The sequence below is a fragment of the Methanosarcina sp. 1.H.T.1A.1 genome (assembly GCF_000979295.1).
Lineage (GTDB): Archaea > Halobacteriota > Methanosarcinia > Methanosarcinales > Methanosarcinaceae > Methanosarcina.
On the sequence record NZ_JJQY01000048.1, the window covers coordinates 1 to 88,733 of the forward strand.

Annotated in this window: 69 protein-coding genes, 1 tRNA gene and 1 pseudogene; 35 read left to right on the forward strand and 36 right to left on the reverse strand. The window is 43.2% G+C overall.

All coding sequences use genetic code 11. The features are described 5' to 3' along the window. Both EO95_RS04765 and EO95_RS04770 read right to left on the reverse strand, forming a co-directional pair. On the reverse strand, positions 1–1,372 hold a 1,372-nt coding region (locus tag EO95_RS04765; protein ID WP_048132642.1), incomplete at its 3' end, for a NosD domain-containing protein. A gap of 624 nt (positions 1,373–1,996) precedes the next feature. Next, a complete protein-coding gene (locus EO95_RS04770) occupies positions 1,997–3,976 on the reverse strand; it encodes a PGF-pre-PGF domain-containing protein (protein WP_048132644.1) in 1,980 nt (659 codons plus the stop codon). A gap of 571 nt (positions 3,977–4,547) precedes the next feature. Between EO95_RS04770 and EO95_RS04775 the strand changes: the two genes are divergently transcribed. The 5 genes from EO95_RS04775 to EO95_RS04795 all read left to right on the forward strand — a co-directional run bounded on the left by EO95_RS04775 (position 4,548) and on the right by EO95_RS04795 (position 8,800). Continuing rightward, on the forward strand, positions 4,548–4,988 hold the full coding sequence (locus tag EO95_RS04775) for a GerW family sporulation protein (RefSeq protein WP_048132646.1): 441 nt from the start codon (positions 4,548–4,550) through the stop codon (positions 4,986–4,988). A gap of 200 nt (positions 4,989–5,188) precedes the next feature. Continuing rightward, the gene (locus EO95_RS04780) at positions 5,189–6,109 is read left to right on the forward strand and encodes a DUF2953 domain-containing protein (RefSeq protein WP_235282865.1); all 921 of its coding nucleotides are present in this window, start codon (positions 5,189–5,191) and stop codon (positions 6,107–6,109) included. Positions 6,110–6,143: 34 nt separating this feature from the next. After that, positions 6,144–7,109, forward strand: a complete 966-nt coding sequence (locus EO95_RS04785) for a beta-ribofuranosylaminobenzene 5'-phosphate synthase (protein WP_048132751.1) — start codon at positions 6,144–6,146, stop codon at positions 7,107–7,109. Continuing rightward, complete coding sequence (locus EO95_RS04790) at positions 7,106–8,116, forward strand: NOP5/NOP56 family protein (protein ID WP_048132649.1); 1,011 nt, start codon at positions 7,106–7,108, stop codon at positions 8,114–8,116. The genes EO95_RS04785 and EO95_RS04790 overlap by 4 nt, the downstream gene beginning before the upstream one ends. Next, on the forward strand, positions 8,117–8,800 hold the full coding sequence (locus EO95_RS04795) for a fibrillarin-like rRNA/tRNA 2'-O-methyltransferase (RefSeq protein ID WP_048132651.1): 684 nt from the start codon (positions 8,117–8,119) through the stop codon (positions 8,798–8,800). Positions 8,801–9,025: 225 nt separating this feature from the next. Here EO95_RS04795 and EO95_RS04800 read toward each other — a convergent pair whose 3' ends face one another. After that, the gene (locus EO95_RS04800; protein ID WP_048132653.1) at positions 9,026–9,541 is read right to left on the reverse strand and encodes a winged helix-turn-helix domain-containing protein; all 516 of its coding nucleotides are present in this window, start codon (positions 9,539–9,541) and stop codon (positions 9,026–9,028) included. 469 nt (positions 9,542–10,010) lie between these two features. On the opposite strand from EO95_RS04800, the gene EO95_RS04805 reads away from it, so the two are divergent. The 5 genes from EO95_RS04805 (at position 10,011) to cobN (ending at position 22,151) form a co-directional block, all read left to right on the forward strand. Further along, positions 10,011–10,700: a DUF2162 domain-containing protein gene (locus EO95_RS04805; RefSeq protein WP_048132655.1), complete on the forward strand. Its 690-nt coding sequence runs from the start codon at positions 10,011–10,013 to the stop codon at positions 10,698–10,700. Further along, positions 10,697–11,326, forward strand: a complete 630-nt coding sequence (locus tag EO95_RS04810; RefSeq protein WP_048132657.1) for a MotA/TolQ/ExbB proton channel family protein — start codon at positions 10,697–10,699, stop codon at positions 11,324–11,326. The genes EO95_RS04805 and EO95_RS04810 overlap by 4 nt, the downstream gene beginning before the upstream one ends. A 25-nt stretch (positions 11,327–11,351) precedes the next feature. Further along, positions 11,352–11,765: a DUF2149 domain-containing protein gene (locus tag EO95_RS04815; protein ID WP_048132658.1), complete on the forward strand. Its 414-nt coding sequence runs from the start codon at positions 11,352–11,354 to the stop codon at positions 11,763–11,765. Between the two features lie 846 nt (positions 11,766–12,611). Next, positions 12,612–16,955, forward strand: coding sequence for a cobaltochelatase subunit CobN (locus tag EO95_RS04825; protein WP_048132753.1), 4,344 nt, complete (start codon positions 12,612–12,614; stop codon positions 16,953–16,955). 642 nt (positions 16,956–17,597) lie between these two features. Then, the gene (cobN, locus tag EO95_RS04830; RefSeq protein WP_048132662.1) at positions 17,598–22,151 is read left to right on the forward strand and encodes a cobaltochelatase subunit CobN; all 4,554 of its coding nucleotides are present in this window, start codon (positions 17,598–17,600) and stop codon (positions 22,149–22,151) included. A gap of 89 nt (positions 22,152–22,240) precedes the next feature. Here the strand turns inward: cobN and tsaA are convergent, their stop codons facing one another. Next, positions 22,241–22,711: a tRNA (N6-threonylcarbamoyladenosine(37)-N6)-methyltransferase TrmO gene (gene tsaA / locus EO95_RS04835; protein ID WP_048132664.1), complete on the reverse strand. Its 471-nt coding sequence runs from the start codon at positions 22,709–22,711 to the stop codon at positions 22,241–22,243. After that, positions 22,704–23,327, reverse strand: coding sequence for an FmdE family protein (locus EO95_RS04840; protein ID WP_327037143.1), 624 nt, complete (start codon positions 23,325–23,327; stop codon positions 22,704–22,706). Before EO95_RS04840 ends, tsaA begins: the two co-directional genes overlap by 8 nt. 1,448 nt (positions 23,328–24,775) lie before the next feature. Here EO95_RS04840 and EO95_RS04850 point away from each other — a divergent pair. Both EO95_RS04850 and EO95_RS04855 read left to right on the forward strand, forming a co-directional pair. Continuing rightward, positions 24,776–25,564 carry a winged helix-turn-helix domain-containing protein gene (locus EO95_RS04850; protein WP_048132667.1) on the forward strand — a complete coding sequence of 263 codons (789 nt, stop codon included), beginning with the start codon at positions 24,776–24,778 and terminating at the stop codon, positions 25,562–25,564. A 103-nt stretch (positions 25,565–25,667) separates the two neighbouring features. Continuing rightward, positions 25,668–26,591 carry a ribose 1,5-bisphosphate isomerase gene (locus EO95_RS04855; protein WP_048132669.1) on the forward strand — a complete coding sequence of 308 codons (924 nt, stop codon included), beginning with the start codon at positions 25,668–25,670 and terminating at the stop codon, positions 26,589–26,591. An 80-nt stretch (positions 26,592–26,671) separates the two neighbouring features. On the opposite strand, the gene EO95_RS04860 is transcribed toward EO95_RS04855, so the two are convergent. The 4 genes from EO95_RS04860 to pyrH form a co-directional block, all read right to left on the reverse strand. Further along, positions 26,672–27,448 (reverse strand): ABC transporter ATP-binding protein, encoded by a 777-nt coding sequence (locus EO95_RS04860; protein WP_342763999.1) that lies wholly within the window; start codon positions 27,446–27,448, stop codon positions 26,672–26,674. Then, the gene (locus tag EO95_RS04865) at positions 27,441–28,556 is read right to left on the reverse strand and encodes an ABC transporter permease (RefSeq protein ID WP_048132757.1); all 1,116 of its coding nucleotides are present in this window, start codon (positions 28,554–28,556) and stop codon (positions 27,441–27,443) included. The genes EO95_RS04860 and EO95_RS04865 overlap by 8 nt, the downstream gene beginning before the upstream one ends. Before the next feature lie 25 nt (positions 28,557–28,581). Further along, positions 28,582–29,784 (reverse strand): hypothetical protein, encoded by a 1,203-nt coding sequence (locus EO95_RS04870; RefSeq protein WP_048132671.1) that lies wholly within the window; start codon positions 29,782–29,784, stop codon positions 28,582–28,584. Positions 29,785–29,954: 170 nt separating this feature from the next. After that, on the reverse strand, positions 29,955–30,656 hold the full coding sequence (gene pyrH, locus EO95_RS04875; protein WP_048132673.1) for a UMP kinase: 702 nt from the start codon (positions 30,654–30,656) through the stop codon (positions 29,955–29,957). Between the two features lie 189 nt (positions 30,657–30,845). On the opposite strand from pyrH, the gene larB reads away from it, so the two are divergent. Further along, positions 30,846–31,667 (forward strand): nickel pincer cofactor biosynthesis protein LarB, encoded by an 822-nt coding sequence (gene larB / locus EO95_RS04880; RefSeq protein ID WP_048132676.1) that lies wholly within the window; start codon positions 30,846–30,848, stop codon positions 31,665–31,667. A 39-nt stretch (positions 31,668–31,706) separates the two neighbouring features. Then, positions 31,707–32,897: a nickel pincer cofactor biosynthesis protein LarC gene (gene larC, locus EO95_RS04885; RefSeq protein ID WP_048132678.1), complete on the forward strand. Its 1,191-nt coding sequence runs from the start codon at positions 31,707–31,709 to the stop codon at positions 32,895–32,897. A gap of 243 nt (positions 32,898–33,140) precedes the next feature. Here the strand turns inward: larC and asd are convergent, their stop codons facing one another. The 6 genes from asd to EO95_RS04915 form a co-directional block, all read right to left on the reverse strand. After that, positions 33,141–34,169: an aspartate-semialdehyde dehydrogenase gene (asd, locus tag EO95_RS04890; RefSeq protein WP_048132680.1), complete on the reverse strand. Its 1,029-nt coding sequence runs from the start codon at positions 34,167–34,169 to the stop codon at positions 33,141–33,143. 90 nt (positions 34,170–34,259) lie between these two features. Further along, the gene (locus tag EO95_RS04895; protein WP_048132683.1) at positions 34,260–34,442 is read right to left on the reverse strand and encodes a 4Fe-4S binding protein; all 183 of its coding nucleotides are present in this window, start codon (positions 34,440–34,442) and stop codon (positions 34,260–34,262) included. Positions 34,443–34,618: 176 nt separating this feature from the next. Further along, positions 34,619–34,963: a hypothetical protein gene (locus EO95_RS04900; protein ID WP_156163976.1), complete on the reverse strand. Its 345-nt coding sequence runs from the start codon at positions 34,961–34,963 to the stop codon at positions 34,619–34,621. Further along, positions 34,957–35,265 carry a hypothetical protein gene (locus EO95_RS04905; protein ID WP_048132686.1) on the reverse strand — a complete coding sequence of 103 codons (309 nt, stop codon included), beginning with the start codon at positions 35,263–35,265 and terminating at the stop codon, positions 34,957–34,959. The genes EO95_RS04900 and EO95_RS04905 overlap by 7 nt, the downstream gene beginning before the upstream one ends. A 213-nt stretch (positions 35,266–35,478) precedes the next feature. After that, complete coding sequence (locus EO95_RS04910) at positions 35,479–36,534, reverse strand: GTP-binding protein (RefSeq protein ID WP_048132687.1); 1,056 nt, start codon at positions 36,532–36,534, stop codon at positions 35,479–35,481. A 1,211-nt stretch (positions 36,535–37,745) separates the two neighbouring features. Further along, positions 37,746–38,249: a hypothetical protein gene (locus tag EO95_RS04915; RefSeq protein WP_235282866.1), complete on the reverse strand. Its 504-nt coding sequence runs from the start codon at positions 38,247–38,249 to the stop codon at positions 37,746–37,748. Between the two features lie 263 nt (positions 38,250–38,512). Here EO95_RS04915 and EO95_RS04920 point away from each other — a divergent pair, with 263 nt between their 5' ends. Beyond that, a complete protein-coding gene (locus EO95_RS04920) occupies positions 38,513–39,508 on the forward strand; it encodes a radical SAM protein (RefSeq protein ID WP_048132689.1) in 996 nt (331 codons plus the stop codon). Positions 39,509–41,051: 1,543 nt separating this feature from the next. Here the strand turns inward: EO95_RS04920 and EO95_RS04925 are convergent. Both EO95_RS04925 and EO95_RS04930 read right to left on the reverse strand, forming a co-directional pair. Beyond that, on the reverse strand, positions 41,052–41,855 hold the full coding sequence (locus EO95_RS04925; RefSeq protein WP_048132691.1) for a 2-amino-3,7-dideoxy-D-threo-hept-6-ulosonate synthase: 804 nt from the start codon (positions 41,853–41,855) through the stop codon (positions 41,052–41,054). Between the two features lie 99 nt (positions 41,856–41,954). Next, entirely contained in the window at positions 41,955–42,470 is a 516-nt protein-coding gene (locus EO95_RS04930; protein WP_048132694.1) for a deoxyuridine 5'-triphosphate nucleotidohydrolase, read from the reverse strand. A 257-nt stretch (positions 42,471–42,727) separates the two neighbouring features. Between EO95_RS04930 and EO95_RS04935 the strand changes: the two genes are divergently transcribed. The 5 genes from EO95_RS04935 to EO95_RS04955 all read left to right on the forward strand — a co-directional run bounded on the left by EO95_RS04935 (position 42,728) and on the right by EO95_RS04955 (position 49,392). After that, positions 42,728–44,821 carry a DUF2341 domain-containing protein gene (locus EO95_RS04935; protein ID WP_048132696.1) on the forward strand — a complete coding sequence of 698 codons (2,094 nt, stop codon included), beginning with the start codon at positions 42,728–42,730 and terminating at the stop codon, positions 44,819–44,821. A 664-nt stretch (positions 44,822–45,485) separates the two neighbouring features. Next, positions 45,486–46,202, forward strand: a complete 717-nt coding sequence (locus EO95_RS04940) for a hypothetical protein (RefSeq protein ID WP_048132763.1) — start codon at positions 45,486–45,488, stop codon at positions 46,200–46,202. A gap of 240 nt (positions 46,203–46,442) precedes the next feature. Then, positions 46,443–47,066 (forward strand): flavodoxin family protein, encoded by a 624-nt coding sequence (locus EO95_RS04945; RefSeq protein ID WP_235282867.1) that lies wholly within the window; start codon positions 46,443–46,445, stop codon positions 47,064–47,066. A 126-nt stretch (positions 47,067–47,192) separates the two neighbouring features. Beyond that, on the forward strand, positions 47,193–47,741 hold the full coding sequence (locus EO95_RS04950; protein ID WP_048132698.1) for a flavodoxin family protein: 549 nt from the start codon (positions 47,193–47,195) through the stop codon (positions 47,739–47,741). A gap of 439 nt (positions 47,742–48,180) precedes the next feature. Next, complete coding sequence (locus EO95_RS04955; protein WP_048132701.1) at positions 48,181–49,392, forward strand: ABC transporter permease; 1,212 nt, start codon at positions 48,181–48,183, stop codon at positions 49,390–49,392. Between the two features lie 22 nt (positions 49,393–49,414). Here the strand turns inward: EO95_RS04955 and EO95_RS04960 are convergent, their stop codons facing one another. Beyond that, entirely contained in the window at positions 49,415–49,864 is a 450-nt protein-coding gene (locus tag EO95_RS04960; RefSeq protein WP_048132704.1) for a hypothetical protein, read from the reverse strand. 218 nt (positions 49,865–50,082) lie between these two features. On the opposite strand from EO95_RS04960, the gene msrB reads away from it, so the two are divergent. From msrB to EO95_RS04975, 3 genes are all read left to right on the forward strand, one after another. Further along, positions 50,083–50,487 carry a peptide-methionine (R)-S-oxide reductase MsrB gene (gene msrB, locus EO95_RS04965; protein WP_048132706.1) on the forward strand — a complete coding sequence of 135 codons (405 nt, stop codon included), beginning with the start codon at positions 50,083–50,085 and terminating at the stop codon, positions 50,485–50,487. 160 nt (positions 50,488–50,647) lie between these two features. Beyond that, positions 50,648–50,815, forward strand: coding sequence for a hypothetical protein (locus EO95_RS04970; protein ID WP_235282868.1), 168 nt, complete (start codon positions 50,648–50,650; stop codon positions 50,813–50,815). A gap of 150 nt (positions 50,816–50,965) precedes the next feature. Beyond that, positions 50,966–51,610 carry an HAD family phosphatase gene (locus EO95_RS04975; protein WP_048132710.1) on the forward strand — a complete coding sequence of 215 codons (645 nt, stop codon included), beginning with the start codon at positions 50,966–50,968 and terminating at the stop codon, positions 51,608–51,610. Between the two features lie 127 nt (positions 51,611–51,737). On the opposite strand, the gene EO95_RS04980 is transcribed toward EO95_RS04975, so the two are convergent. The 4 genes from EO95_RS04980 to EO95_RS04995 all read right to left on the reverse strand — a co-directional run bounded on the left by EO95_RS04980 (position 51,738) and on the right by EO95_RS04995 (position 55,637). Continuing rightward, positions 51,738–52,877 carry a UDP-N-acetylglucosamine--N-acetylmuramyl-(pentapeptide) pyrophosphoryl-undecaprenol N-acetylglucosamine transferase gene (locus EO95_RS04980; RefSeq protein ID WP_048132766.1) on the reverse strand — a complete coding sequence of 380 codons (1,140 nt, stop codon included), beginning with the start codon at positions 52,875–52,877 and terminating at the stop codon, positions 51,738–51,740. A 335-nt stretch (positions 52,878–53,212) separates the two neighbouring features. Next, positions 53,213–54,598 carry a methanol--corrinoid protein co-methyltransferase MtaB gene (gene mtaB / locus EO95_RS04985; RefSeq protein ID WP_048132711.1) on the reverse strand — a complete coding sequence of 462 codons (1,386 nt, stop codon included), beginning with the start codon at positions 54,596–54,598 and terminating at the stop codon, positions 53,213–53,215. Positions 54,599–54,608: 10 nt separating this feature from the next. Beyond that, positions 54,609–55,385 carry a methanol--corrinoid protein MtaC gene (gene mtaC / locus EO95_RS04990; RefSeq protein ID WP_048132713.1) on the reverse strand — a complete coding sequence of 259 codons (777 nt, stop codon included), beginning with the start codon at positions 55,383–55,385 and terminating at the stop codon, positions 54,609–54,611. 21 nt (positions 55,386–55,406) lie between these two features. After that, the gene (locus tag EO95_RS04995; RefSeq protein WP_235282869.1) at positions 55,407–55,637 is read right to left on the reverse strand and encodes a hypothetical protein; all 231 of its coding nucleotides are present in this window, start codon (positions 55,635–55,637) and stop codon (positions 55,407–55,409) included. A gap of 651 nt (positions 55,638–56,288) precedes the next feature. Here EO95_RS04995 and EO95_RS05000 point away from each other — a divergent pair. From EO95_RS05000 to EO95_RS05010, 3 genes are all read left to right on the forward strand, one after another. After that, a complete protein-coding gene (locus EO95_RS05000; RefSeq protein WP_048132717.1) occupies positions 56,289–57,143 on the forward strand; it encodes a winged helix-turn-helix domain-containing protein in 855 nt (284 codons plus the stop codon). Between the two features lie 330 nt (positions 57,144–57,473). Then, positions 57,474–58,265 carry a winged helix-turn-helix domain-containing protein gene (locus tag EO95_RS05005; protein WP_048132719.1) on the forward strand — a complete coding sequence of 264 codons (792 nt, stop codon included), beginning with the start codon at positions 57,474–57,476 and terminating at the stop codon, positions 58,263–58,265. A 71-nt stretch (positions 58,266–58,336) separates the two neighbouring features. Beyond that, entirely contained in the window at positions 58,337–58,813 is a 477-nt protein-coding gene (locus tag EO95_RS05010; RefSeq protein ID WP_048132721.1) for a DNA-deoxyinosine glycosylase, read from the forward strand. Positions 58,814–58,907: 94 nt separating this feature from the next. On the opposite strand, the gene EO95_RS05015 is transcribed toward EO95_RS05010, so the two are convergent. Beyond that, entirely contained in the window at positions 58,908–59,087 is a 180-nt protein-coding gene (locus tag EO95_RS05015) for a 4Fe-4S binding protein (protein WP_048132723.1), read from the reverse strand. Positions 59,088–59,615: 528 nt separating this feature from the next. On the opposite strand from EO95_RS05015, the gene EO95_RS05020 reads away from it, so the two are divergent. Next, on the forward strand, positions 59,616–60,059 hold the full coding sequence (locus tag EO95_RS05020; protein WP_156163977.1) for a hypothetical protein: 444 nt from the start codon (positions 59,616–59,618) through the stop codon (positions 60,057–60,059). 160 nt (positions 60,060–60,219) lie between these two features. Further along, entirely contained in the window at positions 60,220–63,936 is a 3,717-nt protein-coding gene (locus tag EO95_RS16670) for a PGF-pre-PGF domain-containing protein (RefSeq protein ID WP_235282870.1), read from the forward strand. A 153-nt stretch (positions 63,937–64,089) separates the two neighbouring features. Here the strand turns inward: EO95_RS16670 and EO95_RS18170 are convergent, their stop codons facing one another. Genes EO95_RS18170 through EO95_RS17460 form a run of 3 tightly spaced genes read right to left on the reverse strand, consistent with a single transcriptional unit; the run spans position 64,090 to position 66,264 of the window. After that, entirely contained in the window at positions 64,090–64,233 is a 144-nt protein-coding gene (locus EO95_RS18170; RefSeq protein ID WP_235282871.1) for a hypothetical protein, read from the reverse strand. A 32-nt stretch (positions 64,234–64,265) separates the two neighbouring features. Continuing rightward, positions 64,266–66,011, reverse strand: coding sequence for an SWIM zinc finger domain-containing protein (locus tag EO95_RS05030; RefSeq protein ID WP_235282872.1), 1,746 nt, complete (start codon positions 66,009–66,011; stop codon positions 64,266–64,268). A gap of 37 nt (positions 66,012–66,048) precedes the next feature. Further along, positions 66,049–66,264, reverse strand: coding sequence for a hypothetical protein (locus tag EO95_RS17460; RefSeq protein ID WP_156163978.1), 216 nt, complete (start codon positions 66,262–66,264; stop codon positions 66,049–66,051). A 393-nt stretch (positions 66,265–66,657) separates the two neighbouring features. On the opposite strand from EO95_RS17460, the gene EO95_RS05035 reads away from it, so the two are divergent. The 3 genes from EO95_RS05035 (at position 66,658) to EO95_RS05045 (ending at position 71,091) form a co-directional block, all read left to right on the forward strand. Next, positions 66,658–68,655, forward strand: a complete 1,998-nt coding sequence (locus EO95_RS05035; RefSeq protein WP_048132728.1) for a methyl-accepting chemotaxis protein — start codon at positions 66,658–66,660, stop codon at positions 68,653–68,655. 375 nt (positions 68,656–69,030) lie between these two features. Next, a complete protein-coding gene (locus EO95_RS05040) occupies positions 69,031–70,353 on the forward strand; it encodes an NRAMP family divalent metal transporter (RefSeq protein WP_235282873.1) in 1,323 nt (440 codons plus the stop codon). 240 nt (positions 70,354–70,593) lie between these two features. Continuing rightward, positions 70,594–71,091: an inorganic diphosphatase gene (locus EO95_RS05045; protein WP_048132730.1), complete on the forward strand. Its 498-nt coding sequence runs from the start codon at positions 70,594–70,596 to the stop codon at positions 71,089–71,091. 343 nt (positions 71,092–71,434) lie between these two features. Here EO95_RS05045 and EO95_RS05050 read toward each other — a convergent pair whose 3' ends face one another. Together EO95_RS05050 and EO95_RS05055 are read right to left on the reverse strand one after the other, a co-directional pair. Continuing rightward, on the reverse strand, positions 71,435–73,729 hold the full coding sequence (locus EO95_RS05050; RefSeq protein ID WP_235282874.1) for a hypothetical protein: 2,295 nt from the start codon (positions 73,727–73,729) through the stop codon (positions 71,435–71,437). 724 nt (positions 73,730–74,453) lie between these two features. After that, complete coding sequence (locus tag EO95_RS05055) at positions 74,454–74,660, reverse strand: hypothetical protein (protein WP_048132733.1); 207 nt, start codon at positions 74,658–74,660, stop codon at positions 74,454–74,456. Positions 74,661–75,308: 648 nt separating this feature from the next. On the opposite strand from EO95_RS05055, the gene EO95_RS05065 reads away from it, so the two are divergent. Together EO95_RS05065 and EO95_RS18420 are read left to right on the forward strand one after the other, a co-directional pair. Then, complete coding sequence (locus EO95_RS05065) at positions 75,309–75,629, forward strand: hypothetical protein (RefSeq protein WP_048132737.1); 321 nt, start codon at positions 75,309–75,311, stop codon at positions 75,627–75,629. Then, positions 75,626–75,760, forward strand: coding sequence for a hypothetical protein (locus EO95_RS18420; RefSeq protein ID WP_268767889.1), 135 nt, complete (start codon positions 75,626–75,628; stop codon positions 75,758–75,760). Before EO95_RS05065 ends, EO95_RS18420 begins: the two co-directional genes overlap by 4 nt. Before the next feature lie 112 nt (positions 75,761–75,872). Here the strand turns inward: EO95_RS18420 and hcp are convergent, their stop codons facing one another. From hcp to EO95_RS05075, 3 genes and pseudogenes are all read right to left on the reverse strand, one after another. Beyond that, positions 75,873–77,492, reverse strand: coding sequence for a hydroxylamine reductase (gene hcp, locus EO95_RS05070; RefSeq protein ID WP_048132739.1), 1,620 nt, complete (start codon positions 77,490–77,492; stop codon positions 75,873–75,875). Between the two features lie 383 nt (positions 77,493–77,875). Further along, positions 77,876–78,166, reverse strand: a pseudogene (locus EO95_RS16970) (transposase); the annotation flags it as partial. Between the two features lie 337 nt (positions 78,167–78,503). Further along, positions 78,504–79,469: a hypothetical protein gene (locus EO95_RS05075; RefSeq protein WP_156163979.1), complete on the reverse strand. Its 966-nt coding sequence runs from the start codon at positions 79,467–79,469 to the stop codon at positions 78,504–78,506. A gap of 310 nt (positions 79,470–79,779) precedes the next feature. Here EO95_RS05075 and EO95_RS18175 point away from each other — a divergent pair, with 310 nt between their 5' ends. After that, entirely contained in the window at positions 79,780–81,318 is a 1,539-nt protein-coding gene (locus EO95_RS18175; protein WP_052733507.1) for a pentapeptide repeat-containing protein, read from the forward strand. A 276-nt stretch (positions 81,319–81,594) separates the two neighbouring features. On the opposite strand, the gene EO95_RS05085 is transcribed toward EO95_RS18175, so the two are convergent. Both EO95_RS05085 and EO95_RS05090 read right to left on the reverse strand, forming a co-directional pair. Further along, positions 81,595–82,056, reverse strand: coding sequence for a hypothetical protein (locus EO95_RS05085; protein ID WP_048132743.1), 462 nt, complete (start codon positions 82,054–82,056; stop codon positions 81,595–81,597). Between the two features lie 675 nt (positions 82,057–82,731). After that, positions 82,732–82,805 (reverse strand) — tRNA-Val (locus EO95_RS05090). 344 nt (positions 82,806–83,149) lie between these two features. Here EO95_RS05090 and EO95_RS05095 point away from each other — a divergent pair. After that, the gene (locus EO95_RS05095; RefSeq protein ID WP_048132745.1) at positions 83,150–83,914 is read left to right on the forward strand and encodes an A24 family peptidase C-terminal domain-containing protein; all 765 of its coding nucleotides are present in this window, start codon (positions 83,150–83,152) and stop codon (positions 83,912–83,914) included. Between the two features lie 150 nt (positions 83,915–84,064). Here EO95_RS05095 and EO95_RS05100 read toward each other — a convergent pair whose 3' ends face one another. The 3 genes from EO95_RS05100 to mutL all read right to left on the reverse strand — a co-directional run bounded on the left by EO95_RS05100 (position 84,065) and on the right by mutL (position 88,643). Beyond that, entirely contained in the window at positions 84,065–84,652 is a 588-nt protein-coding gene (locus tag EO95_RS05100) for a cobalt-precorrin-7 (C(5))-methyltransferase (RefSeq protein WP_048132747.1), read from the reverse strand. 46 nt (positions 84,653–84,698) lie between these two features. Continuing rightward, the gene (locus EO95_RS05105) at positions 84,699–85,724 is read right to left on the reverse strand and encodes a cobalt-precorrin-5B (C(1))-methyltransferase (protein ID WP_048132749.1); all 1,026 of its coding nucleotides are present in this window, start codon (positions 85,722–85,724) and stop codon (positions 84,699–84,701) included. A gap of 696 nt (positions 85,725–86,420) precedes the next feature. Next, positions 86,421–88,643, reverse strand: coding sequence for a DNA mismatch repair endonuclease MutL (mutL, locus tag EO95_RS05110; protein ID WP_052733508.1), 2,223 nt, complete (start codon positions 88,641–88,643; stop codon positions 86,421–86,423). Positions 88,644–88,733: the final 90 nt, after the last annotated feature.

Here is an 88,733-nt window from a genome sequence, read left to right on the forward strand (position 1 = left end):
CAGTTATTACACCGGTTTTTGAAGTCTGACCGTTTGAATTGCTTACTGTAAGCGTTACCGTGTAAGTTCCTGCTGAGGAGTATGTGTGTACAGGGTTCTTGTCTGCTGAATTAGTTCCGTCTCCGAAATTCCAGCTCCATGCTGTAGGAGTTCCTGTGCTTTTGTCAGTAAATAAGACATTTAGCGGCGCATTCCCTGAAGTAACATCGCTGCTGAAGTCTGCAATAGGGATTACAGGCTCGGGTACAGGCTCAGAGTTTTGAATAACAGTTATTACACCGGTTTTTGAAGTCTGACCGTTTGAATTGCTTACTGTAAGCGTTACCGTGTAAGTTCCTGCTGAGGAGTATGTGTGTACAGGGTTCTGGTCTGCTGAATTAGTTCCGTCTCCGAAATTCCAGTTCCATGCTGTGGGAGTTCCTGTGCTTTTGTCAGTAAATAAGACATTTAGCGGTGCATTCCCAGAGTTAACATTGCTACTGAAGTCTGCAACAGGGGGTACAGGCTCAGGCAAGTTAGAAGCATGTGTAAGAGGCAGGTCATCTGAATATATGCTGCCCGGTATACTGTACGCGGAATCGGAAATTCCATCCCCATCTTTATCCACCGCGGTATCGGAAAAACCCGTTCCATCAGGTTTTCCCCAGTAGTTCCCGCCTATATAAGGTCCATCAATGATATTTTTGCCTGCGGTTTTCGCGGTATTATAAGAGTTTCCAGTCCCGCTTTTAATTGTCATTTTGGTGTTATTGAAGTAGTTGTTATAAATGCGGTTATTGTCGCTCAGGCCGCAAACATACATGCCGTAATCACTGTTCGAAGTAACAGTGTTGCCTGAAAGGGTATTGCCATCAGAGGAACCAACATGGATGCCGCGGATGTCGTTAGACACCGTATTTCCGGAAATGGTATTGCCGCTGGAGCTCCCAAATACAATTCCATACACCCCGTTATTTGTAACTGTATTTCTCGAGATGGTGCATCCTTTAGAACTCTCTAGATAAATCCCACGCCCGTTGCTCATGAGCTTGTTGTTCTCAATTATACAGTTCTTGCATCCTTTAAGATGGATTCCTGAGTAGCTGGACCCGCTAGCTCTAATAGCTTGAATTCCGCTAATTTTTACATTATCTGCCTGTATGGAAATTACATTTACTGTTGAACTTTTAGCTTTAATTATTGTATTATCAGGGTTTCCGGACTCAGACCTGATAGTGAGGCCACCTGTAGATATTTTGATATTTTCAGTATAGGTTCCGGGTTTTATGGTGATTATATCACCTGAACTTGCATTGTTTACGGCAACCTGTATTGAATCGCCTGACTGGACAATTATCTCAGCTGCAGTTCCGATTCCAACACATTGTATCAAAATTAGAAAAGCAATTAGTAAAACGGTTAATTTATTTCGAATTTCGAATTCCTCCGTCCATTCAAGAAAGTTAGGGGGTGAAATATGGATGAAATTCCATCTATCAACAATTAACTTAAATCTCCTTAAAAATTTATCAATGTACAAATTTAACAATAAATATTTTGTAACTGAATTAATTATGTACACACCGGATTCTTTATATTAAACATTTTTATTAAATTGGAAAACGCGTGAAACAATATAAATATACTGATTTGGATTAATACTTTTAAATAGATATAAAAAAGAATGTTTACAGAAGAGCAAAGAATATTCAAATTGTAAGACTATAGTCATTCTATTTTACTCAATTAAGCAGCTTCCTTTACAACCTCAGAAGAGGTCGAAGTCTTGAGAAATCCGAATAAAAGATTTTCGAGATAAAATGCGGATCAGATAAAATGCGGATCAGATAAAATGAGGGTCAGATAAAATGAGGGTCAGATAAAATGAGGATAAAAGATTGGCAGAAACTGAAAATGTAGAAAAACAAGATGAAGGAATGAAAACCTTCATCAATCATTTTTCCGTATCAAAACCTGATACTTAACTTTTGATTTGACTGCCTTTTTTTGTATTCTTTTAGCTTTTTTGCTTCCTTTTATGCAGGAAAATAGCGGACATGCATATTATCCCATATCCTATTTCGAATCCGGGAGCCTTTGCGTCTTCTCCCTGCCCGGAGTTCGGTTCAACTTCTTCCCCTATACTTTTCATATCTTCTTCTGCGGCGCGAGTTTCCTTTTCAGGCTCCGTTTCTGTTGAGTCTTCTTCGGAGAGGCTTTTTGCCTTACCTGTTATTACGAACGAAGAAAATGCCGGAGTTTCGGCTGTGAAGTACAGGAATTTGTTGTCTTCCTTCAACAGACTGACTGGCAGACGTTCCCACTTTTTGTTGTTGTACCTGTTGAGGATGATCGAATCCTTATCGATCTTTTTATCCTGTATCCAGGATTTTTCAACCTTAAAACAGATGACCGGGTTTTCGATGTTGTTTGAGGTTGCAAACCCGCTGTTTCCTACCCAGACATTAAAGGACCTGTAGACCTCGCCGACAGGCAGTTCGGAAACCAGGACAGATTTTCCTTTCAGCTCCTCAACAATCGTTGTGGTTTTTCCAGCTGTCTTTTTTGCATCGAAGCTCACATAAACAACACAGGTTGCATCCTTCGTGAAATCAAATTTTACAGCTTTTCCGTTTGTAATGAATACCTGTGAAAGTTCTTTGGTTTCAACGTTTCTTGCAGGTTCAGGGGAACCTCCGCTGCCGCTGCTACTTCCTCTACTGGAGCTGCTACTCCCGCTGGAACTGTTAATTTCATCGGGGTTGTTATTCCCACTGGAACTGTTAATTTCATCGGGGCTGTTACTCCCACTGGAACTGTTAATTCCCTCAGAGTTGTTACTTCCACTGGAGCCGCTCTTTTCCAGTACAGTTATTGAAGCAGTTTTTGAAACTGTGCCGTTCTGATTGCTTACTGTCAGCTTAGCGGTATAAGTCCCTGCGCTAGTATACTCATAAACAAAGCTTGCTTCTTTTGAGTCCTCGGTTCCGTCATTGTTAACATCCCAGCTCCTCGATGTTGCATTTTGTGACCGGTCAGTAAAGAGGACCGAAAGAGGGGCATTTCCGCTGGTCGTATTTGCCTTGAAATTTGTGGCCGGGAGGACAGGGTCAGGCCCGGTCCCTGGGGTTACCAGGGGAAGGTAGTCAATAACACCATCTGCTATCTGGTATGCTTCTTCAGCTATCCCATCGCCGTTAGTGTCCGGGTGGGTCTGAGAGAAACCATCTCCAGCAGGTGTTGCCCAGTAGTTCCCAGCTATATAAGGACCATCTATGATGTTTTCACCTGTGGTTTTTTTAGTGTTTAATTGGGGGCCACTACTGTCATATAATTCGTCTACCTGCAGGTTCACGTTATTTGAGAAATAGTTGTTGTAAATAGTTGCCTGTTCGTCGATTATGTGGATCCCGATACCACAGTTTTTGAATGTATTCTCTGTGACTACGTGGCCGCCGCCACCCCACGTAAACTCGATACCTGCATCACATTTTTGAAATGTATTTCCTGTAATTTTATTATTCCAGCTGTCATAAGTGTGCACTCCTACCGAGCTCCCTGTAAAGAGGTTATTCATTATCGTCTGATTTCCATACAGGTAGCTGTTACCTATACTTACCCCACAGCCTTCAAATCTGTTATTCCTTATTGTGCACTCTATGCCACCCTGGTCAAAGCCTACTCCCTTCGTGATCGTCAGTCCTTCTATACGTGACTGCCTGTATATATCAAAGCCGCCAACCGAGGGATATCCCGAAGCTCCTTTTATTGTTACAGATGTGTTTACTTTTATTAGTTCATCCGGATAAGTTCCTGGATTTACTATTATAGTGTCTCCGTCAACTGCGTCGTTTAGTGCAGCCTGTATTGTCTCATAGTCTGCGGATCCGTCATCGTCCACATAAATTGTTGCAGCTGATGCGCTTCCTCCTGCAGACAGATAAAGTGCAAGGACTACTACAAATAAAAGGATACCATTTCTTTTTGTTTTCCACACAATAAACCCCTCAAAATATATTTTTGCGTTTCATTTTAATTTATATTACGAATTCTCAATTCTGATTATTGTAATATGCTCCTGTCTGGCGGTGGCGTTGTTTTTATAGTATATAAACAAAGCTTTCCGTCTTACTTTTGATTTTTAATATGTATTAGTTTTACAGAATTAGTACTGTTATATAATATTAACTAATTTTTCTTATATTATATCAATAGTTTTCTCTATTTTTTCTTACTGTCTATGTTTCTTACTAAAAATTCTAATATAATTCCGTAAGTAATCCCTCATTTCGAAAGTCGTCAGGAGATTAAATAGTAATCCGGATATTAACTTGAAATAAGAGGATGAGAATGACATAGACTCTGAGGGGCCATAAAAAAGGAACTGTATTCTCGCTCGAAAAATTGCATTTTGAGCCGCGAATTACGCTTGAAACTGTGAATACAGGATTAACTCAAATATGATGAAGTCAATATTTAATGAAAGTAGGCTGGAAATCTAAAAGAAGATAGACAACATTTATTATCCATCTAAACAAATCATACAATACACACCGGGGGATAAAAATATGGGCGTAGAAGATACCATTAAAGAAATTGCAGGCGAACTTGAAAAAATTGCAACTACTAAAACTGTCGTCGGAGATCCTATTACAGCTGCCGGAAAAACAATCATTCCTGTTTCCAAACTTACCATGGGGTTCGGAGCTGGAGGCGGGGAAGGCAAAAAAGATAACGAATCAGGGTACGGAGGAGGCGGAGGCGCAGGTGCGAAGATCGAGCCTGTTGCTTTTATTATGCTCTCCGAAGATGAGGCAAAAATCTTCCGGATTTCTGAGAAAAACGATGTAGGGTCACTCCTCAGTTCGCTTCAGGAAGTCGTGCCTGAAATTTTGGATAAGTTCAAAGGCATGACCGGCAAACATAAAAAAGAAGAGAGTCCGGAAGTCGGCAAAACGGAAGTTAAAGAGCATATGGAACCCGAAGAGAAAGAGGGCAGTTCCCAGTAAATCCCTCCGGGTTAAACCTTTTTATGGGATTTTCCATGAACCAGAACTAAAGGTCAGGGTATTTAAGATAGTCAGGACTATCTTTTTCCCTCAACTTGTTTAGCATGCTTGTTATCTACCTCTTCCTTCTGATTTTTCTGCTCGTTTTATTCATACTTTTTACAGCGATAGGCCTCACTTTCAAGCTCAAGGTTCTGAGTGTGGAAGAAAAGAAAGAGCTGGGAGGAATATTTACTGTAAAATGGCTGTTTTTTTCCCATACTTTTTCAATCAAAGAGCCTAAGGAAAAAAAATTCCTTCCTGAAGAGCCGGTTGAAGAGGAAATGAAAAAAGGAATTGGAGTGGAAACCGGAACTCCACAGGTTAAAAAAAGGCCTGAACAAGCTGAAAGCAGAAAAGAAGACAATCTAAAAGCAGAACTCAAAATGCAGATGGAAAAAGATAGGGAGCCTGGAGAAAAGAAACCTGAAGAGGAAACAGTAATTATTGAGGGTAAAGAGAAAATTGAAATTAAAGAACAGGCTGAAGGCAAAGAGAAAATTACGGTTGAAGAATGGGCTGAAGGCAAAGAGAAAATTACGGTTGAAGAATGGGCTGAGGGCAAAGAGAAAATTCCGATTAAAGAAAAAACTGAGGGCAAAGAGAAAAGAGGGATATTTGCCCGGATAAGAAGGAAAAAAAGAGCTGGTACGGAAGGTGAGGTAGAGGCAAAGAAAGGAATGACCACCCGGGAAAAACTTCACTGGGGTCTGGAAGCTTACAAAGCCCTTCGAAAACCTCTGTTACGTCTGTTTTCCGATATGTTTAACGCAATAAAAATCAAAAACCTGAAAGCTGACCTTACTTTCGGTCTTTCCGACCCCGCAGATACAGGGATGCTTTGTGGGGTTATACATACTCTTCTTGGAACAGTTTACAGCCGCTGCCGGAGCTGTAGTTTTTCTGTATGTCCTGTGTTTATGGAGTCACTGCTGGATTTTCGGGGGAGTGCGGAGATCCGTATAAAAATATATTCACTGATTTTTCCATTCCTTAAATTTATATTTAACGGGAAAACTTTATCTTTTACTTATTTGATTGTTAAGGAAAAACTTCGGAGTAGTTCGAAGGTTAACTCCTAAGCTTTATGAATAAGCAATGAGGATACAGATGAATATGATTAATGTAATGTCACCATCCAGACTGCATCTTACCCTTATTGATCTCAATGCAGAGATCGGCAGGGTCGATGGGGGGGTAGGAATTACTCTCGAGTCACCAAGCCTGGAAATTTCGGCAGCTGAAGCGGATGTTGTCGAAGTGGTGGGGGATTCTCTTCTCGCAGGCAGGATGTTAAAAGCAGCAAAAGCTGTGCTTCCTGAAGGGAAAGGCATCAGGATTCATATTAATAGGGATCTTTCTGACCATGTAGGGCTTGGCTCCGGAACCCAGGCTGCACTTTCTGCCGCAGCAGCTGTAAATGAAATTTACGGGCTTGGAAAAAGTGTCCGGGAACTCGCAGTTGCTGTCGGTAGAGGCGGGACTTCCGGAATCGGGGTTGCTGCTTTCGAAAGTGGAGGTTTCATCCTGGATGGGGGGCACAAATTCAGGGATAAAGGTGCATTTTCTCCTTCCGCGGCCAGCCGTATGCCTCCAGGGCCCGTGCTTTTCAGGAGGGACTTTCCTGATTGGCATATTGTCCTTGCAATTCCCAATACCAAAGGTGTCCATGACGCAGAAGAAGTCGATATTTTCAAAAAAGTCTGTCCCATCCCTCTTAAGGAAGTCCAGGAACTCTCTCATGTAATTCTCATGCAGATGCTCCCTGCGCTAATCGAAGAAGATCTGGAAAGTTTCGGCAGGGCAGTCAACCATTTCCAGACTGTGGGCTTTAAAAAGCGGGAAGTTGAACTTCAGCCCCGACCTGTACTCGATGCCATGAAATATATGCAGGACAACGGAGCCAGTGGTTCAGGAGTCAGTTCTTTCGGGCCAGTAGTCTACGGGATTGTCGGAAGTCCGGGAGAAGGCAAAAAACTCCAGAAAGAAGTCCAGAGTATGCTGGATGAATCACTTGGTGGAGAAGTACTGCTTACAAAGGCAAAGAATCGGGGCGCGGATATCTTCGGAGGCTCCAATTGAAAATCAACACCTGGTTTGGAGTCCTTGAGATAGGCAGCAAAGGAGAAGTCCTTGCCTCTGACTCTTTTCCAAAAGATATAAGAGAGCTTGCACTCCGTTCCCTCTCTTTGAGGGACAGCAGGCAGAATCTTCCTCCCGAAGGTTTTGACCTGAAAGCTGCAGCTATCGAGTGCAAGTTTGTAGATTCCCTTTCTGAATATTATTCCCTTTTACATGAAGTCACGCTGGAAGCTGCAAAACATCAGGTCTCAGAAGCTCTTACCCCTGACCAGCGCATAGTTCAGGCAGTAGAAGCCCTGGATGACATCAATGAAACCACCAACTCCCTTTCGGAAAGGCTTTTTGAGTGGTACGGGGGCTATTTCCCCGAAAGCGGGCTCAATGGGGAAGCTCTTGCGCTTTTTATTGTAAAATACGGCTCCCGTGAAAATGTTACTCCCGATGATCCTCTTTACTTAAAAGCCAGGGATTCCATGGGTGCAAAACTCGAAGCTGCAGATGAAGTGCTCCTTAAAGGTTTTGCAGAGAACGTATGCAGTCTCTATGAACGGCGGAAGCAGATCGAAGCTTACATCGAGAGCAGTATGGAAATCCTTGCACCCAACCTGACCATAACAGCGGGGCCCATGCTCGGGGCAAGGCTCATAAGCATTGCAGGCAGCCTTGAAAAACTTGCTGCTTTTCCGTCCAGTACTATTCAGGTTATCGGGGCCAGCAAGGCCCTCTTCAAACACCTCCGGGAAAGGGCTCCGTCCCCAAAGCACGGGATAATCTACAGCCATCCCCTTGTCAATACCTCTCCATGGTGGGTGCGGGGAAAAGTCGCAAGAGCTCTTGCAGCAAAACTTTCCCTTGCCGCTCGAATCGACTTTTACTCCGGGAAAATAGATCCTTCTCTGCCAGAGAAACTGGAAGAAAAAATCCAGAAAATACGGGCTTTAAACCCCAGGCCTCCACAAAAAAGGCCGGAAAGTGGGGCAAAACCAAAGAAAAAGAGGAGGAAGTAAATGACTGACGTAAGGAAGCTTTCCGATGGGATTTTTGAGGTTACGAAGGGCAAAAAGCAGCTTGCCACAAAGAACCTGGACCCGGGAAAGACTGTTTACGGAGAAAAGCTAATTCCGGTTGAAGGGGTCGAGTACCGTACCTGGGACCCTCGCCGGAGTAAGCTTGGAGCCATGGTCCTCAAGAAGTTCAATATCCCCCTTAAGGAGGATTCAAAGGTGCTCTACCTGGGGGCAGCTTCAGGTACAACGGTCAGCCACGTCTCTGATATCGTCTCTGAAGGGGCAGTATACGCTGTTGAATTTGCTCCAAGAAGCATGCGCGACTTCATAGGGCTTGCTTCCCGGCGCAAAAACATTTTCCCTCTCCTTGCTGATGCGGGAAAACCGGACAGTTACGCCCATATTGTTGAGCCTGTAGACCTAATCTTTCAGGATGTTGCCCAGCCCAATCAGGCCGAAATCGCTGCAAGAAATGCTGCACGCTTTTTGAATGAAGGCGGGCATCTCCTGCTTTCTATTAAGGCTCGCAGCATCGACACTGCGGCAAACCCGAAGGAAGTCTTCACGGAAGAAGTAAAAAAGCTTGAGCAGGCTTTCGAACCCAGATTCGAAATCCTGATGGCCAGGGATCTTATGCCTTACCATGAAGATCACCTTGGAGTTCTGGCAAAGTTAAAGGAGTGAATCCTGCTCTTCCGGAATGCTGAATTTTTCGGAAATTCGTGAACTGCCCCCAGGCTAAAACCCAGGGGGTTTACGCTTCTTTTTCTAAACCCTCAGCAGGAAACCCGTTAAATCTTTAGATCTAGCGAGTAGTTGGCTTGATCAGGATTCTCTGAATGGTAGTATAAGTTACTTTCACAGAGGCTATTTTCATGGAGATTTTTAATAAAAGCTGCTCTGGCTGCTTCATCTCCTTATATTCACAAGCAGCCTTTTTTTCGTGACCGGAATTAGCTTCTTCCACTCGACGATGGCATCTTCGTAAAACTTATATTCGTCTACAGTTTTATCCGAGAATTTGCCGTCCACCTCATATACATAAAAACCCTCTTCCCCGTCCGTAGAGACAACTTTTATCCTGTCTCCCATTTCCCTTACTTCGACAGCGGCTACGTTTTTCAAAGCTTCAAGCAGACTCGTACCTTCCTCTACCTCAAGCTTCCTGTTTTCTGCAAAGCGGTCCAGGAAAGAATATACATTGTTCAGTTTTATGCTTATCATATGAGTATTCCCGAACTTTTTTCTTTCTATAAGTTCGGCTTTTTCCAGGATTTTTACATGTTTTGCAGCTACGGGCACGGAAATCCCTATTTCCCTAGCAAGGCCGGAGATATGCTTATCCCCTTCACTCAGAAGCTCGAGAATAGAAAGACGGGTGTCGCTTGAGATCGCTTTGAGTAGGTTTTCTCCGCTGCCGTTCATTCCTGAATCCCTCTAATTCTTACTACCATGATGGTCCTGTATTTTACCTCCCTTACTTATAATTATTGCCTCCTCTAAAACAAGTAATGTATATTATCACATCCTTTAATTGCTTTTTTTATCTATTTTTATAACAAATTTACTTTATTTACTGTTCCTTACTTTTTACCATTTAAAAAAACATCTCTGTTAACAGAGTGAATTATTGCATAATTTTTGTTAAATTTTGCTTTTTATTTGTTATTCACTCTGCGCAATCTTATTTTTAATGGATTTTATATTAACTCACTTTCATAGCGATTACTTAACTTTTTTAATTCTTTATCGTCCGCTCTCGCGACGGGGTGCCTGAAATTTAATCTTTAGTTCAAAAAATGTTATCAATCGGCACTTGTTACCCCAAAGGATAACGAACATTACCCAAAAACCAGTTTTTATTTAATTCTACTATAGATGCTCAGAAGGTACTATGGACTCTTCTACGTTGACTGTTATTGGAATTTTAATCGGTATCCTTATCTTCGGGATTAAAACTGGATTAGGTTGTGGATTTTCAAATATCACTACGCGGGAAATTCTTACAATTGCTGGCAGTTACTTTTTTCTTGCCCTTTTATTCGGAAGCGTTGCTGATCACATAAGCCTGGATGCCTTTGAGCGTCTTTCTGCAATGGGTATGGGAGTTCATGTTCTCGTCTCCCTACTCCTTATAGGGGCCGGGATTTACACCCAGAAAAAGTGGAATTCAGGAAAAGATGTTTCCAGACACACTTTCCTGGCTATATCCATGCCCTGTCCGGTCTGCCTGGGAGCTCTTGCGGTATCCTGTATGCTGCTTTCAGAAAGTCTCAACTTTTCCGGGATAAAAATAGGGTTTCTTGTAGGAATTGCTTTTTTTACTGCAGTGGTAGCTTCTTCTTTTCTTTTCAGGTTTGGGAAGACCCGGCTGGGAAAGACTCCCGAAACTATGGGAAGCGCCATGATGCTTCTCGGAATTTATTATCTTTTAGGGGCTCTGCTCATCCCTGCATATATGAAAACAAAACAGATGCAGCTGGCTCCTATGGCTCCGGGAGAATCAGGCATTGTTCCCCTTCTGGCTTTCGGGGTCTTAGTCCTTGCAGGTTTTTTCCTCGGCCATGTGAGGTCTAACCAATGAGCAATATGGATTTGTTATCACAGACGATGTACATATTTTCATCGGCTCTGCTGTATCCGGTAATGATACTTCTGACTATTCTTGTCTTTGTTTCCCTTATCCAATTAGGAGAATTCCTTTCTGAATATTCGAAAAGGAACAGGGACCGGAACACCCTGGAAATTGGTTGCAAAAAAATACGGGACAGTCTTCCTAATTCGGCTTTTTCGGAAGCATCAAGGGCTCTTGAGAGTCTAAAACAAAATTACATGGTCACGTCCTTTGCAAGAGAGGCTGCAAAATACCTCGAAGAGCAGAATTTTCCTGCAATCGAGAAGCTCTCTGAGGAATACGAGATTAAAATGGCAAAACGCCTTGAAAACACGAAGATCAGTTCAACGGTTGCCCCTATGCTCGGACTTATGGGAACGCTTATTCCGCTGGGACCTGCCTTGATAGGGCTTTCACAGGGAGACCTTGAAACCCTGGCACAAAACCTGATGATAGCCTTTGCAACTACCGTTGTAGGGCTCTTTTCTGCCGGAATAGCTTATGTGCTTACCCAGGTAAGGAGGCGCTGGTACTGGGAGGATATGTCGGATATTGATTACATTCTGGACATAATCGAGGAGAAGAGCGGAAATTGATCACTCTCTTAAAAGGAGGAATACTATGCGAAAATCCCGACGGTACAGGCGAACCGGAATTTTAAATGACCCCGATGAGCAAAACCCCATGACCGGGGTTGCCAATCTCTTTGACGTTGCAATGGTCTTTTCAGTTGCGTTACTGGTAGCCCTTGTGATGTCTTACCATCTCCCTGAACTTCTGAGTTCGAACGAGGATATTACAATTGTAAAAAATCCCGGAGCTGAGGATATGAAGATAATTATCAAAGACCAGGGGAAGCCCATAGAAGTCCTGAACATGACTAATAATATCGGTGGGGGTACAGGTGAAGCTCTGGGGACTGCATATAAGCTGGCTGACGGCAGAGTGATTTACGTCCCTGAAGATTCGGAGGGTAATGGTACCTCTGCTTCAACCGATACACCCGCTTCAACCGGTACATCCGCTTCAGATTAATTTTTTTTCCAACGACTTACGTAAGTTTTATTTGTTGTAGCCTGAATCGGTGTAATTTACCTGGGATTCCGTAAAAAGAAGTTTTAAATTCGTATGTGAAACGCGGTGTAAATTAAAATCGCCGTATTTTTTTAGCTGACTCCGAATCCAATTTTTTAAATTCGGCTGAATTGCAAACTTTTGGAATTAATTTATCTGATGAGCCCGGAGGTCTGGTTATTTTTTCTCACAGAGTGCTCCAGGGTTCATGATACATTGTATGGGGATAAATATGCAAGAATATTCTATAATGATATCGATTTCAGTTCTATTGTTTTTGACCTCTTTGTCAACGATTCTGTATTTCTGGAGCCTACCCAGGATTCAGGAAAAAGAAGTTTTAAATTCGTATGTGAAATGCGGCGTAAAATAAAATCGCCGTATTTTTTTCTTTTTACCTGATTCCAAATCCTATTTTTTTAAATTAGGCTTATTCCTGGCTCTTTTTGAATTAAGGTCTGTTTTCCATTCTAAATTAAATAAAAATACTCTCTTCTCCCTATTTTACCCGAATGGCTAACAATCGTGAGCCAAAAACCGTGTTTTATGTATTTTATTCCCTAATGCTCCGAATGTTGAAGGTATTAAACAGAATCGGCTGCCCTGTATTTTTTTGAAAGTTCCAGGGTTGAGTTATACGTCCAAATCGAGAACTTCCGCTCTCAATCTGAAAACTCGATGGCTGTTTCTTTATAAGTTCCGAAAATTAATAAACTTTTAATCAAAAATCGACTAGTGGGCCAGGCATCCTGGTTATTTTTCTGCCGGGGTGCTCCAAGGGTTCATGATACATTGTTTGGGGATAAGATGCGTACGGCACAAAGTAGGTTACTGGTTTTATGTGCAGTGGTCCTTTTACTGCTTGCACAGAATGTATCGGCTGATGATAATCAGGTAAATATTACTTTTATCTGTTATGATGGAAATGCTTTGAATGTAGCAGAGCAGTCCAATCCATACAATGCAAGTATAAATGTAACGTATATTTCGGGGTATTCCGACTTTACTAATACCACTTTTGAAAACCAGGATGTAATATTTACTTATATGCTCTGGTCTCAGTTCAAAGATATCGGGGATGACCTCGAAAGTGCTCATAAAAATGGGACTGCACTCATAGACATTACCTCTATGATGGATCCGACATACATCAACACCTCAAGTTATGATAAGATTCTTGCCGGGACCAAACCATACAATTCTACCGAAGAAAAGTACTTCTACAGCATGGGTCCGAAAGGAGTCCTGCGAGAAAATACCGAAAATTTCCTTATCTATCTCGCAAAAACTTATGGAAACAAACCAGAGCTTACGGATAGCTGGGTTTATCAGGACCCGATCGAATTTCCTGAAGCAGCGCTTTATCACCCTGATGCCCGCTCCTCCTTAAATGAATCCAAACCTGACTGGTTTGAAAACACCACCGATTACCTTGATTGGTACTCGAATGCAACTGGCACAAGTGGGCCACAACATATTTTCGATAAGAGCAAACCCACCATAGGGATCTGGTTCCACGCTTCTGATTATACGGCTGACAACCTTGAAGTCATAGACTACCTTATCCGTGATCTAGAAGGAAAGGGCTGCAACGTAATTGCAGGTTTTGAAACTTTTAATGATATTCATAATTTTTACTTTGATGAAAATGGAGAACCTCTTGTCCAGTGTGTAATTTCTCTCAAGAGTTTCCGGTTGAATTACGAGGATCCTGATGCCGGTGTACAGGAGCTTGAAGACCTTGATGTTCCGGTCTTAAGAGGCATGGTAGTTTCAAATCCTGCCGATTCTACAGACGTAGCTGACGGCAACAGGGGCATTCCCAGCAGTGAGGTTGTGTACAAGACCCTGCTTCCGAGTATTGACGGGATTTTTGAGTACATTGTAATAGGGATTGATAATTACGACTCCGAAACCGGGGAAAGCAGCTACGAACCCCTGCCTGCTCAGGTTGATTGGATGGTCAACAGGTCGATAAACTGGGCGGAACTGAAGTTAAAGGACAACCAGGACAAGAAAGTTGCTGTAATATACTACAACTACCCTTCAGGAAAAGATAACATCGGGGCAAGTTACCTCAATGTTACTCAAAGCATGTTCGACCTTCTCAATGAGATGAATGAAACCGGGTATGAAGTCTCCGGAATTCCGGATAACAGCAGCGAACTCCTGGAAATGATGCAGGCACAGGGCATCAATGCCGGTTCCTGGGCTCCCGGCGTCATGAACGAAATGGTGGAAAACAGGACTGAATGGGGACTGCACCTCATACCCATGGAGACCTACAAAGAGTGGTTTGAGTCGGAAATTCCTGAAGATCTGAGGTCTCAGGTAATACAGGAGTGGGGAGAACCCTGGGCTGAAGACCTTCCTCAGAATAAGACCCTCATGATCTATGAGAACGAGACAGGGCAGTATATTGTAATCCCTTCCGTACGTTTCGGAGATGTCTGGCTCATGCCCCAGCCTGCAAGAGGTTTCCTGCAAAATGACGACACCCTTTATCACAGCAGCCTTGTGCCACCTCCGCACCAGTACATAGCTTTCTACCTCTGGCTGAACCATGAATGGCAGCCTGATGCAATCATTCATATGGGAACTCACGGTACGCATGAATGGCTTCCGGGTGCTACTTACGGTATGAACCGGACTTCCGATTGGGCGCCTTTACTGCTGCAGGACCTTCCAAACATCTATCCTTACATAGTTGCAAATGTGGGAGAAGGGCTGACCGCCGAGTACAGGGGCAATGCCCTGATTATCGACCACCTGACTCCAACCCTTGAACGCAGCGGGCTTTATGGGGAATTGCTTAACCTTTCAATCAGTGTGGAGCAGTATTATGATCCTGGAATTTCTGCACAGACAAGGGCAGGGTACCAGACAGCCATAATCGACCAGATAATCGCACTTAACCTGGACGTTGACCTGGGAATCGAGAATGCGACTGCGCTTCGGGACTATAATGAAGAGGAGTTTACTTCTTTTGTAAAAGATGTCCTGCACGAGTATCTGGAAGATGTGGAGGGAGAAAACATTCCTTACGGGATGCATGTCCTTGGCAGTGTGCCCTCCACAAACCTGACAGACCCTGAAAAAGACGAACTTTCCGGAATGGTAAGGTCCATGCTTGGAGGAGACTTCGAGGACAACGTCACTGCTGCCTTCTATCCGGAATCTGTTTACCCTCTCGGGATTCCATCAAATGATACGAAAGTTAACAGGCTTGTCTGGGAAGTCGTGACCAATAATACGGAGGTTTCAACGGCTCAACTTGACGTTTATGGGTCAACAAACAGTTCTGTTACATTTGATCTTGAACAGGGGCTGGAGTATAGAGATCGGCTTCTTGACAGTGACGTAGAGATTGACAGAATCCTTTCAGCCCTGAACGGAGGCTTTATCCCTCCCGGGCCGGGAACGGATCCTGTTATGAACCCGGATGCAGCACCTACGGGGCGCAACTTCTACGGTATTAACTCAAAACTCTATCCTTCAAAGGCAACCTGGGAGCTCGGAAAATCCCTTGCAATCCAGCTGCTTGAGGACTATCACGATAAGTACGGAGAATATCCGGAAAAGGTTTCATTCTCAAGGTTCGGGGTAGAGTTTATCCGCGACCACGGGACTCTGGAAGCCGAAGTGCTTTACATGCTCGGGGTACAGCCGGTCTGGAACGAGTACGGATATGTAACCGGGGTTGAGGCTATCCCTGAAGAGGAGCTGCTGCCTAACTATGATCCGGCAAAGCCTGGAAGGCCAAGGATTGACGTTGTATATACAACTGCGGGTATGAGGGACGCTTTCCCGGATAAGATCAAAATGGTAGATCGCGCTGTGAAACTTGCAAGTTCACTTCCTGCCGGAAACTATCCAAACTACGTAAACGACAGCGCCCTTGCAATATATGATTCCCTGCTTGCGGCAGGATATGACAATGAAACCGCAACCAAGCTCTCCACAATGCGCTGCTTTGCAGTAATGGACGGGACTTATGAAATAGGGGTCTCAAACGCTATCAGTGCAAGCGGGAGCTGGGACGACGAAGCGACGATTGCAAATGTATACCTGGACAAGATGGGGTATGCTTATGGGGAAGATTTCTGGGGTATCAAATCCAGGGAACTTCTTGAAGGCAACCTGAAAAACGTTGAAGCCTCCGTACATTCTGACTCTTCAAACCTTTACGATACTCTTGACAACGACGACTTCTTCCAGTACTTCGGTGGCCTGAACCTGGCAACAAGGCATGTCAGGGGAGACGGAAGAACTCCCGAGATGTACGTTTCGGATACCAGAGACCCTGAAAGGGCTCAGATGGCAGGAATGGGGGAGTACCTTAGCAAGAACCTGAGGTCCAGGTATTTCAATGAGAAGTGGATTGAAGGGATGCAGGGCGCCGGGTATTCAGGTGGCAGGATGATGTCCGAGTTCGTAAACAACCTTTTCGGCTGGGAGGTCAGCGATCCTGATCTTGTGGATGACAGCGTCTGGGAGCAGACATATGAGACCTATGTTAATGACCCCTCCATGAAAGAATGGTTCAAGCAGAACAATCCAGATGCTTACCAGTCGATAACAGCCAGAATGCTCGAAGCTGTCAGGCACGAATACTGGAAACCTTCGGACGAGGTTATCGAAAGCCTCGCAAAAGAGTATGAAGAATCGGTGGCTGAAAACGGAGCTTCCTGCTGCCACCATACCTGCGGAAACCCCCTGCTTAACGAGTTCGTAAGCGGGATGGTATCTGTCCCTGGCTACTCTGAACAACTGAACGCAGCAACCCAATCCGAAACTCAGGAAGCCGCAGAAGAGACCCAGAGAAGCAGTAGTAGTAGCAGCAAAGGGCATCAGACGAGCGTTGCCGAAAAACTCAACCAGACAACCAGAGCAAACTCCGAATCCGCAGAAAGCAATCAGACTGTTCAGGATTCAGATGCAGGGTATGGTGTTGATTCTCCCGAACCTGTTCCTGATGTCCAAAAGGCCTCTGACTCCGATTATGTTGAAGGCTATGAGATGCAGAAAGATCCGGTCGAAGAATCCGAAAATGGAGGCATGTCCTTCTCGGGATCTGATATTTTCGGGATTCTCTTCGTGATTGTAGCAGTGGGGGGAATTTACCTGGGATTCCGTAAAAAGAATATGTAAAATACGATGGAAGGAGAGCACTTTTCATTCTGTGTTCTTTTCCTTTCCTTTTTAACCCTCTTTTTTATTCTCTTCCTTTTTTATTCTCTTCCTTTTTTATTCTCTTCCTTTTTTCAACTCTTTTTCGGGAAAGGCCGCTCTTCTGCATCGGGCGTTACATGAATAACATGATAAAGCGAATGACGTTGCACTGATTAAAATATTCGGGATCTAATTCTCTTTTAAATAATGTCCAATATGTAACGGTAGACGATCGTTAATTTCTCTATTTTTGTTATCTTTATGGCTAATAACTATTATCCAAAATCGCAGTTTTTTATGTAAGTAAAGTAAACTTGCGTTCAAATAATCTGATATGTTTGTGTTTTGAGGTGAACAGTTGACAATTTATTGAGGCTATAGCTATCTAAAACATCTTTCAATATTCACATTTGAATGGTGTTTTTCTCTAAATTAATTAGTAAAGTTTACTTTTGTTGTTGATTTGCGGTGTACTTTTATTTCTCTGTAGATCTGATTTGCCTTGTCTGCCGGCGGAGATCTAAAGCTGAAATTTAGGAGTTTCCTGCAAGCAGCATACAGAATCAAGATCTTAGTAATTTTTTACACAGTAACATATTTAATTATTCTGGAGTAGGGATTATGAAAGAACAGTTGAATAACAAAAGAAACCCTCTTAATGAAAGAATTAAAGCTTCCGGATTGATAATTTTAATCCTTTTAATGCTGTTTTCTACTTCTCCGGCAGCAGGAAGTGAAGCCATCCAGTATGAACTTGTTGCCAACACTACCAGTGATGCTGAAGGCAACTACCTGCTTTCCGGGATTCCCGACGGAAACTATACGCTTGTTGCTCTTTACAACGAGGACAAATGGCGCCGTGCCGATGAACAAATACAGGTGCAGGGCACGGATCTTTCGGTAAATCTTGATACCTCAAGCAGGGATATCGATGCAAATGAATCCCAGGCTCTTCTTGACCTCCCTGGCAGTGGGGTTGACCTGACGGGGAGTGCTGCAATCAGCGGGCTTACCCGGCAGAAAAAGATGGGTGAAGACCCTGTATCTCTGGGTTTCACAGACGTTCTTTTGTTAAGGGAAGTGGTAAAAGAAACCCCTAATAACTCCGTCACAGGCCAGCATCTGGATATTGCCATCGTGACCGGGTACCGGAGCCATGAGCTTCCACTCAAGAACCTTGCAGAGGAGGTCAACACTAACAGCGGCCTGAACCTTTCCCTTAGTTGTTTTATGGCTGACTACGTGATGGAAAATAACGTTGACCTGAGCGGGATGGACATCATTTACATCAACATGCTCAGCCCCTCAACAGCCCAGAAGCTCACACCCACTGTGGATATGGCGATTGCTAACGGGTGTGTGGTTATTGACGATGACACTCTTCTGAATGAGAGCATCCCGCTTTCTGCAGACCAGATCGAGGGCTACAGGGAAAAGCTGAACAATTACTGGCTTAACGGAGCTTATGACCAGAGTAACCTGAAAAACCTTGTATTCTGTATCTCCAACGACTGCTGCGGCAGGTCTGACCTCCTGTATGAGGACCCTCACACTCTTCCTGAAAGGGCGATCTACCACACTAATATGACCGGTTACTTTACCGATTCTCTGGATACCTACCTTGCCTGGTACTCTAACAGAAGCGACGGGGGGCATGTCTACGATCCGGCAAAGCCCACCGTTGCAATTACCATGTACCAGAGTTATTTCCCCTTCCAGATTGAGCCCATCGATGCTTTGATTTCAGAACTGGAAACCAGGGGTTACAATGTTATTGCCACTTACGGGTCCGATTCCCTTTCCTCTGGAGACTTTTTCAAGCAGGGGGATGATGTCCTTGTGGATGCAATTATTTCGTTTACTTACTTTGGCAACAAGTTTGATGCTGAAGGGCTCGATGCGCCTGTAATCAACGGCATTGTTAACAATTACATGAACAGGACCGAGTATGAAGCCAGCAGCAACCCGCTTCCTGCAGATAAGATGATGAAGCTCGATTTGCAGGAACTCTGGGGGGCTATTGACCCGGTAATAATGGCTTCAACGGAACTGGACGCGGAGACCGAGACCGAAGTGTCAGTTTCCATAGACTATCAGGTGGACTGGCTCGTTGACCGCGTCGAAAGCTGGGTGAATTTAGGGGAAATTCCGGAATCCGATAAAAAAGTTGCTATAATTTATTATAACCACGGAGGGGGAAAGGATAACATAGGGGCTTCCTATCTCGATGTCGTCCCCAGCATATCCAGCCTGCTTGGCGCTATGGCTGCCGACGGATATGACCTGAATGAAAGCCAGGTCCCTAACCAGACCGAACTCCTTGACCTGATGCTTACTCAGGGTATTAACATAGGGACCTGGGCTCCGGGGGAACTTCAGAAGCTGGTTGATACAGGCAAAATAGTTCTCGTCCCGGAAAGCACCTATGAGGGATGGTTCTCTGAGCTCCCTCAAGAGAGGCAGCAGAAGGTCATTGATCAATGGGGCCCGGCACCCGGGAAGATCATGGTCTGGGCAAACGAAAGTGGAAAATATCTCGTAATTCCCAGAATCGAGGTCGGAGATAATGTGCTTCTGGCTCCGCAGCCTTCAAGAGGCTGGCTTGATGACAATAATGCTCTCTATCACGACAAGGACCTGCCTCCTCACCACCAGTACATTGCATTCTACCTCTGGCTTCAGCATTCTGAGGAAGAAGGTGGATTCGGCAGTAATGCCCTGGTTCACTTTGGCAGGCACGGGACTCAGGAATGGCTGCCTGGCAAACAGTTCGGACTTTCGCGGTATGACTGGCCTTCCCTTATGATCGGGGATTTGCCTGTGATTTATCCTTACGTTATGGACGGGCTTGGAGAAGGCAATGAGGCAAAGCGCAGAGGAGGGGCAGTCATCGTCGATCACCTTGTCCCTCCGATTATTTCAGCAGGAAGTTATGGGGCTTACGCAAACCTGAGTACAGCTATCCAGAACTATGAACAGGCAGTGGCAGACGACTCTTTGAAATCAGCCCACAGGTCTGAAGTTTTAAACCTGACCCGATCCCTTCACCTGGATGAAGAATTCAACATGACAGAGGCTGAAAACAACGAGAATTACTTTAATACAACTTTCCTGGAAGGGCTCGAAGCCCTGCTGGATGAGTACAAAAGCCAGTCAATGCCTTACGGGCTGCATATCCTGGGCACAAGCCCTAAAGGAGAGCAGCTTGTGGGTATGGTAAATTCAATGCTCGGTGCCGATTTTACTGATTCTGTTCACGAATTCAATGAAACCGAAGGTGCCCAGCTCTATCTGCTGGACCTGGTCCTGAACCGGGGGGTCAATTCCACGGATGCTCAGATGCAGGTGCTCGGGACAGGCAATGAAACCGTCAATAACTTCCTTGCCAGTGCGGAAGAATATGCTGCAAACCTGGCTCTTGGGGAGGAGGAAATCTCGCAGGTCCTCAATGCTCTGGATGGCAGGTTCATCCCCGGAAACCTGGGAGGTGACCCTGTTAGAAACCCTGAAACTCTGCCTTCGGGAAGAAATTTCTATGCTTTTGACCAGCGGATAGTGCCAACAGAAGCTGCCTGGGCACTTGGGCAGGAGATGGCTGACCAGATGCTTGATGCCTATGTTGCCGAGCACGGGACATACCCGAAAAAGGTAGCTTACATTCTCTGGGCCGGGGAAACCACAAGGCACGAAGGAGTTATGGAGGCAGAGATCCTCTACCTGCTGGGGGTCAAGCCTGTATGGAAAAGTGGCAGGGTAGTTGATGTGGAAGCTATCCCCATGGAGACCCTGGGAAGGCCCAGAGTTGATGTGGTGATTCAGATCTCAGGCCTTTACAGGGACATGTATCCTGACAAGGTGCGCCTGCTGGACAAAGCCGTAAAGCTGGCTTATGCCCAGGAAGATTCTCCCAACTATGTCCGGGAAAATGCTGAAGCTCTGAAAGCCTCTTTGATGAGTGAAGGTTCCCTGAATGAAAGTGATGCCCTGGACCTGGCCCTGTTAAGGATTTTCGGGTCTTCGGACGGAGCCTACGGTACAGGTCTTCCCAATGCGATCGCTGCAAGCGATACCTGGGAGAGCAACGATGTGCTTGCGGACCTTTACATCAGCAAGATGTGCAACGCCTACGGAGAAAACGTCTGGGGTGAAAACCTGAGGGGCCTTTTCGAAAAGAACCTCGCAGGGGTTGAAGCCACAGTGCACAGCCGGAGCACGAACCTCTACGGGACTCTGGACAATGATGATTTCTTCCAGTACATGGGAGGCCTGAATCTCGCAGTCAGCTCCGTTTCGGGAGGAAAGTATCCGGATTCTTTTATCACGAACATGCTGACCGGAGGAGATGAGAAGGTCGAAACTCTGGGACAGTTTCTCGCAAGGGAAACCTATTCCCGTTATTTCAACCCGAAATGGATTGACGGTATGCAGGGGAACGGCTATGCAGGAGCCAGGGAAATGTCAGATTTCATTGAGAACCTCTGGGGCTGGGAAGCCACAAACCCTGATTTGATCAGCGATGAAATGTGGAATCAGGTATATCAGACATATATGGCAGACCAGGAGCTTCGCGAATGGACCCGGCAGAATAATCCCTATGCATACCAGTCCATGACCGCCAGGATGCTGGAGACTGCTCGCAAGGGCAACTGGGATGCTTCGGACGAGGCCCTTGAAAGCCTGGCCGCGGAATATGCAGAGTCCGTGGTCGAAGACGGGGTCACCTGTTGCCACCATACCTGCGGAAATCCCCTCCTCAATGGCTACGTATCGGGCCTGGTTTCTGTGCCCGGTTTCAGTGAAGCAATAGAACAGGCTACACAGGAATCTCTTAAACAGGAAGTGCCTGAAAAACACAGCAGCAGCAAAGGGCATCAGACGAGCGTTGCCGAAAAACTCAACCAGACTGCTAAATCAAACACCGAAGAGCCTGCCAGCAATCCAACTATTGCGGAGAATGATGCCGGTTACGGAGTGGATTCTCCTGAACCTGCACCCGAGGCGAGAGCTTCTTCTGACTCTGATTATGTTGAAGGCTATGAGATGACGAAAGAGTCTGTTGAAAACGAGGAGGAATGGGGAGGCATGTCTTTCTCCGGTGCCGACGTTTTCGGGATCATTTTCGTGCTTGTAGCAGCCGGTGGGATCTACCTGGGGATGCGGAAGAAGAATATGTAAATGAGATCTGAAAAAGGGTAATCCCCTTTTTCTTTTTCAGATAAATTCGAAATTTTTATTCTTTAGTTTGATGATTTTTTATTTCTTGTTTACTGATTAGCTGCGTTGATTTTTTGTTCTTTTTCAGTTGTTGTTTCTTCTTTCTTTTCTTCAATCTCTTTTATGTAGGGCTTAATATCCAGCACAGGTGTCCCGTTGATTGCATCAAGGCCTTTTACATGGAGGATATTACCTTCTACTTTTAAAAGCTCTACAATTGTAAGCCCTATACCGTTAGGGCGATAAGGGCTCCTGCTGGCAAAAACTCCCGAAATTTCCCCGTCATAGCGGCGGCGGTGGATTAGTTTATATCCTTTTGATTTGCTGAAATAAAAGAGGATATACAGTTTTTCAAAGTCTTCTATCCTGTAAAGCCCCTCTACCAGGTCTTTCTTCAGGATGATTTTTGAAACCTGCTGGTAGATCTCTTCATTATACTCCGGCTCAAGGTAGTCATTCTCAACATAGCCTATAGGATTAAACTCGACTTTTTTGGGAATTTTCTCCGTATTTTCATTCATCTTTTGCCTCAAAACAGGAGATGCAGACAATTTCCCCCTTTTTCACCCTTCCCAGGGGTTCCATAAAGCCTTCTCCGCACTTGCTGCATATAAGGGTAGGATAGATTATGGCTTTTTCCGGAGGCTCGATTTCCACTTCACGGACCCATAAAAGTTCTTCTTCTGGCATTTCCAGAACTCTCTGGCTTTTTGCTTCGTGTGAAACCCTAAACTCCTTTGCCTCTTCAGGGCTTGCAATGCCTGCCCTCAGTTTTGCGAACAGCGCAGTGTGCTTTTCGTCCTGGGGGAGTACGTCGGGTTTCAGGGAAATTCTCAGGGCTTTTTTATCCCCTCTCTTGAAAAATGTATATACATGCTTTCCGTGTTCTTTAAAGATGAGATTTCCTTTTCCGCAGGTACAGCCGTTTATTGCCTGAATCGCGTCCACTGCACATGACCGGTTTTCCACAACTGCAACAAGTTCTTCATCTTTGCTCCTGTCCTTGAAACGTTCTGCAGCCAGCATAGCCACTCTGTACCCTATAGAAAGGCCGGGGCAGACATGTCCGTGGAACTTTACAGCAGTATCAAAATTAGCGTCATTGAAATCCAGGTTTTCAGCTCCTACTTTTATTATTTTTCCTGATCTATCAAATTAATTTAATTAACCCGTTTCATATTCTCTGACTACTATTTATAAATTCTGTATTTAATTCTTATTACAAAAAAAGTCTGAAGTATTAATTGCAAATCAATCAATTGCAAATCAATCAATTGCAAATCAATCACTTGAATTGTTTTAAAAACTGTATAATTGTGATGTACCTCTACATCTCTGTAATCTTTTACCCTAATGTTCTGCAGATGTAAGATAAGCCGAGAGTCCGCACGATGTTTTTATTTCTTGTTTAATATAACTATATATTTGCCGTTTTCCGTTCTTGAATTTGTCCGCCTCTATATGGTTGATATTTTTGAATAAAATATAGCCTGAGAGAGTAAAAAGGCCAAAAAGATAAAAGCACAGATAAGAGGCAAAAATTGGGAAGAGGCAAAAATTGGGGAAGACAGAAAAACCAGCAGGAGTGTAAATTATTCCGGAAATTAATTATTTTTAGTCATTTCGTAAAAAAAGTTCAGGCTTTAGATTATTTTATAATTAGGATAATAGGGACCGTAATTTTCCGTCCGAAGGTCCCTACTGATGATCCAACCCCGTTAGACTGAGAGTAAACCCTTTAACCCTCAATCTCTATCATTTTTTATGGTTTCTAATTATATAACATAAACGACATGAAATATTGTTTGCTATTCAAATTGCCCCGACTCTTATTTTTTTTAGCTACCTTCAAAATATTTGTCTCGATCAAATTTTTTATTTCTATCAAAAATTTCAAAATCGTTAAAAACAGTCCCTGATTTTCCTTTTATTTTCCTCCTGAATATTTATTTCAGGATTTGAATCTCTACAATTTGATTTTTTTTTAATCCCGAAAGTTCAAATCTGGTTTTTCGGTTTACAATTTCTCCAATCTGTCCCGTCCCCATTCATAATTTCACCAATTCGGACCCAACTGATTAACTTTATTTGATCAAAATTAAAGAATTCTTAAGAAGTCAAATATCCAGATACTATCTAATAGAAAGTTTTTTTATGGATTAAAACTCTTCCAAAATATTGGCGTTAGAATTGGGAGCCGTTTGCCACCTCTGATCTGGCTCCCAATTGTGTGATTCAACCCCGACGATCAAGAGAAAAACCCCTTAACTCTTAATCGTCAACTTTCTCCTTATGTTATAGATGTATATAACCTAAACGACCTTGAAATTTACTTCCCATTAAATTATTTAACGGCCTCAAAATCAAGTTCTTTTGACTTGAAATTCATTTCTTACATCCTCATTTCTACTGATTTTTCACTCTGTAATATTTATTTGGATTTATACTTTTTTGTTCATACAGTTAATTATAATTTTATTCTACAGATACATCCCTGTCTCCTGCTAATTGATAATGCTTTTTGAATAAAAACGGCTAAAAAATGCGTAAGATATTTAACAAGTATTTGCGTATATATCAAAAACATGAACAGCCAGCTTCTCGAATTAATTTTTCTCTCTGAAAAAAGGAAAGATATTCTTTTATTTTTGCAGGAGGGGCCAAAAACGATCGGAGAAATAAATAAATGTCTGAATGCCAGTGCTGTAGCTGTACTTCCCCAGCTAAAAAAACTAAGGGAAGACTCTCTGGTATTCAAGATAGAAGATGTTTACATCCTGTCTTCTCTTGGCATAGCGGTAGCTGGGAGAATGCAGGCAATGGTGAGTTTATTAAACGTTTTTGGTAATGGCTATGAGTACTGGGCAAACCATGCAATTGAGTGCATACCCCCCTCTTTAAGGAACAGAATTGGAGATCTGGAAAACTGTACATTCTCCGAACCTCCTGACAGGACCCACCTCTTTGAACCTCACAGGGAATTTGTGGAAAACCTTGCAATATCAAGACGGATAAACGGTATTGCCTCCATTTTCCACCCCCTTTACCCTTCTTTTTTTCTTACTTTCGCAAAAAAAGGAGCGGATATCTCTCTTCTTGTAACCCGTCCGGTTTACGAGCGCATAATAGAGGAATATCGAACTGAATTTCGAGAATTTCTGAATTTTGAGAATGCATGTTTCTATGTATGTGACGAAAAAATAGAATTTTCTCATGTTGTTACTGACAGGTTTCTCTCTCTAAGTCTTCCTTTTTCGGGCGGTATTTTTGACCATAAACAGGATGTCATGTGTTTCGATCCCATTGCCCTTCAGTGGGGAGAAGACCTTTTTGCTTACTACAGGGACAGATCAGAAAAAATAACTGAGATCTGAATTTAACTGAGATCTGAATTTAAATGAATCCGGGACTTTATCTCCCGAGGGCGGAAGCAATCGGAAGATAGCTATAAATCGGGCTCTGACTATCCTTTATATTATGGATAAAGTTAAGGAAACCGCAGAAAAGATCCGGACAATGGAAATCCGGGGCGCAGGCAGGATTGCAAAAGCTGCGGCTGAAGCCATCAGGGATTATGCTGCAGGGCTGGAAGCAGCTTCAATGGAGGAGTTTAGTTCCGGTATCCAGGAAGTTTCTAGTTTTCTTATCAGTACCCGCCCCACAGCTGTTTCCCTTCCGAATGCTGTAAAACTTGCTTCGAGATATTCTTCAGGGAGTGTAGAAGAAGCAAGACAGGAAATCATCACAAATGCAAACCTTTTTATTGAAAGAGCAGACCGCGCGCTTGGAAAAATAGGGAAAATCGGGTCAAGAAGAATTCAGGATGGAGATGTTATTATGACCCACTGCAACTCCCATGCTGCTCTTTCCATCATCACTACGGCATTTGAAAACGGAAAGGACATCTCGGTAATCGCTACCGAAAGCCGTCCAAGGCGTCAGGGCTTATTGACAATCCGACACCTTAATGGCTTTGGTATCCCGACAACCCTGATCGTGGACTCTGCCGTACGTTACTATATGAAAGACGTGGACAAAGTTATTGTTGGTGCGGATGCAATTGCAGCCAACGGAGCTCTTGTAAACAAGATCGGGACTTCTCAGCTTGCTCTTGCTGCCCATGAAGCCAGAAAGAGTTTTATGGTAGCTGCCGAGACCTTCAAGTTCAGCCCGAGCACCATTGCAGGAAACCCCATAGAAATCGAAGAAAGGGCTGCAGACGAAGTCGTCGATCCTGCAATTATTGCAGACCTCTCCCACGTACAGGTCAAAAATCCGGCTTTTGACTTTACCCCTGCAGAATACATTGATATGATCGTAACTGATATTGGAATTATCCCGCCTGCGATGGCATATACTGTCATAAAAGAGCACCTGGGCTGGGAACCTGGAGAAATTTGAAGGATTAAATTCTTTTCTTTACTTCTTTTTCCTTTCCTTTTTCTCTCTTCTTTTCTCTTTTTTTCTCTTCCTTATCGCCTTTAATTATCTTTAATCGTCCCGTCCGTGATCCTGAGCACCCTTGAACACTCTTTTGCAACCTCGGGGTCGTGGGTAACCACAAGAATTGTCTGCCCCTTTTTGCTCAACTCCTTGAATGTACGGACAATGGAATCACGGGTTTTACTGTCCACCTCCCCGGTTGGCTCATCTGCAAGAATCAGGGCAGGCCTGTTCGCAAGTGCCCTGGCAATAGAAACCCTCTGCTGCTCACCTCCCGACAGCTCCGAAGGTTTATGATTGAGGCGGTCTCCCAGGCCCAGGTCCTCAAGAAGGGCTTTTGCTCTTTCCTCCCTCTCTTTTTTTGGCACCCTGGAAAAGCGCATGGCAAGTTCCACGTTTTCGAGGGCAGAAAGGGTCGGAATCAGGTTGTAGTGCTGGAAAATAAAACCTATTTTCTCTCTTCTTACGCCGGGAAGCAGTTTTTCCGGAACTGATGTAAGGTCTGTTCCGTCAAGGATGATCTTTCCGTCAGTGGCTTTTTCAAGTGTGCCGATCAGAGCAAGAAGGGTTGATTTTCCTGAGCCCGAGGGTCCCATGATGGCAAGAAGCTCTCCTTTTTGTACGGTTATACAGGCGCAGCGAAGGGCATGGACAGGAATTTTACCCTGGATATAGGTCTTGGAGAGGTTTTCAACCTGCATGATAACTTTCTGTTTGTCGTTACCGGATTTTTCTCTCACAGATTCTTCGTTCCGGACCTCTTTTTTTCCAGATTTTTCTTCCGACATCAGGCTCTCCGTTTTTTCTTCAGGCATGCTTCAAAGCCTCCATAGGACTCATTTTTGAAGCCCTGTAAGCTGGATAAAGCCCGGAAAGAGCGCCAATCAGCAGAGCAAAAATCATGGCAATTATAAGAAGTCTCGGAGTTATCAGGAAAAGGACGATCCTTGTCGTTGCAAGCCAGGCGTTCATGACATAGACAGCCCCAACACCAACCAGGATTCCAAGAATTCCGCCTAAAAAGCCCATGAATGAAGCCTCTCCGAGCGTCAGGAGCAGGATGTCCCGCGTTTCTGCGCCTATGGCTTTCAAAATCCCGAATTCCCGTGTCCTTTCTGCAACGGACATGAGCATCGTATTCATCACGCAAAGCCCGCCTATGATTGCTGCAAGGAGCCCTGAACTGATCGTGATTACGCTGAAAATCATGAAGGACTGCTTTGCCTGCACTTCTAGTTCTCCCGGGGAAAGGGTGCTTGTGCCTTTTACGCTTAATTCGATGCGTTTTGAGAGCATCTCAGCATCCACCCTCTCGTCAGGCACGGCAAAGATATAGGAGACCGAATCGCCCACGTTATACAGGTCCTGGGCAGTCTCAAGGGGAATGATTACGGCATTATCAAAGATCGAGCCGGTATAATCAAGGACTCCGACAACGGTAAAATATTTGTCATGGATTTCAAATTTGCTGCCTGTCTGAAGTCCGTATTCTCTTTTGATGTTGTTTCCGACGACCACACTGTAGGAATCCCCCGGATTAAGAAATCTGCCTGCTTTCAGCTCCACAGGGTAAAGGGCAACGCTGGACTTTTCAGGAGGTACGCCAAGAATTTGTTTTCCTGTCATTCCCATCTTGTCTTCATCAAAGGTGGTCATCAAAAGCCCATAGGCATCTTTTACCCCGGCTACGCGAAGCACATCGCTTACCTTATCGTCCGTGAGCCCTCCGCCAAAGACCCCGCTTTCCGCAAAAACCCGGATCTTGTCGCTGGTTACACTCATGGAACGCTCAAAAGTCTGGTGGAAATTCTCAGACATGGCGCCCATAACTATAACTGCAAAAATCCCGAGGGCTATCCCGCAGATTGTCAGTGCGCTCCGGATTTTCCTGTTAGTTATGTTTCGGATGATCAGGTCAAACATAATGGTCCCGCATATGGATGGATACTTAGCGCCCTTCTTTTTTCCCTTTCCTTTTTCTTCCCTGAAAAACCGCAAAGCACAGGAAAATCCCAAGCGCTGCCTGAAAACCGAATGCCGGAGATTCCTCCGAAGGGTTTATTTCGGCTACGGGCTCAAAAACCCGCAGGACTGTTTCATGGCTGTCCATGATTTCACCTTTCAGGTTTAGCACATAAACCTTCACATTATAGTCCCCTCTGGGAACTCCCTGCCAGATAATTCCTACAGTATCTTCTTTTCCTGCGGTCAGGATATCTGCGGTTTCTTCAAAGACCTGCACATCCCCTTCTTCAGGAGTCAGTACAACCCTGATAATTCCATCAAAGGGCACCTGGGATTTTCCGACGACTGTAACGCTTGCTCCGTATTCATCCACATCGATGTCCGTATCAAGGATTTCTACTTTTTCTTCTGCCCTGAAGTCCGATGTATAGGCTGTAGTAAGGGCAGGGGAATGGGAATGAACCTTCAGGATAGCTGTATAATTTCGGTCTTTTTCGAGAAGGAAAGGCCAATTCATTGCTTTATAGTATGCGTCCGTTACAGGGACGTTTTCCAGGTTTTCGGAGTATATGATGTCCGTGCCGGAAAGGAGTTTAAGGTCCAGGTCTGCAATGCCGGGTTCAGGCACCTGCACGAATCCGAGATTTGCGGAGCTCGTAAGGGTTATCAGAACGGAAGCTTTTTCGGAGTCTGCAGAGAAGTCCACAACTTTCAGGTTTGAGAGATATGGATTTCGGTAAGAAAAAGAAAGCTTCCGGGATTCAAGATTCTGGCTGCCATCCTTTACAAAAAGCTGTGCTGTATAGGAGTCCCTATCTTTTCCAAAGTCCTCTTCAAGCCCCCAGAAAAGGACTTTTGTAACCTCCTGCCCCCTATCTACGGAGCCCAGATGGAAGGTTTCCGATTTCAGAATTTCTTTTCCTGAGCTCAGGGTAAAAACAAGAGAAACGTTCTCAAGGGGTTGTTTAAATCTGACCGTTGCATCGCTCAGGTCATGGTCTGAGAAAAAATCAATAATAAACTCATCATTGATAAGGGTACTTTCTTCTCCGGCAATTGTCCCGTCCATTGCCCCTGAAACAGGACTTGCCTGAACACCGAAGAAAATCAGGAATACAATTAAAGAAAATAAGCGAAAAGTAAACTCTCTCACTTTTAAACAGTTCTTTTTTTCCGACAGACTCAAGCCCGGTTCCTCCTTCTTTCCAAAAGCTGCCGGGAACCAGATTCGGTAACCTATCTGGCTCTCTGCAATATGGATATATGCAGGAACCTCTATGTTTAAGTTTTGATGTTATCCTCTGTTTTTAGTTTGATACACCGGAGAAGGGCTTGAAAGCCCTGGATTCAAGCTTTTTATTTTCTTACTGTAATCCAGGTCCCGCAGGATATAGGAGATTTTTTGGCAGCCTCTCCACCCAGAATTTCTCCAAGCAGGGCAGGGTCCCGGGCATCCATAACAAGGGCATCGAGCTTGCAGCGTTCGATGATCTTTGCGGCTACGGGGTCTACAGGGGATTTGGAGCCAGCCTTCATTTCGATTGCCATAACTATGCTTATGAGTTTTTCAGGTGAGATTGTGTCATATTTGACTGCGCTCGAGTCACAGTTGGGGTCTGAGGAATAAACTCCGTCAATCGAGGTCGCAATTGTCAGCAGGTCTGCCCGCAGATATTCTGCAAGGATTGCAGCCACAGCATCAGTAGTCTGGCCGGGCGTAACCCCTCCCATTACCACGACTTTTCCTGAGTTCATAGCCTTCGAGGCTTCAAGATAGTTTAAAGGAATCTCAGGGTATCCATCGGGTCCGAGAGCTGCAATAAGCAGTCTTGCGTTCAGACGGGTGATCTCAATGCCTATGTAGTCGCAGGTTACTTCATCTGCCCCCATAGCCCGCGCAGCACCTATGTAGTTCCGTGCCGCTTCTCCGCCGCCAGTTATTACAAGCAGCGTGTGCTTTTTTGAGATGTCCCGCAGGACTGTTGCGTATTTTAAAAAACGATCCGAATCAAGGTCTTTTGCGAGAATTGAACCGCCTAATGAGAGTACTATGAGCATGATGATCTCTTCACATTAACAATTCGGATTTTTAAATGTATCGCTGATATTTTCATCGTAGATTACCAAAAACCCCAAATAACGAGAAATCCTAAAGACCTCCCAGACCAATAAACTACTGATAGGGCACTTACCATTAAGATGTTTATTCCTGAATATATAAAATTTCAGGTCTAACTTGGGTGGCGCATGGATCTCACTAATATATTGAAGGCCGTAAAAGAAGGGAAAATGGACCTTGAAACTGCAGAACAGCAGGTCTGCAGTCTGGGTTTTGTTTCCTATTCTAACATTGCAAAACTTGATTCCCACAGGAAAAGCAGGACCGGAGTAATCGAAGCTATTCTTGCCGATTGCAAGGAACCTGAAGATGTTGTGGAAATTGCCAGGATAATGGCAAGAGAAAGTAAAAGGGCTCTGATTACCCGTGTCTCTGCCCCACATCTGGAAGCCTTAATGAGGGCTTTTGGTCCGGAGAAACTCGAATGGAACAGCAGGGCGCGCACGGTGGTTATCCACGATGGCACTCCTGCCCCAAGTACCGGAGGAGTCGTTGGGGTCATATCGGCAGGCACGGCAGATATCCCTGCTGCAGAAGAGGCCAGGGTTATTGCTTCCGAAATGGGCTGTGAAACCGTTGCCGTGTACGATGTTGGGGTTGCCGGCATCCACAGGCTGATCCCGGAACTCCATAAACTCAAACTCAGGAACCCCGGAGCAATCGTTGTTGCAGCCGGAAGAGAGGGAACCCTCCCAACCATAGTCTCAGGGCTTGTCGATGTGCCGGTAATAGGGCTTCCCGTATCCACCGGTTACGGGGCAGGCGGCGGAGGAAAAGCAGCCCTATTGTCAATGCTCCAGTCCTGCTCGACCCTTGCCGTGGTAAATATTGACGCGGGATTTGTTGCAGGGGCTTATGCAGCCAGGATCGCCAATATGATTGCTGCCGCTGCCGGAACACAGGGGGAAACTGAAGAAGCGGAGCAGGATGAAGAACAGGGAGAAAAATAACTGTAGATAAGTTAGAAGTAAAATTCAGGGAGGAACTTTATGAAAACACTGGTCTTTAATCCTTTTTCAGGGGCAGCCGGGGATATGATTCTGGCATGTACTCTCGACCTCGGAGCTGACAGAAAAGCGGTAAAGGAATTGGTTGAAGCTTCGGCGCCCGTATCTATGGATATAAGGGAAGTGATGAAAAAGGGAATTAGAGCCCTGGATGTTCGCATAAACGTGCCTGAAAAAGAGCCTGTCCGGACATACCCGGAAATCGTGGATCTAGTAAAGGCTGCAAAACTTCCTCATAAGGTCGAAGCAAGTGCTCTTAATATCTTTTTGAAAATGGCCGAAGCCGAAGCCGCAGTCCATGGGCAGCCTGACCTTGAAAAACTCCATTTTCATGAGGTGGGGCAGAGCGATGCCCTTGCCGATGTCATAGGCGCTTCTGCAGCCATCCATTCTCTTAACTGCAGCTCTGTTTTCTGCACCCCTATCAACGTGGGCAGCGGAACAATAGAATGTGCCCACGGAACCCTTCCTGTGCCAGCTCCTGCAACCCTTGAGATTCTCAGAAAGGGGAAACTCTATTTCAGAGGGGGAAATGTGAATCGGGAACTGCTGACCCCTACGGGGGCTGCTATTCTCTCACATTTTGCAAAGCCCGTTGAGTCTTTTCCTCAGGGCAGGGCGATTGCCATCGGATATGGGGCAGGAGACGCCGAGCTTCCGGGACCCAATGTGCTCCAGGGGGTGCTTCTTGAACCTGACGCCCACCTGATTCAGGATATAATTGAGGTTCTTGAGACCAATGCCGACGATGTAAGCGGGGAAGTCCTGGGCAACCTTTTTGAGGAACTGCTCTCGATGGGAGCCAGGGATGTTGCGATTATGCCCGCAACCATGAAAAAAGGAAGGCCTGCCCATATTATCAAGGTCATTTCAAAGCCTGAAGACAGCGCAAAACTCGCCCGGAAGATCATTATTGAAACAGGGTCTCTTGGGGTCAGGGTTATGCCTGCAAGGCACAGGCTCATGGCTGCCCGAAACATCGAAAGGATAAAAATAGAGCTCGAAGGGCAGGAGTTTGAAACCGCAGTCAAGATTGCCAGGGACTCGGAAGGTGTCTTGCTCAATATCTCTGCGGAATTTGAAGATTGCAAAAAGATTGCTAAAGCCAGCGGGATTCCTGTTCGAGAGGTCATGCGCAGGGCAGAAGAGGTTGCAAGAATACTCTTTTCCTGAATACTGCTGAATTACGACGAAAGCTTCAGGAAGAGAAGAAAGGTTTGGCAAAAGAAGACAGATAGAATTAAGACCGATTTAGAATAAGAAGTAAAATAAGAAATTTTGAAGAAAAGTAAAAGTCCGGACATTCAGGCATTTTACTTCTCATTCTTTACTATTTTTTACTTTTTTTCACGATTCCAATCGTGTTTTTACGCTTCTAATCCTGCTGTTTATCGTTGCTGAAGTGTTTGTTTTAATTCAGAGTTTGCCTATCGAGTGCAGGAGTTCTGCATTAAGGACACTTGCACCTGCAGCTCCGCGGATTGTATTGTGCCCCATCGCGATATAGCGGATTCCTTCTCTGATTCTGCCCACCGAAACACTCATGCCTTTTCCCATATTGCGGTCAAGGCGCGGCTGAGGTCTGTCGGCTTCGTCCCGAACTATAAGGGCTTTACGCGGCTCTGATGGGAGTTCTCCAAGTTTCGGGTCGAATTTGAGGAAAGCTTCCCTTACTTCTTCAGGGGTGGGTTCATCCCTCATACCTGCCCAGATAGCTTCCGTGTGCCCATCGATTACAGGGACCCTGTGACAGGAAGCACTGACTTTCATATCTGCAGGCACGATTTCGGATCCATTAAATTCCCCGAGGAGCTTTAAGGTTTCAGTCTCCATTTTCGTCTCTTCGCTTCCTATATAGGGGATAACATTGTCATAGATTGCCATGGCTGAAACTCCGGAAAAACCTGCTCCGGAAATCGCCTGCATTGTTGCTACCTGTACGGTTTCTAGCCCGAACTTCATCAGGGGCTTTAAGGTAACTGTCATGACAATTGTGGAGCAGTTAGGGTTTGTAATAATGTATCCGTCCCAGCCCCTTGTGTCCTGCTGGACCTCGATGAGTCCCAGGTGTTCGGGGTTTACTTCCGGAATTACCAGAGGGATATCCTTTTCCATCCTGTAGGATGATGCATTGCTTGCAACTGCAAACCCGGCTTTTGCAAACTCGGGCTCCACTTTAAGGGCGAGGTCTGCAGGAAGAGCCGAAAAGACCACATCCGCATCAACGGCTTTTGGGTCTACAGGAACAACCTCTATGTTTTCGACACTTTCTGGCATGGCTGTATCCAGCCTCCAGCCTGCCGCTTCTCGATACGTTTTGCCAGCGCTTCTTTCGGACGCTGCAAGGGCTGTAATCTCAAACCAGGGATGGTTTGCAAGTGCTTCTACAAATCTCTGCCCGACAGCGCCTGTGGCGCCTAAAATACCCGCTTTAACTGCTACCATTTAAAAAGCTACCTCCGTAGAGATAAAAAATAATCTGATAAAAAGGAAAAAGAAAAATGGAATAAATAATTTATTCCACGCTGTCTGTTTTTACTCTTGTACTTTGATTGCCTGGTTTGGGCATGCTTCTTCACATGCACCGCACTCTACACATTCGTCCTGGTCAACTACTGCAAGTCCCTTTTCTTCATCGAGGGTAATTGCTTCAGAGGGGCATTCATCGACACAGGTTCCGCATCCTGAACATTCATCTGCATTAACTAATGCTGGCATATTTTTTCACACTCCTATTGATTTGCTCGATATGTACCTGGAAATTAGATAGGTACGTTTTTGAAACTTCCATAGAATATCGAAAAATTTGGTCATAACGCCATTACTCAGATAAACATAAAAACTTATCGCTTTTTAGCAAAAAGCAATTTCTAGGAATCGGAATGAGCTAAGGCTCAAGCTCCCAAAATTTCTGTTTTTGAAAGTCCGTAAAAAGAAGACGGAATAAATGAAGACGGAATATACGAAGGCGGAATAAACGAAGAAGGAATAAATGACGGGGGAATAAATAAAGAAAGAATAAACGAAGAAGGAATAAATGAAGGGGGAATAATTAAAGAATGAATAAAAGAAGGCTGAATAACAGAAGACTGAATAAACGAAGAAGGAATAAACGAAGAAGGGATAAATGAAGGAGGAATAACTAAAGAAGGAATAAAAGAAGAAGGAATAAAAGAAGAAGGAATAAAAGAAGAGGGAATAAAAGAAGAAGGAATATAAGAAAATATGCTTTTTAACATACAGAATCATGCATTGCAATTCCTGAATCCGTAAGGCGGTACATCCCTTCTTCAAACTTGAGGAATCCTTCTTTGAGCAGGAAATCCATATGAAACTTAAAGAAGAAATCGTTTAACCCTGATTCTTCCTTCAGCTGGTTTTCAGGTTTCCCAAAGATACCAACTGTTCGGAGAAGTTTCCTTCTTGCAGGGTTTACGGAAACCTTTTCCATCATCATATGTTCCAGCTTGACAGCTTCGCCTTCTGTAGTTTCTCCCTTTGAGGAGAAATAAGCATCGAGTTCGTCAATTTCATCATGCATATTGAAACTCCACTTCTTATCCTTTAATATCTCAGTTTTTCTAATATTTGATTTTTCTTTACTGATTGAAACCGGATTTTTAAAAATATCCGAAATAATAACGAAATAGATTTTTGAGGTTTTTTTCTATTGATAGAGTGTAAATGCAGTTAAACTTTGATCTTTATTGGTATTCACTTTCTTTCACGCTTTTGCCAATATTTGTCCTCATGCTCACGTCTTTTTCCTGATCCCGTTTATGTTCGTAAGCGTACCGCGATGCTGTTCCTTTCTCTCAAAAGAGGTGTTTGACTCCCTCAGCTTCTCTTCAAGTGTGCTCTCTACTATTCCTGTGAGCTTATCCTTCGGGACCTTTGTAATTGCAGAAAGCAGCCTGAGTTCGAGCTTTTCATTTTTGCGGGGTATAAATTCCACCTGCGGAGATTCTTCTGAGGAAGTCACACTGCCCTTGACCATGAAGTCCGGGAGTTTCAGGGAAAGTTTAACATGCCCTACAAAATCAGAGTTAATTTCCTTCACTCTGTCCCTTATGGTTTGAAGGCTCTCTTCGATAAGGAGCTTGCCTTTTTCAGGGTTAAGATTGCAGGACTCAAGGGTATAGAGAACCGAGTGAGCCGAGACTTCCGAAAGTTCAATTGAATTTTTCTTTTCCTGAGAAGGCTTCCCAATCCCGGGGACTGCAAGATGGATGAGCAGGTTTTCAAACTGTTCATCTCCCAATTTTGCCGAAAATTTCAGGATCCTGGCTTCAGGGTTCAGTTCGGTAAGCATCTGTTCTGTTGCCATGACGATTTCTGCAGGCGCTACGTCTACCTTGTTTATCCCGAGGATTTCAGCTTCCTTTACCTGGGTCTCGATGAACCTTGGAATTTCTTTTGCCTCAGTGCCGAAACGCCCGGGGTCTACTATGGTCACAACCGGAGCAAAGGACAGTTCTGAGAGTCCCATCATTTCGATTTCTTCCCTGATCTGTCCGGGAAAAGCAATTCCTGTTGGTTCGATTATCACAATATCGGGCCTGAACTCTTCTTCAAGAGTCTGAAGCGTGTATTGCATACTGATTCTGAGTGTGCAGCAGATGCAGCCGCTTGTCAATTCTTCAGTTATAATTCCTGGGCGGTTGAGTGTCTCTCCGTCAAGCCCTATTTCTCCGATTTCATTTACGATAATCGCAGTCCGTTTCCCGGCATCGCTAAGCTGCCTGCTGATTTTCTGAATTGCGGTTGTTTTCCCGCTTCCGAGAAAACCCCCTATGATCATGATTTTCATGTTTTTCCTGTCCTTATTATCCTGAAAAAAGATTCTGTGTCGGGCTGACAAATATAATATATTTACTCCTATATATAAAATTGGCAAAGCCTTTTATCCGGGATTTGTTTCATGGACCTTTCCTGAATGAATTTTTCCCTCTCAGGAGCGGTGGTTCGATAGGCTTTCGTTTGATAGGTTTACCAGGGTTCGTGTATCATGGAAATATGCCATTTCTTCCAATACCGAAAAGGAAACCCTTAAAAGAGATGTTTTTTGCAGCAGATGAAAACCAGTGAATAATCGGGCACGATATGCAGATTGATAAACTTTCATTTTTTATTTCACTGTACGCAGGCAGGCCCAGGTGTCGCGCAGGGTGTGGAAAGAAATCCCGATAATAATGTTTACCGTAATTTGGTAACAAAATCCCGATAATAATGTTTACCGTAATTTGGTAACAAAATCACGAAAATAATGTTTACCGTAATTTGGTAACAATATAAATAATTACAGAGAGCGCAAAAAACTACTTTCTGTTGTAACATTCTTCTAAAATGAGGTTTGCGTTCCCATCCTAAAACCTGGAAGTTCTGAACGGCTTTAAGAGATGCTTTTATTTTTGTCTGGGAAGAGATATTGAGGTACTGGACTCACGGGTTGGGAGTTTTTTAGTTTAGGTTTCTTTATCCCTTTACTTGTGGAGTAGACCTTGTACTGGTGTGGGTTGTTGAAGGGACGAGAACGCAAATTATACTATGCACTTCATGTATATAACACCTTTGTATCTTTATGTAACACATAATGTTATTTTATCTTTGTATCCTTATTGCTTCATTATATCTTTAACCCACAGGCCTAATATTATAGAACCATTATTATCTCGCTAAAGCCCCTGGATAAATCAGAATCTTACGCTCTCTTTTTCTCATATTTGCATCTGAGTTTATTCCATATTTGTACCTGAGTTTAAGGATGTTCGGACATGAACGCAGTTTTTTTGTCCTGTGAAATAGGCGTTGAAAATGTATTATAAAATTCGGTTTAAAATGCAGATCCTCAGCAGGTAAGGATGCAAATTACCTGTTAAGTGTAAGGAGGTAGAAAATCTTTTATAGATACTCTGAAACCTGGCAGGTACAGATAAGGTACAGAATAAGTTAATAAGGTCCGAAATTTCATGAAAAAAAAGAATATGCTGGAAAATCCAGCAGAATTGACGGTCTCTTATTTTATTGTCCCTGAGAAGATTCTATTACATTGCCTTCTTCATCAACAATTTTCATTTTGCCGTCTTTCATACTCATTTCGGAAACAATTTCTCCTGACTTGTCATAAGCGGTCCAGAAATAGGTTTCTCCGTCTTCGGACCATAAATATTCAATTTTGGAGGAGTCCTCATCTTCAAGGTTTGTTTCAAAAACAGCTTTGCACATCGGGACTCCATCAACGGTCTCGATCCCGGTGATTTTCATTGTAACTTCTTCGCCTGTCTGGGGGTTTGTTGACTTCCAGGAAGAACCTACAGAACACCAGTCGCTGGAATCTCCGGTGGATACCATTTCCACTTCAACTTCCTCTTCTCCTGCATCCTCAGCAGAATTCTCTTCGTTGCTGAGTTCAACCGACTCTTCAGGACCATTCGTGTCCTCTGCGTTGTTTTCACTGCACCCTGAGGACGCAGCAAAAATGGCACATATGAGTATTACAAGTACTGCAAACCACTTCTTCAACAAAACTCCAATTCCTCCTCGATAAATTTCAAATTTTAAATCGCATTTATTTTATTTATATATGCTGATTTCGATTTTCTCTGGAATAAGCGGCTTTTTTTCAATCCCGAATATATAAATTAATGTCCAAAGAAAAGAATCTTCCTTATTTCGAAGCTGGCCCCAGACTGTTTAAATTATATTTTCAGAAGAATTTATATACTATCTGGTAAAGATGAAAAAAGCCGGAACTACACGAAGAAATAGTTATTTTGAGGAACATCCGAATGCAAGGCACACAAATTACGCCGGAAATTAAAGCTTTTCTTATTTCAATAGGTTCCGTTTCTGTGGACCCTTCGCTTATTCCCAGAGCGCGAGGTTCTACTGCAGGTCCAGGGGCAGGCACCAGCTCCGTCTTTTTCAGATCAGGGAAAAAGCGAGTCAGGCTCAGCGTAAATCAGAACTCTCCGCTTTCCATTGAAGCAGCAGGAGATGACGGAACAGTAGCGCTTTTACATGAAGGAAATGAACTTCTCAGGGGAAAACTTGAGCCTGCCCCTGCCCACTGCCCTGAGCAGGCTTTCATTACGCTCTGTGAGATGTGCATCTTTGATTGCAAATACTGTCCTGTGCCCAAACTTCAGGGGCATGTCAAGAGCGAAGAGGAAGTCCTGAGCATAGTGGATGAGGTCATGAGGGCAGGAACCCTTAAAGCCATCTCTCTTACTTCAGGAGTCGAAACCTCAGTCGAAGGGGAAGTTGAGCGGGTGCTCAAACTGCTTCCTGCCCTCAAAAAATACAATGTTCCCATAGGAGTTTCGGTGTATCCGACAGAGGGCTGTTCCCGCAAATTCTATGATGCCGGAGTTGCCGAAGTAAAATACAATGTTGAAACCATGGACAGAGAGATTTTCCAAAAAGTTTGTGGAGATCTTTCCATTGACTACATTCTTGACAGGCTTAAAGAAGCTGTAGAAATTTTCGGAAAAAACAGGGTATTTAGCAACTTTATAATCGGGCTTGGTGAGAGCGATGCTTCTGTCCGGGAAGGAGTCGAGACCCTTGCAAAGATAGGAGTAATTCCCATCCTTCGCCCGGTAAACCCTCATCCCCTCAGGTCCGGAGACTGTTTTACCGAACGTCCGTCTCCTGAGCGCCTTTTAAAGCTTGCTCAAATGGAGGCTGAAGTCCTGAAGATGTATGGGCTTGATCCCGGGCTAGCAACGACAATGTGCCTGAAATGCACAGGTTGTGACCTTGTGCCCTTCGTAGACTTCTGATTCAGGCACAACTTCTGATTCAGGCATAATTTCTGATTCAGGCATAATTTCTGATTCAGGCATAATTTCATAGAAGGCATTTTTGGTCCGGAGCAACAATCCTCTCTGAGGTCCGGACCCGGGTTTTTAATTTTTTGCTGTTTGAGGATTCTTTAACTCCTTATGACTTTCAAATTTTTTAAGAACTTTTCAATCTCTTACTCTTCTCCAAATAGGGATCCCCCAGTTTCCACTGGAACCTTCTGCAGATTAACTTTTTTTACGATTTGTATTTCTTCCGGATCTATTTATTTTTATCGTTTTCGATATATTTTTCAATTATTTTTCGGATTTTGTTTTCAGGGGAGGAAGCTTCTTTTTCCTTTCTATGGGGTTGCTTTGTTTTTGTGCCTTTACCCTGAGCTATTTCCCTGTTTTATGCCATTATTGTTGCCTGATAGGGGTATATGTCTCTCCTTTTTATCGATTTATTTTCTCCGGGCATCCTTCTTTCTATATGAACATCATTATCCTCTGCTTGTTTCTTTAATTCATCCGGATGCTATTCTCTCTAACTCTCTCGAGAGATATCAATCCCATCAATCTCATGTTTTTGTTCTTTCCGGCAGAATTCTGCAAAGCCCCTTATTTCCACTGGAATCTATGGGTGAACAGAATGTTCTTTTCCTGATCTATACAGGAACAGGGCTCTTATCTGACAATCTTTCAATGAATGGAAAGTCCATTTTGAAAAAAAAGTTCCCTTTGTTGGGAGTCTCGCATCTACCGATTTTGATTGAGATTTCTAACAAGGTCAATATGGTCCCGAGTAATCTCCACTATGTTTCTGGACATATCTCTAATGTGGTTCCAGGGAGTCTCTGGCATCCAGGGAGTCTCTGGCATCCAGGGTGTAGTGAAACTGTCAACAATGTCACTTTCTCTTTTTCCTGTAATATAAATAGAAAACAAAGATTATCAAAATAAAGAACATTACAATGAGGAACTCTTTAGGTACTGTTTGAGTAGTCATTGTAGTAACTGGGCTCGAAACACTGGTCACACTATTTTTTAATGTGGGGGAAATATAAATATTTTTGGCTCTTCGTTATTTTGTATGGGTTGAAAATAATGTTTCAGTTGAAAAATGACTCTACCTAGAAGAGAAACATTGATCTTGAATGTGGTTTTTCCACACTTAATGTTTTCAAATAGTATATGTGTTGTACTCACATTTAGGAAGTTATAAATTACCCACCCGAAATAGTGAAGAGCCTTATTTTTCTATAACTTTTGTAATTCCGAATGAGTTTTTCAACTAAGTGGTATCTGTCATTTAAAGCTTAGTTGAAGTCCTTACGTCAGTTCTTCATTTTTGTTTGTTATGTATCTGAAGGATAATTTTTTCCTGAAAAATAGCTCATCCTTAATTTCTACTGGAAGAAATAACGAGAAATTTCCTGAAAGGTAAATTTCCCGCTCCTGTATATAAAATCAATATCTTAATTAAGTTCCTTACTTTGATTATTTATTAATTTACTTACTTCCTTTAAGCGTCTGGGTTTCAGACATTGCTGCCCAGTTTTATCACTTCTTCTGCAGTCATACCTCCATGGACGATTTTTGCAATTCTCCGCACAAGACCTGTGGGGTCTTCTGCCTGGAAGACGTTTCTTCCTATTGCAACACCACGTCCACCTGCTTCAAGGGAACCCTCGATCATTTCCAGCAGTTCCTTTTCTGACCCCATCTTGGGACCGCCTGCAATAATCACAGGTACGGGGCATCCCTCGACAACCTCTTTGAAAGTTTCAGGGCTTCCGGTGTAGTTTGTTTTGACAATGTCTGCCCCGAGCTCAGCCCCGATTCTGGCCGCATGTTTTACTACATCCACGTCGTATTCGGAACGGACCTTTTTCCCGCGAGGATACATCATCGCAAGAAGAGGGATTCCCCATTCATCACATTTTCCTGCAACATAGCCGAGCCCCTGCAGCATTTCATATTCGTCTTCAGCCCCTATGTTAATATGAACAGATACTGAGTCAGCTCCGACTTTTATGGCTTCTTCTACAGTCGTTACAAGAACTTTATGGTTCGGATCAAGAGCAAGGGAGGTTGAGGCTGAGAGGTGGATTATCAAACCCACATCGTGCCCGTATCCTCTGTGCCCGTGTTTGGCAAGTCCCATGTGCCCTAGTACGGCATTAGCTCCACCTTCGGCAACCTTATTTACAGCGTCCTGAAGGTTTGTAAGCCCTGAAATGGGGCCAGCACCAACTCCATGGTCCATGGGAATGATAATGGCATTACCCGTAGTTCGGTTGAAAATACGCTCCATCCTTACGGATTTCCCTATAGTACTCATAGGGTGTGATATACCGATCTAATAATATATACTTTATCTATATATTTTCTACAGGTGCCTCTTTCCTACGTCAAAATACTGTTTCTCTTCTCAGAAAGCTCATTTTGTATTTTCGTTCTGGTAGACTCCGGAATATCCTTCTTCTACTTCGCTGTTAAGGGTATAGAAAAGGAGCTGCATAATCCTGGCGTTTTTCTTAAGCCTGAAGCCCTCTGAGTTATAAACTACAAGCATAGATTCGCTGCGTCCCCTGTAACCCGCATCCCATACCGCGGTTTCAAGGGTTGCTCCGCAGCGAATAAGACTTGACCTTGGCTTTGCAATTGCAGCCAGGTTCATGGGAATATTTACGATCTCGTTAAAGAGTACTTTATATATCCCCTTCGGAAGGTGAATCCACCCATCGCTCCCGAATTCCAGGGGTTTTGCGTCGGGAACTTTCCTTTCTGAGTTGTCAAAGTCGACAGCTCCCGCACCTTCTATTGTTTTTATCTCTTTCAGGGTCAGCTCAAGCCCGTTTGGCTGGATCTGGGTTTCGATATCAATTGCGTTTTCAAGCAAAGGGGGGTTTGCCTGTATAAGTTTTTTCAGTTCATTGCTGGATAGAAGCGTCATTGGAAACTGTAATTGTAAAGATTCTTTATTACCGTTTCGGACTCTCTATCTTCTCTCTCACTATATTTTTATACAAATTCCTATTATTATTTTAACTATTATTATTTTAGTTATTATTCTGTGCAAGTACTTATGAAAAGGTTTATTGTTTTTGGGTTAATAAGTATGTAAAATAAATAATATCTGTTATGGTTAATAATTTCTTGATAGTATTTTTTATCGTGTTTGATTAAAGGGCTTAAAAGAGGCTGCTAAATATGAAAAAGAGACTGATCACGTGTGGGATTATTTCTATTTTTCTCCTGGTTTTGATGACTGGCTTTGCGCTGGCTACAGCGAATGATCTATTGGTTCCATCTGCAATAACTGATACTGAAGCCTATTCTCAGGATATTGTAATTACTGAACATTCCGGAAAAAATCTAACAGGTTATCAGGTTCCTATCAACCTGAATTCTTTTAACTTTAATTTCTCACAGGCAAAAACAGACGGGTCTGACCTTCGTTTCTTTTCCGGAGGACGAACACTCAGTTACTGGATTGAAACCTGGGACCCGGAAGCTGAAAAAGCTCTTATCTGGGTCAAGATCCCCTTCCTACCTGCGAACAGGAGCACCACGCTTCTTCTGAAGTGCGGAAATCCGGTGGCTGAGGCAGTGAGTAACGGAGAAAAAACCTTCGAATTTTTCGACGGCTTTGAGGGGGATAAACTCCAGGGGCTTGAATGGAACACTGAAAGTGCAGGCGGAGGCATGGTTGAAGTCAAAAATGGCATGTGTAATGTGTCAGCTCCCAAGGTTCATGCTTATGATTCCTCTCTGATCTACAGCAAAGACAGTTTTGGAATTAATTCCATGTTCGTGGTCAAAAGAATGAAGGTTACCACAGGAACCGATGAGAGAGGGCCTCTGCTGAGACAGGGTTTCATAGATCAGATCAGTAACAGGAAAAACGAGATCAAGCACGAGACTGAATTTGCCAATGAGAGCCGTGTGCGTTGGGAGACATCTTACAGGAAGGAGAGGTTTAACACTTTTGACCGGACCGATGTCCGTGTTCCTGAAGGAGAATGGTATACGTCGGGAATCGCCTGGTACGAAGAAAATGACAACCGCAAGATAGCCTGGTTTAAGAACGGAGTCCGGGATGCAAGGATGGATTATGCTTCAAATGATTATATTACAAACCTCCCAATGCATGTTTATCTTTATGCAGCTTCTTATTCCGATGCCTCGAAGAATACGGGCTATATGGCTGTAGACTATGCTTTCGTCCGCAAATTTGTAGAATCCGAGCCATCTGTCAAGTTCGCTTCGGATCAGATCGAAACTGAAACCTCCACAGAAAATATTATTTCCGAACCTGATTCTATTTCCGAATCCGAAACCACCCCTGAGACTGAAGCTCCTGTTCCTGAGGTTTCAGTTACTGAAGAAACCTCTGAAACACCAGTACAGATACAGGAAAACCAGAGTGGAAATGAGACCAAAGTCCCGGAAACCCTGTTCCCCAGGTACAGTGTCGATGTTTCAGGAGTTAAGCTCTCTTCTCCATACGAGCTTGATTTCTCTGCACTTACAAAAGATTTTGATTCCTCCCGAATCGATACCATCTTCCTGAGCATGAACGGTGAAGATGTCTGGCAGTATGAGCGTTTTGTAAAAATGGCTCATGAAGAAGGAATGACAGTGTATGCAGTGCTTTTTGAGGAGCTCAACTGCACAGAAGAAGGAGCTATGAACACCTCTCAGTCTTCTTTGAACGCCATCCTTGACTATAATGAAAAGTCGCTCGCACCTTTTGATGGAATCAACATCTACATGAAAACTTCTCAGGATTCCGATTCTGAAGAGGGCTGTATGGACTATATACCCCTTTTTGAGGCTGCCCGGGAAAAAGCCGGAGAAAAAGTGTCCATTTCAGCAAGTCTTCCTCCCGGTTATGCTACATCAAACGTTGAAAAAATTGCTCCTCTTGTAGATTTCTTTATTGTCAGGGCTTATGACCGTGAGAAGAAAGGCCTGATCTCTGAATCGGATATTGAGGATGCGGTTGCACTCGAGATGGGTGAAATAAGAGGTGTGAACTCAAAAGGAATAATCGAAATTTCCGTAGACGAAGGCTTTGAGGATAAGTATTCAATACAGAACCTTTTTGCTACCCTGGTGGAATATTATTCCAATGATTCGGCTTTTATGGGAGTTTCAATTTCCAATTATGAGACCTACAAAGCCCTGCCTGTGAAGGCCGAACCCGAAGAACCGAAGTCAGCATTACCCGGGTTTGAAACGCTCTCTGTTTTGCTTGCAGGGCTTGGAGCATTTGCTTTTCTTAAGGCAAAGAAAAATTGAAACAAAATCAGGAAAATAGCAGGCTAGTAAAGAGAAATGGGCAAAAGGAAGAACAAAAGAAGGACAAATTAAGAACAAACGAAGAACAAATTAAGAACAAACGAAGAACAAATTAAGAACAAACGAAGAAAAAAAATCTTTTTCTTCCCTTCTTTTTTCTTTTTCAGCCATTTTCCCTTTTTTTCGCATAGCCCCTATTTCCTTCATTTACATTGCTGCATGGATTTGCATTGTTTCATCGTTTGACATCTGGAACCTGCGTGCAGGGTGCTAAAACAGTTTTCTAAATGTTCTGAGTCAAGTTTGGTCGATATGACCATGAAGGCGGAGCAGATTATTATTATAAATTAATTATTATTTTTCAAAATACTGCTATATATAATATCTAATTATATTATATTCCAATAACTCTTGTCCTATTACATTTCCGGGCAGGAAATATTTTCAAATAAAATATCTGTGAGTTTTGTTGGTGGGTAAATCCTGCCTGAACAAAAGAGATACAAAAAACCTGTAAACAAAAACCCTTTCTGACTAGAAACCTGCTTTTCTGACGAGGCACCTGCAGATTATGCAGCTGTTTTCTGGATGAAGCAGGGATCAAAATCAGGGTAGTGGGTTCATTAGCTTTACATTAATCTAAATGGAGTTGGGGGAAGTAGTTTTGATTAAGTACCGAAAGTTAGGAGTGCTTATTTTAAGCCTGATGATATTGTCTGTGTTTGCAGTGTTAAGTGTGACTGCCTTATCTGAGGAAAACGATTCGATTGGAGATGTGCCTGACCTGCCGCTCATCCTGCATGGTGGGCTGGATGTTAATGGAGAACCTGTCTCTGAGGGCTCTGAGATTCTGGCATATTATGAAGGAGAGCTAATTGCAAAAAGTACCGTAGGAGAAGAAGGTAAATACAGCCTGAACCTGAATCTCACTCCTGAAAACTATACTAATATTGAGGCTGTAGAGTTCTATGTCAATGGAAATATAACCAGTTTAAATATACCTGTCTCTGAAATTGAAGCGATTACAACCAAAACTCCGGGAACGATAACTGAAGTTGATCTCGAAGGTTCCGTTTCCTCTGCTGACATAAATACGAGTTCAAGCAGTATGGATTCAAGTAGCAGCAGTGATTCAGAAGGCGATGTAAAAATTGTGAATAAAGATTCTGTATCATCTGAGTATTCCACAGAAGCAGGAAATTCTGAAGAAGCCAGTTTTGCAAAGGGAGTGACAGATAGTTCTGTTGACATGCAGGAGCCTGTTACTCAAGCAGGTGATGAGGAAGGCGAAGATGCTGCAAAAGCAGGTTATTCAATATTCTTCACGGGGTTGCTTTTTGTTACAGCGCTTTTCGGTGCGTTCATGGTCATTAAAAGGTAATCAGCAGAACCAGGCTAACCGATCAAACCAGTAAAACTAAATCAGCAGAATTATTCTCTCTTTTTCTTTTTTTATTTTTGTCTCTATTTATTTTTGTCTCTATTTACTTTTGTCTCTATTTACTTTTTCCCGGGTTTTTCTATCCAAACTGAATAATTTTTTTTTGTAAGAGAAACGTTTTTATCCTGACCAGTCGTTTATACTTTTGCGTAAAAATGTTTTATATTCTGTATTTTAAATTTGAACGGGGGTTCTAGCATTAAAGTTCTCGGATTGGTGGGTAGTCCTAAAGTCGATGGTAATACCTCAAGACTTGTTAATGCAGTTCTTGAGGGAGCTGCGGAAAAGGGGGCAGAAACTGTAGTCTATAACCTTGCCTCTCTTGACATCAAAGGCTGCGATGCCTGCTGCAGGTGCCAGGAGCACGGTTGCTGTGTTATAGATGATGATATGCAGAAACTTTATCGAGAAATTCAGGCTGCAGATGTTCTTGTACTCGGTTCTCCTGTATATATGTGGCAGATGACAGCCCAGACAAAACTCCTTATTGACCGCATGACAGCTTTCTTAAGGCCGGATTTTTCGAGCAGGTTTGACAATAAAAAACTAATCCTTGTCTTTACTCAGGGAATTCAGGATAGGGATGCCTTTAAACCGTATTTCGAATACACAGCAGGTCTTCTTTACTATCTGGGTTTTGATGTTCTGGATACAATCGTTGCAGCAGGCACGGATAAGCTTGAAGTTGAATTCAGGCCCAGGTTGCTGGAGAAAGCAAAGGCCCTTGGGAAATTGGTCTCGGTTTCACACATTCCAGGCCCGGAGTACAGAAAGGTCGAATCAAGTTTGACTGAGTCTCTCTGAAATCTTCTATTTTATCTATTTTGTAGAGGAAATCCGTCTTCAGTCAGATTTTTTCGGAAATATTTTATACCTTTGTTGAATCATCTGTCTAATTTTTTTATTCTTTTTTTCGGAGGAGTATTTCAAGTGAAAGTTTTAGGATTAATTGGAAGTCCGAGAGTAGACGGAAACACCACAAAACTTGTAAATGCAATTCTCGAAGGGGCTGCAGAAAACGGCGCTGAGGTAAGAGCCTACAACCTCTCTAAACTGGATATCAACCCCTGCGAAGGTTGTACGAACTGCAGAACCGAAGGTAAATGCGTAATCGATGATGATATGCAGCAGCTTTATGAAGAAGTCCAGGCAGCTGATGCTGTTGTGCTCGGCTCTCCCCTATATATGTGGGAGATTACAGCCCAGACCAAACTTTTCGTAGACAGGCTGGTTGCATTGCTCAATCCTGATCTTTCCTCCCGTCTTAAGGTTCCCAAAAAACTCGTCCTGGCCTATACCCAGGGTGCCCCAGATCCAGATGCCTTTAAACATTATTTTGCCCATTTAGAAGGCCTATTTTCCTTCATGAACTTCGATGTCAAAGGAAGTATAGTTGCAGCAGGAACCTACACTCCTGAAGATATTCTTCAACAGCCTGAAATCCTTGCACAAGCAAAAGAAATCGGCAAAAGCCTGTAAAACACAAAAAGAGATATTCTATAAATTTATTGCTATGGGAATCTATTTCCCATTCTTTTTATAGGAAATTAATTAAAGAAAGTAATCTGATGTGAAAAATAATCTGGCACGGAAAATAATTTGATAGATTAAAGCCATAAAGCATGAATTCATATTCTGATTTCATGCCGCCTGGCTCCGGATTTTTCAATTTCAAATCTTTTAAATGCGTTTTTACACGCTATTGTCCTTACAAGTTATTGAACTCTTCAGGATACTCTGCAACCCCGCCGGTCCCGTCAAGAGCTCTTTTCTTTTACCCCCGATTAACGTTCCTATAATTAGCAGGATTTATATGTTTGATGTATTCTTTTAAATAAAGTTTAAGAAAATCAGTTTTGGTCTTCAATTCTTTAATTTATCTTTCCCCCTAAAAAGCTGCAAAACGGAGCCCCCATTCATGATCCCCTTTTTCAATGCAGGAAAAATAGCGCTTGGAAGCATTAAAAGTGCAAAGATGCGTTCGACCCTTACGGTGCTTGGAATCGTTATCGGAGTTGCGGCTGTGATTGCAAACGTGTCCCTTGGGGCAAGCTTCAACCAGCACTTTACGAATGAAGTAAACAACATCGGCTCAAATTTCATTTATATTCAGGGGATGCAGCCAAAGCTTTTTTACGACAATCAGCTGAAGATAGTTGAAAATACGCCCGGCGTGTCCGGAGTTTCGCCTTTGAAGTCCCAGACTGCTGAAGTTACGTACATGTCCGAGACCAAAAGCATCATGATAAGCGGGGTAGGGGGAGATTATGATGAGGTTGCAAATACCCAGCTTCGGGAAGGCACCTTTATTAATGATAATGATGGGTATGTCGCAATTATCGGGCACGATATTGCAAACGAAAAGTTTGGCCGGAACATCTCGGCCCGAAACTCCATAGATATAACCTTCAGGGTAGGAGAAGACGAGAAAATCACAAAAACCTTCAAGGTTAAAGGAATTATCCAGAACCCGGATAATACCATGGTCCAGGCGTACAACGATAACGAAGCTGTCCTTATCCCTATTGATGTCATGAATGAGATCCTTGGCGAAACGGACTATGGAGGGGTTTTTGCAATGGCTGAAAACCCTGCAACAATTCAGGATACCTCGGATGAAGTTGACAGGCGCCTTGCCCGGAGCTTCGGGATTTCCGAAAGGGACCTTGAGGACAAAGATTCGCGGCCCTACATGATGGTGAACCAGGCTGAGGTTTTAGAGCAGACTGACATGATGGCAGCAGCACTAAGCTCTTTCCTGACAGCGGTTGCCCTGATTTCCCTTCTTGTAGGCTCCATAGGGATCATGAACATCATGCTCGTAAGCGTTACCGAAAGGACAAGGGAGATAGGAGTGCTCAAATCTCTTGGCTTCACAGGCTTTGACATCCTTTTTCTTTTCATGATCGAGTCAATCCTGCTTGGAGTCTTCGGAGGTATTCTCGGAGGCGCTCTTGGAATTGCAGGCGCATACAGCGTGGAAACCCTCCTTAACCTGCCTGTGGTCTTCCCGTTAAGCCTGATTGTTGCCGGGTTTCTCGTTGCTGTCGCTGTCGGGTTCGTCTCAGGCGTCTATCCCGCAAGAAAAGCCGCAAAAATGAAGCCTGTGGACTCGCTCAGATACGAATAAGATTCTCTAAACTAACCTCAAATTATTGAAAAAAGAGCTTGAAAATTATCAGGGTCAGAACAAAAAGCCCAAGCCCCATCCGGATAAGAACCTTCCCCCGCTCAAAAGGCTCTCTTCTGGCTTTCACTGCTCCATAAATCAGCTGGCCCAGGCCCGGTCCTACCGGGAATATAAGAGGCCAGGTGTAAACCCAGCTTTCCCAGTTTCCTGTTACGTACTGGTAAAAGAGTAGCAGGCCAAACATGTTAAGAGTCCAGCTGAAAGAGGCAATCCATTCTCCAATACGACTCTCTGTTTCCAGGGATGTAGCAAAAAGAAACATTCCGGAAACAACAAGATAGAATGGAAAAGTAAATTTTCCCAGGTGGATTTGCATGGAAACTATCAGGCCAAACACCACCGTAAGAAGAAAAAATACAAGGAAAGCTGTTATTATACTGTGGTCTTTTCTTTTCCCCCGGTTTTCCTTCATGGCACCCCAGACTCACGAATTCTTATTCCTGCAATGTAATTCCTGTTGAATCATTATGCACCACTCTTTTTATGCACCATTCTTTATAATTATGTAGCATACAATACTCCAATAGCACACAATGCTCTTTCCTTTGGGATAAGTCAGGATTTCCCCTGACCCGAAGGATAATAATATTTCCGGCATAATTGAGTTATATGCATAAAGGGGGTTTGTGACTGGCACAAGATAAAATCGAGAAACCAGAAGAGGAATGGAAAAAGGTTCTCACTTCTGAACAATATCACGTTTTGAGGCAGAAAGGTACCGAGAGGCCCTTTTCGGGGGATCTTTATTATAACAAAGAAAAAGGGGTCTATACCTGTGCCGCCTGCGGGCAGGAACTCTTTTCTTCCGATACCAAGTTCGAGTCAGGGACCGGTTGGCCCAGTTTTTCTGATGTTATTGCCAGCGACAAAGTAAGGCTTCAGGAAGACACCAGCCATTTCATGCGCAGGGTTGAAGTTGTCTGCTCCCGCTGCGGAGGGCATCTGGGGCATGTCTTCGATGACGGGCCGAAACCTACGGGAAAACGCTTCTGCATAAATGCCGTTTCCCTTGACTTCAAGAAGAAACCCGAATAAGGAAAATCCGAATAAGGAAAATCTGAATAAGGTAAATTTGAATAAGGTAAATTTGAATAAGGAAAATTCAATTGTGAAATAAGGTCCAAAAGGCCCGAAGGATGAAATCAAGGGAGCTTAAAAGGGGGCTTGAAGAAATCTGAAACCTTCTAAAACACAGGTGGAGCTGGTCGGGTTTATCATCTTTCTGTTTCTTTACCTTGCCCTTTTTAATCTGCTGTTTAGCCTGAAAGGGTATGAATCTCCCATCTTTGCTCCGGGAACCCTTCTTTTTTCCTTTCTCGGATACTGGCTGGCCGGGTACCTGTACGACAGGTATCTGAAATGATGGGCAGTCTTTTGGAGGGAGCCGGCGGGAAAGCCGGCGGGTCGAAAGATAGCATGATTTATCTGACCTGGGCGAGCATTTCTATATAGAATCTTTATCTATGGGTACTTTCATAAGCTTTATTATAAATTACACCAATTTTCAGGGCAGATGTTCGAAGCAATTATTTTTGATGTGGACGGCGTCCTTGTGGATTCCATGCGTTTTCATGCTGACGCATGGGTTGAAGCTTTCCGGGAAGCAGGGATTTCCATCAAAAGGGAAGATATCTATGAAATCGAAGGTGGAAATGACCGGGGAATAGTCAGATCCATCTTCGAAAAATCAGGAAAAAACCCCGGGCCTGAGGATTTTGAGTCTATTCCCCGAAGAAAGCGGGAAATTCTTGACCTCAGCCTGATAAAGCCTTTTGAAGGTGTGGTCAGTTGCCTGGACAAGCTGAGGGATAAGTTTCGGCTCGCCCTGGTCTCAGGTTCAAGCCGTCTGGTTGTGGGGACTGTAATTGAAAATTTCTTTTCCGGCATATTCGAGGTCATTGTCACGGGTTCGGACGTTGAGAACGGAAAACCTGCTCCTGAGCCTTACCTGAAAGCAGTTGAAAAACTCTCCCTGCCGGAGGACGAGTGCCTGGTTGTGGAAAACGCCCCTATGGGAATTGAAGCTGCAAAAAACGCAGGGCTTTACTGTGTGGCGGTTTCAAGTACACTCGGGCCCGAAAGGCTGCAGCATGCAGACCTTATCTTTGAAAACCATGTTGAGCTTTTCAGGTATTTCAAAAGCCTGATTCATGATTGACCTGATTCATGATTGACCTGATGCATGATTGGTCTGATGCATGATTGAATTTTATCTCCAGAGCCGGAAAAATTCAATTCAGGCTACATTTAAGGCAAATGTTCGAAAAGGCTGGAAAAGAGGCTTTTCAGGAGGCATCTGGTCCTGCTTCTTTTTCGAGCAGTTCCCTGATGGCTTTTGGCCCGTCCAGCTCGTTTGCAAGCTTGCGGAGCCGCTCGGTCTTATTCCTATACGCCCTGTCTTCCAGGACTTCCCGGATGCATTCCAGAATGACCGCCGGAGGGGTAGAGTAACTTAGTTTTCTTCCGTAGCCCTCTTCTTCGACCACTTCGGCGTTGCTTTCCTGTTCGTTGTGCCCCTCGTCCGGGAAAGAGATGATCGGGATTCCGAAACTTAAAGCTTCCATCATTGTGCTGTGCCCTCCGGGGGCGATCACGGCATCGGAACTCTTGAAGTAGGGGAAGGGGTCTTTTATGAACTGGAGTACCTGCACGTTTTCCGGAAGATCAGTGAATTTTGAAGGGTCAAGGCTAGGGCCGGAAATGAGAGTGTAGTGGATGCCGGAATCGAGCTTTGCGGTTTCGAGCACTTTCCTGAAAATCGGTTCCCTGTACCCGAAACCTCCAATAAGGGAGATGATGTGGGGCTTTTTGAGGGAGATTTCTTCAACTTCGTCGTACTTTTTCTGGACCAGGGGGCCGCTGTAAAAAAGTTTTTCCCGGATTTTGTGGGTAAAACTCAGGTTCTTCCTGCAGACCGTGTAGGGGAGGGGATAGTCAGGGATGATTATCCTGTCCACCATCTCGAAAATCTGGTTGTACACCTTTTTGGTCAGTTCCCCGAGAAGTCTTATGGGTACACCCCTGCTTTTGAAAAACTCTTCCATGTTCGACTGGTTAAGGATTAGGTAAACGGGGAGCTTGAGGGCTTTTGCGGCAAGGATTCCAAGGTAATAACTGTCCGAAACCACGGCATCAGGGCCAATATCTCTGGTTAGCTTCAGGATTTTTGGCCCACCCAGGAGCTGGGCGTTTTTCAAGGTTGCTTCTACCGACCCTGTGAAGTCTAAAGCTCCTGCTTTTCCCACCAGCTTGATTTCCGAGGGAATGTCGTGGGCCTTATAACCTACCTTTTCGATAAGCTCTTTCGAGTATCCATATGCTCCAAAGTGAACCTCATGCCCTGCACTCATCATTTCTTTCCCCAGGGCAAGGCAGCGGCTTGTGTGGCCAAGCCCTTCCCCGCATATAAAAATTATTATTTTCATCAGCACAACTCCTTTTCTTCCGGCTTCAGGACTACTCACTCAAAGGTTTACTGTCTTCCATCTGTCCACTTTCCTGTAGATGTTGTATTAATGGGCAGATAACTATTCTAAATGATCGGATGCCCAATTAAAATGGGCACGGGCTGCCTGAATTAGTTCTACTGTTGACCATTAAAGTCATATGAATGTAGTAAAACTCCGGGCTAAAGGTTTGCGGGCCAAAAAAGTGAAGAGAATCGAAAAGTACTGAAATGTGCAGAAATGTAATGTGAAAAACAAAAATGTGCAGTATAAAGTAAATGAAACTGGAAAACGAAAAAAAGAGAACTGAGGGCTTATAAGCCGTAGTTCTCCGGAAGGAAGACTTTAACTTCACTCTTGTACTTTGTGAGGCAGTCGTCCATGAATTTGTCCATGTCGTCCGTAAGGGAGTCCAGGGATGCCTTTGCGTCTGCGAGTGCTTTGGTTTCGAACCTGGAGAGTGCGAGCTTGCCTGCAGCACCTTCGCTGACGATGTCACAGCATTCGATTGCAGCGTTCTTTGCTCTGAGGTAGATATCGTTTCCGTCCTTAACAATTGCCTGGCCGACCTTGTATGCGTTGTCGTATGCAAGCACGTAGGACTGGGGGTCTCTGTACCTGTCGGAGAGCATGAAAAGGTCCCTGAGAACTTTTTCGTTCTTGGTTTCAAGAGCGGTGTTCATGAGGGCGCAGTCGTATGCGAGGTTCTCGGACCAGCACTGAACTGTGGTACCACCGAATTCACCGTGGTATTCAACGGACTCGTTGGACCAGCAGTCACAGCACTGCATAATGAGGTTACCCATTACGTCGGAGTGAGCGCAGGTGGAAGTCTTACCTTCCTGGGTCATTGGCATACCGGTGATGGCTTTGACAATGATGTTTTCATAGCCGCAGTCCTTTCCGGGGCCAACTGCACCGCATTCGTATGCGACGAGGGATCTGGGGGCGGAAATTGCCCTTGCGATGATTGCGAGGGTGTGGGCAAGGTTCTTGTCGAGCAGTCCGCCGCCGATGAACATTGCGGTGTTTGCCTGGGCGCAGTCGGTGTCACCAGCTGCTACAGTGCCGGTCTTCTTTGCAATTGCTGCAATGTCGGACCAGATCATTTCCATGTCCATGGAGCCGAGGCAGCCGATTGAGTAGAGCATACCGGGGATATCGTTCCTGAGTACGGCGTGGTCGAATACTTCCTTACCACCCATGCTCTCTACGGAAAGCAGGTCTGCACCGGATTTGGCACACTGTTCAAAGGCTTCGAGGAAGACTGAGTACTTGTCGCCTCTGAGCTGGGGGAATTCTCTGTTCTCACGGATGTCACCAATGGTGTGGCGGAGTGCGCACTTTATGCCGTATTCATCGTGGTATTCTTCCATGATGGTTTTCTGGGCGTGTGCAACTTCTGCTCCCCAGGAGGGGTTGTTGGACATCTGCTGAACGTGTTCAGTTTCAAGGATAATTGCTGGGAAACCGACCTGGACCATTCTTGACATAACGTCGGTTGTGATCCTCTCGTATTCCTTTATGAGTTTTTCCTTGGATGCACCTGCTTCAGGTCTAGGAGCGTAGTTAATTTCAGGAATTGTGTAGCCAGCACCGATCTCAAGGCCAAGGCCTGCCTTTACGGGGTGCTTGGATACACCGAAGCTCATTTCGTCTGCACTTGCATATGCCATTGAAGTGTATCTTGTTGCTGCCATCTCATTCACCTCAGTGCTTGTGGAATTTGTCTCTTAATGCTGCGATATTGTTGGTACCTGCAATGATTGCATCAGCAATCTTGGGGGCGTCAGCTGCTTCTTCACCGTACACACCGAGTGCATACTGGGACACGAAGTCCTGGTTAACTGCGCCGCCACCGCATGCGAATGGAACCTTTAGACCCTTTTCAACGAGCTTGTCGTTAACTTCCTTGAATGCATACATGGTGGTGGTCATGAGTGCAGTACCGGTGACCATGAGAGGCTTGTTTGCAATAACTGATGCAACAACTTCGTCAACAGGGACATCCCTTCCGAGGTCAACCACATCGTAGCCGTTTGCCCTGAGGAGAGCGGTAACGATATTCTTTCCGATGTCGTGAACGTCACCTTCTGCAACGTGGCAGACAACAGTTCCCTTTGTTACAGGGGCAGTTTCGGAGTTTTCCTTACAGAATTCGATACCGTTGAGCATGGCGTCAGCAGACATCATGACGTTAGGGAGGAAAATTACTCCATCATCGTAGAGCTTGGTGACAACGCCCATACCGACCATGAGGGCATCGTCTATGAGGGTGATCGGGTTCTGGCCTGCATCCATTGCTGCCTGGAGACCCTCGATTACATCATCTTCTTCTCCTTCGAAGATGGCTTTTGCAATCGGGTAAACAAATTCGTCTTTAGGATAAAGCTCTTCTGCGGCTTCTTCAGGAGTCATCTCCTTCTCCAGAGCCACATTGTATCTGGTTAATATCTTTTTCAGACTTGCCTCTGTAAAGTCCAACATATTTCTAAACCTCCATTTAGATTAAACAAAAAGGTCCTTGACGTTCCGGATCTGCAGTTTTCCGGATTTATAAGGTCTTGGATGTTCCGGTTTTGCCTTTGTAAAGCTTTTTCTTTCTGTGGTAGTACCCTGAGAAATATCTGAAGTTTCTCTATCTTTGAGGGTGTAAATTCCAGATTTCTGAAGTACAATACCGGTGAAAGAATTTCTTTCTCCTGTTCCCGGAACTTTTCCTTTTTTATTGTAGCTCATGTCTGCATGCTGACATGTGTTTACAGCGTAATTAGGGGAAATTATCCCATATACCATAACCGACGGAAATTTTTTCCTGATTTTTACAGGGCAACACGGGGTCTGAAATTTTGAGGACAAGATGCTATTTTCAACCCTCTAATCTTTCCAGTTCTTCTCTCCTGATAAAGGAGCTCTAAATTTTTGGGGCAAATCTGGAATCTCCTCCTCAACATTTTTCAGGGCATTTTTATTTTTAAACAATCTAACTTTTTTTAAACAATGTCGTTATTTAGATAAAGCCTATTAAAAATTTCAATGTTCATATTTACTCTTTCAGTCACACATATACATTTAATATCCATAGTCGGGGTGCTATTATCTTTTTGAACTCTGGCTAATGATGTCGTTTTTCCTTTAACTTCTCCCTCTTTTCCTCACTGGTAAAAATATTTTATCTTGCCCATATTGCGTTTTAAATTATTCATCCAAATTCTTTTATATAAATGGGCATATCGGTTATCCCCAGTATATGGCGTAAACTCTTCCTCTTATTAAGGTCGTACAGAACCCGAACGGAATGTAAATCTTTATTCGTTCCTGTGCGAACATTACGGTGTCACACGATGCAGATATCCTATATTTACAAAAAAAGAGATAGAAGTGGTTTGAATGAAATCTGAGTTAATAGATGTAGTATTTCGTTCCCAGAAAAGAAGAGACCTCCTCTTACTCCTGGGAGAAGAACCCCGAACAATGGAAGAAATTAAAGTCCTTCTCGATGTTTCTCCCACAGCTATCTTACCCCAGATCAAGAGGTTCACGGACAGTAATCTGGTTATTCACAAAAATGGCAGCTATGAATTGACAGATATGGGGGATCAGGTGTTCAAAAAAGTCAGATCCCTTGTTGACGTCCTAACCCTGGTTGAAAAAGACAACTATTGGATTGAACATGACCTGGGTGGAATCCCTCAGTATCTTCTTGGCAGGATAGGGGATCTTAAGGACTGCAAGCTGGTCAAATCCGATCCCAGCCAGATATTCGAACCGAGTACGGAACTTTTGAAGTTCTTTTCATCTTCCTGCTATCTCATGGTTTTTTCATCCTTTTACAGGCCTGAGTTCCTTCCCCTTTATTCAAAGCTCGGAAGGCTTGATTCAGAGGTTTCCCTTATTTTTACGGAATCGGTACTCGAGAAGTTCCTGCACAACTATGAACGGAAAATAAGGAAATTTGCCACTCTGGAGAACACCGAACTTTTCGTCTGTCAGGATGGTGTAAAAATTGCCGAGCTTATTGTCTCTGATCGCGGGATGATGATTTCTCTCTTTGACAGCCAGGGTAGGTTCTATCACGACTATATGTGCTGTTCCGAGCCTCAGGCTATTTCCTGGGCAAGAGAGCTCTTTGATTTCTATAAATCAAGGTCATTAAAGGTTGAGGGTGAGAAGAGCATTGACAGTGTTATATGCACATCCGAAAACGGAGCTTTATCGGAATCTATGTTGTTAAGCCTTCACTGATATCTACTGATGTATTAGCAGATTTAATACAGGTTTGAAGCTTTAATCCAAAATAAATAAGGTGACTGAGATTCTCCAGATTTGCTGGAATTATTCGAGTTACTGAAATTATTCGAGTTGCTGGAAATTATTCGAGTTGCTGGAAATTATTCGAGTTGCTGGAAATTATTCGAGTTGCTGGAAATTATTCGAGTTGCTGGAAATTATTCGAGTTGCTGGAAATTATCCCGGGTAGCTGAAAAATTCCTGTTCAATCCGAAATAACTCCAAATAATCTTAATTAAGACCTTATTTAATCTCAAATTCCTTTCCTGAGGGAGGCTGAATCGAATGAGTATGGAACTGCAGTTAATAGATACTATTTTCTTTTCGGACAAAAGAAAAAATTTGCTTCTATTCCTGAAGAACGGGCCAAAAACGATTGAAGAGATCAAGACTGAGCTTGAAGTCAGTTCTAGCCCTATTATGGCTCAGATCCGTATCCTGATCAAAGACGGGTTGCTGGTGCAGAAAGACGGCAGTTACGAACTCTCTGTAAAAGGGAAGCTTATAGTTCCCAAAATGGAACCCCTCCTCTCCACATTCCGGGTTTTTGATGAAAACCATGATTACTGGGCAAGGCAGAACCTTAGCACTCTTCCTTCTCACCTGCTTGACCGGATCGGGGAGCTTGGCAAGTGTATGGAGCTTGTGCCCGAGAGAACTCATATCTTTGATTACCCTCCTGAAATCATGGACCCCCTTTACAGATCAAAAACGGTCATGGAAGTCTCTTCGTTTTTCCGCCCGGGGTATCCGGGTCTCTATCTGGACCTTGCGAATAAAGGAGTAGAAGTTTCTCTGGTTCTGGAAAAACCCATATACAGGAAACTGGTTTCCGATCACAGACAGGAGGCCGGAGAGTTCCTGAAAATGGAAAATACGCAGATCTTTGTCTGTGACAATAAAATCGAACTTGCTTCCAGCCTTGTTACGGACCGCTTTATCTCGATATCTATGATCTCAAAGGACGGAAGGTACTATAACCATGAAATGGTGAGCTTTGAAAAAAGCGCTCTTGAATGGGGGAAGGAACTTTTCAACTATTACAGGGAAATGTCTGAGCAGATTACACAGGTTTGAACAGATTATACAAATTTACTTTTTTTCGATTCTAAAAATTAAAGTAGCCTCAAAGCCTAACTTTCTTTATCATGATGAAGCGAGGTTTCCCGGCAATCCTTGACGAAAAGACTGAAATCCTTATTCTGGGCTCCCTTCCCGGTGACGAGTCCCTCCGAAAGCAGCAGTACTATGGAAATCCGGGAAATGATTTCTGGAGGCTGGTCGGCCGCGCAATCGGAGAAAACCTTCAGGATATGGATTATAATACGAGGCTTGAGACTCTGAAACGCAACCGAATCGGGCTCTGGGATGTGTTTAAGGCCGGAAGCCGGGACGGAAGCCAGGACTCTAAAATCAAAGACGAAGAGATAAACCAGTTTTCAATATTAAAGGAAATAGCTCCGGAGCTGAAGCTTGTCTGTTTCAACGGCAAAAAATCAGGGGAATATGAACCTTTCCTGAGAAAAATGGGCTATGAGACTAAAGTCCTGCCCTCTTCAAGCGGGATGAACCGAAGATTTTTTAAAATTAGGGAATCTGAGTGGGAAGCTGCTCTTAAGCGCTAAAAGCTGTTCCTGTCAGCCACCTCACTTTTTCCCACGGGTTCGAATACTGTGGTTTTCGTTCGCAGAGCGAACCTTAAAATGTGAATTCCGGGGATTAGTCGGTCTTTATAGCTCCTATGGGGCAGGCTTCTTCACAGGCTCCGCAGTCCACACATTCATCTTCGTCTACAACTGCATAGCCTTCATTTTCGTCAATAATGATTGCTTCTACAGGGCACTCTTCCACACAGGTCCCGCAGCCTGTACATTCCTCTTTGTTGATTTTTGCCGGCATGAATTTTTACTCCTTTGCTTTGTTTAAGGATAAGTTGGTTCTTCTTTTATATTCCTCTTTATTTATATATTTCTGTGCCAGCTTCTCCTTATCATTTTTACCTGGTGATGGAGCTTCCTTGCCTGAGCTGCAAATTTGTCCCTTTTTCGGCAATCCTTTTAGGAAAGTTCTCTCCAGTTTTTTGTCTCATTTTGAGATATTGGGGATAAATTTTTTGTATACATCTAATTGTTTTTTATTTTATCTCTGCACTGTCAAATCTAATTAAACCATACATCTTAAAAATTCTTATAAAAAATTTCCTTTAAATTGTTCTTAAAGATGAAACTATCTTTAACATCAAAGTTAAGCTTTCAAACTGAAAGCTGCCTCAATATGGATATTTTCTTCTTTTGCTCAGTGTCCGTATTCTATCCATTTTACTGAAGTGTATGTATTAAACATATTGTTAAATTTTAATATATCTTTATAAAATAAAAGAGTATATCTTCTACTGAAAAAGTCTTAAACTCTCTCACAAAATTAAATATGACGATCCTGGTGCATTACATGGACATAACCATAAAAGATCAAAGCCGTAGGGGCCTGGCTAGGGGGATAATTCGCCATTCATCGATTTATTTCCTTATTTTTCTGATTATAGTTTTTACTACCTTTGCAATTGGCTGCATTGAAGATGAGCCCTCTCAAAATGTGTCTGATACTCCTCCGGGTGATCAAAACAGTTCCGAACCCAGCATAGATGAAAATATAGAGAAAACACTGGTGGGACACCAGATCGTATACTATGACATAGCCGGTGAGCCCAGGTATTACAACATCTCCAAAAAAGACATCCGTAATATTGAAAAGTCCGAATCAAACGGGGAAGTCATATGGATCGCAACTGTCGGATATGGGATGCAATGGGAGATACACCTGAACAGTACCGGCGAGTCGATCCTTGAAGAAATCCAATTATTCAGGACCTGAAGAAGGTGTTAGTATAAAAACGAGAATATGTATCTTCTTATTATCTATCTTCTTATTATCTATCTTCTTATTACCCACAACCGGAATCGCAGGCTCGGATGAATTCCATTCGGGTAATGTGACCATTTCTAAGGAACAGGTAAACATCGGACAATGTCCTGTGAACAAAGAAACCCTGTTCGCAGCAAAATACGGGCCTGACTGGAACGTTTCGATAGATCAGGACTCAAACCTGCCGAGAAGAATTGTAGGAAGCAGTATAGAACTTACAGGAGTTTCCGAGAAGGCAGAGCCTGAAGTCAGGAAATTCCTTGCTGATAACAGCCAGATCTTCGGCCTGGATTCCGTAGAACTGGAGCTTATAAAAGATGACCATGACTGCTCGCTGGATGGAAACGGCAGTGGTATAAGCAACATTGTCTACCGGCAGTTGTACAGGGGGATCCCTGTATATTCCTCCAGGATTGGGGTCACTGTAAACGACGGAAAGCTCGTAGCCGTGGATTCCAGCTACTTCCCTGATATAAAGGTCCCTACGAAAGCTTCAATAGATGAACTCCAGGCTCTTTCTGCCGCAGGCAGCGACCTTGGTATTGATATTATACTTCCTGCTGCACCATTGAGTTCGGTCTCGCTGGAAGAACTTTCCGGGCCGGAATCCGGAACTGCCTCTGAGAATAAAGCTGCCAAAGCGGAGCAGGTTTCCCTTGTGATCTATCCTGTGGGAAATGAAGGTAGCTATGAATATCATCTTGCCTACAAAATCGAACTGGCTCCTCTCAGGGATCCCCTGAGCGCCTGGGTTTATTTCGTGGATGCAAATGACGGGCAGATCCTGTACAGGTATGACAGGATGATTTCCCTCACTGTTAACGGAAATGTGACCGGTACAGTGTACCCCGAATGCCCTGCTGACACTCCTATTAATGTTCCTTTCCGGAACCAGAGAGTGTTTACGTTCAACGAAGCAAATGAATCAAATAACGCCCTTTATTCTGGTAGATTTAACAATGGCACAGGGTATGCAGTAACTTTCAATCCTATTAACCTGACCGGCGCAGTCAATTCCAGGTTCAATTTCAGCACAAGATACGATATCGAATTAGATTATGATTATGCATATGCGATTATTTCGGAAGACGGGAATTTATTTTATTCCATAGGAAACTTTACCGGAAGCCAGGATTCCTGGGCCGACGAGTCCATAGACATATCAGCCTATGATGGGAAGCAGGTCTGGATAGGTTTTTTTTACGACACTGATGAAGCTGTTCTAGGGGACGGTTTCTACGCAGACAACATTACAATCTCCAGTGAAAGCGGGGTTGCATTTGCAGATGATCTGGAAAAAGGGGGTGAAAACTGGATATTTAATAAATTCGGTCTAATAAATACATCTCTTAATCCGGTAACAACAACTGACGGGAACGGCTCCTATAACATCACAGGTCTGGAAGGGGGTATTAACCTGTATTCAGAGCTCAGTGGGCCCTACGCGAAGGTTATCAATGAGGATGAAACAGATGCCTTTGTGGAATTTAACCTGACCTCGCCCACATACGACTGGAACTGGGCTGATGTGGATACGTCTTATAAAAGGGAGGAGTCCAATGTATTCTACCATGTTAATGTCATCCATGACTTTTTCACAAAGGGAAGCCCCTTTAACATACACTCCATGGACTATCAGGCAATTGCCACCGTAGAGTACGGGTCGGAAAGCGGGAATGCATTTTCGGATGGGACAAACATCTATTTATTTGCAGCAGGAGGCGCGTATGAATCTACAGCTGTCCTCAGTGATGTTGTCTACCACGAGTATATACATAGCGTTGTTGATCACGTCTATACCACATATCTGCCTTATGAGGGTGAATCCGGAGCCCTTGATGAAGGCTGGGCAGACTATTTTGCATGCACGGTAAACAATAATCCCATAGTGGGGGAGGGATTCTATGTTAGCACTGGCAATGGTTTGAGAAACCTAAACAATACCTATCGGTACCCTGACGATATAGTTGGTGAAGTTCATTATGACAGCCAGATTATATCGGGAGCCATGTGGGACCTTCGGGAGATTCTGGGCGCTGAGCTTGCTGACGAGCTGGTCCTCAGGGGCATGAAACTCGAGCCTCAGGACTTTCAGGAATACCTTGAAGATGTACTGATAGTCGATGATGACAACGCAGATCTCAGCGATGGGACTCCTCATATCAATGCTATCTTTAAGGCATTTTATGTAAACCACGGAATAGATTCGGAATACTTTAATCTCGTTGCCCCGGAGGTTTCCGGAGAGTGTCCCTTAAGCGGCTCATTTACCCCCAACAACACAACGACTATAGCTGCCAATATAACAGATTTGATCGATATAGACTCTTCATCCATTTGCATGACGGTTAATGGGGAACCTGCTTCACTAAAAAACACAGAAATAAATAACGGTTATAGGGTCGAACACATCCCTTCAATACCATACGGGGACGGGGCGGTCACGGTTTGTTTAAATGCCCTGGATGCCGCGGAAAACGATATTTCCCACAGCTGGTCATTCTTCGTGGATACAAAATCCCCAATCTCAAATACTCCGGAGGACATGGAATTTTCAGCAAACAGCACCGCGTACTTCACTGGCTGGAGGCTTTTTGACTCGTATCCGGGATACTATTGGGTATTATGTGACGGGGAACAGGTATTACCCCCTGTGCAGTGGGCAAATGGCACGAATCTCTCAGTTCCGGTGAATACCGATCTCGGGACTGGAGATTTTAACTACACCATAATATACAACGATACTGCCGGAAATTATGGCGTGCAGGACACTGTTATCATAACCATCAATTACTTCGCGGCTCCGGCAATCAACATAATCTCCCCGGTAGAAGGATATTCAACGACATCTGATTCAGTAACGGTTTTTGGAACCGTAAACAGCACAGGATCATTATTCTCGGTTACCGTAAACGGGGTTGATGCAGACCTCTCCCTTGAAGGTTTCAATGGCACATTCACAAAAACAGTGCCTCTCTCCCCGGGCATAAACGCAATATATGCAAATGTCACCGATGAACGAGGAGCCACAAACAAAACTTCCATAAACGTCACAAGAACATCACCTTCAACAGGCAGTGGCGGAAGTAGCGGTGAAAGTAGTGGAAATGGTGGAAGTGGCGGTAGCAGTGGAAGTAGCAGTGGAAGTAGCGGCGGTGGCGGTGGCGGTGGATCTCCTGAGCTCCAGAGTAATGTAGAGATCAAAGAACTTGCCCAGCAGTTCGTGACAAATGGAAACCGTATCAGGTTCGAGTTCAGTCGGGAAGTCACTCCTGTAGTTTATGTGGAATTTGATGCCAAAAAAAGTTTCGGAAAAGTCACAACCATTATTGAAGAACTGAAGGGGAGGTCCATCCTGACCCCTGCCGGGCCTGAAGGAGAAGTCTACAAGTACCTGAACATCTGGGTTGGAAACGGGGGTGTATCAACTCTTGAAAATATAGGCACCCCTGTCATCGGGTTTAAGGTGGAGAAATCCTGGTTGGAGGAAAATGATCTTTTAGAATCCTCTATCAAACTTTGGAGGTATAATGGTGGTGTATGGAACTTACTCCTCCCGGAGAAGGTGAACGAAGATGATGAATCTGTTTATTTCGAGGCCGAGACCTCTGGCTTCTCACCTTTTGCCATAACAGGTGTTGCACAGGAAGAGTCCGGGGTACAGAAAAGTACTCTGGAACTGATCCCGAAGGAAAACCTCACCGATGCTTCAGCCGTGACAGGTGGACAGCCTGTATCCGGTGAGGAGAATGCTGCAGGCCTGGATTTTAGATTTGTAGTGATACTGCTTGCCTGTGCATTCCTGGTTGTGAGGAGGAGAAGCTGAGGCTTCCCTTCCTATTATTTATTCCCAAAAAAGTTGTAACTTTAAATGCCGAATACAGAGGCAAGTTTTTGTATGTAATTTCCCTGATGAACCCGACATTCTTTCCTGAATTAGCTTTCCTCTGGCTGAGAAGAGCATCTTTCCATAAGCTGCTCATATGTCTATGACTCTGTCTTTCCCCAGCATATCAAGGATTTCAAGCAGCTTTCTTTTGAGCCTGTTCTTTTCCCGGATCTCGCTGAGATAAGACTCCCAACCGGCTTTTTGTCCTCCGGCTTCCATAGCATTTCTGACCATCCGGAGATAGATGGAGGCAGATTCGTATGCGTCTACTTTTTTCCTGGCAATGAGTTCCTATGCAATCGTTTTCCATATTTCAATCGCAATTTCCGGATATTTCTCCTGTACAGTGCGGGCAATTTTCTCTCTTCGGGTAAAATACCGGTCTTCTCCCTTTTTTCCCTCATTTTTAGCTTTTTGTACCATCTGGCCACTTCATCGGGATTCTCTTCTTCGATGGCGATGTCGATCAAAAGTTCAAAGACAGGTGCATCAATTTTTGAGAAAGAATCCCTGTTCATCAGCCCTGTATTCGGAAGGATCCCGGGCAGGCTTGAGGGTTCTTCGCCGGGGCTGGCCCTGTCTGCGGGAAGGTTTCCGTTTTCCAGGTACTCATGGACAGCTTCCCGGACTTCTTCCCATACCCCGGCTTTTTTTGCTGATTTCCGCAGGTCTGTGTAAAATTGCAGTGAAGGGTACCTGAAAAACTCTTCTGCATGTAAAGCTGCTACAAAGAGCCAGTTCTCTTCTTTTTCCTTGATTTCGAGGAGGATCCGGAAGAGTTCATAGGCAGTCCCCGGGGAAGATTTCCTTATTTCTTTTATTTCCCGGTAGATCAACTCTTCTGCCTTTTCTTTTTTCCCTGCGGCAAGCAGCACTTTGATTAGCCGGACATAGCTCCAATTCTCTCCAGCTTCTGCTTCCTCTTCGCAAAGGGAGATGGCTTCTTCATAATTCCCGGCTTTTTCGAGTGCAAGGACAAGCCGGTTTACAAGCTGTTCCCGGTCCCAGTCGGAATCTGAGGAAGTTTTCCCGCTGTCGCTTGCCTCCAGCCGGTCTTTAAGTACTTCAGAAAAGCGGCTCCACTCCTCTACTGGAAAATCCGAATTCCAGAAAGCTTCTTCGTCAAAAATCCCGTATTCGTCTTTTAATTCAAAGTCCAGAACTCTAAGCATCCTTTCGTGGGCCGGGCTTCCGGACTGCAGGAGAGCTTTGATTACCACTTCCATACATCCGCCAACCTTCATGCCGATTTCTCCCTCTTCATCATAAGGGGCTATTTCTTCATACCCCTTCAGAATTCTCATCCCCAGGTCTGCAACTTCATCTGCATGCCCGGCTTCAAGGAGGCTTTCCAGACGGTTCCTTATCTCCGAAAAATCAGGGAATGGGGAATCGTAATCCATGTAGTCATAGCTTCTGGCTTCTTCCCAGAGCTCTTCCAGTTCGGTGTATATGTCCCCTACCGTCCCCTCCGTATCCCCCGATGCAAGGTTCAGCATGTCCTGCAGGTGCCCGGAAAGCAGGGAATCCCTATCTGATAAATTCATCAGAAGGTCAATAAGTTCCTCTTTTTCCATCTGCTCCAGGTACTCCTTCAGCTCTGTCCGGAAAACCTGATGTGAATCCCGGGTCTCCCCGTCTTTCAGGGCAGGTCCCTGTCTGGCCATAAGAATGAGTGGGTCCCCTTCGGCAGCAACGAGAACTTCTTCTCCCTGCTCTACGAGTTCAAGGTATTCAAGTACAGTAGCAACCCCGTGTTTGCAGTCATGTTCAACCGGACAGGTGCAGGTGGAACTAAGTTCCCCGTTTTCCAGAGAAACCTCTGTGAAATATGTTTTCGTCCCCTGTACCCGGGCTATGAGGCTGTCTTCCGGGGTTCGCTTAATCTCCTTTACCCTTTCTTCGTCCTGGTACTTCATCCCTTTTGCAGTCGCCTTTCCTCCTGCCCAGTCCTGCAGGTCACTCCACCTGAGTTCTTTGAAGGGGTCGGCATCCTTGCTTTCTGATGGCATAAACTACTATTTCGTCAACGTAATATAAAAATGGGAATTACGAGTCGGTTTTATAGAACCGGGTTCTGAAAGGGAGTTTAGAACTAGAGGGGGATTTTTCAAGACAGATGACTTCTGGTAAAGTGATTTCTGGTAAAGTGATTTCTGGTAAGGTGATTTCTGGTAAAGTGATTTCTTGTAAAGTGATTTCTGGTAAGGTGATTTCTGGTAAGGTGATCTCTGAGAAATAGTGGAGCGAGCCTTCAAGGTTCAAACTTATAGCCTCTACTTATGAAGGCGGTTTTCAAATATTGATTATGAGTTTCATAGCTATTTGGAGATAGTAAATACTACTCATAAAATATATGGACTAATCAAGAAAACAAACGGCTCTGTAATAAAAACTGTACCTTAACTGTTAGCCGATAAAATTGGAATCAGTCTGTGGATAATGTACATAATGAGTATAAGTATACAGATTCCTAATACCTGTGTTTCGGTATCAATTTTAAACATACTTAAAATACGGCGTCTTCTTATAAATATTTACGCAGTATGGTTCATATACTGTGGGGTTAAAAGTTTTTATACTTCCCTACACACTTAAATACTTCCTCTATTTATACTTCTAGTTAATATATATATATAATTAGGGGATCGATTGGTTATGGCCTTAATGGACACCGATTTAAATCATATGGGGCACGTAGACTCCACTAAAAATTTTGTTGAGAATTCAGGTCAAGCAGCAAAAGAGATAAGCTGGCTAATAGATGACCTTCCAGTAACTGTTTTCAGAGTCTCTAATGAATCTTCGTGGCCTATACGTTACATAAGTAAAAATGTGGAACAACTCACCGGTTATTCTACAATTGATTTTATTTCTCAAAGATTATCCTGGGCAAATATTATTTTTCCAGAGGATATTCCTGTAATCGATAAGGCTATAGAGAAAGCGATGAGAAACAAAACTCCTTATCAGGTTGAATACAGGATCAAAAAATCCGATGGAGATAAAGTATTCATTCAGGAACAGGCTAACCTGGTGAACGATGAACACGGAAACGTGGTTTATATTGACGGTGTGTTTCTGGACGTAACTCCTCAAATAAAACGGAGGGAAGACTCTCAAAGGGTAATTGTTAGCAGCATTCCCGCACCATCACTTGCATTTTACATCGACACTTCTGGAAAAATAAAGTACATTAATGATTACTTTTTGGAAGTCTGTAAGTTTAGAAATGCGGACGAAGCTGTCGGGAAATCTCCTTACGAATTATTAGATACTAAGTCCAAAAAAACGCTTGCTGAGAAAGTAATGGAAACCGGAGAAGGCGTTTATAATCGAGAAATAACTTTTAAATTTAAGGCTTTAGACAAACCCCTGTTTACAGTGCTCTCAGCTGTGCCGATAAAAGATGAGACTGGTGTTATCGTTGGTAGTCTCACCGTCATAACTGATCTGACCGAGATGAAAGACAGAGAAAAAGAGGTTAAGGATCTTTTAGATTACACCAACATTTGTCTGAAAGATCTTGGGGAGGGTATCAGAGGAGTTAGTGAGGGGGACCTTGATGCTCATCTGGAGAAGCTAAAGGACGACGACTTTGGTGACACCTTTGACGAATTCAATAAGCTTGTCATTAATCTGAAATCTGTTATTGAAACTATATTGAATGACATGCTCACAACCCTGGAAGAAGCCCGGCAGTCCGAAGAAGCTGTTGGCCAGATGAATATGGGTATGCAGCAAATTTCAACGGCCTCCGAACAGATCGCAACTGGTTCAGAGAATCTTTCGAGGCATGCAGGCACAGCAGCTTCGGACATAAAAGCTTCTCAAGAGATTTTCAAAAAGCTCAGCGAATCTTCCACTAAATCTTCCAGCTATGCTTCCCAGGCAGGTAAAACCAGTGACGAAGCTCAGGGTCTCAGTAATATGGCTCTGGAAGAAGTGGAACAGCTTGTTGCAGAAATCTCCAATCTTGGAACCATCGTTCATTCTCTGGATGACGCTGTCAATAATATCGGCGCTGTTACAGGGAAAATCAAATCGATTGCTGACCAGACCAATCTCCTTGCTTTGAATGCAGCTATTGAAGCTGCAAGAGCCGGTGAATACGGCCGGGGATTTGCCGTTGTTGCCGATGAGGTCCGAAAACTTGCTGCCGACTCAAGGAAGAGCACTGATGAGATAAATGGGATTGTTACAAACGTCCAGAAAGAGACCAGGAAAGTGACGGAAGCGATTAACACTGCGGACGGTCAGGCTAAAACAGGAAGCAAGAACATTAAACAGGCTTTGAATAAGAGTCAGGAAATTGCCACTGCAGTTGCCACTATCAACTCTATGCTCATCGAACTGGATAGGCTGTCAGAAGAAGGCCTGGATAAAATTGAAAATATCGAGAAAAGTATCAGTGAGACTGCATCTACTGCTGAAGAGAATGCCGCGAGCAGTGAACAAACCTCTGCTGCAATCGAGGAACAGACAGCTGCCATGCAGCAGGTAAGTGCCTCGGTACAGAACGTTAATAGTCTTGCCCAGAAAACAGTTGATGTTCTCTTGGAAAACTTCAAAGTTTCGGGAGAACCGAAAACCAGTCAGCCCTCTTCTGGAAAACCGCAGAGTTTCAACAGAAAAGGGAATTTTAAGAAACGCTGAATCTTGAGTACCGAAATCCCAGGATATGATATCTTCTCCGTCGTATCCTGTAAATTCTTTTTTGATTCTATCCGGATAATAAATACGAACCCATTGTTACGGACAGTATCTTATGTGCAACTTGAAGTTAGCCCTCAGGCAAGATAATCCCTTAACCGATGACCAATGAATTCCTGTGGGAATTCATAAAAATCGTGGATTGTTTTAAGCTTCTCGTTTGAAGTAACACTTTTATTTTCTTTCTCCGAATGTGCGGAAATTACCTCCAAAATAGATGGCATGAGCCACAGTCAAAAACAGCAATATATTTATATTTTTAAATATGTTGAACAGTAACTTGAAATTGATACATGAAACCTACTCAGAGAAGCAAACATGAACGAAATCACATTTATGAACGAAGCAAAACCGACAACCGAGGCAGCCATGCTGGCTGATGCTGAGTATCCTGGCAGCCGCTCCAATCTGTTCAAGGCAATTGGGCCAGGCATTTTGGTAGCTTGTGCTGCTATTGGAGGGTCGCACCTGGTCTGGTCAACGCAGGCAGGGGCACAATACGGCTGGAGCTTGCTCGGGTTGATTCTGCTAGCTAATTTACTAAAGTTCCCGTTTTTTCTATATGGCCAGCGCTATACAGCCGCCACCGGTGAAAGTCTCCTGGCAGGGTATAAGCGGCAGGGAGTAGCCTATGTCTATATTTTTCTGGCCATTAATATCCTGACCGGAATCATCAATATAGCTGGGGTAGCCATGCTCAGCGGCGCGCTGTTTGCTGGTTACGGGTTTGATGGCAGCAGGATTCCCGCTTTCACGGTTGGCATTCTGGGGATATGTGCTGCGGTTATTCTACTGGGACAGTATAAACTGCTCGATAAACTTTCTAAAGCAGTGGTTGCTCTGCTAAGCCTGAGTACGTTAGTAGCTCTGGGCCTGGCGTTTGCCCACGGTCCGGTTGCGCCCCCGGACTTTGTCGGGCCCAGCGCCTGGACATGGCAGACCTTTCCATTTTTGGTGATGCTGCTTGGCTGGATGCCGATGCCGGTGGATCTTTCGGCCTGGTCAAGTCTGTGGATGTTCAGCCGGGAAGAAGAAACCGGTCACTTCGCTACGACCCGGGAAGCTTCCATTGATTTTTATCTGGGATATATCATGGCTGTGGTTATGGCTGTGGCTTTTGTGGCGCTCGGCAAACTGATTATGTATGGTTCAGGCCAGGAGCTTGTCAGTGGAGGCACCGGCTTCAGCCAGCAGCTGGTCAGTCTCTACTCGGCCAATATCGGTGAATGGTCAAAGCCCCTTATTTTGACCGCTGCCTTTTCCACCATGTTCAGCACCACCCTGACCTGCATCGATGGTTATCCGCGCTCGTTGGCGGCGAGCTGTACGTTGCTCAGCGACAGCTTTTCCAGGCGCTTCAAGCAGATCTTCCAGCTCTGTATTGTGTTGTCGGTGGTTGCAGCCTGTGTAATCGTGCTGTACTTCGTCCAGAACCTGCTGCAACTGTTGAGCTTTGCCGCCATTGTCAGCTTTGTCACCTCGCCGATTCTTGCCTACATCAACTATCGGGTGATAAACGGTAGCAACGTGCCGGCCGAAGAACGTCCGGGGCCGTATCTCAAGTTATTGAGCCTGGCAGGGCTGCTGTTTTTCCTGCTGATGACGGCCGGATTTGTCTACGTGACGTTTATCCGGGGTTGAAGGGTAGGTAGGTGCTTCAAAAAGAGGAGGGTAAATTGTGACTGCGCAAAGGGAGGAATTTACATACTTTCATTTTTGTGTCGATTTGTGAAAATCAAAATAGCTCAAATCAGACCAATGACTTTTGTTTGCAGGCAGTTCTATTTTTTTCCCCTCAATGTTTTATATTAATAACCTGTCAGAACACATTATAGTTGCAATAATTCCAAAACAGTTAGTTAATAATTAGGAAGTGTTGGTATGACTGAACGACAAGTTGAAAGTGTGCTTATCGAGATTCCAAAAGGAAGCCGAAACAAATACGAGTACGATAAAGAAAAGAAAGTGATTAAATACGACAGAATGCTTTTTTCTTCAATGGTATATCCTTCTGATTATGGTTTTTTCCCCGATACTCTAGCTCTTGATGGTGACCCTTTAGATGCCATGGTTTTAACATGGGAACCTACATTTCCAGGCTGTTTAATTGAAGTGCATCTTGTTGCATTATTTGACATGGAAGACGACAAAGGAAGAGATCAAAAAATACTCTGTGTCCCAAAAAATGATCCTTTATGGAATCATATCGAAGCAATTGACCAGGTCCCTCCTCATTTATTAAAGGAAATTACACACTTCTTTGAAACTTATAAGAATTTAGAAGATAAACGAGTAAAGGTTATTGGTTGGAAAGATTTAGAAACCGCAGTCGATATACTCCAGGAAGCTAAATCTCGATATCTTGAGCAAAATAAATAATGTAAGCAGCGATGGGTTGCTGTTCTCCTTAAATTGCAAAATAAGCATTACGAGCCCGTTGAAATTCAGAACCCGGTTTCGCTTCCGAAGCGCGGTTCGAGATATTTCGCGGCGCTCAATTTTGCAAAACGGGGATGGAAATTGTAGTGAGATTTGTAAAACGAAAAGTATGCCCGCTGAGATTCGAATTCAGGACCTCCGCCGTGTGAAGGCTGGAATCTGTGACGTATGCACCGTTATTGACGAACCAAATGTGGTAGACATTTCTTTCTCATTTAATTAGAGATCGAATCACCAGCATACTGGTCCATAAAATGAAAAATCCAGAATAAGGCCCATATGATTAATGCGCCTTACGAGTTTTAGACAATATGAGTCCTGCAAGAATTAAGATTAAAACACAGAAATAACTCATATCAGTAGACCCTACATTCGGTACATTACTGTCTGGAAATGATACATTAACAGTTTTACATACAGCACCATAAGTTTGAGATTGCGCAGTAATTTTCACCGTGTACGTTTTTCCAGAATAGTTAGTGACTATAAAAGAGTCAGTTACCACTCCTATAGGGTTACTTACATTGTCATTAGTACCTGAGATTCCAGAGGGTACAAACGTTTTTCCATCACTCATAGTACCCAGTAAAAAAGTCAGGTTGCTGGACTGTGACGAAGAATCATAATAGCTTGCATTAATATAAGCTGCTGTATTGTTTATCTGTTTATATGTACAATTTGTACTGATCACAGTCTGCATTGCAGGTATTGCAGAGGTGTCACCTGAAGGTGGTATTGTAATAGTATATTGATCCAGATCAGGTATTAATGTGCTGGTGTACTTTTGTCCATCTAAAGTAATTGTTACAATTTTATATGTGACACCTTGAGTCAAATGGAAATTTGCTCTACCGTCATTATTTGTCCAGGCACAAAAATTCGGTTTTTCATTACCTAAGTCATTATTTGGTGCGTAAATCTGAACTTCACATCCGGGGACTTTCTCATTTGAATCAGTACAAACATATAACTTCACATAGTGTGGTTCTAAATAATCAGGTGCTTTAACCATTTTTATATTCATTTCTGTGTTTGTACCTGTCATATTTACTGGTAATTCAGGATTGTTAAGATAGCCTGTTGCTGAAGCAGTTAAACAGTACGTGCCTTTTCCCCTGTTCACAGTGAACTGGTAAAGCCCGTCAACATCAGTAATTTGAGTACAATTCCACGTATTATTTGACAATTTTATTACAGCACTCTGAACAGGTTGGCCTGTAGTTGAATCTGTTAAATATCCATATGCACCGGGATATACTGTAGCTGATTTTTTGCCACTTACTGTGAACAAACTTACAGGACTGTTGTATACCCATGAATTATTAACGTCATCATGTGCACCGATTTTTATAGCAAACGATCCCGTGTAGCTTATTGGTACATTTGCAGATGTTTGTGAAGTGTTAAGACTATATATTAAATGAGATGAATCGAATTGTGATGTACTGTTATATACATTGATAAAATAACTTGTTGCATTCAAATATGTCCAGCTTATACTTACATCTCCGTTGACAGTTGAAATTGTACTGCCTTTAGCTGGAAAAGTAACAGAAGGTACTACAGAACCATTGTAAACAGGTAAATTTCTTGTACCATTGTCTGCAACATACCCATTATCTTTTGTACCCCTGGAGCTTGAATAGGAGCTGGTTACAATATTGCCGGTTGATGCAATATCCATACCACTAATTCCATCATATTCGGGGCTGTTATAATATATATTATTTGAAACAGTACCTCTGCCTGAACAGGCACCATCAGCTGAGTCGTGATATATTGTATTTAATTGAAGTGTTGCAAATGTATTATCATAAATATTAAGGCCTGTTACTTCCCCTCCCATTACTTCTACCCCAGCATTACCAGAACCGGTATCAGTGTAGAAAGTATTCCTGTAAATTTGAACGTTTTTCGTATTATGAATTTTAATGCAAGAATTTATAAAAGTGCCCCAGCAATTATTAAATATTGTAATTCCATCACCGGCAGACCACGCATCAAAACTGTCATGGCCGGGTTTACACACTGTATTATAAACTTGAACATTGCTGGTATTTTTTTTACAGAAAATAAAGTCACCCATACTGTATTGCATTTTTAAGTCGTGAATAACTACATTTGAACAGCCAGACAAATAAACTCCTTTTTCATATTCCCTATACTTGTTGCTTGCCGCATGCATTATGCTTAATGATTCCCAACCACCATCAATTAAGAAATTTGAAATTACAATATCAGAAATACCATTACAGTTAATTATATTTTGAGTTGCAAAATTAGAGCTCGGATTGTCACAATAGATCACAGTTGCACCAATCCCATTTCCATTAAGGGTTACCCCTGATTTCATGATTATGGGTGAACTTATGTGAAACGTGGTCGATGCAAGCTGTACAGTGTCACCTGAATTAGCTGATTGTATGGCAGCGTTAATAACATTCTGGTCGTCTGAGCCTGCAGGGCTAAAGGAAGTTCCTGGGCCTACATTGATAATTGAACCTGAGCAATTTGCTGAAAAAAAGCAGATAAATAAAAGCAAAGCAATAAAAACATTTTTAGTTCCTATACACATCATAAATCTTTCTATAGAATTACTTTCTTATATTTTTTGTTTTCATTGTCATTTTTATCATTAAGCTAAGTTATAGGTTTCAAAATTAGGCACTAAACAACGAGAATTCGTTACTTGATTTGATGTGGCCATATCAACAATCATTTGTTTGTTCTTTCTTACTCTAACTTATTTTAAATGTCGATTGCTGTTAGTAGATAAGTATTTGAGCTCACTACCCTTGCGTAGCTCTAAATCTCTAATTTAAATTTTATGAATATGAGTGAAATATGAACTCTTGAATCCTGTTCAAGGTTATACAACCAGAAGTAAAATCTGACCTCGAAGCAAGAGTTGAAGCATTAGAAAAGGAAGTCTATAAAACCTCTAAATCAGAAAAAGGTTGAAAAATTAAGTGGGCCCGCTGCGATTCGAACTCAGGACCTCCGCCGTATGAAGGCTGGGGCATAAGCGACGCAAGCACCGTGTTTGACGAGCCAAATTCGATAGATCTTTCTCTATCTCAATAAGGAATCAAACCAACAAATGTTAATGAACAAAACGATAATGTTCTTAACAATATCCGGGCTGAACATAAGGACAAATTCAATGAATGGTTGCTCGATAAAAAGCCATAAAAGAATGTTAAGTTGGAGATCAGATAAAAGTGATTTGGAATCGATGAGCTGTGCAATCCAATCTCCAGTGTAGTCTCAAGAGTCATACCTTTTTACTTGGAAACATATATTTACATTATTTTTCCAAAGATCATTGTGGATATTTTTATCAGCACGTAAGCTATTGGCAATGATGCTAGAAACATGTACAGGAAAAATCCAAGCGAGCTCAGACCTCTCATTATCCGAACTTCAATGCTGTTTCCCCCGCGAATTACAGTACCATCATAACATATTGCGCTGTCAAACTGCCTGAAATATGCCTCATTCTGTTTCATACATTTCCCCTACTGTTTTTCCCCACTGTAAAGTTCTTTTTGATTGTACTTTGATCTTAAGTACAAATACTTTCTATAAATAGTTATCTCATTGAACTAATATTAGTTAAACAGTATTTCTGAGATATTGGTGATATCATATTAGTCAGATAAGTATAAAAGCCGGGAAAATAAATGATGAAGGCTCATTTATGTATTATTTTTTGGGCTTCGCTACAACATCTAATGAGTATCTTTTCAAAAATTATTTTTAATGTTTTAATTAATAACTTTGATCAGTTTCTTCATTTATCTTCAGCCTTTACTGAGGCTATTCCTTCAAGTTTAAGAGAAAAGGCAGGCTTGTCTATGTAATTGCCCTTGAAGAAGAGCTTAACTTCGAACTTAAAGTTTCACAACCGGAAGCAAAATCCGACCTCGAAGCAAGAATCGAAGCATTAGAAAAGGAAGTCTATAAAACCTCTAAATCCAAAAAGAAAGAAAAAACAGAGAGTGGGCCCGCTGAGATTCGAACTCAGGACCTCCGCCGTGTGAATGTGTTTTATGATTTCTTATGATTTTGAAAATGAGTTCGTTAACTTATATGTAATTAGTGCCATTTTTTTATGAGCAGTTCTGCTGCTTAAAGCAGGTGGGGGAATTAATAAGATGAATGATAAAAAACCTATTATCAGACTGTATTTTGCCAAAATCAAGGAAGAATATTATAATCTATCTGATGAGGAAAAGCAGGAGTTCATGATTAAGGACCGCAAGCAAATGGACGAGCTCGGGATGAAACTCCTGATGACGATTGACTGCCGCTGGTCCAATGAAGAGTGGGATTTTATCGGGGTCGAGGAATGGCCATGCATAGAAGCTCTTGAGAAGCGTGCCATATTCGAAAAAGAAGAACTGAAAGCATTCAGGTATGCTGAATCGAAGACTTATCTGGGTACTCTTGAAATTGGCGAATATGGTAAAGAATGAAACTTGAGGCAATGGAGATCCGGGCTAGTTCAAGAGCATCTAATATTCCTGAGTCGGACTACATTCCCGGAATTCTGGACGTCCTGTTGATAATTGCAGGTTTAAGCTATCTAACCGGAATTTATAAATAATCATGAAAATCTAGCTAACGCTACTGATATTGTGCATGTATGTCAAAAAAATAATTAAGTTCCAACCCATTTAATTCAATTTTGGTGTCACCTATTTTTGTTACACACTCGTTTATTTTAAAAGTCTCTCCATGTCTTCTTCTATGGAGCTGTTCGCTGTTATATTGAACTTCTCCACCAGTACATTGAGGACATTCGGTGAGACAAAGGCTGGAAGTGTCGGACCAAGGGTAATATCCTGTATTCCAAGCCTCAGGAGGGTAAGCAACACAAGGACTGCCTTTTGTTCGTACCATGCGATATTGTACGAGATCGGTGCTTCGTTAACGTCTATAAATCCAAGCCTGGCCATAAGTCCCTGTGCAATGATGATCAGTGAAAAAGAATCATTACACTGTCCTGCATCCAGTACCCTTGGAATCCCATCAATGTTCCCAAGGTTAAGCTTATTGTAGCGATATTTCGCACATCCGGCGGTAAGTATGACAGTATCTTTGGGCAACGCCTCTGCGAAATCTGTGTAGTATTGCCTGTCCTTGTGGCGTCCGTCACAACCTGCCATGACAATGAACTTCTTTATCTTGCCTGCTTTGATGGCATCAACGATCTTGTCTGCATTAGACAGTACGTAGTTGTAAGCAAAACCGGTCATGACAGTCCCTTCTTCTAATTGTACCGGAGGTTCACAGGTCTTTGCCTGCTCGATGAGGGCCGAGAAGTCTTTCTTACCATCTTCAGCCAAGATGTGTGTGGCACCGTCATAACCTGCGGACCCTGTAGTGTATAACCTGTCAATGTAGGTCTCTTTTGGAGGGATTATACAGTTACTTGTAAGTAATATTGGTCCGTTGAAGCTCTCGAATTCCTGCCTCTGTTGCCACCATGATCCTCCGTAGTTTCCTACCAGATGTTCGTACTTTTTAAATTCAGGATATGCATTTGCAGGCAGCATCTCACCGTGAGTATAGACATCTACACCGGTTTCCTCAGTCTGATCCAATAGTTGTTTCAGGTCCTTTAGATCATGACCGCTTACGAGAATACCGGGATTGCCTCTTGTTCCAATATTGACCTGTGCAGGTTCCGGATTTCCAAATGTAGTGGTATTTGCCGCGTCAAGAGCTGCCATTACATCAAAACCATGTTCCCCACATTTTAGTACCAATGAGATGAGTTTCTCATCGGTCAGGCTGTCATCAGTGGTTGCCAGAAGGCCTTCCTCTATAAACGAATTGACTTTCTTATTGGAATTTCCAAGAATCATAGCATGATGTCCATATGCTGCAATTCCTTTGATGCCATAAATCAACAGTTCTCTCAATGATTGGATATCTTCGTCCTCTGTTGCAAGTACACCGGTGTTCCTGTCCTTGAGGTTTTCCGGGGCCAAAGTTGCGATCTCGGGCAGATCATTCTCATCAAGCAAATTGTTATCTAGAAGTTTCTGCTTGATCTCATTCTGAACCTTGAATCCTCTGTCAATGCGGTCCTGAATTCCGCTCGCTCTGAAATCGGTATTCGTTATGGTTGAGAACAGTGCATCGAGCATAAATTCATCAGTGCTCGTTTCAGAAATTTTTGCCTTTCTTGCTTTCTGGTTGTAGAATGCAATGCTCTTAAGCACATAGATGAGATCGTCCTGAAGGTCTGCGACTTCCCCTTTCTTACCGCACATGCCGTTTTTTGTGCAGCCTTCCCCATTCATTGTTTCTTCACACTGGTAGCAGAACATTTTGTTACCCCTTTATGTAGATATTATGTGCAGGGATATCTATTTACTTTTTATGCCCTCAAATCTTCAATCTCTCATTCACGTGCGAATTGAGGGTAAAAGGCTTATCACTCCTGGTATTCTGCTTTATTTAATGAAGAGTAACTTTGCGGAATTTCATTTCATTCCAATCTTCAACAACCCTAACTTAAATCAGTAAAATAGTTTTACAAAGTATTACTCTCATTTTAGAGCCTATCCGAAAAATCAGAAGAAAAGTGGGCCCGCTGAGATTCAAATTAAGGACCTCCGCCGTGTGAAGGCTTCATTTAATGATTACAACCAGAGAGCTGGCGTGAGCATACTCCGTTGCTTGCAGCGGGGTGCGCCAGCGCAACTTTGATTCCAAATTCGATCTTTAAAGGTGTAATATTTATGCGTTCCCAAATTCCTTCAAGCCGCCAAAGACGGAAATAATGGTAAACAGTTTTCCAATGTGAGAATTCATGTGTTAACATTCGCCATGCACACCCATAACGTAATAAATAGAAGATGGCATTCAATATTTCTCGATAGGAATGAATGCGCTTTTTACCTATATTCGTTCTTAGATTAGGAAAATAAGGTTTAATTAGTTCCCATTCTTTATCAGATAAATCACTAGGATAAGGAAGTTTTCGGGATCGTTTTAACATTAACGAATAGTCAAGGTACAAGGATTATTTAATTTTAGACAGCCTCTAAGTGATTATACCTGATTCTCTCAAAAAGCCTGTGAATTTAAGCAGATTTGTAAAAATGTTAAGATAAAATCAAAACAAAAAGAAAGAACAAAATATGTATCCTCTTCAAAATCAGCGGTAAATTTTCCATATCGTCAAATACTTGAACTTTAAATTTGTGAAGTTTGTAAACTGAATAGGGCTTATGGATTTGATTCCCAAACTTATAAAATTAATTCAATTTCACTCAAATCCGTGGAATTCACGTTGCTACCCCTAAATTTGAAGAGGATACAAAAATATTTTGAATTCATTTTTTTAAGTTTTTCTTGTTGGCTTCCATCATCTCTATTTTATCCCATGGTATCATTGTTATCATAGTCTTTTCACTTAAAGTGATCAGAGGTTTATCTCGAATGTCTGTAAGTTTGCCTTTGGCATCGCCGTTCTCAGTTATTATTTTTACTTCTGGAAAGTCATGCTTGTAAAAATTTGTAATTAATTTCATAATTTCTTCAGAAAACTCTGTAAGTAATTGATACAGTACAAATGTATACAGAAAGTAAAAAACGATTCCCAATAAATATGCAAGTAAGTAATATGTAAAATAAGACGTATTTGTTGCAAGGTATGTATAGGCATCTGCAAATCCAGTCCAATTAAATGAAAAAACGTTTTGCAATATATAACTAACAGTATAATGTATTGTAATATTTATTCCAATTATTATTCCTAAAAAAAACCAAATTGAGAAATAAAATATTTGTGTCGAGACTTTTATCATAGAATATTCTGTAATCTTTGGGATTTCAACCTTCATTGATATAAATAACTGGCACCAACCAATCCAAATTAAACAAATAAGTAGAGACGAGACGATTATTAAATAAGAACTAAGAAATAGAATTACATCTAATCCCACGAGATTAGAAATTACGGTAGAAAATGATTTTTTAATAAATTCGATATCCAAAATATAAAGTAAAATATTCAGAAGCGGTTTCTTTATAATTGACTCAAAAACTATCCCTACAATAGTGCTCCATAAAAAAACTGCAATCCCCAATGCTCGCAAAATCTTGTAAATTTTTATTGAAAAAAAATACTTTTCGATTATAGGAAAATTGGTTCTTAAATATTTAATATATTGATTTTTGTCTCGTATTTTTGAATATTTTGTTATTATTACAGGTACAATACCGGATATCAAAACAAGAATAATAGGGATAAATAGCTGTGATAGAATATTCAATGGTTCTTCAGTGGTTATTTCCAATTTTTATCACGCAGTTGATTAAGGAAGTAGTGTAAATATGCTTTTTGATTTTGTATTTGTTGTCTTCCCTTCCTAACCTACGATAATTACCAAAATTACCACCATGGTTTTTGCTTTCTGTATTCTCCGGAAGCAGTTTAATGTTTCATCTGCTGTTCTCTTGGATCAATGTTTAAATATGGGCCGCTTGTTTGTGCATGTTTTCATTTAGTTTTTCTATCTGTTCATCCTTTGAGTATAAATGATAATGTTTATGTTAGTTTACAGTCGATTAAGGACAATTTAATATTTCAAATAAAGGGCATAGGTTATGGCACTACGGGAAACATATGAAAATGCAAGACAACATAAATTATTGATATGGGTTACTATTGTTTTTGCTGTTTCTTTTGTACTGATTGCCTTATTCCTTAGTTATTTAGTATTCACATATCCTGTTAATCAAGTCTTTCAATATGGAATAACTAATGCAACAGAAAAAGCTAATTTAATTAATCAATATCGTACCACTTCAATTCAATTCATTTCTACATTAGCCCAAATACTAGGTGGCGGTGCAGTTGCAGTTGGAATTTACTTTGCTTGGGGAAATCTAAAAGTTGCTCAAGCAACTTTCGAATCTAACCAGAAAAACGCTGAGAAAAATTTAGAAGTTGCTTTAGTTAATCTAAAATCTGACCAAGAAACTTCTCGGAAGAGTTTAGAAATTGCTCTGGCCACTCTCGAATCTGACATTAAAAATGCTCAGGAGAATTTAATAGTTGCTAAAGAAGGCCAGATTACTGAGCGTTTTACAAGGGCTATTGAGCAATTAGGGGGTGAAAAAATAGAGATTCGGTTAGGTGGTATATATGCGCTTGAAAGAATCTCAAAAGAATCAGAGAAAGATTACTGGCCAATTATGGAAATTCTAACAGCTTATATTCGAAATAACTCATCCATCGAAAGCGAGAATATACAAACTGTATCTTTGGATATTCAAGCAATTCTCACTGTTATTGGAAGACGCAAGTATTTTTTTATTTCTACGGATTCCGATCGTCTTGAGTACAATTGTCTAGATCTTCGAAGAACTAATTTACGAAGAGCTAACATTGAAAAGGCTCACCTAAGAGGAGCTATCTTCATAGAATCTGACCTTAGAGAGACTAACCTTCAGGGAGCTAATCTCGAAAGTGCTAACCTTAGAGAGGCTAACCTTGAAGGAGCTCACCTTAGAAAGGCTTACCTTAAAGGAGCTTACCTTGAAAAGGCTAACTGTGTAAATGCTAGTATTGGGAGAGCTTATCTCGAAAGTGCTAACCTTAGAGAGGCTAACCTTAAAGGAGCTCACCTTAGAAAGGCTTACCTTAAAGGGACTTACCTTGAAAAGACAAATCTTAAAAAAGCTAACCTTGAAGCGACTAATCTTGAAGGAGCTATCCTTAAAGGGGCTGACCTTAGAGAAGCTGACCTTCAGGGAGCTGATCTTAAAGGTGCTATACTTGAAGGATCTGACATTAGAGAGGCTAAACTAGGAGGGGCTATACTTGAAGAAGCTTTCCTTGTAGGGGCTATACTTGAAGGAGCTCACCTTGGGAGGGCTATACTTGAAGGTGTTATTAAATTTGGTGAAGGAGCTAACCTTCTAAATGCTTATCTTAAAGGTGCTAACCTTAAAGGGGTAGACTTTGAAAAGGCTAACCTTGAGGGAGCTGATCTTGAGGGAGCTGATCTTGAAGGGGCTAAGAATTTAACAGTTGACCAGCTTTCTAAAGTGAAAACACTGTATAATGCAAAATTCGACGAAGAGTTCAAAATATCATTACAAGAGAAGTACCCTGCCCTTTTTGAGAAACCTGATGAATGATTACATATTACCAAAGTTTCCATCAACGCTTTATTATTTCCATACTATCCGGAAGTAACTTATGTTTAACCTGCTGTTTTACTAGATCACGTTTGAATATTGACCGTTTGTTTGTGCATATCTCGTTTAGCTACACAATCATACGATATAGGAGACTCTAGCATTAACCTGAACTTGTTTACCCTTTAGGACATATGCATACAAGGAGTATGCAATTAAAGAAATCTATGATGTTTCAATTAATTTCGATGCTTACTAGTAAAATTACGGAAATATTTATTTTAGTTGTTTGTATTTATTCTCAAGATTAGGAATGTCTTCTCTTACTTGTCTCAATAAATCTTTAAGACTTTCATTAGTTTGTGGGCATGTTTCAAAATAACGACGTGCATCGGGTTCTGCAAGATGCCTATAACAACCTATTTCATTATACTTTTCTTTATCGCCTTCGTATACATTTATTGGATTATCATCGTGACAATTGAATAGGTTTTGGAGTGGTCTATAAAAATTAACCAAACTTTGCCCAATATGTTTTATTTCTTCTGCTTTTTGTACTTGTTTAATTACCTTTAATGATAAATGAAGAGAACTGGCACCTAACATTACTGCTAAAGCCGATATACCTAATGTAGCTGGATCTTGTTTTCCATAATAAAATCCCAAAAAAACAAAAATCAAGGCGATTGCTAATATCAGAAGGACAAAATGTTTCTCGGATAAGGATTCATCTGTCATAAAATTCTAATAAACTTTATCTGAGATATAACTATCTTTATTTTTTTTATCTTATTGTTTGGATGAGCTTATATGTTATACCAAAACTGCGTATGGTATGTGTGCACTGCTAAAGTGGAAAACCATTGAAGAGAGTTTCTAGAAAAACCATGCAAAAGATGATGATGAAACAATCTTATTGAACAAAACCACCGTGAAACTATCATCGGTATAAGTTTTTCAGTGAAATCACTTGGATCCCGGTATCCACAAAAAGATTTTGTATGATTTTAAGGGAGGACACATCAAGCATAACCCTTGCTTAATATTCTCCGATATGGCAGAAAATCAAAAGTTACATAAATATTTAGTAACCATTATTTGGTGTTATATAGGTAGAAATATGAAGCTTTTAGGTAAGTCCAAAGTCATGAAACATAGGGTAAAACCAGAAATTACATACCCTTTAGTAAGGCTCACTCAGTCGGAAGTAAGCTTTGCTGGAGAAACTGCTCATATTTTCAAAACAGAGTACAATGGTAAACCTGTTTATGTAATCGCTCTTGAAGAAGAGCTTAACTGTGAATTTAAAGTTACACAACCAGAAGAAAAATCTGACCTAGAAGCAAGAATCGAAGCATTAGAAAAAGAAATCTATAAAACCTCTAAATCCGAAAAGAAAGAAGATAAAAGTAGTGGGCCCGCTGAGATTCGAACTCAGGACCTCCGCCGTGTGAAGGCGACGTCATAACCGGCTAGACCACGAGCCCATGGATTGCATTTGAAAATTAATGAAGGTTAAGCAACCATAAAATAGAACTTCTTATGTATAAGCTTATCGCTTGCGAGCCGATTTTGGGCTTGACCGGACCTGTTATGTAATTACTTTTTATATTTTTGCCTCAGGGGCCTTTATTTTTTGTACTTTTTGAGGGTTTTGAAGGATGAAGACCCACTTGCAGGGGTTTTTCAGTCTATGGGTGGAACTTTTGATGATCTGTTGATGATCTGTTGATGATCTGTTGATGATCTGTCCGGGAATCTTCAGTCAGGCGATAAAGTAATGAAGTAATAATGTAAATAACTATAGAAATAATTTAATTGATTGGTTTGTATGATCGAAATCCTGAAAATCCTCTTCACCATGCCGTTTTTGCTCTACGCATGCTATACAGACTTGAAGGAGCGCAGAGTCTCAAACAGGTTATGGAAGTACATGCTTGCATCGGGTTCGGTATTTGTAATCTATGACGTTTATACTGGAGGGATTCCCTACCTTAAATCTCTAATTTTTTCCGGAGTTATTGTTTTCGTTTCGATTTACATCCTTTTCCAGCTTGGGGCCTTCGGGGGCGGGGATGCAAAGGGGCTGATAGTGCTTTCCATCTTATTTCCGCTCTATCCGGTTTTCCTGTTCTCGGGAGAGCTTTATCCTTTGCTAGGGCTGCCTCCTGTAGGGCTCTTTGCCTTCACGGTGCTGGAAAATGCTCTCCTGGTAACGACACTCGTGCCTCTCGGGATGTTCTGCTACAACGCCCTGCATTTTTCGCCTGATATGCTCAAAAAGCCCTTATACATGTTTATCGGGTACAGGACTGAGGTATCCTCTCTGAAAAGGAAGGAACATCTGGCCTTGCTTGAAAAGTTCGAGCTTGACGAAAACGGGGTCGTCATCAGGAAGTTTGCGCGGACAGGGCTCGATTTTGATGCGAACCTGAAGCCCGAACTTGGGGAATACGTAAAAAAAGGGCTTATTGAAAAGGAAGTCTGGGTTACTCCGGGCCTGCCTTTTATGCTCTCAATTACAGCAGGCTTTATAACCGCAGTCGTTTTCGGGGATTTAATCTTTTACGCTGTCTTTAGTTTTCTCGGGGTCTGAACCTAACATCTACGGAATAAACCTAACCTCTGCGGAATAAACCTAACGTCTACGGAATAAACCAAGCATCTGTGAAAATTTTAGGAACGGCTGAACCGGGATTTCTCCCTGTTCTCCTTCTTTCCTTTTTCCACTCTCTTTCCCCTTTTTTCATCTTTTCTGCACGATAAGCAGCCCGTAGAGAATTGTTTCTGCAATTGGGGGATTATCAGGAGTGCCTTTTGCAATCCTTTCTTCGGGGTAGCCGAGGTTTTCGCAGGTATAAAGTTCAGCGTTAATTCCAAGTTCTTTAAGGATTTCTGCAACTTCGCAGGAGCCGAATGTCTCTTCCGGCAGCAGGAAAATGTTTCTTCCGTTCTTCAATTCCTGGATCAGTTCGGCTTTTGCAGGTTCAAAGTCCCTACCGTGGGCTGTTATTGCACAGAGGTTCGTCAGGTTTACCTTTGTACGGGCACAGGCTGCCTGCATTGAAGAAATTCCGGGAATTACGGTATCATTTTCCCCTGCAAATTTCCCGAGCCCGGAAAACATGGGGTCTCCTGTTGATAGGACAACGGCATCTGCGGGCAGGAGATGGAGCGACTTATAGTCTTTAATCGTTTTTGCTTCGCAGGTAATATGTTCCTGTGCGAGCTCAAGGGCTCTTTTTGCACCGTAAACCACTGATGCCTTTCTTATCGCCCTTATCCCTTCTTCCGTGAGCATGCCGGGTCCGACCCCGACTCCTACCACAATCATAGTTTTTCTTCCCCTTTGTCCGGTTCAAGTTTTTTGAGTTTAATTCTCACTTTTGTTTCTCGCTCTTGCTGTCCATCAGGACAGACCCGTCCCTGTCAATTACAACGATTCTTGCGCCCTTTCCTTTTTCGACTGCCATTTCAAAGGCTTCTTTCAGGCGCTCGTGTTCCGGAGCCTTTTCAAGCATCTCAACAACGGTTGCATATCCGCTGTTCTCAAGCATCTCAGGGTTTCCCCATTTCAGGACAAGACCCGGAAGCCCGCAGATTATGACATCGCCTGAAGCGTTATCAAGCCCTTCCGAAATCCTGCTCCCGACCATAACAACGGTGTATTCAGGGAAGAGCATATGAGAATAACGCATTCCTATTCGGCCCGTAGTCAGAACCACTCTATCCGTGCAGCGGATAAGGTCTCCTTTCATCTCTCCCAGGTGGTCGTTCCAGGGCTCAACAAAACCTGTGCTCCCGAGGACAGAAATCCCGCCTTCGACTCCTATCCTGCTGTTCAGAGTCTCTTTTCCTATCCTTTCCCCTTCAGGGATCGAAATCGTGACCTCAGCTCCCTGTAAACCCAGTTCCTCTACAGCTTCCTGCACTGCAGCCCTGATCTGTTCCATGGGTTTTGGGTTGATGGCCGGGTTGCCCTTCGAGACTTGGAGCCCGTCCCTTTTTACAACTCCTATGCCCTTTCCGCCGAAGATGCTGATCCCATCTGCCTCCCTGGCTTCGCCAACAAATTCAAGCCCCCGGGTAATATCGGATTCGTGGTCGTTAAGGATCTTCTTTACAACTGCACGCCCTGGAGAGGATTCGCTGACTTCAAGGTAGGCTCTCAGTCCTACCGGGGTGGGAACGGATACGCTGTCAACTGTTTTTTTAAGGGAAAGCACAGCGGCTTTTGCAGCGGCACTGGCTGTGGTTCCTGTGGTATATCCTCTCTTGAGTACGGACCCGTCACTCAGGACCACGATCATCCCGGACGCCACGTTTTTTTCAAGCTCTTCCCTGGGCAGCCCGGTACGGGCAATCCATTCTTCAGGGATCTTGAAATTGTTAACAGGATCTATCATGGAAGAATACTCGGAGGTTTTTTATTATAAATGTATTGACCTGAAAACCGGGAACTAACTGGAAGAGAAGAGCCTCAACAAAACACAACTGATTCTTATGAAATACCTCGGGGTTCCTATACAAACCCGAACAAGAAGACTGACTTCTGGGAAAAGGTTGCTGGACTCCGGGAACAGGTTACTGGATTATAGAGAACAGTCACTGGACTATCGAAAAAGGTTACTGGACTCCGGGAAAATGGTTACTGGATTATAGAGTACAGTCAGTGGACTATCGGAAAAGATCAATGGACAGTGCAAAATTCCCCGGACAATATAGAAAAGAGTGGCATCATTCCAGGAGTGGGGATTTTTTCGTTTTTCTGGAAGTTGGGGTTTGTTGGGGTTTGAATGGGGGGTACCATTCTTGTTGGGGTTTGGGGGGTTGGTGTGTGAAAAATAGCCTTGTGGAATGATGCCTATTTGATGTCAGTACTCGCCTGACACCTATCTTACATTTCAGTTATATTATATAAATCTATAGGGATATAAAGGTAAATGTTCAGTGAAAATCCTCTATATCTCTTCATAACCACTCACCAGTATTCTTTCTATGCGCTACGTCGAAAGATTGAGTTTTTTATAGGGGCGTCCACTCTCCTGAACAGCCCCCTTCCCCTGATTTTCTCAACTTTTTCTTTTTTCCGGGAATCCTATTCACTGAGTTCTTGCAAACATGCGGTCCAGTTCGCCTTTTGTAAAGGTTATCACTGTTGGTCTCCCGTGCGGGCAGGAATAAGGGTTTTCGGCTGCTTTGAGCTGTTCTATCAGCTCTTCCATCTGCCTTGAGTTGCAGGCTGCCCCTCCTTTGATTGCTGCCCTGCAGGCAAGGGTCTTGCTCACCTTTTCCGAGACCCCTGTATCTCTTTTGACCTTTCCTTCAGCCAGAAGGTCAGATATCACGTCATGGATTACGCTGGTATCCTCGAGCCGTCCGAAAACCTCAGGGACAAAGGTAACGACATAGGTATTGTCCCCGAATTCCGAGATCCCGAAGCCGTACTCCTCCAGATAAGGGATATACTCCTCCATGAGCACCTTTTCTTTCGGGGTAAGTTCTATCACTACAGGGGCGATCAATTCCTGCACCCTGGACTTTTTCGTTCTCAGGACCTGCTCATAAAGGATACGCTCATGGGCTGCATGCTGGTCGATTATTACAAGGTCTTCCCCTTTTTCGGCAAGGATGTACATTTTAGAGGTCTGGCCTATGACCCGCAGGTCTTCGAAAAGATCGGTGTTTGCTTTTTGCTTCGGCTTTTTACTTTGCCTCTCCCCTGCATTTATTCTTTCATTTACCTTTTCCCCCGTCTTCGCACTGATCAGTTCTCTTTCTTTCTCTCCTGTCTTTTTACTGATCAGTTCTCTTTCCTTTTCCCCTGTTTTCTTCTCTTCCTTTTCCCCTGTCTTTTTACTGATCAGTTCTCTTTCCTTCTCCCCTATCTTTTCCTCTTCTTTTTCTCCTGCTTTCTCCTCTTCCTTGCTACTGACCTGATCTCTTCCCCTCAGGACTTCCTGGACTCCTACCCTTTCTGCATCCAGGAGGCGCTCGGATTTCTTTAGTCTCCTCTCCGTATCCTTTATCGGGTAGGTATAAGCTTCGGATTTTTCTCTCAGGAGTCTACTGCCGCTTTCAGGAACTCTGGCTTCCTCTTGAAACTCTGCTTCCTTTCCGGTTTCCTTCCCGGCTGCTTTCCTGATTTCCTCTGCAGGTCCCTTTTCCGGCAGAGTTATAGGGGCTTCCTGTGCCTGAATTTTTCCTGATGGCCCTGAACCCTCGAAGGTTTTCTGAAACCTTCTTCCATCTTTTTCCCTTACCACGGGTGCAAGCCCGTGTTCCGAAAGGACCTTTTCAACTGCAAGAATGACTGCATCTCCTACCTCCTTTTCCCGGCTGAAACGGACTTCGGCTTTGCGGGGGTGTACGTTTACGTCCACCTCTCCCGGATCGAGGGTAAGAGCAAGCACTGCCACAGGATAGCGGCCTTTAGGGATCTTTGTGTAATATCCTTCGCGGACAGATGTGCTGATAGCTCTTGAAGTGACAGGGCGCGTGTTTACGAATACATAAAGCTGGTCGCTTCCTCCCCTGTGGGTTTCGGGTTTTGAGATATATCCCCGGAGTTCAAAGTCTTCTGTCCTGTACTCAAGGGGCAGCATTGAACGTGCCGTATCAGGGCCGAGCAGGTTGACCATGCTTTTCAAAAGGCCGCTTGAACCCGTATTTTTTATGATTGGCTTTCCTTCACTGAGCAGGGTAAAGGAAATTCCCGGATTTGCCAGGGCAAGCCTTGTAATGGTATCTGTGATATGGGCAAGTTCGGTGCGGTCACTTTTCAGGTACTTGCGCCTTGCAGGTGTGTTATAGAAGAGGTCTTTTACGTGTATCGAGGTTCCCGGAGCCGTGCCTGCATCAGATGTTTCCTGCACCTTTCCTCCGTGGATGACCATTTTTGTGCCGGTAATCTCTTCAGGGGGGCGGGTAATGATCTCTACCTTTGCAATGGCGGTAATTGAAGCAAGAGCTTCTCCCCTGAACCCCATTGTTGAGACCGTATCAAGGTCTTCGATCTTTGTGAGTTTGCTTGTTGCGTGTTTTTTGTATGAAAGGAGGGTATCGGCCCTGCTCATCCCGCAACCGTTGTCCCGGATAAGGATGGAATGTTTTCCCCCCTTTTCTACCTCGATGCGGATTTCCGTTGCTCCGGCATCGATTGAGTTGTCCACAAGTTCCTTTACCACGGATGCCGGGCGTTCTATTACCTCTCCGGCTGCGATTTTATTTATCGTGTCTCTGTCAAGAATCCGGATTTTATTACCCTGCTTTTCCATCTGATTTTCCATCTTCTCTTCCAGCTTTTCTTCAACCTGCTCCGTCATAAACCCTCAGCAGGAAACCCCTGAGTCTTTAGCTCAGGGGAGGAATGCGTAAACTTCCCCGTCCTGCTCTGTTGAATTAATGTACTTGTC

Excerpts from the sequence above, each read along its gene's own strand:
- EO95_RS04775 (WP_048132646.1), top strand. The coding sequence starts at position 4,548 with ATGGGCGTAGAAGATACCATTAAAGAAATTGCAGGCGAACTTGAAAAA.
- EO95_RS04785 (WP_048132751.1), top strand. The coding sequence starts at position 6,144 with ATGATTAATGTAATGTCACCATCCAGACTGCATCTTACCCTTATTGAT.
- EO95_RS04795 (WP_048132651.1), top strand. The coding sequence starts at position 8,117 with ATGACTGACGTAAGGAAGCTTTCCGATGGGATTTTTGAGGTTACGAAG.
- EO95_RS04800 (WP_048132653.1), bottom strand. The coding sequence starts at position 9,541 with ATGAACGGCAGCGGAGAAAACCTACTCAAAGCGATCTCAAGCGACACC.
- EO95_RS04805 (WP_048132655.1), top strand. The coding sequence starts at position 10,011 with ATGGACTCTTCTACGTTGACTGTTATTGGAATTTTAATCGGTATCCTT.
- EO95_RS04810 (WP_048132657.1), top strand. The coding sequence starts at position 10,697 with ATGAGCAATATGGATTTGTTATCACAGACGATGTACATATTTTCATCG.
- EO95_RS04815 (WP_048132658.1), top strand. The coding sequence starts at position 11,352 with ATGCGAAAATCCCGACGGTACAGGCGAACCGGAATTTTAAATGACCCC.
- EO95_RS04825 (WP_048132753.1), top strand. The coding sequence starts at position 12,612 with ATGCGTACGGCACAAAGTAGGTTACTGGTTTTATGTGCAGTGGTCCTT.
- cobN (WP_048132662.1), top strand. The coding sequence starts at position 17,598 with ATGAAAGAACAGTTGAATAACAAAAGAAACCCTCTTAATGAAAGAATT.
- tsaA (WP_048132664.1), bottom strand. The coding sequence starts at position 22,711 with ATGAATGAAAATACGGAGAAAATTCCCAAAAAAGTCGAGTTTAATCCT.
- EO95_RS04850 (WP_048132667.1), top strand. The coding sequence starts at position 24,776 with ATGAACAGCCAGCTTCTCGAATTAATTTTTCTCTCTGAAAAAAGGAAA.
- EO95_RS04855 (WP_048132669.1), top strand. The coding sequence starts at position 25,668 with ATGGATAAAGTTAAGGAAACCGCAGAAAAGATCCGGACAATGGAAATC.
- EO95_RS04860 (WP_342763999.1), bottom strand. The coding sequence starts at position 27,448 with ATGCCTGAAGAAAAAACGGAGAGCCTGATGTCGGAAGAAAAATCTGGA.
- EO95_RS04865 (WP_048132757.1), bottom strand. The coding sequence starts at position 28,556 with ATGTTTGACCTGATCATCCGAAACATAACTAACAGGAAAATCCGGAGC.
- pyrH (WP_048132673.1), bottom strand. The coding sequence starts at position 30,656 with ATGCTCATAGTACTCTCATTAGGCGGTTCAATTCTCGCAAAAGACCTT.
- larB (WP_048132676.1), top strand. The coding sequence starts at position 30,846 with ATGGATCTCACTAATATATTGAAGGCCGTAAAAGAAGGGAAAATGGAC.
- larC (WP_048132678.1), top strand. The coding sequence starts at position 31,707 with ATGAAAACACTGGTCTTTAATCCTTTTTCAGGGGCAGCCGGGGATATG.
- asd (WP_048132680.1), bottom strand. The coding sequence starts at position 34,169 with ATGGTAGCAGTTAAAGCGGGTATTTTAGGCGCCACAGGCGCTGTCGGG.
- EO95_RS04895 (WP_048132683.1), bottom strand. The coding sequence starts at position 34,442 with ATGCCAGCATTAGTTAATGCAGATGAATGTTCAGGATGCGGAACCTGT.
- EO95_RS04900 (WP_156163976.1), bottom strand. The coding sequence starts at position 34,963 with ATGTTAAAAAGCATATTTTCTTATATTCCTTCTTCTTTTATTCCCTCT.
- EO95_RS04905 (WP_048132686.1), bottom strand. The coding sequence starts at position 35,265 with ATGCATGATGAAATTGACGAACTCGATGCTTATTTCTCCTCAAAGGGA.
- EO95_RS04910 (WP_048132687.1), bottom strand. The coding sequence starts at position 36,534 with ATGAAAATCATGATCATAGGGGGTTTTCTCGGAAGCGGGAAAACAACC.
- EO95_RS04920 (WP_048132689.1), top strand. The coding sequence starts at position 38,513 with ATGCAAGGCACACAAATTACGCCGGAAATTAAAGCTTTTCTTATTTCA.
- EO95_RS04925 (WP_048132691.1), bottom strand. The coding sequence starts at position 41,855 with ATGAGTACTATAGGGAAATCCGTAAGGATGGAGCGTATTTTCAACCGA.
- EO95_RS04930 (WP_048132694.1), bottom strand. The coding sequence starts at position 42,470 with ATGACGCTTCTATCCAGCAATGAACTGAAAAAACTTATACAGGCAAAC.
- EO95_RS04935 (WP_048132696.1), top strand. The coding sequence starts at position 42,728 with ATGAAAAAGAGACTGATCACGTGTGGGATTATTTCTATTTTTCTCCTG.
- EO95_RS04955 (WP_048132701.1), top strand. The coding sequence starts at position 48,181 with ATGATCCCCTTTTTCAATGCAGGAAAAATAGCGCTTGGAAGCATTAAA.
- EO95_RS04960 (WP_048132704.1), bottom strand. The coding sequence starts at position 49,864 with ATGAAGGAAAACCGGGGGAAAAGAAAAGACCACAGTATAATAACAGCT.
- EO95_RS04975 (WP_048132710.1), top strand. The coding sequence starts at position 50,966 with ATGTTCGAAGCAATTATTTTTGATGTGGACGGCGTCCTTGTGGATTCC.
- EO95_RS04980 (WP_048132766.1), bottom strand. The coding sequence starts at position 52,877 with ATGAAAATAATAATTTTTATATGCGGGGAAGGGCTTGGCCACACAAGC.
- mtaB (WP_048132711.1), bottom strand. The coding sequence starts at position 54,598 with ATGGCAGCAACAAGATACACTTCAATGGCATATGCAAGTGCAGACGAA.
- mtaC (WP_048132713.1), bottom strand. The coding sequence starts at position 55,385 with ATGTTGGACTTTACAGAGGCAAGTCTGAAAAAGATATTAACCAGATAC.
- EO95_RS04995 (WP_235282869.1), bottom strand. The coding sequence starts at position 55,637 with ATGAGCTACAATAAAAAAGGAAAAGTTCCGGGAACAGGAGAAAGAAAT.
- EO95_RS05000 (WP_048132717.1), top strand. The coding sequence starts at position 56,289 with ATGAAATCTGAGTTAATAGATGTAGTATTTCGTTCCCAGAAAAGAAGA.
- EO95_RS05005 (WP_048132719.1), top strand. The coding sequence starts at position 57,474 with ATGAGTATGGAACTGCAGTTAATAGATACTATTTTCTTTTCGGACAAA.
- EO95_RS05010 (WP_048132721.1), top strand. The coding sequence starts at position 58,337 with ATGATGAAGCGAGGTTTCCCGGCAATCCTTGACGAAAAGACTGAAATC.
- EO95_RS05015 (WP_048132723.1), bottom strand. The coding sequence starts at position 59,087 with ATGCCGGCAAAAATCAACAAAGAGGAATGTACAGGCTGCGGGACCTGT.
- EO95_RS05020 (WP_156163977.1), top strand. The coding sequence starts at position 59,616 with ATGACGATCCTGGTGCATTACATGGACATAACCATAAAAGATCAAAGC.
- EO95_RS18170 (WP_235282871.1), bottom strand. The coding sequence starts at position 64,233 with ATGGTCAGAAATGCTATGGAAGCCGGAGGACAAAAAGCCGGTTGGGAG.
- EO95_RS05030 (WP_235282872.1), bottom strand. The coding sequence starts at position 66,011 with ATGCCATCAGAAAGCAAGGATGCCGACCCCTTCAAAGAACTCAGGTGG.
- EO95_RS05035 (WP_048132728.1), top strand. The coding sequence starts at position 66,658 with ATGGCCTTAATGGACACCGATTTAAATCATATGGGGCACGTAGACTCC.
- EO95_RS05040 (WP_235282873.1), top strand. The coding sequence starts at position 69,031 with ATGAACGAAATCACATTTATGAACGAAGCAAAACCGACAACCGAGGCA.
- EO95_RS05045 (WP_048132730.1), top strand. The coding sequence starts at position 70,594 with ATGACTGAACGACAAGTTGAAAGTGTGCTTATCGAGATTCCAAAAGGA.
- EO95_RS05050 (WP_235282874.1), bottom strand. The coding sequence starts at position 73,729 with ATGATGTGTATAGGAACTAAAAATGTTTTTATTGCTTTGCTTTTATTT.
- EO95_RS05055 (WP_048132733.1), bottom strand. The coding sequence starts at position 74,660 with ATGAAACAGAATGAGGCATATTTCAGGCAGTTTGACAGCGCAATATGT.
- EO95_RS05065 (WP_048132737.1), top strand. The coding sequence starts at position 75,309 with ATGAATGATAAAAAACCTATTATCAGACTGTATTTTGCCAAAATCAAG.
- EO95_RS18420 (WP_268767889.1), top strand. The coding sequence starts at position 75,626 with ATGAAACTTGAGGCAATGGAGATCCGGGCTAGTTCAAGAGCATCTAAT.
- hcp (WP_048132739.1), bottom strand. The coding sequence starts at position 77,492 with ATGTTCTGCTACCAGTGTGAAGAAACAATGAATGGGGAAGGCTGCACA.
- EO95_RS18175 (WP_052733507.1), top strand. The coding sequence starts at position 79,780 with ATGGCACTACGGGAAACATATGAAAATGCAAGACAACATAAATTATTG.
- EO95_RS05085 (WP_048132743.1), bottom strand. The coding sequence starts at position 82,056 with ATGACAGATGAATCCTTATCCGAGAAACATTTTGTCCTTCTGATATTA.
- EO95_RS05095 (WP_048132745.1), top strand. The coding sequence starts at position 83,150 with ATGATCGAAATCCTGAAAATCCTCTTCACCATGCCGTTTTTGCTCTAC.
- EO95_RS05100 (WP_048132747.1), bottom strand. The coding sequence starts at position 84,652 with ATGATTGTGGTAGGAGTCGGGGTCGGACCCGGCATGCTCACGGAAGAA.
- EO95_RS05105 (WP_048132749.1), bottom strand. The coding sequence starts at position 85,724 with ATGATAGATCCTGTTAACAATTTCAAGATCCCTGAAGAATGGATTGCC.
- mutL (WP_052733508.1), bottom strand. The coding sequence starts at position 88,643 with ATGACGGAGCAGGTTGAAGAAAAGCTGGAAGAGAAGATGGAAAATCAG.